General features: G+C 31.1%; 112 protein-coding genes, 3 tRNA genes and 1 riboswitch (2 of these 116 cut by a window edge). Of the genes, 77 read left to right on the top strand and 38 right to left on the bottom strand.

Annotation, left to right across the window (positions count from 1 at the left end; all coding sequences use genetic code 11):
- Positions 1-596 carry the 3' portion of a lipoate--protein ligase gene (gene lplA / locus BDW25_RS03045; RefSeq protein WP_049437421.1) on the top strand. It extends 394 nt beyond the left edge of the window, so only the last 596 of its 990 coding nucleotides appear in the window; its start codon lies off the left edge, out of view; it ends in the stop codon at positions 594-596.
- A gap of 91 nt (positions 597-687) precedes the next feature.
- Here lplA and BDW25_RS03040 read toward each other — a convergent pair.
- The 3 genes from BDW25_RS03040 to BDW25_RS03030 form a co-directional block, all read right to left on the bottom strand.
- Positions 688-776 (bottom strand) — tRNA-Ser (locus BDW25_RS03040).
- A gap of 3 nt (positions 777-779) precedes the next feature.
- Positions 780-854, bottom strand: a tRNA-Asn gene (locus BDW25_RS03035).
- A gap of 144 nt (positions 855-998) precedes the next feature.
- Positions 999-1,583, bottom strand: a complete 585-nt coding sequence (locus BDW25_RS03030; RefSeq protein WP_133944799.1) for a competence protein ComK — start codon at positions 1,581-1,583, stop codon at positions 999-1,001.
- Between the two features lie 207 nt (positions 1,584-1,790).
- Here BDW25_RS03030 and BDW25_RS03025 point away from each other — a divergent pair, with 207 nt between their 5' ends.
- Entirely contained in the window at positions 1,791-2,009 is a 219-nt protein-coding gene (locus BDW25_RS03025; RefSeq protein WP_133944797.1) for an IDEAL domain-containing protein, read from the top strand.
- A 67-nt stretch (positions 2,010-2,076) separates the two neighbouring features.
- Here BDW25_RS03025 and BDW25_RS11005 read toward each other — a convergent pair whose 3' ends face one another.
- Both BDW25_RS11005 and BDW25_RS03020 read right to left on the bottom strand, forming a co-directional pair.
- A complete protein-coding gene (locus BDW25_RS11005) occupies positions 2,077-2,175 on the bottom strand; it encodes an SAR1012 family small protein (protein ID WP_017175792.1) in 99 nt (32 codons plus the stop codon).
- 89 nt (positions 2,176-2,264) lie between these two features.
- Positions 2,265-2,477, bottom strand: a complete 213-nt coding sequence (locus BDW25_RS03020) for a TM2 domain-containing protein (RefSeq protein WP_107623416.1) — start codon at positions 2,475-2,477, stop codon at positions 2,265-2,267.
- A gap of 143 nt (positions 2,478-2,620) precedes the next feature.
- Between BDW25_RS03020 and BDW25_RS03015 the strand changes: the two genes are divergently transcribed.
- Positions 2,621-3,172, top strand: coding sequence for a GNAT family N-acetyltransferase (locus BDW25_RS03015; protein WP_002455517.1), 552 nt, complete (start codon positions 2,621-2,623; stop codon positions 3,170-3,172).
- 47 nt (positions 3,173-3,219) lie between these two features.
- On the opposite strand, the gene BDW25_RS03010 is transcribed toward BDW25_RS03015, so the two are convergent.
- Positions 3,220-4,158, bottom strand: a complete 939-nt coding sequence (locus tag BDW25_RS03010) for a 1,4-dihydroxy-2-naphthoate polyprenyltransferase (protein ID WP_002488345.1) — start codon at positions 4,156-4,158, stop codon at positions 3,220-3,222.
- Between the two features lie 180 nt (positions 4,159-4,338).
- Here BDW25_RS03010 and BDW25_RS03005 point away from each other — a divergent pair, with 180 nt between their 5' ends.
- Genes BDW25_RS03005 through menB form a run of 4 tightly spaced genes read left to right on the top strand, consistent with a single transcriptional unit; the run spans position 4,339 to position 8,967 of the window.
- Entirely contained in the window at positions 4,339-5,706 is a 1,368-nt protein-coding gene (locus BDW25_RS03005) for an isochorismate synthase (RefSeq protein WP_133944795.1), read from the top strand.
- Positions 5,696-7,366: a 2-succinyl-5-enolpyruvyl-6-hydroxy-3-cyclohexene-1-carboxylic-acid synthase gene (menD, locus tag BDW25_RS03000; RefSeq protein ID WP_133944793.1), complete on the top strand. Its 1,671-nt coding sequence runs from the start codon at positions 5,696-5,698 to the stop codon at positions 7,364-7,366. Before BDW25_RS03005 ends, menD begins: the two co-directional genes overlap by 11 nt.
- Complete coding sequence (gene menH, locus BDW25_RS02995; protein WP_049335366.1) at positions 7,353-8,156, top strand: 2-succinyl-6-hydroxy-2,4-cyclohexadiene-1-carboxylate synthase; 804 nt, start codon at positions 7,353-7,355, stop codon at positions 8,154-8,156. Before menD ends, menH begins: the two co-directional genes overlap by 14 nt.
- A complete protein-coding gene (gene menB / locus BDW25_RS02990; RefSeq protein WP_002448062.1) occupies positions 8,149-8,967 on the top strand; it encodes a 1,4-dihydroxy-2-naphthoyl-CoA synthase in 819 nt (272 codons plus the stop codon). Before menH ends, menB begins: the two co-directional genes overlap by 8 nt.
- 50 nt (positions 8,968-9,017) lie before the next feature.
- Here the strand turns inward: menB and BDW25_RS02985 are convergent, their stop codons facing one another.
- Positions 9,018-10,193 carry an aminotransferase class I/II-fold pyridoxal phosphate-dependent enzyme gene (locus BDW25_RS02985; RefSeq protein ID WP_133944791.1) on the bottom strand — a complete coding sequence of 392 codons (1,176 nt, stop codon included), beginning with the start codon at positions 10,191-10,193 and terminating at the stop codon, positions 9,018-9,020.
- Between the two features lie 268 nt (positions 10,194-10,461).
- On the opposite strand from BDW25_RS02985, the gene BDW25_RS02980 reads away from it, so the two are divergent.
- Complete coding sequence (locus BDW25_RS02980; RefSeq protein WP_002448073.1) at positions 10,462-10,881, top strand: MarR family transcriptional regulator; 420 nt, start codon at positions 10,462-10,464, stop codon at positions 10,879-10,881.
- A gap of 176 nt (positions 10,882-11,057) precedes the next feature.
- Here BDW25_RS02980 and BDW25_RS02975 read toward each other — a convergent pair whose 3' ends face one another.
- The 4 genes from BDW25_RS02975 to BDW25_RS02960 form a co-directional block, all read right to left on the bottom strand.
- Entirely contained in the window at positions 11,058-15,092 is a 4,035-nt protein-coding gene (locus tag BDW25_RS02975) for a glucosaminidase domain-containing protein (RefSeq protein ID WP_133944789.1), read from the bottom strand.
- A gap of 150 nt (positions 15,093-15,242) precedes the next feature.
- On the bottom strand, positions 15,243-15,662 hold the full coding sequence (locus BDW25_RS02970) for a GNAT family N-acetyltransferase (RefSeq protein WP_002448255.1): 420 nt from the start codon (positions 15,660-15,662) through the stop codon (positions 15,243-15,245).
- A gap of 107 nt (positions 15,663-15,769) precedes the next feature.
- Positions 15,770-16,240, bottom strand: a complete 471-nt coding sequence (locus BDW25_RS02965) for a DUF2538 family protein (protein WP_002448219.1) — start codon at positions 16,238-16,240, stop codon at positions 15,770-15,772.
- Between the two features lie 19 nt (positions 16,241-16,259).
- Complete coding sequence (locus BDW25_RS02960) at positions 16,260-17,498, bottom strand: LCP family protein (RefSeq protein WP_115345098.1); 1,239 nt, start codon at positions 17,496-17,498, stop codon at positions 16,260-16,262.
- A 359-nt stretch (positions 17,499-17,857) separates the two neighbouring features.
- Between BDW25_RS02960 and BDW25_RS02955 the strand changes: the two genes are divergently transcribed.
- On the top strand, positions 17,858-19,027 hold the full coding sequence (locus BDW25_RS02955) for a serine hydrolase domain-containing protein (RefSeq protein ID WP_133944787.1): 1,170 nt from the start codon (positions 17,858-17,860) through the stop codon (positions 19,025-19,027).
- A gap of 39 nt (positions 19,028-19,066) precedes the next feature.
- On the opposite strand, the gene rihC is transcribed toward BDW25_RS02955, so the two are convergent.
- The 6 genes from rihC to BDW25_RS02925 all read right to left on the bottom strand — a co-directional run bounded on the left by rihC (position 19,067) and on the right by BDW25_RS02925 (position 24,703).
- Positions 19,067-19,969 carry a ribonucleoside hydrolase RihC gene (rihC, locus tag BDW25_RS02950; protein WP_002455510.1) on the bottom strand — a complete coding sequence of 301 codons (903 nt, stop codon included), beginning with the start codon at positions 19,967-19,969 and terminating at the stop codon, positions 19,067-19,069.
- Between the two features lie 136 nt (positions 19,970-20,105).
- Positions 20,106-20,396: a cytochrome aa3 quinol oxidase subunit IV gene (gene qoxD, locus BDW25_RS02945; protein WP_002448242.1), complete on the bottom strand. Its 291-nt coding sequence runs from the start codon at positions 20,394-20,396 to the stop codon at positions 20,106-20,108.
- On the bottom strand, positions 20,393-20,998 hold the full coding sequence (gene qoxC / locus BDW25_RS02940) for a cytochrome aa3 quinol oxidase subunit III (RefSeq protein ID WP_002448120.1): 606 nt from the start codon (positions 20,996-20,998) through the stop codon (positions 20,393-20,395). Before qoxC ends, qoxD begins: the two co-directional genes overlap by 4 nt.
- Positions 20,988-22,976, bottom strand: coding sequence for a cytochrome aa3 quinol oxidase subunit I (gene qoxB / locus BDW25_RS02935; protein ID WP_002488372.1), 1,989 nt, complete (start codon positions 22,974-22,976; stop codon positions 20,988-20,990). Before qoxB ends, qoxC begins: the two co-directional genes overlap by 11 nt.
- On the bottom strand, positions 22,976-24,088 hold the full coding sequence (gene qoxA, locus BDW25_RS02930) for a cytochrome aa3 quinol oxidase subunit II (protein ID WP_002448202.1): 1,113 nt from the start codon (positions 24,086-24,088) through the stop codon (positions 22,976-22,978). The genes qoxB and qoxA overlap by 1 nt, the downstream gene beginning before the upstream one ends.
- A gap of 297 nt (positions 24,089-24,385) precedes the next feature.
- Positions 24,386-24,703, bottom strand: coding sequence for a DUF5011 domain-containing protein (locus BDW25_RS02925; RefSeq protein ID WP_002448176.1), 318 nt, complete (start codon positions 24,701-24,703; stop codon positions 24,386-24,388).
- Between the two features lie 267 nt (positions 24,704-24,970).
- Between BDW25_RS02925 and BDW25_RS02920 the strand changes: the two genes are divergently transcribed.
- On the top strand, positions 24,971-26,116 hold the full coding sequence (locus BDW25_RS02920) for a globin domain-containing protein (RefSeq protein ID WP_002448258.1): 1,146 nt from the start codon (positions 24,971-24,973) through the stop codon (positions 26,114-26,116).
- Between the two features lie 88 nt (positions 26,117-26,204).
- On the opposite strand, the gene folD is transcribed toward BDW25_RS02920, so the two are convergent.
- Entirely contained in the window at positions 26,205-27,062 is an 858-nt protein-coding gene (folD, locus tag BDW25_RS02915) for a bifunctional methylenetetrahydrofolate dehydrogenase/methenyltetrahydrofolate cyclohydrolase FolD (protein ID WP_002448150.1), read from the bottom strand.
- 210 nt (positions 27,063-27,272) lie between these two features.
- Here folD and purE point away from each other — a divergent pair, with 210 nt between their 5' ends.
- From purE to purD, 11 genes are read left to right on the top strand one after another with little or no spacing between them, the layout of a single operon-like run.
- Positions 27,273-27,755, top strand: coding sequence for a 5-(carboxyamino)imidazole ribonucleotide mutase (gene purE, locus BDW25_RS02910; RefSeq protein WP_002448044.1), 483 nt, complete (start codon positions 27,273-27,275; stop codon positions 27,753-27,755).
- Positions 27,742-28,866: a 5-(carboxyamino)imidazole ribonucleotide synthase gene (gene purK / locus BDW25_RS02905; protein ID WP_002455507.1), complete on the top strand. Its 1,125-nt coding sequence runs from the start codon at positions 27,742-27,744 to the stop codon at positions 28,864-28,866. The genes purE and purK overlap by 14 nt, the downstream gene beginning before the upstream one ends.
- Before the next feature lie 3 nt (positions 28,867-28,869).
- Entirely contained in the window at positions 28,870-29,574 is a 705-nt protein-coding gene (gene purC, locus BDW25_RS02900; RefSeq protein WP_002448194.1) for a phosphoribosylaminoimidazolesuccinocarboxamide synthase, read from the top strand.
- Entirely contained in the window at positions 29,574-29,834 is a 261-nt protein-coding gene (gene purS, locus BDW25_RS02895) for a phosphoribosylformylglycinamidine synthase subunit PurS (protein ID WP_002448160.1), read from the top strand. The genes purC and purS overlap by 1 nt, the downstream gene beginning before the upstream one ends.
- 1 nt (position 29,835) lies before the next feature.
- Positions 29,836-30,507: a phosphoribosylformylglycinamidine synthase subunit PurQ gene (purQ, locus tag BDW25_RS02890; RefSeq protein ID WP_002455506.1), complete on the top strand. Its 672-nt coding sequence runs from the start codon at positions 29,836-29,838 to the stop codon at positions 30,505-30,507.
- Positions 30,500-32,689: a phosphoribosylformylglycinamidine synthase subunit PurL gene (purL, locus tag BDW25_RS02885; RefSeq protein ID WP_002448158.1), complete on the top strand. Its 2,190-nt coding sequence runs from the start codon at positions 30,500-30,502 to the stop codon at positions 32,687-32,689. The genes purQ and purL overlap by 8 nt, the downstream gene beginning before the upstream one ends.
- Positions 32,668-34,152, top strand: a complete 1,485-nt coding sequence (gene purF / locus BDW25_RS02880; RefSeq protein ID WP_002455505.1) for an amidophosphoribosyltransferase — start codon at positions 32,668-32,670, stop codon at positions 34,150-34,152. Before purL ends, purF begins: the two co-directional genes overlap by 22 nt.
- The gene (gene purM, locus BDW25_RS02875; RefSeq protein WP_002455504.1) at positions 34,145-35,173 is read left to right on the top strand and encodes a phosphoribosylformylglycinamidine cyclo-ligase; all 1,029 of its coding nucleotides are present in this window, start codon (positions 34,145-34,147) and stop codon (positions 35,171-35,173) included. The genes purF and purM overlap by 8 nt, the downstream gene beginning before the upstream one ends.
- A gap of 2 nt (positions 35,174-35,175) precedes the next feature.
- Positions 35,176-35,742, top strand: coding sequence for a phosphoribosylglycinamide formyltransferase (gene purN, locus BDW25_RS02870; protein WP_002448123.1), 567 nt, complete (start codon positions 35,176-35,178; stop codon positions 35,740-35,742).
- Between the two features lie 15 nt (positions 35,743-35,757).
- Positions 35,758-37,236, top strand: a complete 1,479-nt coding sequence (gene purH, locus BDW25_RS02865) for a bifunctional phosphoribosylaminoimidazolecarboxamide formyltransferase/IMP cyclohydrolase (RefSeq protein ID WP_002448055.1) — start codon at positions 35,758-35,760, stop codon at positions 37,234-37,236.
- 35 nt (positions 37,237-37,271) lie between these two features.
- Positions 37,272-38,510 carry a phosphoribosylamine--glycine ligase gene (purD, locus tag BDW25_RS02860; RefSeq protein ID WP_002448142.1) on the top strand — a complete coding sequence of 413 codons (1,239 nt, stop codon included), beginning with the start codon at positions 37,272-37,274 and terminating at the stop codon, positions 38,508-38,510.
- Positions 38,511-38,659: 149 nt separating this feature from the next.
- Here purD and BDW25_RS02855 read toward each other — a convergent pair whose 3' ends face one another.
- From BDW25_RS02855 to graF, 4 genes are all read right to left on the bottom strand, one after another.
- Positions 38,660-39,469, bottom strand: coding sequence for an energy-coupling factor transporter transmembrane component T family protein (locus BDW25_RS02855; RefSeq protein WP_002448247.1), 810 nt, complete (start codon positions 39,467-39,469; stop codon positions 38,660-38,662).
- Positions 39,462-40,865 carry an ABC transporter ATP-binding protein gene (locus BDW25_RS02850; protein WP_002488357.1) on the bottom strand — a complete coding sequence of 468 codons (1,404 nt, stop codon included), beginning with the start codon at positions 40,863-40,865 and terminating at the stop codon, positions 39,462-39,464. Before BDW25_RS02850 ends, BDW25_RS02855 begins: the two co-directional genes overlap by 8 nt.
- Before the next feature lie 12 nt (positions 40,866-40,877).
- Positions 40,878-41,453 (bottom strand): ECF transporter S component, encoded by a 576-nt coding sequence (locus BDW25_RS02845; protein ID WP_002448226.1) that lies wholly within the window; start codon positions 41,451-41,453, stop codon positions 40,878-40,880.
- 92 nt (positions 41,454-41,545) lie between these two features.
- Positions 41,546-41,647, bottom strand: a riboswitch (TPP riboswitch).
- 264 nt (positions 41,648-41,911) lie between these two features.
- A complete protein-coding gene (graF, locus tag BDW25_RS10945) occupies positions 41,912-42,031 on the bottom strand; it encodes a glycopeptide resistance-associated protein GraF (protein WP_002448238.1) in 120 nt (39 codons plus the stop codon).
- Between the two features lie 152 nt (positions 42,032-42,183).
- On the opposite strand from graF, the gene auxA reads away from it, so the two are divergent.
- The 5 genes from auxA to ptsP all read left to right on the top strand — a co-directional run bounded on the left by auxA (position 42,184) and on the right by ptsP (position 47,670).
- A complete protein-coding gene (auxA, locus tag BDW25_RS02835) occupies positions 42,184-43,479 on the top strand; it encodes a lipoteichoic acid stability factor AuxA (RefSeq protein WP_002455501.1) in 1,296 nt (431 codons plus the stop codon).
- Between the two features lie 153 nt (positions 43,480-43,632).
- Complete coding sequence (locus BDW25_RS02830; RefSeq protein ID WP_002448169.1) at positions 43,633-44,805, top strand: class I SAM-dependent rRNA methyltransferase; 1,173 nt, start codon at positions 43,633-43,635, stop codon at positions 44,803-44,805.
- Between the two features lie 65 nt (positions 44,806-44,870).
- Positions 44,871-45,413 carry a DUF697 domain-containing protein gene (locus BDW25_RS02825; RefSeq protein ID WP_133944785.1) on the top strand — a complete coding sequence of 181 codons (543 nt, stop codon included), beginning with the start codon at positions 44,871-44,873 and terminating at the stop codon, positions 45,411-45,413.
- A 272-nt stretch (positions 45,414-45,685) separates the two neighbouring features.
- Positions 45,686-45,952, top strand: coding sequence for a phosphocarrier protein HPr (locus BDW25_RS02820; protein WP_002448249.1), 267 nt, complete (start codon positions 45,686-45,688; stop codon positions 45,950-45,952).
- 2 nt (positions 45,953-45,954) lie between these two features.
- Positions 45,955-47,670, top strand: a complete 1,716-nt coding sequence (ptsP, locus tag BDW25_RS02815; protein ID WP_133944783.1) for a phosphoenolpyruvate--protein phosphotransferase — start codon at positions 45,955-45,957, stop codon at positions 47,668-47,670.
- Positions 47,671-47,721: 51 nt separating this feature from the next.
- Here ptsP and BDW25_RS02810 read toward each other — a convergent pair whose 3' ends face one another.
- Positions 47,722-47,955, bottom strand: coding sequence for a glutaredoxin family protein (locus BDW25_RS02810; RefSeq protein ID WP_133944781.1), 234 nt, complete (start codon positions 47,953-47,955; stop codon positions 47,722-47,724).
- A gap of 195 nt (positions 47,956-48,150) precedes the next feature.
- Between BDW25_RS02810 and BDW25_RS02805 the strand changes: the two genes are divergently transcribed.
- The 3 genes from BDW25_RS02805 (at position 48,151) to BDW25_RS02795 (ending at position 51,296) form a co-directional block, all read left to right on the top strand.
- The gene (locus tag BDW25_RS02805) at positions 48,151-49,497 is read left to right on the top strand and encodes a cytochrome ubiquinol oxidase subunit I (RefSeq protein WP_002448254.1); all 1,347 of its coding nucleotides are present in this window, start codon (positions 48,151-48,153) and stop codon (positions 49,495-49,497) included.
- Positions 49,497-50,513, top strand: coding sequence for a cytochrome d ubiquinol oxidase subunit II (locus BDW25_RS02800; RefSeq protein WP_002448141.1), 1,017 nt, complete (start codon positions 49,497-49,499; stop codon positions 50,511-50,513). Before BDW25_RS02805 ends, BDW25_RS02800 begins: the two co-directional genes overlap by 1 nt.
- 123 nt (positions 50,514-50,636) lie before the next feature.
- Positions 50,637-51,296 carry a potassium channel family protein gene (locus BDW25_RS02795; RefSeq protein ID WP_002448135.1) on the top strand — a complete coding sequence of 220 codons (660 nt, stop codon included), beginning with the start codon at positions 50,637-50,639 and terminating at the stop codon, positions 51,294-51,296.
- Between the two features lie 38 nt (positions 51,297-51,334).
- Here the strand turns inward: BDW25_RS02795 and rnjA are convergent, their stop codons facing one another.
- The 3 genes from rnjA to def all read right to left on the bottom strand — a co-directional run bounded on the left by rnjA (position 51,335) and on the right by def (position 54,140).
- Entirely contained in the window at positions 51,335-53,014 is a 1,680-nt protein-coding gene (rnjA, locus tag BDW25_RS02790; RefSeq protein WP_133944779.1) for a ribonuclease J1, read from the bottom strand.
- Positions 53,014-53,232, bottom strand: coding sequence for a DNA-dependent RNA polymerase subunit epsilon (locus BDW25_RS02785; RefSeq protein ID WP_002448185.1), 219 nt, complete (start codon positions 53,230-53,232; stop codon positions 53,014-53,016). Before BDW25_RS02785 ends, rnjA begins: the two co-directional genes overlap by 1 nt.
- Positions 53,233-53,588: 356 nt before the next feature.
- On the bottom strand, positions 53,589-54,140 hold the full coding sequence (def, locus tag BDW25_RS02780) for a peptide deformylase (RefSeq protein ID WP_002448106.1): 552 nt from the start codon (positions 54,138-54,140) through the stop codon (positions 53,589-53,591).
- A gap of 134 nt (positions 54,141-54,274) precedes the next feature.
- On the opposite strand from def, the gene BDW25_RS02775 reads away from it, so the two are divergent.
- The 12 genes from BDW25_RS02775 (at position 54,275) to auxB (ending at position 66,157) form a co-directional block, all read left to right on the top strand.
- The gene (locus BDW25_RS02775; RefSeq protein WP_002448147.1) at positions 54,275-54,904 is read left to right on the top strand and encodes a YkyA family protein; all 630 of its coding nucleotides are present in this window, start codon (positions 54,275-54,277) and stop codon (positions 54,902-54,904) included.
- Between the two features lie 166 nt (positions 54,905-55,070).
- Entirely contained in the window at positions 55,071-56,183 is a 1,113-nt protein-coding gene (pdhA, locus tag BDW25_RS02770; RefSeq protein ID WP_019835361.1) for a pyruvate dehydrogenase (acetyl-transferring) E1 component subunit alpha, read from the top strand.
- Between the two features lie 3 nt (positions 56,184-56,186).
- Positions 56,187-57,164 carry an alpha-ketoacid dehydrogenase subunit beta gene (locus BDW25_RS02765; RefSeq protein WP_002448131.1) on the top strand — a complete coding sequence of 326 codons (978 nt, stop codon included), beginning with the start codon at positions 56,187-56,189 and terminating at the stop codon, positions 57,162-57,164.
- Between the two features lie 208 nt (positions 57,165-57,372).
- Positions 57,373-58,677: a dihydrolipoamide acetyltransferase family protein gene (locus BDW25_RS02760; protein ID WP_019835362.1), complete on the top strand. Its 1,305-nt coding sequence runs from the start codon at positions 57,373-57,375 to the stop codon at positions 58,675-58,677.
- Between the two features lie 3 nt (positions 58,678-58,680).
- Positions 58,681-60,087, top strand: coding sequence for a dihydrolipoyl dehydrogenase (gene lpdA, locus BDW25_RS02755; RefSeq protein WP_002455496.1), 1,407 nt, complete (start codon positions 58,681-58,683; stop codon positions 60,085-60,087).
- Between the two features lie 143 nt (positions 60,088-60,230).
- Positions 60,231-60,503, top strand: a complete 273-nt coding sequence (locus BDW25_RS02750; RefSeq protein WP_002448248.1) for a UPF0223 family protein — start codon at positions 60,231-60,233, stop codon at positions 60,501-60,503.
- 131 nt (positions 60,504-60,634) lie between these two features.
- The gene (locus BDW25_RS02745) at positions 60,635-61,174 is read left to right on the top strand and encodes a helix-turn-helix domain-containing protein (RefSeq protein ID WP_002448067.1); all 540 of its coding nucleotides are present in this window, start codon (positions 60,635-60,637) and stop codon (positions 61,172-61,174) included.
- 13 nt (positions 61,175-61,187) lie between these two features.
- Positions 61,188-62,282, top strand: coding sequence for an ABC transporter ATP-binding protein (locus tag BDW25_RS02740; RefSeq protein ID WP_064207512.1), 1,095 nt, complete (start codon positions 61,188-61,190; stop codon positions 62,280-62,282).
- Entirely contained in the window at positions 62,275-63,078 is an 804-nt protein-coding gene (locus BDW25_RS02735; protein ID WP_002448200.1) for an ABC transporter permease, read from the top strand. Before BDW25_RS02740 ends, BDW25_RS02735 begins: the two co-directional genes overlap by 8 nt.
- A gap of 5 nt (positions 63,079-63,083) precedes the next feature.
- Complete coding sequence (locus BDW25_RS02730) at positions 63,084-63,893, top strand: ABC transporter permease (RefSeq protein ID WP_133944777.1); 810 nt, start codon at positions 63,084-63,086, stop codon at positions 63,891-63,893.
- Entirely contained in the window at positions 63,890-64,963 is a 1,074-nt protein-coding gene (locus BDW25_RS02725; protein WP_049431733.1) for an ABC transporter substrate-binding protein, read from the top strand. The genes BDW25_RS02730 and BDW25_RS02725 overlap by 4 nt, the downstream gene beginning before the upstream one ends.
- 72 nt (positions 64,964-65,035) lie before the next feature.
- Positions 65,036-66,157: a lipoteichoic acid stability factor AuxB gene (gene auxB / locus BDW25_RS02720; protein WP_133944775.1), complete on the top strand. Its 1,122-nt coding sequence runs from the start codon at positions 65,036-65,038 to the stop codon at positions 66,155-66,157.
- A 361-nt stretch (positions 66,158-66,518) separates the two neighbouring features.
- Here the strand turns inward: auxB and BDW25_RS02715 are convergent, their stop codons facing one another.
- Both BDW25_RS02715 and BDW25_RS02710 read right to left on the bottom strand, forming a co-directional pair.
- Entirely contained in the window at positions 66,519-67,865 is a 1,347-nt protein-coding gene (locus BDW25_RS02715; protein ID WP_002448215.1) for an Nramp family divalent metal transporter, read from the bottom strand.
- A gap of 179 nt (positions 67,866-68,044) precedes the next feature.
- Positions 68,045-68,656 (bottom strand): YktB family protein, encoded by a 612-nt coding sequence (locus BDW25_RS02710; RefSeq protein WP_049431725.1) that lies wholly within the window; start codon positions 68,654-68,656, stop codon positions 68,045-68,047.
- Between the two features lie 692 nt (positions 68,657-69,348).
- Here BDW25_RS02710 and BDW25_RS02700 point away from each other — a divergent pair.
- Positions 69,349-70,164, top strand: coding sequence for an inositol monophosphatase family protein (locus BDW25_RS02700; RefSeq protein WP_049431722.1), 816 nt, complete (start codon positions 69,349-69,351; stop codon positions 70,162-70,164).
- Positions 70,165-70,232: 68 nt separating this feature from the next.
- On the opposite strand, the gene BDW25_RS02695 is transcribed toward BDW25_RS02700, so the two are convergent.
- The gene (locus BDW25_RS02695) at positions 70,233-70,424 is read right to left on the bottom strand and encodes a DUF5325 family protein (protein WP_002448174.1); all 192 of its coding nucleotides are present in this window, start codon (positions 70,422-70,424) and stop codon (positions 70,233-70,235) included.
- Between the two features lie 98 nt (positions 70,425-70,522).
- Between BDW25_RS02695 and typA the strand changes: the two genes are divergently transcribed.
- Complete coding sequence (gene typA / locus BDW25_RS02690; protein WP_133944772.1) at positions 70,523-72,367, top strand: translational GTPase TypA; 1,845 nt, start codon at positions 70,523-70,525, stop codon at positions 72,365-72,367.
- A gap of 61 nt (positions 72,368-72,428) precedes the next feature.
- Here typA and BDW25_RS02685 read toward each other — a convergent pair whose 3' ends face one another.
- Complete coding sequence (locus BDW25_RS02685; RefSeq protein WP_002449988.1) at positions 72,429-72,623, bottom strand: DUF2197 domain-containing protein; 195 nt, start codon at positions 72,621-72,623, stop codon at positions 72,429-72,431.
- A 1-nt stretch (position 72,624) separates the two neighbouring features.
- A complete protein-coding gene (locus BDW25_RS02680) occupies positions 72,625-73,110 on the bottom strand; it encodes a hypothetical protein (protein ID WP_002450004.1) in 486 nt (161 codons plus the stop codon).
- A 138-nt stretch (positions 73,111-73,248) separates the two neighbouring features.
- Here BDW25_RS02680 and BDW25_RS02675 point away from each other — a divergent pair, with 138 nt between their 5' ends.
- The 3 genes from BDW25_RS02675 (at position 73,249) to BDW25_RS02665 (ending at position 78,787) form a co-directional block, all read left to right on the top strand.
- Positions 73,249-73,524: an Fpa/YlaN family protein gene (locus tag BDW25_RS02675; protein ID WP_002488709.1), complete on the top strand. Its 276-nt coding sequence runs from the start codon at positions 73,249-73,251 to the stop codon at positions 73,522-73,524.
- Positions 73,525-73,769: 245 nt separating this feature from the next.
- The gene (ftsW, locus tag BDW25_RS02670) at positions 73,770-75,002 is read left to right on the top strand and encodes a cell division peptidoglycan polymerase FtsW (protein ID WP_133944770.1); all 1,233 of its coding nucleotides are present in this window, start codon (positions 73,770-73,772) and stop codon (positions 75,000-75,002) included.
- 335 nt (positions 75,003-75,337) lie between these two features.
- Positions 75,338-78,787: a pyruvate carboxylase gene (locus tag BDW25_RS02665; RefSeq protein ID WP_049431717.1), complete on the top strand. Its 3,450-nt coding sequence runs from the start codon at positions 75,338-75,340 to the stop codon at positions 78,785-78,787.
- Between the two features lie 123 nt (positions 78,788-78,910).
- Here the strand turns inward: BDW25_RS02665 and BDW25_RS02660 are convergent, their stop codons facing one another.
- Positions 78,911-79,831, bottom strand: a complete 921-nt coding sequence (locus BDW25_RS02660; RefSeq protein WP_049431714.1) for a COX15/CtaA family protein — start codon at positions 79,829-79,831, stop codon at positions 78,911-78,913.
- Between the two features lie 238 nt (positions 79,832-80,069).
- Here BDW25_RS02660 and cyoE point away from each other — a divergent pair, with 238 nt between their 5' ends.
- From cyoE to BDW25_RS02640, 4 genes are all read left to right on the top strand, one after another.
- Positions 80,070-80,981, top strand: a complete 912-nt coding sequence (gene cyoE, locus BDW25_RS02655; RefSeq protein WP_002449983.1) for a heme o synthase — start codon at positions 80,070-80,072, stop codon at positions 80,979-80,981.
- Positions 80,982-81,010: 29 nt separating this feature from the next.
- The gene (locus tag BDW25_RS02650) at positions 81,011-81,472 is read left to right on the top strand and encodes a DUF420 domain-containing protein (RefSeq protein ID WP_002450009.1); all 462 of its coding nucleotides are present in this window, start codon (positions 81,011-81,013) and stop codon (positions 81,470-81,472) included.
- A gap of 342 nt (positions 81,473-81,814) precedes the next feature.
- Positions 81,815-82,876 (top strand): CAP-associated domain-containing protein, encoded by a 1,062-nt coding sequence (locus tag BDW25_RS02645; RefSeq protein ID WP_002449976.1) that lies wholly within the window; start codon positions 81,815-81,817, stop codon positions 82,874-82,876.
- Positions 82,877-82,894: 18 nt separating this feature from the next.
- Positions 82,895-83,329 carry a YlbF/YmcA family competence regulator gene (locus BDW25_RS02640; RefSeq protein ID WP_002449999.1) on the top strand — a complete coding sequence of 145 codons (435 nt, stop codon included), beginning with the start codon at positions 82,895-82,897 and terminating at the stop codon, positions 83,327-83,329.
- A gap of 175 nt (positions 83,330-83,504) precedes the next feature.
- Here the strand turns inward: BDW25_RS02640 and BDW25_RS02635 are convergent, their stop codons facing one another.
- Positions 83,505-84,440: a glycerophosphodiester phosphodiesterase family protein gene (locus BDW25_RS02635; protein ID WP_049431710.1), complete on the bottom strand. Its 936-nt coding sequence runs from the start codon at positions 84,438-84,440 to the stop codon at positions 83,505-83,507.
- A 144-nt stretch (positions 84,441-84,584) separates the two neighbouring features.
- Between BDW25_RS02635 and BDW25_RS02630 the strand changes: the two genes are divergently transcribed.
- A complete protein-coding gene (locus tag BDW25_RS02630) occupies positions 84,585-84,836 on the top strand; it encodes a DUF2129 domain-containing protein (RefSeq protein WP_002450007.1) in 252 nt (83 codons plus the stop codon).
- Positions 84,837-84,853: 17 nt separating this feature from the next.
- Here the strand turns inward: BDW25_RS02630 and BDW25_RS02625 are convergent, their stop codons facing one another.
- Positions 84,854-85,243 carry a DUF7147 family protein gene (locus tag BDW25_RS02625; RefSeq protein ID WP_002450006.1) on the bottom strand — a complete coding sequence of 130 codons (390 nt, stop codon included), beginning with the start codon at positions 85,241-85,243 and terminating at the stop codon, positions 84,854-84,856.
- Positions 85,244-85,313: 70 nt separating this feature from the next.
- Between BDW25_RS02625 and rsmD the strand changes: the two genes are divergently transcribed.
- Positions 85,314-85,865 (top strand): 16S rRNA (guanine(966)-N(2))-methyltransferase RsmD, encoded by a 552-nt coding sequence (gene rsmD / locus BDW25_RS02620; RefSeq protein ID WP_002450015.1) that lies wholly within the window; start codon positions 85,314-85,316, stop codon positions 85,863-85,865.
- Positions 85,858-86,343, top strand: a complete 486-nt coding sequence (gene coaD, locus BDW25_RS02615) for a pantetheine-phosphate adenylyltransferase (protein WP_002450001.1) — start codon at positions 85,858-85,860, stop codon at positions 86,341-86,343. Before rsmD ends, coaD begins: the two co-directional genes overlap by 8 nt.
- Positions 86,344-86,389: 46 nt before the next feature.
- On the opposite strand, the gene BDW25_RS02610 is transcribed toward coaD, so the two are convergent.
- On the bottom strand, positions 86,390-87,529 hold the full coding sequence (locus BDW25_RS02610) for a nucleotidyltransferase (protein WP_133944768.1): 1,140 nt from the start codon (positions 87,527-87,529) through the stop codon (positions 86,390-86,392).
- A 126-nt stretch (positions 87,530-87,655) separates the two neighbouring features.
- On the opposite strand from BDW25_RS02610, the gene BDW25_RS02605 reads away from it, so the two are divergent.
- From BDW25_RS02605 to BDW25_RS10850, 6 genes are all read left to right on the top strand, one after another.
- A complete protein-coding gene (locus tag BDW25_RS02605; protein WP_071560828.1) occupies positions 87,656-88,210 on the top strand; it encodes a YceD family protein in 555 nt (184 codons plus the stop codon).
- A gap of 84 nt (positions 88,211-88,294) precedes the next feature.
- Positions 88,295-88,468, top strand: coding sequence for a 50S ribosomal protein L32 (gene rpmF, locus BDW25_RS02600; protein WP_001830121.1), 174 nt, complete (start codon positions 88,295-88,297; stop codon positions 88,466-88,468).
- A 115-nt stretch (positions 88,469-88,583) separates the two neighbouring features.
- Positions 88,584-89,324, top strand: a complete 741-nt coding sequence (locus BDW25_RS02595; protein WP_002488712.1) for a TrmH family RNA methyltransferase — start codon at positions 88,584-88,586, stop codon at positions 89,322-89,324.
- Positions 89,325-89,675: 351 nt separating this feature from the next.
- Entirely contained in the window at positions 89,676-90,734 is a 1,059-nt protein-coding gene (gene pheS, locus BDW25_RS02590) for a phenylalanine--tRNA ligase subunit alpha (protein ID WP_002449986.1), read from the top strand.
- Positions 90,734-93,136 (top strand): phenylalanine--tRNA ligase subunit beta, encoded by a 2,403-nt coding sequence (gene pheT / locus BDW25_RS02585; protein ID WP_064206757.1) that lies wholly within the window; start codon positions 90,734-90,736, stop codon positions 93,134-93,136. The genes pheS and pheT overlap by 1 nt, the downstream gene beginning before the upstream one ends.
- Before the next feature lie 295 nt (positions 93,137-93,431).
- A complete protein-coding gene (locus tag BDW25_RS10850) occupies positions 93,432-93,572 on the top strand; it encodes a hypothetical protein (RefSeq protein WP_037554444.1) in 141 nt (46 codons plus the stop codon).
- A 16-nt stretch (positions 93,573-93,588) separates the two neighbouring features.
- Here BDW25_RS10850 and rnhC read toward each other — a convergent pair whose 3' ends face one another.
- Complete coding sequence (rnhC, locus tag BDW25_RS02580) at positions 93,589-94,467, bottom strand: ribonuclease HIII (RefSeq protein ID WP_371732088.1); 879 nt, start codon at positions 94,465-94,467, stop codon at positions 93,589-93,591.
- Positions 94,468-94,727: 260 nt separating this feature from the next.
- Between rnhC and zapA the strand changes: the two genes are divergently transcribed.
- From zapA to BDW25_RS02515, 13 genes are all read left to right on the top strand, one after another.
- Positions 94,728-94,994 carry a cell division protein ZapA gene (gene zapA / locus BDW25_RS02575; protein WP_002449984.1) on the top strand — a complete coding sequence of 89 codons (267 nt, stop codon included), beginning with the start codon at positions 94,728-94,730 and terminating at the stop codon, positions 94,992-94,994.
- Positions 94,995-95,516 carry a CvpA family protein gene (locus tag BDW25_RS02570; RefSeq protein ID WP_002455474.1) on the top strand — a complete coding sequence of 174 codons (522 nt, stop codon included), beginning with the start codon at positions 94,995-94,997 and terminating at the stop codon, positions 95,514-95,516.
- Between the two features lie 72 nt (positions 95,517-95,588).
- Entirely contained in the window at positions 95,589-97,301 is a 1,713-nt protein-coding gene (gene polX / locus BDW25_RS02565; protein ID WP_002488667.1) for a DNA polymerase/3'-5' exonuclease PolX, read from the top strand.
- Between the two features lie 9 nt (positions 97,302-97,310).
- Positions 97,311-99,662 (top strand): endonuclease MutS2, encoded by a 2,352-nt coding sequence (locus tag BDW25_RS02560; protein ID WP_064206756.1) that lies wholly within the window; start codon positions 97,311-97,313, stop codon positions 99,660-99,662.
- Between the two features lie 180 nt (positions 99,663-99,842).
- On the top strand, positions 99,843-100,157 hold the full coding sequence (gene trxA, locus BDW25_RS02555) for a thioredoxin (protein ID WP_002449989.1): 315 nt from the start codon (positions 99,843-99,845) through the stop codon (positions 100,155-100,157).
- A 96-nt stretch (positions 100,158-100,253) separates the two neighbouring features.
- Entirely contained in the window at positions 100,254-102,038 is a 1,785-nt protein-coding gene (uvrC, locus tag BDW25_RS02550) for an excinuclease ABC subunit UvrC (RefSeq protein WP_064206755.1), read from the top strand.
- Between the two features lie 419 nt (positions 102,039-102,457).
- Positions 102,458-103,072 (top strand): succinate dehydrogenase cytochrome b558 subunit, encoded by a 615-nt coding sequence (locus BDW25_RS02545; RefSeq protein WP_002449979.1) that lies wholly within the window; start codon positions 102,458-102,460, stop codon positions 103,070-103,072.
- Positions 103,073-103,152: 80 nt separating this feature from the next.
- A complete protein-coding gene (gene sdhA / locus BDW25_RS02540) occupies positions 103,153-104,919 on the top strand; it encodes a succinate dehydrogenase flavoprotein subunit (protein WP_002450011.1) in 1,767 nt (588 codons plus the stop codon).
- Positions 104,919-105,776, top strand: coding sequence for a succinate dehydrogenase iron-sulfur subunit (sdhB, locus tag BDW25_RS02535; RefSeq protein WP_037556106.1), 858 nt, complete (start codon positions 104,919-104,921; stop codon positions 105,774-105,776). The genes sdhA and sdhB overlap by 1 nt, the downstream gene beginning before the upstream one ends.
- 175 nt (positions 105,777-105,951) lie before the next feature.
- Complete coding sequence (gene racE, locus BDW25_RS02530; RefSeq protein WP_002450014.1) at positions 105,952-106,749, top strand: glutamate racemase; 798 nt, start codon at positions 105,952-105,954, stop codon at positions 106,747-106,749.
- 30 nt (positions 106,750-106,779) lie between these two features.
- Positions 106,780-107,361, top strand: a complete 582-nt coding sequence (locus BDW25_RS02525) for an XTP/dITP diphosphatase (RefSeq protein WP_002449992.1) — start codon at positions 106,780-106,782, stop codon at positions 107,359-107,361.
- A gap of 8 nt (positions 107,362-107,369) precedes the next feature.
- Positions 107,370-107,882, top strand: coding sequence for a YfcE family phosphodiesterase (locus BDW25_RS02520; protein ID WP_039984298.1), 513 nt, complete (start codon positions 107,370-107,372; stop codon positions 107,880-107,882).
- A gap of 222 nt (positions 107,883-108,104) precedes the next feature.
- Positions 108,105-108,178 (top strand) — tRNA-Arg (locus BDW25_RS02515).
- A gap of 71 nt (positions 108,179-108,249) precedes the next feature.
- Here the strand turns inward: BDW25_RS02515 and BDW25_RS02510 are convergent.
- Positions 108,250-108,972 (bottom strand): tyrosine-type recombinase/integrase, encoded by a 723-nt coding sequence (locus BDW25_RS02510; protein ID WP_243830610.1) that lies wholly within the window; start codon positions 108,970-108,972, stop codon positions 108,250-108,252.
- Here BDW25_RS02510 and BDW25_RS02505 point away from each other — a divergent pair.
- Both BDW25_RS02505 and BDW25_RS02500 read left to right on the top strand, forming a co-directional pair.
- The gene (locus BDW25_RS02505) at positions 108,966-109,331 is read left to right on the top strand and encodes a hypothetical protein (RefSeq protein WP_133944766.1); all 366 of its coding nucleotides are present in this window, start codon (positions 108,966-108,968) and stop codon (positions 109,329-109,331) included. The genes BDW25_RS02510 and BDW25_RS02505 overlap by 7 nt on opposite strands.
- Before the next feature lie 6 nt (positions 109,332-109,337).
- The gene (locus BDW25_RS02500; RefSeq protein ID WP_133944763.1) at positions 109,338-109,673 is read left to right on the top strand and encodes a sigma-70 family RNA polymerase sigma factor; all 336 of its coding nucleotides are present in this window, start codon (positions 109,338-109,340) and stop codon (positions 109,671-109,673) included.
- Positions 109,674-110,451: 778 nt separating this feature from the next.
- Here BDW25_RS02500 and BDW25_RS10845 read toward each other — a convergent pair.
- Positions 110,452-111,216, bottom strand: coding sequence for a hypothetical protein (locus tag BDW25_RS10845; protein WP_155974845.1), 765 nt, complete (start codon positions 111,214-111,216; stop codon positions 110,452-110,454).
- A 1,684-nt stretch (positions 111,217-112,900) separates the two neighbouring features.
- Here BDW25_RS10845 and BDW25_RS02495 point away from each other — a divergent pair.
- The 3 genes from BDW25_RS02495 to BDW25_RS02485 all read left to right on the top strand — a co-directional run.
- Entirely contained in the window at positions 112,901-113,557 is a 657-nt protein-coding gene (locus BDW25_RS02495; protein ID WP_133944761.1) for a hypothetical protein, read from the top strand.
- Between the two features lie 494 nt (positions 113,558-114,051).
- The gene (locus BDW25_RS10940) at positions 114,052-114,624 is read left to right on the top strand and encodes a hypothetical protein (RefSeq protein WP_208318174.1); all 573 of its coding nucleotides are present in this window, start codon (positions 114,052-114,054) and stop codon (positions 114,622-114,624) included.
- 121 nt (positions 114,625-114,745) lie between these two features.
- Positions 114,746-115,343, top strand: the 5' portion of a protein-coding gene (locus BDW25_RS02485) for a hypothetical protein (protein ID WP_133944757.1). The gene runs 71 nt beyond the window's last position; the window shows 598 of its 669 coding nt (coding positions 1-598); the start codon lies at positions 114,746-114,748; its stop codon lies beyond the right edge, outside the window.

The following is a 115,343-nucleotide window of genomic DNA, read 5'->3' as shown; positions in this document are numbered from 1 at the left end:
TTTCCGGAAATGCTATGGTTAAGGTTAAAAATCGTATGTTTAGTCATGGTACATTAATGCTAAATAGCGATTTAGAAGAAGTACAAAACGCTTTAAAAGTGAACCCTAAAAAAATTCAATCTAAAGGTGTGAAGTCTGTACGTAAACGCGTAGCAAACATTGAAGAATTTTTAGATGAATCTATTACAATCGATCAATTTAAGCAAATCATTTTAAAAACTATCTTTGGTGAGCATGAAGTAGAGGAATATCATTTAACGGAAGAAGACTGGAACAATATTAAGCAATTAAGCAATGAAAAATATCGTACTTGGGATTGGAATTATGGTAAAAATCCTAAATATAATTTTGAACGGGACGAGAAGTTTGAAAAAGGATTCATTCAAGTTAAATTTGATGTCAAAAAAGGAAAAATTGAACATGCTAAAATCTTTGGCGATTTCTTTGGAGAAGGAAATGTCAATGAATTAGAAGATGCTTTAGTAGGAATATTACACGATTATACTCATATAAAAGAAGTAATGGAAGACTATGACTTTTATCATTACTTTGGTGATATTGATAAAGACAGTATATTGAAATTAATGGCGTATTAGTTTCAATATAAAAAAGGAGTCAAATTGTAGAAACAATGGCTCTTTTTTTATATAAAAAAACTCTTTACTTAAAAAGTAAAGAGTTAAATGACGGAAACGGAGGGATTCGAACCCTCGCGCCGCTCTCGCGACCTACACCCTTAGCAGGGGCGCCTCTTCAGCCAACTTGAGTACGTTTCCATATGGCTCCGCAGGTAGGATTCGAACCTACGACCGATCGGTTAACAGCCGATAGCTCTACCACTGAGCTACTGCGGAATAATATAACGTGTTCTTTAATCAACACAAATACAATTATATCAATAATATTAAAATTTGCAAGAGATAATCTTTAAAAAATATACGGAACATTTACACTAAATTAATATAATCGTTCCGTATATTTTAAAAATAAACATACAGCTATTTATCTTCTAATAAAGAATAGTGTGAAAGGGCCTCAAAAATATTTAAAGATGTTTTTTCATAATCGATTGGCATATCTGGATTATTAGACTTCATTCTTGCTTGTTTATCAATCATATAGTAATAGAAAATAGAATTAGAATATTGATGCCATAAACTATGAAAAGATACATTTAATGTTAGTGCTTCTTGGTTTGCAAAGATAATTTTACTCTTTCTGTTCTTTAATGGCTTAATATCAGAAATATAATGCATATTAATCCATATATTTTCTTCTAAACGGTCTGAATGTGTTGGGAAAAAGTAAGTTGGAAACAATGGTGTGAGAAGGATGGGAGGTTTACTAGTTATTCCAGCGATGCGTTGAGTTTCAGCTTTCTTGCTTAAGTAGTTATTGCCATAAAATCTACATGATCGTTCAATAATTTTTTGAGTTTTAAAAGGGCTTATTTCTCGTGAGGTATCGAATTTGAGGATTTCTGAACCGTTCGATTGTTGATGATTGTCAAATGTAGGTCTAATCACCATATCACCTTTACGTATGACATAAATCGTATTAGGTGGTTTATTGAACTGAGTCATAAGATCAGCTCCTTATTTAATTATTTATTATTAAACACGAAGAGTGATTAACAATATAAAATTATTATATAAAAAAAGTATATGTTGTCAAGTTATTATTTAAAAATAAAATTACACTATTTTATTTAGAAAAGTCTGAATATTCATTGATTTCAAAATAAAAAGCTTGTATACTATTTTTAAATTAATAGAAAGGTAGTGAATTTTATGTATTACAATACAAATGTTAAACATACCACACTAGAAGAATTTGTAATGACGATGAATGATTTAGGTGTAGAACTTGTGATTGACGAAGCTTTACGTTTAGAAAGAAAGAAACAACTTGTAACATTAATCGATGAAGCCTTGGTTAATAGAAATGAAGATGATTTTAATCAATACACTACTGAATTAAAACATTTGGAGGCATTTCTCAATGAGTAAATCCGGTTCCAATGAGTCATTATAAAAAGGTCTATTCTCTAAAATAAAGTGAATAGACCTTTTTAAATTATTTTCTTTTTGAATTTCCTTCTATTTTATTTTTAATCCATTTTAATACATATCCTGTAATAATTGTTCTCACAATACGTTTAATAAAGTTTTTCATAGTCACATTCTCCTTTTTAAAACTATTATTAATTTATACCCCATTTTCTTTAATTTAAAGAAGAAAGTTTAAATACTTTTGGTTGTTTTTTATCTGGGTATAAAAATATATCCATTATTATCAGCTGTAGTAGTGAAAATAATAATCATGCCATGAATAATCGAAATAATTGTTGGAATAAGTGTCCAAAAAAAGACCAAATGTAATACGCCTTGTCCAACTTTATCCGCATAGAACTTGTGAATCCCAACACCACCTAAGAACAATGCACATAATACATACAATGTTTTGTTTACTCTCATATTATGGATGCCTCCTTATTTTCATATTGTAAGTAATTTATGACTAAAATCAAGAACGTCACTTATAAAAGAATCAGTTTATACTTACTATAATATTTAATTTCTTGTAATAATATGAGTATGATGTAGATGGAGGGATAAATATGATTAGAAAAGCGACACCGAGTGATAATAAGCAAATTGCAAAACTTTATTATTTAATATGGAAAGATATGGAACTTGACATTGTAAAGGAAATTTCTAAAAAACGTATGATCAATTTGCTTGAACTTAGTATAGTTAATGTACATTATCGTACCTATTATAAAAATATATGGGTATATGAAAAGAATAATGAAGTGGCCGGTTGTATTATCGCTTATGATGGTTCAAAAGAAATGGAGTATGAAGAACAATGGAACCAACTGCCTCTTGAAGAAGATATCAGATTAGTTGGAACACCTTTACCTATAAAAGAAGCTAAAAATGATGAGTGGTATATTGAAGCAGTGGTCACATCGCCTGATTATAGAGGACAAGGTATTGCGACACAATTGTTGGAACATTTGATCACCACAAGTTCTAATAAAAAATGGAGTTTAAATTGTGATTATAATAATGAGAAAGCACTTAAACTTTATAAACAACTAGGTTTCAAATGGGTTGAAGATATTAATTTATATGGCCATGATTATCTACATATGATATATATATAATAATAAAAAAACTAGCATTGTTAAAAAACAATGCTAGTTAAAACAAATTAGATTCCACCTAAAAGTGCGCTGATATAAATACCTAAAGCGTACAAAATACCAAAGAATGTATTCGTTTTGCCAGTCGCTGCCATCGCTGGCATCATGCTTGCTGGTGTATCATTTTTATTAAAACGACGAATTGCTTTGATAGGCATTGGGAATGAGAATAATACTAACAAGTAGAATAATGAGCCGCCTGATTTGAATAAAGCAGTAAATATTACGATTAAGTAAGCTAAGATATACATTGCTGCCATAAACGTAATAGAAGCTTTTTTACCTAATAAAATAGGTAAGGTTTTACGACCACTTGCTTTATCTTTAACACGGTCACGAATGTTATTAGCCATATTAATTAACCCGATTGTAATAACAATAGGTAAGCTAATCCAAACAACAAAACCATTGACATTACCTGTTTGAATAAAGAATGCAAGTAAAATGATAATCATACCCATAAATAATCCGGAGAATAATTCACCAAATGGCGTCCATGAAATAGGAATAGGTCCACCAGTATATAAATAACCAATTGCCATACATACAATACCAACTGGAATAATCCAAAATGAACTATTAGCAGCTAGATATATACCAAGTAAAGCGGCAATAATATAAAAAGCAATTGCTAGATTCATGACAAGTTTTGGACTCATACCATTTCGAACAATCGCGCCACCGATACCTACAGATGTATGATCGTCTAATCCTTTTTTAAAATCATAATATTCATTAAACATATTAGTCGCTGCTTGAATTAAAAGACATGCGATTAACATTGCTAAAAATAGGCTGAATTTAATATGATCTTGACTGCCCAGTAAGAAAAGTTTAGCTGTCGCTGTTCCTACTAATACAGGGACAATAGACGCGGTTAAAGTATGAGGTCTCATTAAATGCCAATATTTTCTAACAGTTGAATATTGTTGATATTGATCTGCCATAATATAATCTACCTCTTATAATATAAAGTTTTAACATATGTATTTTAAAGGAATAGGTAAGAAAGGTCAATCAACGTGAAATATTTCCCTAAATTGATTGAGCAATTATGATACGATGAATAACGAAAAATGTTACAATATTTTAATGGGTAAAAAAAGATAATGAAAGAAGTGAAATGAATGGCTGCCAACCTAATGGAAGACAAAATTATGGAATCTATATATGAAAGCAATAAAAACTGGGTTTCTATTGAAGTCGTGTTAAATAAATCTTTAACACCAAGTGAATTATTTAATTTAACTGAAAAACAAGCTGGAGATCGATTTTATTTGCGATTAAACGATAATATGTCTTCATTTTTCGGCTATCATGCAATTCAAAGATTTAAGAATAACTTTGAAAATAAACAATCTATCTTTCGGGAATGGGAAAAATTTAAAAATGATGTAGAACTAATTCATGTTAATACGCAAAAGCATCACCTTAAAATAGTAGGGGGATTCCAATTTTCAAATCATAAATCTGATGATGAGTGGCGTGAATTTGGGATTAATCATTTTGTGGTACCTGAAGTACTTATTTCTTCAGTTAACAATCAAACCATTTTGACATATACAGTTGAAAAAGCCCAATTTGAAATGGAAAAATTAAATCAAATGATTAATTATTTCGAAAATGCTCAAGTTGATACGACAGAACGAGAGACAGCTTTAGGCAATGTAACACGCATGGAAGATATTTATGTTGATGAATGGAAAGATCTTGTAAGTCATACGATTGAACAACTTGATAAAGATAAAAAAGTAGTACTTGCGAGACGTCGCTTAATTAAGTTTGATAAGCCAATTAGTATTCCTTATGTACTTAATCGTGCGTTAAACAATGAGAAAAATAGTTACTTATTTATCCTAGAGTCTAACCAATCTGTATTCTTTTCTCAAACACCAGAACAATTATTAAAAGTTGAGGACGGTATATTATCTACGAAGGCTGTAGCAGGAACAATTCCTCGAACACAAGATGCTGAAAAAGATGAAAAAAATATTCAAGCATTTTTACAAGACAGTAAAAATCTAGGTGAACATCAATTTGTCGTTAGCAGCATTTTAAATGATATTAAGCCTTATGTAGAAAATGTAGAGTACAATCAAAAACCTAATATTTTAAAAAACGATCATATGTATCATTTGTATACTGAAATAAAAGGAACATTATTGAATCATTCGTATATTAGTTTAATTGATGAGTTGCATCCTACACCTGCCTTAGGGGGTTATCCTAAGAAAGAAGCAGTTGACTATATTGAAAAAAATGAATTTGGTACACGAGGATTATATGGGTCTCCAGTTGGATATATTGACGTAGATGATGATTGTGAATTTATTGTGGCTATTCGTTCTATGTTAATTAAACAAAATCAAACTACTTTGTTTGCAGGTTGTGGTATTGTAAAAGATTCTAATGCTGAAAGTGAAGTTGAAGAAACGTCGGTGAAATTTTCACCAATGATGAATGCTTTAGGAGTAGTGAATAAGAATGAATCATAAAGAAGCTTTAACTAAACAAGTTTATACATTTGCATCAGAGTTATATGCCTATGGTGTGCGAGAAGTCGTTATTAGTCCGGGCTCACGTTCGACTCCTTTAGCGATTGCATTTGAAGCGCATCCAAATATTAAAACTTGGATACATCCTGATGAACGTAGCGCAGCTTTTTTTGCCTTAGGATTAATTAAAGGGAGCGAACGCCCAGTTGCGATTTTATGTACTTCTGGAACAGCGGCTGCTAATTACACGCCAGCTATAGCTGAAAGTCAAATCAGCCGTATACCGCTTATAGTATTGACTAGCGATCGTCCACATGAACTTAGAAGTGTAGGTGCACCACAAGCGATTAACCAAGTCAATATGTTTGCAAATTATATTAACTTCCAATTTGATATGCCTGTAGCTGATGGCAGTCAAGAAATGCTGAATACTATTAATTATCAAATGCAAATTGCAAGTCAATATTTATATGGCCCACACCGTGGTCCAATACATTTTAATTTGCCATTTAGAGAACCGTTAACACCAGATCTTGAAATGACTGAGAATTTAAAATCTGAACATAAAATATTGCCTCATTATCAAAAAAATATAGATATACAAGATATAAAAAATGTATTAAAAGATAAGAAAGGCCTGATTATTGTAGGGGACATGCAGCACCAAGCAGTCGATCAAATTTTAACTTACGCTACAATTCATGACTTACCAATTCTTGCAGATCCACTTAGTCAATTACGTAAGTTTAACCATCCTAATGTTATTACAACATATGATTTATTATACCGTTCTCATTTAAATATTGATGCTGATTTTATTATACGTGTAGGTAAACCAGTTATTTCTAAAAAATTAAATCAATGGCTTACACGCACAAATGCATTTCAAATATTAGTTCAAAATAATGATAAAATTGATGTATTTCCAACACCGCCACACATCTCATATGAAATATCAGCAAATGATTTCTTCAGAATTTTAGTGAATGAACCAACAGTAAACCGTAAGGATTGGATTGAACGTTGGCAGTCTATAGAAGCACAATCTCGTAAAGCAATCACTCAACATATATCTCAAGCGACCGATGAATCAGCATTTGTAAGTACACTGATTCAAAAACTCACTAAAGATGATGCATTATTTGTAAGTAATAGTATGCCTATTCGTGATGTAGATAATTTATTATTTGATAGTGAAGTAGAAGTGTATGCTAATCGAGGTGCAAATGGTATTGATGGCGTTATTTCTACTGCTTTAGGTATGGCAGTACATAAAAGGGTGACATTACTGATTGGAGATTTAGCTTTTTATCATGATATGAATGGATTATTAATGGCTAAATTAAACGATATTCATATTAATGTTGTTATACTTAACAACGATGGTGGCGGTATATTTTCTTATTTGCCTCAAAAAACAGCAGCAGAGCAATACTTTGAACGTCTATTTGGTACACCAACTGGACTAAATTTTGAGTACACTGCCATGTTATATGACTTTTCATTTAAACGTTTAGATAATATTACCGATTTTTCTCAAGTATCCTTTTCAAATATGAATTCATATATATACGAAATTCTTACAAATCGTGAAGATAACTTAGAACAACATCAACTTTTATATAAGAAATTGAGTGAGATCTTAAATGTTACATTATAATTTTTATAAGACTGAGCATCCAAGCAATCAATTATTAATTTTACTTCATGGTTTTATTAGTGACAGTCAAACTTATATGAATCATATAGAGGCGTTTCTTACTCAATGTAATGTTTTAACTATTGATTTACCTGGACATGGCAAAGATGACTCACCTACAGATCAAATATGGGACTTTCCGTATATAACGGAACAAATAAATCGAGTTTTAACTCAATTTGAGAAATATAAATTCAGTTTATTAGGCTATTCAATGGGTGGACGCGTAGCACTCTACTATGCAATACATGGTCAATATGAAATCAAACAATTAATATTAGAAAGTACATCACCAGGCATTGCTGACGAAGCCTTACGTAAAGAAAGACAGGCTATCGATCAAGCACGTGGACGTGTATTAGAAATAGCTGGAATTGAAGTATTTGTAAATGATTGGGAAAAACTTCCTTTATTTCAAACACAATATCTATTAGATGATAATAAAAAACAGGCAATGCGTCGTATGCGACTTGCGCAGAATCCTAATAAGTTAGCGAAAGCTTTAAGAGATTATGGGACTGGACATATGCCTAATTTATGGGGAGATATTAAGTATATAAAAAGTGATTGTTTTATTCTAGCAGGAGAATTAGATGAAAAATTCGTTAATACTGCTAAAAAAATGGCACAAGAAATTAAAAACTATCAAATTCATATTTTTAAAAATGTAGGTCATACAATTCATGTGGAAGATGAAGCGGAATTTGATACAATAGTATTAGGTTTTTTAAAGGAGGAGCAAAATGACTAGACAGTGGGAAACACTAAAAGAATATGATGAAATTAAATATGAATTCTTCGAAGGAATTGCAAAAGTAACAATTAACCGTCCAGAAGTACGTAATGCATTTACACCTAAAACAGTAGCTGAAATGATTGATGCATTTACTAGAGCACGTGATGATCAAAATGTTTCTGTTATTATCTTAACAGGTGAAGGCGATAAAGCGTTTTGTTCAGGCGGAGATCAAAAGAAACGTGGACATGGCGGTTATGTTGGTGAAGACCAAATTCCTCGTTTAAATGTATTGGATTTACAACGTTTAATTCGTGTTATTCCTAAACCAGTTATTGCAATGGTTAGAGGTTATGCAATTGGTGGAGGTAACGTATTAAATGTAGTATGTGACTTAACAATTGCTGCAGATAATGCAATCTTTGGTCAAACTGGACCTAAAGTAGGGTCATTTGATGCTGGTTATGGTTCAGGATACTTAGCTCGTATCGTAGGCCACAAAAAGGCACGTGAAATTTGGTACTTATGTCGTCAATATAATGCTCAAGAGGCATTAGAAATGGGCTTAGTTAATACTGTAGTACCTTTAGATAAAGTAGAAGATGAAACAGTTGCTTGGTGTAAAGATATTATGAAACATTCACCAACAGCATTACGTTTCTTAAAAGCTGCAATGAATGCAGATACAGATGGTTTAGCTGGTTTACAACAAATGGCTGGAGATGCTACATTACTGTATTACACTACTGATGAAGCAAAAGAAGGTCGTGACGCATTTAAAGAAAAACGCGATCCTGATTTTGATCAATTCCCTAAATTCCCATAAACAATAGTAATAAAAAAACGCAAAATTGACTTAGTCAATCTTGCGTTTTTTTAATTATCTAACACATTAGGATAGTGTTCTTTTAAATATAATTCTAAACGGCGCATACCTTCTTTTAAGACGTTCATTTCATAAGCATAAGAAATACGAATATAGCCTTTTCCTATATCTGTAAAAGAAGATCCTGGTACCATCGCAACATGTGCCTCTTCCAGTACATTGACACAAAAGTCAAAATCATTATTAGTAAATCGTTTAATACTTGGGAAAATATAAAATGCACCTTCAGGTTGAGCTTCAAGTTCGAATCCTAGCGATAACAATTTAGCTTTTAAATAATCACGTCGTTCAATATAAGCTTCGTTCATATATTTTGGTGCTTCTAAGCCCTCATTTAATGCAGTGATACAAGCAATTTGAGCAGGAACATTAGCACAAATACAGTTATATGCATGCATGAAAGTTAATTTTTCAATTAAATATTCAGGACCGATTAAAAAACCGATACGGATGCCTGTAGCTGAATGCGATTTACTTAAGCCACCAATGAGTAATAGTTGATCACGTATCTCTTCATATTCTGCAAAAGAAGTATGTGTTCCTGTAAACGTATTTTCAGCGTAGATTTCATCACTGATAATAAATATTTCTTTAGTTTTTAAATAATGTACAAGGGCTTCAACTTCTGAGCGCTCTAATATAACACCAGTTGGATTAGTAGGATAATTTAATAAAATTGCTTTAGTTTGATCAGTAAAGTAAGCTTCAATTAGCTCAGGTGTTACCTTAAAGTCAGAATGTGTGGTATCAATATAAATAGGTTTACCACCTAAAGTTTCAACTAATGGGATATATCCAGCATAAATAGGACCAGGGATTAAAATTTCATCTCCAGGTTCGATTATACTTCTTAGCGATGTATCTAACGCTTCACTTGCACCGTTTGTAACAATAATTTCTTCTTCGTTATAAAGAAATCCATATCTACGTTTAAAATATTGACTAATCGCTTGACGCGTTTCAGTAAGGCCTTTGTTATGTGAATAACTTGTTTTATCTTCGCTTATTGCATTAATATATGCTTGCTTAACCACATCAGGCATTGGAAAATCAGGTTGGCCAATAGTTAAATTAACGCAGTCGTCAATATTTTTTATTCGACTTGAAAACTGTCGGATACTTGGCGCTCTTAAAAACTTAGAATTTGAATTTAAAGTTAATTTCATATTTACACCTCTAAATATAATCATTCAAAGTATTATGACCTCATTACTTTGAAATAGAATATAATTATCATATCATATTTTTATTTATAATATTTAATTAATAAAATCTCACTTTCTCTTAATTTAAATAGAAAAATTAGAAATCGTGTATAATGAATAGATAATACCATATTATTAAAATGAATTTAGTCAATTTATTGAATAGTATTGTCTAATTATAAAATTAACTTTATAATATAAACAATTACTAGAGTGGAGTAGAACAGCTATGTATAATCAACTAGAAAAACTTATTACCCTAACAAATAATGATCTTAATTTAGTAAATAGACGCTTTGGCCAACGGACTGATATAACAAATGACCAACTGGAATTATTAAGAATTCTTTATAACTATGATCGATTATCACAATATGATTTAACAATGAAAATTAGTAGAGAGCAATCCATTGTATCTCGTTGGATAAAGAAATTAGTTCATAAAGGTTATATTACAAGTCAACAGTCACATGAAGATTTACGTTGTAAGGATTTATGTTTAACAACTGAAGCTAGAGATTTAATTAAACAAATCAATATAGCAAGATGTGAATTAATCGAAGCGAGATGTCAATGTTTAACAGAAGAGGAAATCAATAATTTGAATCATCTTTTAAATAAACTTAATAGTCGTCATCTTTATATCTAACATAGCACCCATCTTATTGTTCTTTATAACATAGCACAATAAGATGGGTGTTTGTATTAAATATAAAATTTAGAGCAAAAAAGAATCTGAGACAGAAATAAGTGTCTCAGATTCTTTTACATATGGGCAGGCGATAACTGAATTGAAACTGAATTCAGTCTAACTCCCAAGTATTATTATTGATTAAATACTGGTATTTCAAAATATTTACCAACTGAATTAATTTGATCATATAAGTATTTTAAACTTTTAGCATTCAAATTTGCCCAATTAATATCAGTAGCATATTGATGTGTACCAGGTTGATCAGGGTTCCAACGCATTTTATAAAGTGTATTTTGACCAGATTTAATATAATCTTGAGCAATAAATTTAGCTCCATCAATAATAGCTTTAGAAATACTATTCCAGCCAGATTGTTTTGCGTAATTAATTCCATTTACAAGTGGTGCATAATCATAAGCTCCAATACCATATACATTATAATATTTAATAGGGGAATTAGAAACGACTTGATTATTAACCAAATTTGCACCTTTAGCAAGTTTAGATTGGCCATTACCCGTTTCAAGTAAGGCATGAGCAATTAAGTAAATTTCATTAACACCTGTCAATTTTGCAGCATTAGCAAATGCTTGACCTTGGTTTTCTAACATTCCCTTACCTTTAAGTAGTCGATTTAAACGATCTACAGATAATAATTGTGGACGATCTAAACATAAAAATTGATATTTTAAAGCTGGATTTTTTGCAAGTGTTTTCGCGTTCATCGCATTTTTAATTTCACTATACGTTGCATTTGACCAACCGCTATTATTACGTTGAACTTGTGGTGGTGCACCGTAAACATTTTGTTGAATTTTAGTGACCTCATCAAGTGTTCTATAGTTTTTAGATAGTTTAACTAATTGTTGTTGTAAATCGCTTTTCTTAATCCATACTGATTTACCATTACTTAATTTACCATAATACCAAGTGATACCATTTACTACTTTTCGTTTTGTAATTTGAAAAATTTGTTCATTAAATGGCTTGAGTGAGTACGCTTTAGCTGAAGTAGGGTCGTCATAGTAAAAACTATTACCATTAGTTATAACTAAATCATCGTTATAGTCTTCTGCTGTATCGAAAGATGAAGCGTTTGTTAAATCTTTTAATGCAATCCAACCTGTTTGATTATTAACTGTACCGTATAAATACGTTTTACCATCAACAATTGTCGATTTAGAAGCCTTGAAAGTTTGATTAGCAATGTTGTTTTTATCTAATCGTTGTTGATTAGTGCCCCAAGCAATCGTATATAAGCCATTATTATTTTGGTTGACAGTATAAGTACCTTTCACTTTTTGTTCTTCATCTAAATTTTTAATATTTAAGTCTTTAACATTATACCAACCTAATGGAGTATTTCCAGAAGTACTAGATAATAAAACATATGTATGATCATCTAATTTTTTTTCTTTAGTTACAACATATGTTTTGTTAGCATATTGTTTTGCATGCTTACCACTTGCATCGTAAATACTTGAACGTATACCATCATTGGTTGAATTTACTTGAGCAATTTTTGAAACAGTTTGAACACTACTTGTTTTTTGACTCGTTTTTACAGTTTGAACATCGTCTGATAAAATCCAGCCCCAAACATTATTAATAACACCGTGAAGATACGTATTTGAGCCTACTTTTAAAGCGTCTATCGATTTTAGAACATCTCCCTTTGAAGGAACTGTTGCTTTAATTTGAGACGAACTGCCCCAAGGTGTTTCATATATATTACTATTCCCTTTGATATTGTATTTTTTAATACCATCATTTATAGGTGTTGTAGTTTGAATATTAATTTCTGATGAAGGAATCCAACCGTGTGATTGATTACCATTAAAGTCAGAAATCAAATAAAAGTTTTTGTTATTTAATGTCGCTTTTTTAGTTACACGATAAGTATTACCGTTAATAGAAGGATTTATTTTTCCAGATGAGTCATATACTGTTGTGTAAGCACCATTATTTTTTTTAGCTACTTGTCCTAAAGTGTTATTTAATTGAGAAACATTAAGTATATTAGTTGTATCCGCTTTGTTTTGAATATCATTTAAATAATATTTACTTACCCAACCAGTTAAACCATTTACTGAACCATATACATATGTTGATTTACCTACTTGTTGTGATGCACTCGCTTTAAATGGAGATTGATTTGATTTAGATACTGTTCCAGCAATTTGATTATAATTACCCCATGGAACAGTGTATAGTGTCGTTCCAGGTTTAATAGTATAAGATTTATTTACTTTCGCTTTAGGAGTAATAGTATTATAAATCGTTTCATTTTGTTTAACCCATCCATATAATTTTCCACTATTATAATCGGATACTAGGTAATATTTGTCTTTATCAAGCTGTGCAGATTTTGTAACTGCTAAAGTATTATGAACCTGATTCGTCGTTTTCCCCTTAGAATCATATACAGTAGTATAAAGACCGCTATTATCTGATTTAATTTGAGCTAAGCCATTATTAGATGTTACTGTTAATTTTTTATTATTTATACTTGGTTTAGTAGTAGGAGTTGAATTATTTGTAGATGTTGTACCCCATGGTGCAACTTTGCCCATTTTAATTAAATATTTTTCGTTAATTAAATCATATAATTCATCATAACTATAATTATGATTACTCAAGTAGGCATGTGGATCAGCGTGATCTGTACCTCCAAGATAACGACTAATAGCATAATGAGTCCATACTGTTCCTTTAGCATCATATTCAGCACTATCTGGTTTTAATCCATAATATTGTAATTGTGTAGCAGCGTAATCTGCATAGTTATTCATTGAACGTGCAAATGAAGCATAATCATGTGTATGAACTATTTCAACATTAATAAAACGATTATTCCCATATGGTCCAGCTCCCCAAGATAAATAATCAGTAGGAGCAGTTTCAATAATACGGTTTCCATCTACAAATGCATGTACAAACGCATTTGTATAATTATTTCTCATATAATTAATTTCGCCTTCAATCGTTGAATTGTCATTTGCAGTATCATGCACGACGATGCCTTCAGGTTTTCCTACTCCATTTCGATATCCATATTTAGGGAAGTAAGATGTATAATGTTCTTCAATCGAAGGAGCTTTCAAATTATTTGAGCGAATATAATTATTAATTGAAGATTTAACTTGCGGTACATATTTTGGTAGTGAAGACGTAGTTGAATATGTACTTACTGTAGCTGGACCACCTTTTCCACCAATACCTTTATGAACTGATGATGTAGAGTCAGAAACAGATGCATCATTTGATTGAGTTGAAGTTGTAGCTTTATTATTAACATGAGTGTTATTTAAAGCTGCACGGTATGCGCGTACTTTTAAAGTATTATGCATTGGTGAAGTTTGAGCATTATTCTTTTTAAGCGTAGTATCTTCATTGTTAACTGTAGTGTTATCTGATGTATTTGATAAATTTTTAGACGTACTGTCACTTTCTGTAGTAGAAGATAATGATACTTTATTATTGTCATTATTTGTCGTTGTAGCATTATTATCTACTTTTTGTTGTTTATTATTAACGACAGTAGTGCTTGATTGCGCTTTTGATATGCTATTGTTTTGACTTTCTACGTTATTTAATGTTGTTTTAGGCTCATCTGTATTTAACTTTTGTGTATTTGAAACCTGAGCACTTTCATTATGAGTTGATGGTGTTTCAGTAGTTACATGATTTGAATTTAATTTATGATTAGAATCTTCTGATGTAACTAATTTAGTTGAATCAGTTGAAGTAGTAGCTACTTCATTATTATTATGTTTTGTATTATCAGATTGATAATTTGATATTGTATCACTGTTTTTAACTGTATCATTAGTATTAGAACGCGTTGAGTTATTTTGAGATGACGCTGATTGATTTAAGTTATCTAATTTTGCATCATATGTGTATGTATTATATGTATTATTAGTAGTATTTGATTTTACTAATGTAGGGTCTTGGTAAGTTTGCACTCCAGAAATATTTTGTGCTGCATTACTAACTTGATGTTTAGCTACATTGGCATTTTCAATATTTTGTTGATCATCGATTACATTATTAGCAGCGTTTTGTTTGTTTTCAGAGGCTTCAGCATGATGTGTAGTAAATGCTGCACCAAATAAAGTAAGGGCGATCATTGATGGGAATTTAAAGCTAAATTTTTTCGACATAATAGTTGCTCCTTTTTTAATTTACTTTTTTATTATAACGTCAAGAAAAGTAAGAGTAATTATTTTTAACTCATTTGTAAACTAAATTTAATTTTGTTCTTATAAATATCTAGCTGTTGTCATTGAAATTCAAGTATCGAAAAATATCATTTAAATTATTTTATACATTTTAATATGAGCAATATTTTCTTCTTGAAAAGGAAGACCAATACTAATATAACCTAGTTTTTCATAGAATGGTTTAGCTTGTAGTTGTGCGTTTAAAATAAGTTTATGATGATGTTTTTGTTTTCCAATACTTTCAATCGTGTTCATTAATGTTTTACCGAACCCTTTATTGCGATAAGGTTTTAAAATTGCTACACGTTCTACTTTTATACCATCTTCATATGGACGAAATCGTGCACAAGCAAATGGATGATCGTTGTAATATCCAATAATATGAGTAGAAGTATTTTCAAATATATCTAATTCGCTTTCTAATGGAACCCCTTGCTCTTCTACAAAAACTGACTTTCTAATTTCAAAACAATCAGAAAGCATAGATTGATTAATTACTTCTTTAAACATGTGACATTTACCTACTTTCTTAAATTAAATAAATTCAATCATTTTATATTATTTAGATATAGAAAAAGAAAAACTCCTTTTACTAAAAAGTAAAAAGGAGTAATAAATTATAATGCTTCTTGGCGAACAATTGCGCAATATTGCCAAAAGATCCTTAATTGTGCGATGTTCCAGTTATTCATCCCCATAGTGAAACCTGAAGGCCTAAAAAGATTAACGTCTGTAACCTCTAAAGCGGCTGCAATTAAATATTGCAAAGGAATACTAATGCTTTGCATTGTTTCCGTAATTCCATTTTCATCATATACCCAAGAAAAGGGTAAATCAGATTCAAATACATCTACTTTATTAAAAATTTCAGGTAAAGCAACAATGTAACAAGCACCATTTACAATTGGATTCACTGAATTCTCACCATAGTATACTAATAACGCCTCATAGTTTTCACGATGTTCATGATTAACATAAAAGAATTCACTTCTGAATAAAGCCATGTCTTGACTATGAATAATTTGTTGTTCTAATACGTTAAACATGCCGTTAATATTAGCAATTTTTTCATATGTTTTGCGTGACATTCTACGTACTCCTCTCAAATTAATATAATTGATTTATTTCATTTTGATTGTTGAAGTCGTTTGAGTTGTCTGAATTGTTGCTATTGACTTGATTACTCATTTGATTTTGTTGATCCATAGTACTATCAGATGGATTTTGTTCTGATTGTGATTGCGTAGAAGGGTTAGTACCATTACTCTGAATAGAGTTTTCATCTGTTGTGGTATCTTTTTGATTATTTTCTAAAAGAAACGAATCAATAGGTGTTAACGGTACTAGATTGCCATAATAATTAATGACTCTTTCATCCAATAAATCATTCTTATCTGTTATTTTAGATAGTCCTAAATCAGAACGCAATAAATTTGAATATTTTAATATACTCTTAATGCTAGGGTTATAATAGTAGATACCATTTAAATAATCATTGTCACCTTTAAGTTGAGACTTTTTAAAGTCTATATTATCAGATAAATAAATTGAAGCTATAGATTTAATTTCTTCTGTTGTTAGGTTATGTTTAGCATTTTTACCTACTATTTGAACGAGTTCATCTAGTCTGTCATATGAATCTAAATTTTTTGCTTTCTGAAATAAAATTTTGATTAAATCCATTTGTCTCTCGCCACGTTTTAAATCTGAATCGTGATGACGCGTGCGTGCTACAGCCAAAGCTTCATCACCATTTAATTTGTGATACCCTTTTTTAACCTTGATTCTTCCAGTATCATCTGTGTTAGGTTCATCTAAATCATAAGGTACATCGTAATAAATACCACCTAATTTATCTACCGCTTGAACAAAGGCATCCATATTAATTCGAACATAATAGTCGACAGGGATATTAAGTGTGGCTTCAACAGTATCCATAGCAGCAATAGGACCTCCATAGGCATGTGCGTGTGTGATTTTATCGTAATAACCTACTTTAGGAATATAACTGATTGTATCACGAGGAATACTTAATAAACGGATTTGCTGTTTATTGGGATTAAGTGTTGCTAAAATCATTGAATCAGTTCTTGAATGTTCAGTTGTTTGACCATTTTTACGTCTACCTTCATTATCGTCTATCCCAAGAACCAATATTGAGATAGCATTTTTAGAAGGATTCATTTTGCTATTTCTTAAAGTAGAATGACGTTTTGCATCAGATTTATTATATGAAGATTGCAAAGCATTCTCAGAATGATGATATAAATTGACAATAAAAATGACAGGAACAACAATAAGTAATAATGTTAATAGCATCATAAAATATTTTAAAAAACGATTCATAATTATGTGCTCCTATACGTATTTATTAAAAAAATAAGTTAATAATTTAATCATACCATTTTAATATAAAAGAATAATAATTATTACTCCCATAGCCATAAATTGTATTACTAATTGGCTAAAATTACAACTTAATTTTAATATAAAAAGATAATGTTTAAAAACTTTTATTTACAATGAAGCAGGCTTGAAAACTTACTTTATCGGGCTAAAGAATGATGGAAAAAATAGTCGGAGTAAGATATATTAAAGATGATATTTTAGTGAAAATAATATATAATATAATTTATTGAAAGAATAATAATTTAATAAAATAGTGTAGAGTTAATTATTTTTATTAAATTGTAATGAGGCAGCAAATGAAAAAAAGAATAGAAATAATAACATTAACCATAGTTTTAATCATCTTAGTAACATTATTCATCATATTCTTAATGAAAGTATATAAAACAAATCATAAAGATACAGAATATAACAAAGTAAATGATAATAAAACGTATTTACAAAAAAGAGATTATCATGTATCGAAAGTGCCACATTTAAAAACAATTGAAGTCGAAGAACCACATATCAAAAATATTGATGAATATTTAAAAGCAATTCATTTTAATGGGGCAGTTACAGTTCTTGAAAATGGTAAATTAAAGTTGAATAAAGGATACGGTTATCAAAATTTTCAGCATAAAACTAAAAACTCACCAAATACAATGTATTTAATTGGTTCCGCACAGAAATTTACAACTGGATTAATTCTAAAAAAATTAGAAAATGAAAATAAAGTGAATATAAATGATCCTCTCACTAAATATTTACCTTGGTTTAAAACGACAAAAAATATAACTTTAAAAGATCTAATGTTACATAGAAGTGGACTATATAAATTTGAAGCTTCTCCTAAAACTAAAAGTCTTGATAGTGCAGTACATGCAATACAAGCAAGGGGAATTGATGAAAAATTTTATCATAAACACTTATATAATGATGCTAATTACTTAGTGCTTGCTCAAGTAATAGAAGTAGTTACACATAAATCCTATGCTGCAAATTATTATGATGATTTAGCACAACCATTTAGTTTACAACATAGTGCTTTCTTTAATGAAAAACCATATAAAAAACATATGGCTACTGGATATAAAATGATTGACGGTAAATTAACTGCTATGAAACCAAATATATTAGATCAATATTATGGAGCGGGTAACTTATATATGACAACATATGATATGGCTCATTTAGTAAATAATTTTAAAAATAATAATATTTTTAGTGAATCAGTGTCAATACCACTGACTCAGCAATTAGGAACAACAACATATCCTGAATCTTATCGATATGGATTTTATGTTACACCGCAATATAACAGAATTAATGGTGTGTTCTATGGACAAATATTTACTGTCTATTTCAATCAACATTATGTCATCGTACTTGCTTCAAATATAGGTGATAATTCTAAAGTAACAAATGAAAAGCGAATCTCATATATTTATCATAAAATACTAAATCAACACTCTTATTATCAATAAGAGTAAAATTAAAGGTCGGAACATTAATTGTTTCGACCTTTAATTTTTTAAAGTATTTAAAAATATTGTTTTATAATGTTCATTTATGCTTGATACGACTACGGAACAATTAGGATAGGAAGATTCAAAATCAACTACAGTAGCACCACGAGTCAGTGCCCCTTGTAATTCAATTTGCACATCTGCTTCTTTAATTTCGTAACTCTTAGGATCAAGTAAATAAAGAATCGTAAATGCATCATATAATTTTATTCCTTCTTTAAAATCTTCACCACGATAGTGTTGGAAAATATGATACAACATTTGTGTCGTTTTGTTTTCATCTTTAAGAGTGTCTAAATAAGAATGAGTAAATAATGATTGGCGCGCTAAATCTAATCCAATCATCGTTAGAGGCAAACCAGCATTAAAAACGATATGGGCTGCTTCAGGATCACAATAAATATTAAATTCAGCTAGGGGAGTAACATTACCTCTTCCAGTACTCCCCCCCATTATAATAATTTCTTTAACATAGTTTTTGCATTCAGGATACGTATTAAAAAGTAGAGCTATATTTGTTAAAGGGCCTAAAGTTACAAGAGTAATAGGTTCATTAGAATGACTTAATATCTCATTCATAGCTTCTACAGCATGAGAAGATGCTAAATCTGAAGTAGAAATTGTAGGGAATTGATAGCCATCCATACCACTTTCTCCATGAATATGACTAGCATCTTGTATTTCACTTATTAATGGTTGAGAAGCTCCTCTATGTATAGGGACCTCACTATTGAAAAAGGACTTTAATTTTAAAGCATTCGCTGTGGTTTTCTCAACACCTACATTTCCATTTACAGTAGAAATCATTTTGACATCAAATTTTGTATGAGATAATGCAAGAGCGATTGCTGCTGCATCATCTATACCTGGATCAGTATCAATAATAATAGGTAATGACATGAATACCCCTCCAAAGATTTTTACTTTTTCTTATATCTATCATACACAAAGAAGTCATTAATATAAACAAAACAAAAAGCCTGTACAAGTTAAAAAACTCGTACAGGCTTTTTGTTTAAGTAAGGTAGAAATTGAATTATAAGTGACTAGAATGGCCACCTTGCATAACCCAATAAGTACCAATAACTGTGATTAAAGTAATAATAATCGCAAAGATAACTTTGGCAGATTGTAAACGTCCATCTTTACCTTCAGTTAAGTGCATGAACATTAATAATTGTAATGCAGCTTGAATGAAAGCAAAACCAAAGATAATTGTTGTTTTAGCATGGAATGTCATGTTTGTGTATAGAGTTACAAAAACTGCTAATAACGTTAAAACGATTGAAGCAATAAAGCCAACTGTATGTTTTACGATTGTATTCATCCGCTATACACCATCCCTATCATATATACGGCAGTAAAGATGAAGATCCATACAACATCTAAGAAGTGCCAGTATAAACTTACTATAAATAATTTTGGAGCATTAAATTTATTTAATCCACGTGTTGCAACTTGGATTAATAAACAAATAATCCAAACGATACCTAACGAAACATGGGCACCATGTGTACCTAATAAGATGAAGAAACTTGACCAATAAGAGCCAACTTTAGGTGTTACACCTTCAGAAGCATAATGTGCAAATTCATAAATTTCGAATCCGACAAATATTAAGCCAAGGATTACTGTTAAAATCATCCAAAACATCATTTTGCCTTTTTCTTCTTTACGTAAGTAGTAAATTGCAATACCACAAGTATAAGAACTGATTAATAAGGCAAATGTCATAATTAGGACAAGTGGTAATTCAAACAATTCAGTTGTCATTTTACCACCGTAACTGCCCCCATGTTGCAACGTTAATAACGTTGCAAATAGGGTACCGAATAATGCAAATTCGGCTGTAAGGAAAATCCAGAAGCCAAGCTTATTCAATTGACCTTCATGCGTACGTGAATCAATAGTGTTTGTATCATGACTCATGACCTACAGCCTCCCTTTCTTTAATACGTGCTTCTCTTAAACGTGCTTCGTTTTCAGCAACTTCAGAAGCTGGAATATGATAACCGTGATCTTGTACAAAACTTTGATAAATCATAGTTCCGAAGATACCAGCTACACAAATTAGGAATGGAATGATAGATTGGAAGATTAAGAAGAAACCACCAACTAACATGAATATACCCATAAATACACCAGTATGCGTGTTATTAGGCATATGAATGTCTTTGTAGTTATGGTTGTCTAAGAAATGACGACCATGTTCTTTCATATCAACAAATGTATCATAGTCATTCCAATCTGGAGTGATTGCGAAGTTGTATTTAGGTGGAATAGCTGAAGCTGTTGACCACTCTAAAGTACGACCTAAACCATCCCAGTTATCTCCAGTTGCTTCACGTGGAGATTTAATGTGGCTGTAGATAATGCTTACTACTAAGAATAGGAAGCCGACTGCCATCATTAATGCACCGATAGTTGAAATGAAGTTTAATAACCACCAACCATCAGATGGCATATAAGTGTATAAACGACGTGGCATACCGTCTAATCCAAGAATGAATTGTGGTAAGAAACATACATTAAATCCAATCATGAATAACCAGAATGCCCATTTATTTAATTTTTCATTTAATTTATAACCCATCATCTTAGGATACCAGAAGATTAAACCAGCTAGGCAGGCAAATACTACACCGGTAACCAATGTATAGTGGAAATGAGCTATTAAGAAATAAGTGTTGTGATATTGATAGTCAGCTGATGCCATTGCTAACATTACACCAGTAACCCCACCTAATAAGAAGTTAGGGATAAAGGCTAATGAGAATAACATTGGTGATTCAAAAGTAATACGTCCTTTATATAATGTTAATAACCAGTTAAATAATTTAACTCCGGTAGGTACACCGATTAACATCGTTGAGATTGAGAAGAATGAGTTAATTAAAGCACCATTACCCATTGTGAAGAAATGGTGAACCCAAACTAAGAAACTTAAGAACGCGATACCAGCAGTTGCCCACACCATACTTTGGTGACCGAATAAACGTTTACGAGCAAATGTTGGAATAATTTCTGAATAAATACCAAATGCAGGCAAGATAACAATATAAACTTCAGGGTGCCCCCATACCCAGAAGAAGTTTGCCCATAACATTGGCATACCGCCATCTGCTACTGTAAAGAAATGAGTTCCGAATACTCTATCAGCTGTCATTAAAGCAAGAACAACTGTGAATACTGGGAATGCTAAAATTATGATTAATGTCGTAATAAAAGTAGTTACAGTAAACATAGGCATTTGCATAAATTTCATAGTAGGCGTTTTACATCTAAGTATTGTTACAAAGAAGTTAATACCTGTCATTAAAGTACCGATACCTGAAATTTGAATTGCTACTAAGTAGTAGTTAACTCCTGGACCAGGACTAAATTCTCCTGCTAGTGGAGCATAGTTTGTCCAACCAGCTGCTGGTGATCCACCTACGATAAATGATAGGTTAAATAAAATCATACCAACAAAGAATAACCAGAAACTGATGTTGTTCATTACAGGGAATGCCACATCACGAGCCCCAATTTGTAATGGAACAACAACATTCCATAATCCAAAAATGAATGGCATAGCCATAAAGATAATCATAATAACGCCGTGCGTACTAAAAATTTCATTATAGTGATTTGATTCTAAGAAAGTATTATCAGGAATAGCTAATTGAGTACGAAGTAATAACGCATCAATACCACCACGAACGAACATTAATACTGCACTAATTAAGTACATTAAACCGATTTTTTTATGGTCTACGGATGTGAACCATTCTTTGTATAGATATTTCCATAACTTGAAATAAGTAATTACCGCAATTAAACCAATAATTAGGAATGGCGCGCCGATTTGTGCCATTGTAATCATCCAGTTACCTTTAACGAGTAATTGATCCCATGGAAAATTCATTAATGTTCACCTCCATGATCATTATCTGCTTTAGACGCATTCTCGTCTTTAGCTCCTTTATTGATTTTTTCCATTTCCTTAGCGTTGTGAGTTTCTTCATCTTTAAACTCACTATCGTAAGGGTCATTGTTGCCTAAAATCATTGGCTTCATACCATGACGAGGATAGTTGACATTAGTAACTGTTACCTTACGAGCTGGTTTTTGAGGTTTATCTGTTACATCTTTATAAAGATCTTTTTCAGCAACGAAGTTAGGATCTTTTTGAGTATAGTTGTAACGTTTATATGCATAGAAGATATACTCTGGATCAGCTGCAGGATCGACGAATGCCATGTGAGTACCATTAAATGTTAATTCTTTATTTGGAGTACTTGGTAAGAGTTGTTTATCAAACTCATCTTGGCTAATAGTTTTTTTACTTTTAGCATCTTTAACCCAAGCATCGAAATCTTTTTGGTCTACAGAGTGAACTTTAAATGTTTGGCGAGAGAAACCTTCACCATTAAAGTTAGAGTTACGTCCTCTGAATGTACCAGTTTGATCGGCTTTTAAAGTCCAATTCATTGTCATGCCAGTCATGGCATATTTTTGACCACCTAATTGAGGAATCCAGAAACTAGTCATTGTATCCATAGATTGTAATTTAAATACAACTGGACGGTTTTTAGGAATAGTTAATGTATTCACTGTTTCAACCTTTTGATCTGGATAAGCAAAGAACCATTTATATCCGGCACTAACTGCATAGACAACTAGTGGGTCTTCTTTACTTTCAGGTGGTTTCTCGTAATCGTATAATGTTTTAACTGTTGGAATAGCTAAAGCAATTACGATTAAGATTGGTACCACAAACCAAATTGTTTCAATTAAAGAATTGTGGTGCATCTTACCAGATTCGTCATTTTTATTGTAACTATACTTGAAAATAAAAACAGCGAACATAGTAAGTACAACAGCAACAATAACAAGCATGAAGATGATTGAGTAAATAATCAAGAACTTCTGACTACTTGCTACTGGCCCTTTTGCATTAAACACTTCTAAGTTTGAACAACCACTAAGTAAAATTAGTGTGCCAAACATAAGAAGCAACGACTTAAATTTTGACACTTTTTTGACCTCCTAATACTACAAATGTAGGGCTTACCATTAATTTTAGTTTATTACGCGATATTTACAAGACCTTATTAGAAAAAAATTACAATAATAAATAGGAAAAAACTAGTAACAATAGGAATGACGGGGAATGTAAGGTTTGTTAAAATTATGTGTCTATTCTGTGAAAAATGTCAAAAATAGAAAATCAGTCGTTACATTTGAGAAACATTATCAATTCTAGCGTTTACAATAGAAATTAAATAAAAAAGACAAGATGTTTATCTCGTCTTTTTCAGAAAATTGACACATTTATTTAACTTTTATGTAACGTGTTGATGATTCTTCGGCTCCCTCTGAGTCGATGACATTATATCTTACTTCATATGTACCTACTTTTGACGTATCTAAGTGACCATCAACTGTAATTTTATGTGTTAAATCGCCATCTTCTTTATCGTAGGCGCTAATTCCATTTAATACATTATAATCTTGACCTTTTTCAATAACAATATCATTTACTCCTTTAAGCTGTGGAGTATGATTTGTAGTAGCTTCTGCACTTAAATTTGGGGTCACAAGAGTAGCAGAGACACCGAGAGCTGAAAGAGATTGTATGAGTTTATTCATTACGTTAACCTCCGAATATAATAAGTCATTTGAATAATTTAACTATACTTTAATTTCTGATTTTTAACATCATACTATAGTCTTAATATAGCTTATTCAAGATTAAATTTAAATGAACTTAAGATAAATAAATATTAAATTTATGTAAAATGAAAGTTCTGTGAATTTAAAAAAACTATATTACATTATAATAAGTATCGTACTAAAATATATTTGTGGGAAATAACTATATTTTACACATATTATTTTAAGTAGGAGTGGATTTGCATGTTAACAGAACAAGAAAAAGGAATTGTAAAAGAAACTGTTCCAGTATTACAAGAAAGAGGAACAGAGATTACTTCTTATTTTTACAATAGAATGTTCCAACAACATCCAGAGTTAAAAAATATGTTTAACCAAACTAACCAACAAAAAGGATTCCAATCTACTGCTTTAGCTCAAAGTGTATTAGCAGCTGCAGTTAATATTGAGCATTTAGAAAATATTTTGCCAGTTGTTAAAGAAATTGCATATAAACATTGTGCGTTACAAGTACCACCAGCTGGATACGATATCGTAGGTGAAAACTTAATTGAAGCAATTAAAGCCGTTTTAGGATTAGAAGATAGTCATCCTATTATTCAAACTTGGAAAAAAGCATATCAAGAAATTGCTGATGTATTTATTCAAGTTGAAAAAGATATTTATAGTAAAATGTTATGGGAAGGTTTCCAACCATTTAAAATTGAAAAAATTGAACAACTTTCATCTGATATTAAAGCCTTTACGGTAGTATCAGATCAATATGATTTAAGTCAATTTACACCAGGAGAATATATTACAGTTGATGTAAGCAGTGAAAAAATGCCTTATCGTGCAAAACGTCACTATTCAATTGTTAGTGGTGATAACAATCATTTAACTTTTGCTGTCAAACGTGATGTATCTACAGACCATGAAGGTGAAGTTTCAACTATTTTACATGATGAATTAAAAGAAGGAAATGATATTAACTTATCAGCTCCAGTAGGTCCATTTGGTGTGGTTAATCAAGAACAACCACAATTGTTTATTGGTGCGGGTATTGGTGTCACACCACTTGTTTCAATGTTTGATGAAGTAGCTGAAAATGGAAGTCATGCACAGTTTATTCAAGTAACTGGAGACGTTAATGATACACCATTCACTTCTCATTTAAGAGATATTTCAAAACGCTACGACAAAGCGAAATATGAGTTATATGATAGACAAGCTAAAGGTTATTTAACTAAAGAAACGCTTGAAAATTATGTGAATAATGATAGTGAAGTATATGTTTGTGGAAGTGCTAAATTTATTCAATCAGTGATTGAAGTATTAAAAGAAATAGGCATAAGCCAAGAACATATTCATTATGAAACATTTGTTCCAAAATTAAGTGTGTCAGTATAAATGTAATATATTATTGAAAAAAGAGAGCGGCATAATTAATGTGAAATTATGTCGCTCTCTTTTTTTATAATAAACGCTTGAATTTAAATTATTCAATGCCTCTACGCATTTTTTCAGCTAATAATGTATTATTTAAAACCATAGTAATGGTTAAAGGACCTACACCGCCTGGTACTGGAGTAATAGCACCCGCAATTTCTTTTACTTCTTCAAATTCCACATCACCTTTTAGTTTACCATTTTCATCAGGAGTATTACCTACATCTACAATTACTGCGCCTTCTTTTACATCGTCTTTAGTAACTAATCCAGGTTTACCTACTGCACTGACGATTACATCTGCATTTTTTAAATGACTATGCATATCTTTAGTACGTGAATGTAAGATCGTTACTGTCGCATTTGCTTGTAATAATAACTTAGATACGGGTTGACCTACAATATGACTTCGGCCAATTACGACAGCATTTTTACCTTCTAGATCAATATCTGCATGTTTTAAAATTTCCATAATTCCTAATGGCGTACAAGGGACAAACGTCTGTTCATCAATGTATAATTTACCAATGTTTGATGGATGGAAACCATCAACGTCTTTTTCTGGATTAATTGCCTCTAAAATTTTTTGTTCGCTAACCTGTTTAGGTAGAGGTACTTGGACTAAAATGCCACTTACCGAATCATCATTATTTAAACGATCTAGTTCTTTTAATACATCTTCTTCAGAAGTGTCTTCAGCTAAATGGATAATTTCAGATATCATCCCTATTTTTTCAGCAGCTTTCTTTTTAGAATTAACATAGCTTTGACTTGCGCCATCATTCCCAACTAAAATAACGGATAATTTTGGTGTATATCCCTTTGCTTTTAAAGTTTGAACTTGGTCTTGCAACCCTTGTCTATAATCTTTTGCAATATGTTTCCCATCTAAAATTTTTGCAACCACAAAAAATTCCTCCTTGTTTATTAAATATCTGTCTATAGATTAACTTTAAAGGTATAAAAACGTCAAATTTTAACTAGAAAACGTAAATTAAGTTAAAAAACACGAATAAAGTTCGATTTTTGATTGAAATTAAATTTTATACTTGGTATGCTATACGTGTAATATACAACTAATAAGATTTATATTTTAAACTTTGAAAGGGTGTACAAAGTGAAAGTAGCAGTCATTATGGGTAGTTCCTCAGACTGGAAGATTATGCAAGAAAGTTGTGCAATGTTAGAACAATTTGAAATACCATATGAAAAGAAAGTAGTGTCAGCACATCGTACGCCAAAATTAATGTTTGATTTTGCAAGTGAAGCACGTACAAATGGTTATGACGTTATTATTGCTGGCGCTGGTGGTGCAGCACATTTACCTGGAATGGTTGCTTCAATGACAACGTTACCTGTTATCGGTGTACCTATTGAATCTAAAAGTTTAAAAGGACTAGATTCACTATTATCTATTGTTCAAATGCCCGGTGGAATTCCTGTTGCTACAACGGCAATCGGTAAATCTGGAGCTAAAAATGCTGGTATTTTAGCAGCGAGAATTTTAAGTATTGGAAATGACTCAGTTCGTAAACATCTTGAACAATATGAACAATCTTTAGTAGATAAGGTAGGCGAAATGCAAGATGAACTTCAATAGATTAAAGTTCGGAGCAACGATTGGTATTATTGGTGGAGGACAATTAGGTAAGATGATGGCACAATCTGCCCAAAAAATGGGTTTTAATGTAGCGTGTTTAGATCCTAATCCAGATAGTCCATGTAAATCAGTAGCAGATGTTTTTATCACAGCAGAGTATGATGATGAAGAAGCCTTAAATAAATTGGGTCAACAATCAGATGTGATTACTTATGAATTTGAAAATATATCTGCTCAACAGCTTAAGCAACTAACTCAACAATTTAACATTCCCCAAAGTTATCAAGCAATTGAATTATTACAAGATCGTTTAACTGAAAAACAAACATTAGAATCTGCAGGTACAAAAATTGTTCCTTATGTATCTTTAAAAGATGAAAAAGATTTGAATCAAGCAATTGAAACATTAAGTTATCCATTTATCGTAAAAACACGTTTTGGTGGATATGATGGTAAAGGGCAAATTTTAGTGAAAAATGATTCCAATATTGAAGAAGCTAAAGCGCTTGTTTCAAAACATGAATGTGTGGCAGAAAAATTTTTAGATCTCGATCGAGAAGTATCTTTAACTGTAACGATTGGTAATCAAAATCAAATTGCTTATTTCCCACTACAAGAAAATGAGCATCGTAATCAAATACTATTTAAAACTATTATTCCAGCTAGATGCGATAAAGAACAAGAAGCGAGAAAAGAAGTAAATAAAATAATTGAAAAAGTTCACTTTGTTGGTACTTTTACCGTGGAATTCTTTATTGATAAATCAAATCACTTATATGTAAATGAGATTGCACCGAGACCACATAACTCTGGACATTATACGATTGAAGCATGTGATTATTCTCAATTTGATACACACATTTTAGCAGTAACTGGTCAAGATTTACCTCAAGAGATAGAAATTTTAAAACCAGCAGTGATGATGAATTTATTAGGACGCGATTTAGACTTATTAGAAGATAAATTTGGAGATCATCCTGAATGGCATGTCCACATCTATGGAAAAACAGAACGAAAACCAGATAGAAAAATGGGACATATGACCATTCTTACAAATAATGTTAATGAAACTGAAAATGAAATGTTGAAACAATTTAAAGGGAGAGAATAATCAATGTCATTACGTTATGAAGGTAAAGCGAAAAGAGTATTTTCAACAGAAACAGTACATCAGTTGAGAGTTGAATACAAAGATGAAGTCACAGCAGGTAACGGCGCTAAAAAGGATAAGATGCAAGGGAAGGGACGTTTAAATAATCGAATTACTTCAATTATTTTTGAATATTTAAATAAACATGGTATTGAAAGTCATTTTATTAAACAGCTTTCTGAAACTGAGCAATTAGTTAAAGAAGTAAAGATTATACCATTAGAAGTAGTTGTAAGAAATATCGCAACAGGTTCTATTACGAAACGTTTAGGTTTTGAAAAAGGCCACGTATTTGATGAACCACTTGTAGAGTTCTTTTATAAAAATGACGATTTAAATGATCCTTTGATTACTGATGATCATGTCAAATTACTTCATATTGCTAATGATGAGGAAATTAAAACATTAAAAGATATGGCTAAAAATATTAATAAAGTATTAATTCAATTAATGAATGAAATGGATTTAAGATTAGTAGATTTTAAAGTTGAATTTGGAAAAACAGAAAATGGTGATATTTTATTAGCGGATGAAATTTCACCAGATACTTGTCGTATTTGGGATAAATACTCAGATACGAATTTCGATAAAGATGTATATAGAAACGATACTGGTTCTTTAATAGATACGTATCAAACATTTTTGGATAAATTGGAGGAACTAAAATAATGAAAACAATTGAACTTCACATTACATTACAACCACAGGTATTAGATACACAAGGTCAAGCATTAAATCGCGCTGTGCATGACTTAGGTTATAAACAAGTTAATGACATTAGAGTAGGTAAAGTATTATATATGACTGTTGATGAAGCTACAGATGAAGCAGTAAATAATATTATTACGACATTAAGCGAAAAGTTATTTGCTAATACGGTTATTGAAGAATATAGTTATAAAATTGTTGATGAAAAGGAGAATGCATAATATGAAATTTGCAGTTCTCGTTTTTCCAGGATCTAACTGTGATAGAGATATGTATAATGCAGCTATTAAAACAGGTGCAGAAGCTGAATATGTAGATTATCGTGAAACATCTTTAAATGGTTTTGACGGGGTATTAATTCCAGGTGGTTTTTCATTTGGTGACTATTTACGTTCGGGGGCTATGGCAAGTGTCGCTCCAATTATTAGCGAAGTGAAACGTTTTGCCAGTGAAGGTAAGCCCGTTTTAGGTGTATGTAATGGATTCCAGATTTTAACTGAGATAGGACTATTACCCGGCGCCTTATTACATAATGATTCACATCTATTTATTAGTAGAAATGAAAAACTGAAAGTTGTTAATAATCAAACTCCTTTTACTAATTTATATGGAGAAAATGAAATTGTTGTTTATCCTGTAGCACATGGAGAAGGACATTATTATTGTACAGATGATATGTACAATGAATTAGTTGAAAATAATCAAATTATTTTAACATATGAAGATAACCCGAATGGGTCTCATGAACATATTGCAGGTATTGTAAATAAAGCAGGCAATGTATGTGGAATGATGCCTCATCCTGAAAGAGCACTTGAAACACTTCTTGGTACAGACAGTGGTGTCAAATTATTCGAAGCAATGGTAAATAGTTGGAGGGAACAAAATGTCTAAGTTTATCGAACCTAGTATTGAAGAAATTAAACTTGAAAAACTATATCAAGACATGGGTTTAAGTGATGAAGAATATAATAAGGTACGTGAAATTTTAGGAAGAGAGCCTAACTTTACAGAAGTAGGTATTTTCTCAGTCATGTGGAGTGAACATTGCTCTTATAAACATTCTAAACCTTTCTTAAAGCAATTCCCGACAACTGGTGAGCATGTTCTTATGGGACCAGGCGAAGGTGCTGGAGTTGTAGATATTGGTGATAATCAAGCGGTGGTTTTCAAAGTAGAATCTCACAATCATCCTTCAGCAATCGAACCTTATCAAGGTGCAGCTACTGGTGTAGGAGGTATCATCAGAGATATTGTATCGATTGGAGCAAGACCCATTAACCTACTAAATAGTTTGCGATTCGGTGAATTATCAGTAAAACAAAATCAACGTTTATTAAAAGGCGTTGTCCGTGGTATTGGTGGTTACGGTAATTGTATTGGTATACCAACTACAGCAGGAGAAATCGAATTCGATGAACGTTACGATGGAAATCCACTTGTCAATGCAATGTGTGTAGGTGTTATCGATCATGATATGGTACAAAAAGGTACTGCTAAAGGTGAAGGAAATTCAGTCATTTATGTAGGCCTTAAAACTGGACGCGATGGTATTCATGGTGCCACATTTGCATCTGAAGAATTAACTGAAGAAAGTGAAAGTAAACGACCTTCAGTACAAATTGGTGACCCTTTTGTAGGTAAAAAATTAATGGAAGCCACACTTGAAGCAATCACTTTTGATGAACTTGTAGGTATCCAAGATATGGGAGCAGCAGGTCTTACCTCTTCTTCATCAGAAATGGCTGCTAAAGGCGGTAGTGGATTAGTACTGCACTTAGATCAAGTCCCAACACGTGAACCAGGAATCTCACCATATGAAATGATGTTATCTGAAACCCAAGAAAGAATGTTACTTGTTGTTGAAAAGGGAACAGAACAAAAATTCTTGGACTTATTTGATAAACATGAACTTGATAGTGCAGTAATTGGTGAAGTAACGAATACTGACCGCTTCGTTCTTAAATACGAAGATGAAGTATATGCAGATATTCCTGTTGATGCACTAGCTGATGAAGCACCTGTCTATATTTTAGAAGGTGAAGAAAAAGAATATAATACCTCAAAAAATGATTATAGTGAGATCAATGTACAAGATGTATTTAAGAAATTATTAAAGCATCCAACAATTGCTTCAAAACATTATTTATATGAGCAATACGATCAACAAGTAGGTGCTAATACCATTATTAAACCTGGACTACAATCATCTGTAGTAAGAGTTGAAGGAACAAATAAAGCTATTGCTTCAACCATTGATGGTGAAGCTCGATATGTATTTAATCAACCTTACGAAGGTGGAAAAATGGTTGTGGCAGAAGCTTATAGAAATTTAATTGCTGTAGGCGCAACACCATTAGCTATGACAGACTGTTTAAATTATGGTTCTCCAGAAAAGAAAGACATTTATCAACAATTGATTGATTCTACAAAAGGGATGGCAGAAGCTTGTGAAGTATTAAAAACCCCAGTAGTATCAGGAAACGTTTCTTTATATAACGAAACTAGAGGAACTTCTATTTTCCCTACACCAGTAGTAGGAATGGTAGGACTCATTGAAGATATTCAATATTTAAATGATTTTCATCCAGAAACAGGACATACATTATATCTTGTAGGGGAAACAAGAAATGACTTTGGTGGAAGTCAAATTGAAAAACTTTTATATAGTAAAGTCAATCATGAGTATGAAGAAATTGATTTAGGTGATGAAGTGGCAAAAGGCGAAGCAATAAAAACATCTATTAGAAATGGAATTGCTTCTCATGTACAAACTGTAGGTAAAGGCGGTTTACTTATTACGCTTGCTAAAATAAGTGCTTATTATAATTTAGGATTAGAAGCAAAAGTAGAACTCTCTGATGCACAATTATTTAGTGAAACACAAGGACGTTATGTCGTTGCAGTCAAAGAAGGACAAACACTTGATGTCGATGGAGCTATTAAAATTGGTGAATTAACAGATGTTGATGAATTTAAAGTATCTAATACTACATCTACAATTACAGAAAAAGTCTCAGATATTAAAGCAATTTGGGAAGGAGCTATTTCAGAATGTTTAACTACAGTGGATTAAACGAAGAATGCGGTGTCTTTGGCATTTGGAATCATTCAGAAGCAGCTCAGTTAACTTATATGGGATTGCATAGTTTACAACATAGAGGGCAAGAAGGTGCAGGGATTGTAGTTTCTGATGAAGATACTCTAAAGGGTGAACGTGGTTTAGGCTTACTTACTGAAGCCATTAAAGAACCACAACTTAATAAACTAAAAGATGGCAACCATGCTATTGGACATGTTCGTTATGCGACATCAGGAAATAAAGGTATCGAAAACATTCAACCATTTTTATATCATTTCTACGATATGAGTGTCGCAATTTGTCATAATGGTAATTTAATTAATGCACAAACTTTAAGACAATACCTTGAAAAACATGGCGCCATTTTTCACTCATCTTCTGATACTGAAGTGATTATGCATTTAATTCGTCGTAGTAAAGCTCCTACATTTGAAGAGGCGCTAAAAGAAAGCTTACGACAAATTAAAGGCGGATTTACTTTTGCAATATTGACTAAAGACGCTTTGTATGGTGCTGTTGATCCAAATGCGATTCGTCCTCTAGTAGTTGGTAAGATGCAAGATGGAACATACATTTTGGCTAGTGAAACATGTGCCATAGATGTGCTAGGAGCAGAATATGTTCAAGATATTCATGCTGGAGAGTATGTTGTCATTAATCATAATGGTATTGAAGTAAAATCATATACAAGTCATACTAACACAGCGATTTCAGCAATGGAATATATTTACTTTGCGCGTCCAGATTCAACCATTGCTGGAAAAAATGTGCATGCAGTTCGTAAAGTTTCTGGTAAAAAATTAGCTCAAGAAAGTCCGGCTCAAGCAGATATGGTTATCGGTGTTCCAAATTCATCATTATCTGCAGCTAGTGGCTATGCTGAAGAGATTCAATTACCTTATGAAATGGGGCTTGTAAAAAACCAATATGTCGCACGAACTTTTATTCAACCTACACAAGAATTACGTGAACAAGGGGTGCGCGTTAAGCTATCGGCAGTGAAAGATATTGTAGAAGGTAAAGACATTATTTTAGTTGATGATTCTATTGTAAGAGGAACAACAAGTAAACGTATTGTCAGAATGCTTAAAGATGCTGGAGCAAATAAAATACATGTACGTATAGCTTCTCCAGAATTTATGTTCCCTAGCTTTTATGGAATTGATGTGTCTACGACTGCTGAATTGATTTCTGCTAATAAATCTCCAGAAGAAATTTGTGAGTATATTGGCGCAGATTCTCTTGCATATTTAAGTGTTGAGGGTCTTATCGAATCAATTGGATTAGATTTTGATGCACCCTATAGTGGGTTATGTGTAGAAAGTTTTACAGGAGATTATCCAGCAGGTCTATTTGACTATGAAGAAAACTATTTAAATAATTTAAGTACACGTCAAAAAGAATATATTGATAATCATAAACATTATTTTGATAGAGAGGGAAATATACATGTCTAAAGCTTATGAACAATCAGGTGTTGATATTCATGCAGGTTATGAAGCGGTAGAAAGAATGTCTAGTCATGTTCAACGTACAATGCGTAAAGAAGTACTTGGTGGATTAGGTGGATTTGGTGCGACTTTTGATTTATCCCAGCTTAATATGAAAACACCAGTATTAGTCTCTGGTACAGATGGCGTAGGAACAAAATTAAAGCTTGCCATTGATCATAATAAGCATGACACGATTGGTATTGATGCAGTTGCCATGTGTGTAAATGATATTCTTACAACGGGCGCAGAACCACTATATTTTTTAGATTATATAGCAACAAATAAAGTTGTTCCGGAAGTGATAGAGCAAATTGTAAAAGGTGTTAGTGATGGTTGTGAAGCTACTCATACTGCTCTTATTGGTGGGGAAACAGCCGAAATGGGTGAAATGTATCACGAAGGAGAATATGACTTAGCAGGTTTTGCTGTAGGAGCAGTCGAAAAAGATGAATATATTGATGGATCTGAAGTAGAAGAAGGACAAATTATCATTGGTTTAGCTTCTAATGGTATTCATTCTAATGGATATAGTTTAGTGAGAAAGTTAATTGAAGAATCTGGAATTAATTTGAATGATTCATTTGATGGAAGTACTTATCTTGATATATTTTTAGCTCCGACTCAATTGTATGTGAAACCTATTTTAACTTTAAAAGAAAAAGTTAAAATCAAAGGCATGAATCATATTACTGGTGGTGGATTTTATGAAAATATACCTAGAGGCTTACCTAAAGGCTTAGCAGCTAAAATTGATACACAATCCTTCCCAACACCAAAAGTATTTGAATGGTTACAACAACAAGCTGACATTGAAACGAGTGAAATGTATAACGTTTTTAATATGGGCATAGGCTATACTGTCATTGTAAATAAAGAAGATGTATATAAAACACTTGATGTCTTAAAAGAACAAGATATTGCTGCATATCAAATAGGGGAAATTGTTAAAAGTAATGATGCACCGATTTATCTTGAGGGGGTATAGATATGACTAAGGTGGCTATATTTGCCTCTGGATCAGGAAGTAACTTCGAAAATATTGTATCTAAAGTTGATAAGGGGCAGCTTAATAATATAGAAATTACTTCTTTGTATACAGATCATCACGATGCTTATTGCATTGAGCGTGCAAAACAGTTGAAAGTGATGGTTCATATTAATGAACCTAAAGACTTTGAAAACAAAGGAGAATATGAACAAAAATTAATTCAACTTCTTCATAGTGAAGAAGTGGAGTGGATTATCTTAGCAGGTTATATGAGATTAGTGGGACCAGACTTATTAAATGCTTATGAAGGTAAAATATTGAATATTCATCCTTCATTATTACCAAAGTACAAGGGGAAAGATGCAATTGGTCAAGCATTTAATAGTGGCGATAAGGAAACAGGTTCAACAGTTCACTATGTAGATAGTGGAATGGATACGGGAGAAATAATTGAACAACGAAAATGTGATATAAACCCGGACGATACAAAAGAAACGTTAGAAGAACGTGTGAAACAATTAGAATATGAACTTTATCCAAGTGTAATAGCTAAAGTTATTAAATAAGGAGCATAGTTAATCATGAAAAAAGCAATTATTAGTGTTTCAAATAAAAGTGGAATTGTGGAATTTGCTAAATCATTAACGCAATTAGATTATGAATTGTATTCAACAGGCGGTACAAAACGTGCTTTAGAAGAAGCAAATGTAACTGTTAAATCTGTATCAGAGTTGACGCAATTCCCTGAAATTATGGATGGTCGCGTAAAAACGTTACATCCAGCAGTACACGGTGGTATTTTAGCAGATCGTAATAAACCTGAACATTTAGAACAATTATCAGAACAACACATTGATTTAATTGATATGGTTGTGGTCAACTTATATCCTTTCCAACAAACTGTAGCTAATCCAGATGTAACTGAAGATGATGCAATTGAAAATATCGATATTGGTGGTCCAACCATGTTACGTGCTGCAGCCAAAAATTTTAAACATGTAACAACTATTGTCCATCCATCTGATTATAATGAAGTCATTCAACGAATTAAGGAACATCGACTAGATGAATCATACCGTAAGTCATTAATGATTAAAGTATTTGAACATACAAATGAATATGATCATGCAATTGTAAGTTTCTTCAAAGGAGATAGTGAAGAATTAAGATATGGTGAGAATCCTCAACAATCAGCACGTTTTGTTCGTACTTCTAATAGTAAACATACTATTGCTGGTGCTAAACAACTGCATGGTAAGGCATTGAGTTTTAATAATATTAAAGATGCAGATTCAGCATTAGCATTAGTGAAAAAATTTAAAGAACCAGCTGCCGTTGCAGTTAAACATATGAATCCATGTGGTGTAGGTATTGGCACTGATATTGAAATCGCATTTAAAAATGCGTATGATGCAGATAATCAGTCTATCTTTGGGGGGATTATTGCACTAAATAGAACTGTTACCAAAGATTTAGCCGAAACGTTACACTCTATTTTCTTAGAAGTTGTCATTGCACCAAAATTTGATAAAGAAGCTTTAGATATTTTAACTCAAAAGAAAAATATTCGCTTATTAGAAATTGATATGACAATTGATAATCGTGAAGAAGAATTTGTTTCAGTCTCAGGTGGATATTTGGTTCAAGATAAAGATAATTATGAAGTGTCTAAAGAGGAAATGAAAGTTGTTACAGACGTTGAACCTACCGATGCTCAGTGGGAGGCAATGCTTCTAGGATGGAAAGTTATTCCATCAGTGAAAAGTAATGCGATCATTTTAAGTAATAATAAACAGACAGTTGGAATTGGTGCAGGACAAATGAATAGAGTAGGAGCAGCTAAGATTGCTTTAGAGCGCGCAATTGAAATAAATGACAATGTAGTAATGATTTCTGATGGATTCTTCCCAATGGATGATACTGTTGAACTTGCTGCAAAACATGGTATTAAAGCTATTATTCAACCAGGCGGTTCAATTAAAGACCAAGATTCGATTGATATGGCTAACAAACATGGTATTGCTATGGTTACTACTGGTATGCGTCATTTTAAACACTAATTTAAAATAATTGAGAGAATAGAGGGAGAAAAGAAATGAATGTTTTAGTTATAGGTGCAGGCGGTCGTGAACATGCATTAGTATCAAAATTACATCAGTCGCCACTTATTGAAAAACTTTATGCTATTCCTGGAAATGATGCAATGACTCATTTAGCCGAAGTACACACTGAAATTGCTGAAACTGATCATGAGGCTATTTTACAATTTGTCCAACAACATCACATAGAATGGGTGATTATTGGTCCAGAACAACCATTGATAGATGGTTTATCTAATAAATTGAGAGACAATCATGTTAAAGTTTTTGGTCCTAACAAAGAAGCAGCCCAAATTGAAGGTTCTAAATCTTTTGCTAAAAGGTTAATGGAAAAATATGATATTCCAACTGCTGATTATAAAGAAATAGACAATAAAACTGAGGCACTTAATTATGTAAATGAATGCGAATTACCTATTGTAGTCAAAAAGGATGGGCTAGCTGCTGGTAAAGGCGTAATTATTGCTAATACACGAGATGAAGCAATTGAAGCGGTAGAAGTGCTATATCCACAAGAAGATGGAAAAGTTGTCTTTGAACAATTTCTTGAAGGAGAAGAATTTTCATTAATGACATTTATTAATGGGGATTATGCAGTTCCTTTTGACTGTATTGCTCAAGATCATAAACGTGCCTATGATAATGATGAAGGTCCTAATACTGGTGGGATGGGCGCTTATTGTCCTGTTCCCCATATTTCAAATGACGTTTTAGAGCGTACAAACAAAGATATTGCTCAACCAATTGCTAGAGCGTTAAAAGAAGAGGGTTATGACTATTTTGGTTTACTTTATATAGGTGCAATTTTAACTAAAGAAGGTCCTAAAGTTATTGAATTTAATGCACGATTTGGTGATCCAGAAGCGCAAGTATTGTTAAGTCGTCTAGAAAGTGACTTGATGGCACAAATTGTTGCTCTAGACCGTAAAGAACCTATTCGTTTTCAATGGATTGACGATTATGTGGTAGGAGTAATGCTTGCTTCGAAAGGCTATCCTGGGTCATATGAGAAAGGTGCAGAGGTTTCAGGCTTTGAAGTAAATAACCATTATTTCGTTAGTGGTTTGAAAAAAGAAAATGATACATTTCTTACATCTGGCGGACGAGTTGTATTAGCCATTGGAAAAGGAAAAACTATTCAACAAGCACAAAAAGATGCTTATGGAAATGTAGAAAAAATTAAGAGTGATCAACTATTTTATCGTAAAGATATTGGAAATAAAGCGCTCAAATAAACTAAAAATAATAGCCCATAGATGACATTCATCTATGGGTATTTTATAATGCTAGGGCTTAATATACTAGCAAGATGAATTTACTGTGTTTTTGAAACTGCTTTTATCTTTGAACTCAATCTTTACTTTAGTTTGTCTTATGTTATATATTACTCTAACATTTCTGAAACACGAGCATCTTTAATACCAGTGATTGGAAAATATTGAGATAAATAAAAAGCAATAATAAGTAAAGCAATTGTCATACCAATAAAAAGAATATCTTTGTATGAGAAAGGTGCTTTATAATAATAGGTACGTGGGCCATCTTTAAATCCTTTTGATTCCATAGCTACTGATAATTGATGTGCACGACGTATGTTTTGGCTTAAGACTGGAATAAGTAAGTGTTTTATACGTTTAAATCCACGATAATTGGAAGCATCAATCATTTGGTAACGCATTTTTAAAGAACGTCTTAATTGGATAAATGATGTGAAAATAAGTGGTACCATACGAATAGCAGCCATAAATGCATAAGCGATTTTAGGTTTTACTTTTAAATGTTGCATTAAACTATAGAAAATCATTACAATTTGTGATGTTAATGCAATCAACACACCAAACATTGAAACTGTAATTGTTCTTAAAGATAAGTGAAGACCTCTTACAATGCTCTCAGTACTAATATGAATAATTCCCCATTCAAATAACATATGTGTACCATCACCATATAAAATCATGAATAATGATGATAGCAAGGCAAAGAGAATGGTTGCTGATAAAAATGCAGCAATGACTTTAAAAGCTGTACCATTAAAAGATAATAAAAATATAAACATCAATAAAGTAATATAAATCATATAATCAAAATTATGCACAAAAATGATAAAAATAAATAATAAAACTCCAAGAATTAATTTCGTAATAATGTTTACATCATCTACAAGTGTATGACGCTTTTTCCAACGTTCAAACATTTGATTCACCTGCCATTTCTAAAAGCTTATGATTTTCTACGACAAGTCGACGTGTTGGATAACGATGAATAATTTCAGGGTCATGCGTCACCATTACGATAGTTTGTCCTTGTTTTACACGTTCTTCAAACAGCTTAATCAATTGAAATGTATTATGACTATCAAGTCCAAATGTTGGCTCATCTAATAAAACAATTTCAGCTTTTGAACTTAAAGCAGTTGCTACGCTCAATCGGCGTTTCTGACCTGTAGATATTTCAAAAGGATGATGATGTTTAACTTTTTCTAAATGTAAAAGTTTCAAAAGATGTTCAGTTTCTTCTTTCGATTTTGCTTTATCAAGATGATTATAATGAATATTAATTTCGTCATAAACTGAATTAGTAATAAACTGAAGTTCAGGATTTTGGTATACAAGATACATATTTTGAGCAGCATCTTTAATTTTCTTCAGTAATCGGTTCTCATAAAACATTGTACCGTTGTATTTCACTAATTGCATCATAGATTCAAGTAAAGTAGTTTTGCCAGCTCCATTTTTTCCAGTAATTGTAATCCATTCTCCAGGATGAATATTTAGTTCTGGAACTTCAAATAGTGTATTTTTACTGCGAATTATTTGTCCGTTTTGAAATTTAAAAAGTGTTTTAGAAGTCTGTGGTGTTAAATCTGTTCGTATAGGTGCATAATCCCATGCATGAGGGTGCCATACGCCAAATTCAGTAAGTAACGATTCACAATGTTTGAGTATGTATTCAGGTGTATTATCAGCTATAATTTCTCCATCATAGTTCATTAATATGACTCGATCTACATGATGCCAAATATGTTCCACTTTATGTTCTACAATTAATACCGTTTGATCAGTCCATAATTGAATGAGTCGTTGCCATAAGTCAGCAGTTGCTTGTACATCTAACATAGCTGTAGGTTCATCTAAAAAGAGTGTATCAGCTTTCTGTAAAATGGTTTCGACGATAGCAAGTTTTTGTTTCATGCCACCACTTAAATTATTTACGAAAGTTGAATTATCTACATCTAAATCTACTGACGCAAGTGCTTTTTTAATTTGTTCATCCATGTCTTCTCTTGGCACTTGTTGATTTTCTAAGACGAAAGCTAATTCTTCGTAAACTTTTGGCATACAAAATTGTGTATCTGGGTCTTGAAAAATAACCCCTGAATTAGGGTCAATGTCTAGTTCATCATATTTCATCGGTAATTCTATAAGATTAGGAACAATACCACTCAGTACATTAAGTAATGTGCTTTTACCAGATCCTGAAGGACCTAGTAAAAGCACTTTTTCTTTATCTTTAATTTCTATATTTAGATTATCGAAAATTTTTCGATCACCATTTGGATATTTTAGACGTAAATTTTTGACTTTTAACACAATCATTTCCCCTTATAAGTTGTCGTAATCTTTTTGAGAGGCAGGACGGAATAATTTAGTTACTCCAGTTTGATCTAAGGCTTTTACAATTAAATAAGAGAGTATACCAGACAGTACAATACCACTAATAGCACGGAAAATGATGAAAAGTAGTAAGTTCCAACCCGCAACTTCGTTTAGATAGCCATAAAAATAATCTACAGGGAAAGATACTAATGCTGTTACTAAACCAGCTAACATTGCTACCATTAAAGAACGTGATTTGTATTTAAAGATAGCAAACACAACTTCACATGCTAGACCTTGTAAAATTGCATATACTATAGTAGGAATATCAAATTTCCCCATAACAATAGTTTCACCTGCACCAGCAGCAAATTCAGCAATTAATGCAATACCTGGTTTAGGAATAATTAAGTAAGCTACAATAGCAGCCATAAACCAAATACCGTATGTAAGTTGTTCTAGATGTATACCAGCTACTTGAGCTAAATTATATGGCAACCACCATAAGTTATAAATGATTGCAAAAATAACAGCAATCAGCACAGTAACTAGAATTTCTGAAAGCTTTAAACCTTTAGACATAAAATAGTTCCTCCTAAAAAAACGCACAACCCTTCGTAGAAAAGTTGTGCGTAAATTTAAATAAAAATGCTATTGATTATTAAAAACATGATTTATTTAAGTTAACACTTTCCTACGCTAGTATTTAACTAGATCAGGTTCAAAGGGTTTGAGGTTAAGCCTCATCTCAGTGCTATACACCCCTAGTGCATTTATATTTTATTTATTTTAAATGTATGACTTTTAATAGTAGATGTCAAGATGCTTTTAATCTATATTTAATTAAAAATAAATTATAATTAAACAGTTTACATATTTAATAAGTGAAATGTAATTAGTTCTAAAAATAATTGAATAAAAGTAGGACAATTTATTTCCAACTCAGTCATCGATAGCCAATATATTAAAAATACCTGAGACAACTTGTATGTCTCAGGCTTATTCATTAATTACTATTAATGATGACATAAATAAGAAAATTAGTCTAATGTATTTTGAACGTCTTGTTTAGTTTGTTCAATATCATCAGTTTTTTCTTCTTTTTGTTCTTTTAATTTTTCTTCATATTCTTTTGCTTTTTTTGCATCTTCATGTGTCATAGGACAACTCTCCTTTTTCATAAATTACTTTACAAAATTAATATACCCAATTAATAAAAGGATAAACTTAATCTCAGTCTAGAGAAGTATTTTATTTTTTATTAAAGACAAGAATAGAAAGTTCATATATAATTAATTTTGAGGTGAACTGTATGTCTTTTCTTAAGAAACACGCCGAGATTATCTATAGTTACTTGATCGGTATCGTTTCACTCTTCACAGGTCTCATTATCTTGATCAATTTGCCTTTAATTCATAAACTAAAAAATAAAGATAAAATTGACTTAAAAATACATAATATATGGGACTTTCTTAATGCATTTTTTAGTGAAATAATTAGAGTGATGAGTAGATTCATAGGCAACTTTCCAGTTGTAAGTGCAGTCATAATTATTCTATTTGGTATTCTAGTCATATTGATTGGATATACGTTATTTAGAACAACCAAATACGATTACGACATCTCAATTTTCTTTTTAGTCATTGGTATTTTATACTTCCTCATTACAATTACATTGATGACTCAAGTATATGGTTTTTGGGCAATTATATTCGTTATTCCATTTGTGATTCATACAGGATATATCGTTTATAAAGATGAATTGTATCAAGAAAATAGAAAAGTTCATTATTTATGGATTATTATTTCATATGGAATAAGTTACTTGATTACTCAAATGTCATTGTATGGCAAAATCGATGCAAATGAGATTGAGCCTATTGATATTTTAAGTGTAAATACATTCTTCATCATTATGTGGTTATTAGCTCAAGCGGCAATTTGGAATTTCTTATTCTTACGCCGTGCGTTACCTTTAACAAAAGAAGAATTAGGGGAAGAAGAGCCTGAATTATCAAGAACTCAAAAAGGAAACGTTTCGACTCAATCAAAAGTTCATTTTAAACAACTTCAAGATAAAACATCAGAATATGCACATAAGACAAGAAGAAGTGTAGATTTAGATAAAATTAGATCTAAACGCGATAAATTTAAAAGTAAATTTAAAAATATTGTAGATATAGAAGAAGATGATATTCCTAAGTGGATGAGACGTCCTAAATGGATTAAACCAGCATATGTGGAAATTTTCTGTGGGTTTATCTTATTCTTATTTACATTTATAGAATTTAATAACAGAAATGCTCTATTTGTATCTGGAGAATGGGAATTATCACAAACTCAATACGTGATTGAATGGATTACATTGTTAATATTACTCTTTATTATTATCATTTACATTGCTACGACATTTACTCATTTTTTAAGAGGCAAATTTTACTATTTACAGTTGTTTATGATTAGTATTCTATTTTTCAAATTGCTTACTGAATTTATTAATATAATGATTCATGGTCTATTACTTTCAATATTTATAACACCTACATTAATTATTATGTTAATACCTGTAATTATAGCATTTTCGTTGCAATTAAAAGAAAAACCATAATCTGAGTAAGGGAGTGGAATAGAATTCATTTTTGAATTCATTGTTCCACTTCTTTTTTTAATTTAATATTTAGGTGAAGAATTTTAAATTTGTTAAAATAGTAGAGTAAATCACAACAGATTCGTTAAAAAAATTAAAATAGGAGAAATTAAAATGAAAATAGCAACTTTAAATAAAGGCAAAGAAACTAAATATTTAAATCAATATCCTTTAGTTGAAGAAGAAGATATTTTTCAACATGATCATTTAAAAGAAGGTGACTTGTTTAATATAGTTACTGAAAATAACCAATACATAGCAACAGCTTATGTAGGACGTCAACATAAAGGCTTAGGATGGGTAATCACATATAGCCAAGAAGAAGATATCAATATTACTTTCTTTGAAAATTTATTTAAAAAAGCGCTAGAAGAAAGAGAGTATTACTACAATATAGAAGGAACTAATGCTTTTAGACTATTTAATGCTGAGGGAGATGGCGTTGGAGGCTTAACTATTGATAATTATAATGGACATTTACTTATTCAATGGTATTCAAAAGGAATTTACAAGTTTCGTTATATAATTATTGAAGCAATAAAAAAAGTATTTAAATTTGAATCTGTTTTTGAAAAAATGCGCTTTAAAGATACGGAGTATACAGGGGGACATGTACTTGGAAAAACTCCAGAATTTCCAATAGTTATTGAAGAAAATTTTACATTTTACAATGTTGATTTAAACGATGGATTGATGACAGGAATATTTTTAGATCAAAAAGAAGTTCGTAAAAAATTACGTGATTATTTTGCCGAAAATAGAAGTGTTTTAAATCTATTTAGTTATACGGGCGCGTTTTCAGTAGTAGCATCTAAAAATGCTAAAGTTACAACAAGTGTAGATTTAGCTAATCGTTCTCGTACATTAACCGAAGAAAATTTTGGGTTAAATGGTGTAGATCCTAAAAGTCAATATATCTATGTTATGGATACATTTGATTTTTATAATTATGCAGCACGTCATGGAAAACAATATGACACAATAGTTATTGATCCGCCTAGTTTTGCGCGTAATAAAAAGAAAACTTTTTCAGTACAAAAAAATTATGATGATTTAATTAATGGTGCTTTAGATGTTTTAGCACCAGATGGTACATTGTTGCTATGTACAAATTCAAGTGCTTTTTCTTTAAAAGCATTTAAAAATGTAATTAAGAAAACATTGGAACAAGCTAACGTAGAATATGAAATAGAAGAAGTCATGGGATTACCAAAAGACTTTAAAACACATCCACATTATAAACCTTCTAAATATTTAAAAGCTGTATTCATAAATATTAAGCATTAAAGTACTGAAATAGGGTATTACATGTATGTTGAAAATATTATGAAAAACGAAAGGTGAGTTAGTAAATGGGGATTATTCATAAAATTACAAATGGAGTTACTGATAAAGTTGGTAAAAAAGTCTTAGATATAGAAGAAATTAACGAAAAAGATATCTTACCTAAAAACGAAGAAGAAATTGCACAACGCAGAGAAAAAGCTAAAGCAGTCGTTAAGAAAAAATCTTTATTATCTTCAGGGATGAGTGTTGTGCCAATTCCAGGATTAGACTTTGGTGTAGATATCAAATTGATGAAAGATATTATTGAAGATATTAATAAAATTTACGGTCTTGATCAAAAACAAGTCAATTCTCTTGGTGAAGATGTTAAAGAACGTATTTTATCAGCAGCAGCAATTCAAGGTAGTTCAATGATTGGTGAAAAAGTAACTAGTGGTGCTTTGAAATTAATTATTAGAGATGTTGCTAAGCGTACAGCAGCAAAACAAACAAAATGGTTCCCAGTAGTGGGGCAAGCTGTTTCAGCTTCAATTAGTTACTACTTTATGAATAAATTAGGTCAAGATCATATAAAAAAATGTGAAAAAGTTTTACGTGATATTATTTAATTTTTTAAAAATGTAGTATAATAAAAGCGAAGAAATTTATATATAATATTAGAAAATTGACTGACATAAAGCTATACCTATTATAAGTAATCAAACTTTGTTTGATTACTTATATAATGATTGCTACTTTGCTAACATAAGTGTATTTTTCTATAATAATTCAATTATATAAGAATTGAATTCAGTTATATATTTTGGTAGTGTTAGGGTATAAATTTTTATGTTAGATAATAAGAAATTTAATTTTCTAACTTACGGAGGAGAAATAGATTATGGAACAAAAATCATATGTAATTGTTGACGAAACTGGAATTCATGCACGTCCAGCTACAATGCTAGTGCAAACAGCATCTAAATTTGATTCAGATATTCAATTAGAATATAACGGTAAAAAAGTCAATTTAAAATCAATTATGGGCGTTATGAGTTTAGGTGTAGGTAAAGATGCTGAAATCACTATCTATGCTGATGGAAGCGATGAACAAGACGCAATTCAAGCGATCAGTGAAGTTTTATCAAAAGAAGGTTTAACAGAGTAATTATGTCTAAATTAATTAAAGGTATTGCAGCTTCTGATGGAGTTGCAATTGCCAAAGCATATTTACTGGTAGAACCTGATTTATCATTTACGAATGAGAACATTACTGATACTGATGCTGAAATTAAAAAGTTCAGAAATGCTTTAGAAGCTTCCAAAATTGAATTAACAAAAATTAGAAATAATGCTGAAAAATCATTAGGTGCAGATAAAGCTGCTATTTTTGATGCACATTTACTTGTACTTGATGACCCAGAATTAATTCAGCCAATTGAAGATAAAATTGAGAATGAGAAAGTAAATGCTCCAGAAGCATTAAATGAAGTTACGACTCAATTTATTACTATTTTTGAATCTATGGATAATGAATATATGAGAGAACGTGCAGCAGATATTCGTGACGTTTCTAAGCGTGTACTTGCTCATCTTTTAGGTGTGGAGTTACCAAATCCTAGTATGATTGATGAAAGTGTAGTTATTATAGGAAACGATTTAACACCATCTGATACTGCACAATTAAACAAAGAGTTTGTTCAAGGTTTTGTTACAAATATTGGTGGCCGTACAAGTCATTCTGCAATTATGAGCCGTTCATTAGAAATTGCAGCCGTGGTGGGTACTAAATCGATTACTCATGAAGTAAAACAAGGAGATATGGTTATTGTTGACGGTATTACTGGTGACGTTATCATCGATCCAACTGAAGATGAATTCATTGCTTATCAAAATAAACGTGAGCGTTTCTTTGAAGATAAAAAAGAATTACAAAAACTTCGTGATGCTGAAACTGTAACTGTTGACGGTGAACATGCAGAATTAGCTGCTAATATTGGTACACCTGATGATTTATATGGTGTTATGGAAAATGGCGCTGAAGGAATTGGTCTTTATAGAACAGAATTTTTATATATGGGTAGAGATCAAATGCCAACTGAAGACGAACAATTTGAAGCGTATAAAAAAGTTTTAGAAACTATGAAAGATAAACGCGTTGTTGTACGTACTTTAGATATTGGTGGAGATAAAGAATTACCATATTTAAATTTACCTAATGAAATGAATCCGTTCTTAGGTTATCGTGCAATTCGTTTGTGCTTAGATCAACAAGACATCTTCAGAACACAATTACGTGCGTTATTACGTGCATCTGCTTATGGTAAATTAAATATTATGTTCCCAATGGTAGCTACTATTAAAGAGTTTAGAGATGCTAAAGCTATTCTTTTAGAAGAAAAAGATAAATTAACTAGCGAAGGACAAGAAGTTGCTGATGATATCGAAGTAGGTATCATGGTAGAGATTCCTTCTACTGCTGCGTTAGCTGATATCTTTGCTAAAGAAGTAGATTTCTTTAGTATAGGAACTAATGACTTAATTCAATATACTATGGCAGCTGATCGTATGTCTGAACGTGTTTCATATTTATATCAACCATATAATCCAGCAATTTTACGTTTAGTTAAACAGGTCATTGAAGCTTCTCATAAAGAAGGTAAATGGACTGGTATGTGTGGTGAAATGGCTGGCGATGAAACAGCAATTCCATTATTATTAGGTTTAGGATTAGATGAATTCTCTATGAGTGCAACCTCTATTCTTAAAGCTAGAAGACAAATTAATGGTTTAAGTAAAAACGAAATGACAGAATTAGCAAATCGTGCCATTAATTGTGCAACACAAGATGAAGTTAAAGAACTTGTTCACCACATTTCTAAATAATATTAAAAATACCTGAGACAACTTATGATGTCTCAGGTTCTTTTTTATATACTACAGTTGGATATCAAATATTTTGTTAATTTTTTCTAAATCTACATGATACATAGGCTCCTCATTTAATAAGATAAATGGTGTAGAGAATGCATCATATTCTAACATTTCCTTACGATAAGAAGGATACTTAATATTTTTTTCAATAAAATTAATATGATGTTCCGTTAAATAATTTTTTAAAAAATTACAAGGTGGACAATCATCTTGTGTATAGATAATTATTTTAGACATAAATCATATTCTCCTTTTAATTATACTTTTCTTACTATATATAAGGTAATTAAAAAATGCAAATTGTGAATTTTATGTGAATTCCATTTAAATTCTCTATTAAAAAGTAAACAAAAAAATTTTAGTTACTAATGTTTAGGTATATAATTTAAATCTATAGGCTTTAATTTTAAATTATAGAAAAGGTGGTTAAGTATGAATTCTGTCGAAATTAGTCGTTTTTTGACAGGGATGACATTAGGCGTTCATATTATTTTTGCTACTATTGGAGTAGGAATGCCATTAATGTTTGCAATCGCAGAGTTTTTAGGGATCAAAAAGAAAGATCCTAAATATATAGCATTAGCAAAACGTTGGTCAAAAGGGTATACGATTACAGTTGCAGTTGGAGTTGTAACTGGAACAATTATTGGATTACAACTTTCACTTGTTTGGCCTACGTTTATGAAAATGGGTGGCCATGTTATCGCGCTTCCTCTTTTTATGGAAACATTTGCTTTCTTCTTTGAAGCAATCTTTTTAAGTATTTATCTATATACATGGAATCGTTTTAAAAATCAATGGATACATTTTTTAATTAGTTTACCTGTTATTATTGGTGGTTCATTCTCAGCGTTCTTTATTACTTCAGTGAACTCATTTATGAATACTCCAGCAGGTTTTGAAATGAAAAAAGGCAAAATGGTTAATGTTCAACCATTTGAAGCAATGTTCAATTCTTCATTTTTAGTTAGAGCATTTCATGTTGTTGCAACAGCTGGTATGACGATGGCGTTTATTTTGGCAGCAATCGCTGCATTTAAATTATTGAAAAATAAATATAGTGAAGATGCGCCATATCATAAAAAAGCGTTAAAAATGACTATGATTCTTGGATTTATTCAAACATTATTATCAATGTTAGCTGGAGATTTGTCTGCTAAGTTTCTTCATAAAGTACAACCAGAAAAACTAGCCGCCTACGAGTGGCATTTTGATACACATTCTAAAGCAGATTTAGTATTTTTTGGTGTCTTAAATGAAAAAACACAAGAAGTTTCAGGAGCCATAAAAATTCCTGGATTACTGAGCTTTTTAGCTGATAATAATATTAATACTAAAGTAAAAGGTTTAAATGAATTTCCTAAAAATGATTTACCTCCATTAATCGTTCATTATTTCTTTGATTTAATGGTATCGATGGGAATCTTTTGTTTTATCGTATCAGGCATTTTCATATTAGCATTAATGATAAAAAAACTACGTCCTATTATAACTAAAAAAGTAATGCTTTATGCAGTACTTTTAACAGGACCTGCTTCAATGCTTGCTATAGAGTTTGGTTGGTTCTTAACTGAAATGGGACGTCAACCATGGATTGTTAGAGGTTACATGCGTGTTAGCCAAGCTGCTACACAGGCAGGAGGAATTACGTTAGTAACAATTCTATTCGGTTTACTTTATTTTGTACTTCTCTTTACATCTGCCTATGTATTATTGAGAATGTTTAGAAATAAACCAGCTCGCGAGGATATTGATAAAGTGATTGGAGGTCAAGAATAATGGATTATACTGGCATAGGTATTACAGTATTATGGACTTTCCTATTTTTTTATATTATCGTAGCGTCTATTGATTTTGGTGCTGGATTTTTAACTTTGCATACAAAATTAACGGGAGAAGAAAAAAAGATTAATCATCTTATAGAAAGATATTTAAATCCTGTATGGGAAGTAACAAATGTATTTTTTGTATTTTTCTTTGTAGGTTTTGTAGGATTTTTCCCAGATTCAGCTCTTTATTTAGGGACAGTGTTATTAGTTCCTGGTTCAATCGCTTTAATTCTTATTTCTATTAGAAGTAGTTTTTATGCTTTTGAACATTATGGACAAGATAATAAACTGCCCTGGATATTTTTATATGGTATTACTGGACTTTTAATACCCGCAGCACTCGCAACTGTATTGACTATCTCAGAAGGTGGATACATTAATGAACAAGGCAATCATTTTGATTTGGATTGGGTACAGTTACTATTAAGTCCTTTCGCATGGTCAGTTGTATTTTTAGCAATTGTAAGTGTATTATATATATCATCAGGATTTTTAACATATTATGCTTCTAAAGCAAAAGATAAAGTAGCTTATAAATTTATGCGTCAATGGTTTATGTTCTGGGGTCCACCGATGATTATTATTTCATTATTTGTATTCTTATCATTAAGAATACAAAACTCTAATCACTTTTATAATGCAATTACGCATTATTGGTGGATGTTTGCAATTAGTTTTATTTTCTTCTTAATTGCAGGAATTTTAAATATGATTAAAAAGTATCATGGTTTAGCATTTATTATGGTAATTTTACAAATGGCTTTCGCTTTTTACGGATACGGTATGAGTAAGTTACCTTATATTCTTTATCCATATATTAAAATTTCAGATTCAGGTGTAAACTCATCAATGGGCTTAGCATTAACAATCGTCTTTATTTTAGGTTTACTTTTATTACTTCCATCGTTAATATTGTTATTGAGATTATTCGTTTTCGATAAACAATATGTGGAAGGTAAAAAGTAATTTAAATTAAGAGAGGAGCTAAAATGAGAGTAATTTATATTTATAGAACTTTGAATAAGTTTCTAGTATATAAATGAACTTATCATTTTAGCTCTTATTTTTTAGATAGGAGTTCCAGAAGTCATGGAGAAAGAGTATGTAGTGATAGGATTAGGTCGTTTTGGAGGAAGTATTGTAAGAGAGCTAAATGCTTTAGATATGGATGTTATGGCTATTGATAGAGATGAAGCTCGAGTAAATGAATATAGTGAAATTGCGACACATGCTGTTGTAGCTGACACTACAGATGAAGCGGTAATGAAAAGTTTAGGTATACGAAATTTTGACCATGTCATTGTGGCAATAGGTGAGAATATTCAATCTAGTACATTAACAACTTTAATATTGAAAGAATTAGGTGTTAAAAAAGTTACGGCCAAAGCACAAAACGATTATCATGCAAAGATTTTGAATAAAATTGGTGCTGATACTGTGGTACATCCAGAAAGAGATATGGGTCGTCGTATTGCACATAATGTAGCAAGTGCAAGTGTACTAGACTACCTTGAACTCGCAGATGAGCATTCATTAGTAGAGTTAAAAGTAAGTGAAAAATTGACTGGTCAAACAATCAGAGATTTAGATATTCGAGCACAATTCGGTATTAATATTATTGCAATAAAAAGAGGACGAGAAATCATTGTGTCACCAGATCCAAACATGAATATTGAAATTGGAGATATTATGATAATGATCGGCCACGATAATGATTTAAATCGTTTTGAGAAAAAAATAGTAAGATAGTAAAACACACGGTATTTCTTAAGAAATACCGTGTGTGTTTATTCTTCATTTACTTTCATAATTACTGGTAAAATCATTGGACGACGAGCTGTTTTTTCATATAAATACGGCTGTAACGTTTCAATGATTGAAGATTTAATTTGATGCCATTGAATATCATCATTTGAATTTAGTTTTGAAATAACATCCGTTTTAATTTTTCGTTGTGCATCATAAATTAATTGGCCAGATTCACGCATGTAAACAAAACCACGTGAAATAATATCTGGACCTGAAAGAAGTTTATTTGTATTAAAATCAATACTTACTACAACAATAACCAATCCTTCTTCAGATAATAATTTACGATCCCGAATGACAACATTACCAATATCACCGATGCCACTTCCATCAACTAATACATTACCAGATGGAATTCGACCAGCTTTACGCGCAGAATCGTGTGTTAAAGCTAACACATCACCAATATCAAAAATAAAGACATTTTCTTCTTTAACACCACAATCAATACCTGTTTGACCATGAGCTTTTAGCATACGATATTCACCATGAATAGGTAAGAAGTATTTAGGTTGAATTAAACGAAGCATTAACTGCTGGTCGCCTTGGGAACCATGTCCTGATGTATGAATGTTAGAAATCTTACTGTGAATAACATCAGCACCAGCTTTATATAATGCGTTAATTGTACGATTGATACTTTTAGTATTCCCTGGAATAGGAGAAGAACTGAATACTACAGTATCATCAGGTATAATTTTAATTTGTTTGTGTGTACCATTAGCGATACGTGAAAGTGCAGCCATTGGTTCACCTTGAGAGCCAGTGCATAAAATAAGTAACTCGTGTTTAGGAATATTATTAATTTTGTTAGGCTCAACAAATGTTTCTGGGGGTGCTTTGATATAACCCAGCTCCATACCAATCTTAATATTATTTTCCATTGAACGGCCAAAAGTTACAATTTTACGATTATATTTAATTGCTGCTTCCACCGCTTGTTGGACACGATAGATGTTTGATGCAAAGGTTGCGAAAATAATACGACCTTTACAGTTACGGAAAATTTTATCGACATTTTGTCCAACTTCACGTTCACTTAATGTGAAATCAGGAACTAGCGCATTCGTAGAGTCAGATAACAAGCATAATACGCCTTCTTTACCAAGCTCTGCCATTTTGGCGATATTAGCAGGCGCACCAACAGGTGTAAAATCAAATTTGAAGTCACCAGTATGGACAATTTTACCTTCAGGTGTGTCAATAACAACACCATATGCTTCTGGGATACTATGCGTAGTTAAGTAAAAAGAAATTTCAAAATGTTTAGATTTTATAACACTATCTTCTGTAATTTCATTTAAACTAGCATTACGCAGTAAATTGTGTTCTTCTAATTTATTGCGTATTAAACCTAAAGCTAAAGGGCCACCATAAATAGGCACATTAATTTGCTTTAATAGGTAGGGCACACCACCTATATGGTCTTCATGTCCATGAGTAATAAATAAACCAACAATTTTATCTTGATTTTGTTCTAAGTAGGTATAATCAGGAATAACGTAGTCTATACCTAATAAATTATCATCAGGGAACTTAATTCCAGCATCGATGATAACAATTTCATCTTTATACTCCACAGCATAAGTGTTTTTACCAACCTCACCTAAGCCGCCTAGAGCATATACACCTACTTCATTAGAATGTAATTGTTTCATTATTGAGCGTTCTCCACATTAAAGTGATCAGAATGTTCTTTTTCATATTCTAAATGTGCGCCCTCTAATTTAGTAATAAATTCGATATTATAATTGCGATCTTTTAAATAACGTCTTACTTGTTCTTCAGTTTCACCTTCAACATAAATTGTATTTGTGTTCTCACGAACAATTACTTCGTCTTTATTATGTTGAAAAAATACTTTAAATACTGCCATGATATATATTTCCTCCTAAATAAATGTTTATTTATTGTCTTATGAGCACAAGTAGAAAATAAATAAAATATACATGTTTATTTATTTTCACATCTAACGTGAATGCTACATAACAGGCATTTTAAATTTTTAATATAAACTAATATTTATTTTACTGTGCTTAAAGGCAAATCATACATGTCGTTCATTTTTTGAAAGATAGTAATTTACTATGATTTCAGTTAATTTTTATTTTACCTTATGTATCAGAATAAATAAAGCAGTTTATATGTAGTAAAAGTAGGAGGAAATTGAATAAAAAAAGAAAAACCTAACACATTTATTACAATAATGTAAAAATGCATTAGGCTTGAATATTAAACTTCAACTGAGTCTGGTAATGGAGTAAGAGGATGATCTTTATCGATATAATCGTAGAACATAATACCATTTAAATGATCAATTTCATGTTGAAATACAATTGCTGGATAACCTTTTAAACGTAATTTAACTTCATTACCATCAATATCATAAGCTTTAATTGTTGTTCTATAATGACGATGAACTAAACCAGGTATATTTTCATCTACACTTAAACAACCCTCACCAGTAGGTAAATAAGCGTGTTGAACACTATGACTAATTACTTTAGGATTGACCAACATATAGTCGTAAGATTTACCTTCCCCATCGTCAGGTAAATACACAGCTATCATTTTTTTTGAAATATTAATTTGTGGTGCAGCTAAACCTACTCCAGAGCGTAGACCATATTTTTTAGCAATTTCATCATCTTGACTATTAATTAAAAATTCACGCATATCACGCAAAGTATTTTTGTCTTCTTCAGAAAGAGGTAAATTCACGTCTTTTGCTTTTTCGCGTAACGTAGGATGTCCATCTCTAATAATATCTTTCATTGTTAACATGTTATACACCTTCCTTATATAATATAAAATATAACAGATAATATACATTTACGTACATTATATAGTTTCATTTGATTTATAAACTATCTTTATATAATATTACAATCGAAACACTATGAGGAGGAATGACATTAATGAAATTACGTAAAACCATAGTTGTTGCAGCTGCCTCTACACTTTTATTAGCTGGTTGTACAACTGATAAAAAAGAGGTAAAAGCTTATGACGATAATGTTCAAAAAGCATTTGATAAAGAACAATCTATAAATGAGGTTAGTAAAAAACTAAATTCACTTGAAGAAAAGAAACAAGGTTTGTATAAAAAAGCAAATAGTAATGACAGTAATACACGTAGTAAAGCAGCTGACGATGTACTTGATAATATTGATAAACGAGAAAAAACCTTTGATAAGGAAGTTTCAATTTTAAAAAATTCCGAAAAGCAATTTAAAAAAGGCGATTCTCATATTAACGATATTAAAAATGATAATAAAAGAAAAGAAGTTAAACAACTTGATGATGCTATAAAAAACAAATATAAAACACATGACGACTATGCTAAGGCTTATAGAAATGTATTAAGTAAAGAAAAAGATTTATTTGAATTAGTCAAACAAGATGGAGTAACGCAATCTCAAGTAGACGAAAAAAACAATGCGCTTAATAAAGCTCAAGAAAACTTTAAGAAAAAATTCCAGGCTTATGCTAAGGCAATGAATACAGTTAATAAAGAAAAACAAGACGTCGATCATTTAATCTCTTAACATCACTAATACAGTGTTAATTGTTACATTGATACAGTTTCTCAGACTGTATCTTTTTTTAGTAATACAGAACTTTATGAAAATGTTTAACAGTCTAAAATAATTGTGGTACACTATGAGTGGATAAAATGAATTTCTATTATATGGGAAAGGTATGGTGAATTGAATGGCTCCTAAGTTACAAGCCCAATTCGATGCAGTAAAAGTATTAAATGATACTCAGTCGAAATTTGAAATGGTTCAAATTTTGGACGTAGATGGTAATGTCGTAAATGAAGACTTAGTACCTGATTTAACTGATGAACAATTAGTAGAATTAATGGAAAGAATGGTGTGGACACGTATTCTTGACCAACGTTCTATTTCTTTAAATAGACAAGGTCGTTTAGGTTTCTATGCTCCAACAGCAGGACAAGAAGCATCTCAATTAGCATCTCAATATGCTTTAGAAAAAGAAGACTTCATTTTACCTGGTTACCGTGATGTACCACAACTTATTTGGCACGGTTTACCGTTAACTGATGCTTTCTTATTCTCAAGAGGTCACTTTAAAGGTAACCAATTCCCTGAAGGCGTAAACGCATTCAGTCCACAAATCATTATCGGTGCACAATATATCCAAACAGCTGGTGTGGCATTCGGTATTAAAAAACGTGGTAAAAAAGCAGTTGCTATCACTTACACTGGTGATGGTGGTTCTTCACAAGGTGATTTCTACGAAGGTATTAACTTTGCTTCTGCTTATAAAGCACCAGCAATCTTTGTTATCCAAAACAATAACTATGCTATTTCTACTCCACGTAGTAAACAAACAGCTGCTACTACATTAGCTCAAAAAGCAATTGCAGTAGGTATCCCTGGTATCCAAGTTGATGGTATGGATGCATTAGCTGTATATCAAGCTACTAAAGAAGCTCGTGATCGCGCAATTAATGGTGAAGGTCCAACATTAATCGAAACTATGACTTATCGTTATGGTCCACATACAATGGCTGGAGATGATCCAACTCGTTACAGAACTTCAGATGAAGATGCAGATTGGGAGAAAAAAGACCCGTTAGTTCGTTTCAGAAAATTCTTAGAAAATAAAGGATTATGGAGCGAAGAGAAAGAAAACGAAGTTATTGAACGTGCTAAAGACGACATCAAGAAAGCAATTAAAGAGGCTGACAATACTCCAAAACAAACTGTTCTTGATTTAATGGATATCATGTATGAAGATATGCCTCAAAATTTAGCTGAACAATATGAAATTTACAAAGAGAAGGAGTCGAAATAAGCCATGGCACAAATGACAATGGTTCAAGCGATTAACAATGCGCTTAAAACTGAATTGCAAAATGACGAAAACGTTTTAATTTTCGGTGAAGACGTTGGTGTTAACGGCGGTGTATTCCGTGTTACTGAAGGTTTACAAAAAGAATTCGGTGAAGACCGTGTATTCGACACACCATTAGCTGAATCTGGTATTGGTGGTTTAGCTCTTGGTTTAACTGTAGAAGGTTTCCGTCCTGTAATGGAAATTCAATTCTTAGGATTCGTATTTGAAGTGTTTGACGAAGTTGCTGGTCAAATCGCTCGTACGCGTTTCCGTTCAGGTGGTTCTAAAACTGCTCCTGTAACAATTCGTACACCATTTGGTGGTGGGGTACACACTCCAGAATTACACGCAGATAACTTAGAAGGTATTTTAGCTCAATCACCAGGTATTAAAGTAGTTATTCCATCTGGTCCTTATGATGCTAAAGGTTTATTACTTTCATCAATTAGATCAAACGATCCAGTTGTATATTTAGAGCATATGAAATTATATCGCTCATTCCGTGAAGAAGTTCCTGAAGAAGAATATACAATTGAAATTGGTAAAGCAAATGTCAAAAAAGAAGGTAATGACATTACATTAATTGCATACGGTGCAATGGTACAAGAATCTGAAAAAGCTGCAGAAGAACTTGAAAAAGAAGGTTACTCTGTAGAAGTTATCGATTTACGTACAGTTCAACCAATCGATATTGATACATTAGTTGCATCAGTTGAAAAAACTGGTCGTGCAGTAGTTGTTCAAGAAGCTCAACGTCAAGCTGGTGTTGGTGCTACTGTAGCAGCTGAATTAGCTGAACGTGCTATTCTTTCATTAGAAGCTCCAATTGCACGTGTTGCTGCTGCTGATACTGTATATCCATTTACTCAAGCTGAAAATGTTTGGTTACCAAATAAAAATGATATTATTGAACAAGCTAAAGCTACTTTAGAATTCTAATAGTATATACAAAACAGCAAGCTATATATGAATTTATATATTTAAAATAGGTACTTTCTATTTATTTTATGTATATATAATTAATTGTAAACTAGAGACGTAGGACAAAATGATAAAGTGTTGACAGGCATGACATATTATTCTGTCCTTCCTCTATGTTATAAATTTATTTAAATAATAAATATTTAAATCTTAGGAGGATAAGAACGTGGCATTTGAATTTAGACTACCCGACATTGGTGAAGGTATCCACGAAGGTGAAATCGTTAAGTGGTTTGTTTCAGCCGGAGATACAATTGAAGAGGATGACGTATTAGCAGAGGTTCAAAATGATAAATCTGTAGTAGAAATCCCATCTCCTGTAAGCGGTACAGTTGAAGAAGTAGTAGTTGAAGAAGGCACTGTAGCAGTTGTAGGTGATGTCATTGTTAAAATTGACGCACCAGATGCAGAAGAAATGCAATTTAAAGGTCATAATGATGACGATGCTTCATCTAAAGAAGAAGAACCTGCAAAAGAAGAAGCTAAAACTGAAGAAACTCCAGCAGCTTCAACATCACAAGATGAAAAAGTAGACGAAAACAGACGAATTAAAGCAATGCCATCTGTACGTAAATATGCACGTGAAAAAGGCGTGAACATTAAAGCAGTTTCTGGTTCAGGTAAAAATGGACGTATTACTAAAGAAGACATCGATAACCACTTAAATGGTGGCGGTGCTCAAGCAGCAACAGCTTCAAATGAAAGTGCAGCTGCTTCAACATCAGAAGATACTTCTGCAGTTCAAACTCAATCAGTACCTGAAGGAGACTTCCCTGAAACTACAGAAAAAATCCCTGCTATGCGTAAAGCAATTGCTAAAGCAATGGTTAACTCAAAACACACTGCTCCACACGTAACATTAATGGATGAAATTGATGTTCAAGACTTATGGGATCACCGTAAAAAATTCAAAGAAGTTGCAGCTGAACAAGGTATTAAATTAACATTCTTACCATATGTTGTTAAAGCGCTTGTTTCTGCACTTAAAAAATACCCAGCACTAAATACGTCATTTAATGAAGAAGCTGGTGAAATTGTACACAAACATTACTGGAATATCGGTATTGCTGCAGATACTGAAAGAGGTTTATTAGTACCTGTAGTTAAAAATGCAGATCGTAAATCTATTTTCCAAATCTCAGATGAAATCAATGAATTAGCTGTTAAAGCTCGTGATGGTAAATTAACATCTCAAGAAATGAGCGGTGCTACATGTACAATTAGTAACATCGGTTCAGCTGGTGGACAATGGTTCACTCCAGTTATCAATCACCCAGAAGTAGCTATTTTAGGTATTGGACGTATTGCTCAAAAACCTATTGTTAAAGATGGTGAAATTGTAGCAGCTCCAGTATTAGCATTATCATTAAGCTTTGACCACAGACAAATTGATGGTGCAACTGGTCAAAATGCTATGAATCATATCAAACGCTTATTAAATAATCCAGAATTATTATTAATGGAGGGGTAAAACATGGTAGTTGGAGATTTCCCAATTGAAACAGATACTATTGTAATCGGAGCAGGTCCTGGTGGATATGTTGCTGCAATTCGTGCAGCTCAATTAGGACAAAAAGTTACTATTGTTGAAAAAGGTGACTTAGGTGGTGTGTGCTTAAACGTTGGATGTATTCCATCAAAAGCGTTATTACATGCTTCTCATCGTTTCGTAGAAGCTCAACACTCTGAAAATTTAGGGATTATTGCTGAAAGCGTATCACTTAAATTTGATAAAGTTCAAGAATTTAAACAATCAGTTGTTAATAAATTAACTGGCGGTGTTGAAGGTTTATTAAAAGGTAATAAAGTTGACATCGTTCGTGGTGAAGCTTATTTCGTAGATGAAAATAGTTTACGTGTTATGGATGAGAAAAGTGCTCAAACGTATAACTTCAAAAATGCTATTATTGCAACTGGTTCAAGACCAATTGAAATTCCTAATTTTGAATTTGGTAAACGCGTTATCGATTCAACAGGCGCTTTAAACTTACAAGAAGTTCCTGGTAAATTAGTAGTTGTCGGTGGCGGTTATATTGGTTCAGAACTTGGTACTGCCTTTGCTAACTTCGGTTCTGAAGTTACAATTTTAGAAGGAGCTAAAGAAATTCTTGGCGGTTTCGAAAAACAAATGGTTCAACCTGTTAAAAAAGGTATGAAAGAAAAAGGCGTTGAAATTATCACTGAAGCTATGGCTAAAAACGCTGAAGAAACTGAAAACGGTGTTAAAGTTACTTACGAAGCTAAAGGTGAAGAAAAAACAATTGAAGCTGATTATGTATTAGTAACTGTAGGTCGTCGTCCAAATACAGACGAATTAGGCTTAGAAGAATTAGGTCTTAAATTTGCTGATCGTGGATTATTAGAAGTAGACAAACAAAGTCGTACTTCTATTAAAAACATCTACGCAATTGGTGATATCGTACCTGGTTTACCACTTGCACACAAAGCAAGTTATGAAGGTAAAGTAGCTGCAGAAGTAATCTCAGGTCAAGCATCAGAAGTTGATTACATTGGTATGCCTGCTGTATGCTTCACTGAACCAGAATTAGCTCAAGTTGGCTATACTGAAGCTCAAGCTAAAGAAGAAGGTTTAGATTTCAAAGCATCTAAATTCCCTTATGCTGCTAACGGACGTGCTTTATCATTAGATGATACAACTGGTTTCGTTAAATTAATTACATTAAAAGAAGATGACACAGTTATTGGTGCTCAAGTAGCAGGTAATGGTGCTTCTGATATTATTTCTGAATTAGGTTTAGCTATCGAAGCAGGCATGAATGCTGAAGATATCGCATTAACTGTTCATGCTCACCCAACATTAGGTGAAATGACTATGGAAGTTGCTGAAAAAGCTATTGGATTACCAATCCATACTATGTAATTTCCTTTTGAAATAATTGAGAATTAAATCGACGTATTTAATTGAAATAATTGAAATAACCATTTACGGTGGGACTATGATTTTATAAGGAATCTAGTTCCACCTTTTTTTATAGAATTAAGTTTATATTTTGGAGGGTAACTATGGAATATCAATATCCACTCGATTTAGATTGGTCTAATGAGGAAATGGTTGATGTTATCAAATTTTTTAATCAAATTGAAAACTATTATGAAAAGTCTATAATAGGTACTGAACTAATGGAACAATATAAAAAATTTAAACAAATTGTGCCAGGAAAAGCTGAAGAAAAACAAATTTTTAAAGAATTTGAAGAAAAAAGTGGCTATAATAGCTATAAAGTAATCCAAGAAGTTAAAAAACATCCTGATCAAGAAAATTTTAGTAAACATTAAGATCTCTAATTTAATCTCAATTTTTTAATATACCTATTGAATTTAAAGCTGTATTTTGTTATTTTTATTAAGCATTAAACAAAATGTTTGATAATAGTAAACAAGATACAGCTTTTTTTAGGTGGTTAGTTATGCAAATTGGATATAAATTAAAAAATTTAAGACGGCAAAAAAATCTTACTCAAGAAGAGTTAGCCGAACGAACTGATTTATCAAAAGGATATATATCACAAATTGAAAGTGAATATGCGTCTCCAAGTATGGAAACATTTTTAAGTATATTAGAAGTATTAGGTACTACACCAAGTGATTTTTTTAAGGAAAAAGCGAAAGAAAAAGTATTGTATAAAAAAAGTGAACGGACTATTTATGATGAATATGACAGAGGATATATTTTAAATTGGGTTGTACCCAGTTCAAATGAAAATGAAATGGAACCTCTTATAATAACAATTAAGCCTGGATCATCGTACAAATCTTTTGAACCTTCTGAATCTGATACCTTTATTTATTGTTTAGAGGGATGTGTAACACTTACGTTAGGTAAAGAGCGCTATCAAGCTTATGAGGGAGATGTATTTTATTTTAGAGCAAATGAATTACATCAATTACATAATAATTCAGAAAATGAAGTTAAAATTCTAATTGTAGCAACAGCATCATACTTATAAAGGAGGAAATGGATTGGAGTCACTATTATCTTTTAAAAAAGTTACTAAGAAATTTGATGATACAACAATATTAAATAATATGAACTTAGATATTGAATCGGGATATTTTTATACGTTGCTCGGTCCCTCAGGATGTGGTAAAACTACGATTTTAAAACTTATTGCAGGATTTGAACAACCTAATGAAGGTCAAATTATTTATAAAAATCAGTCTATCGAAAAATTACCTGCAAATAAACGTAGAGTAAATACAGTATTTCAAGATTATGCTTTATTTCCTCATTTAAATGTATATGAGAATATTGCTTTTGGTTTAAGACTAAAAAAGTTTTCTAAACAAGAGATTGATAAAGAAGTTAAAGAAGCATTAAAACTTGTTAAGTTAACAGGTTATGAACAACGTCATATTGATGAAATGAGTGGGGGACAAAAACAAAGAGTCGCTATTGCCAGAGCTATTGTAAATAAACCTGAAATTTTATTATTAGATGAATCTCTTTCGGCACTAGATTTAAAATTACGTACTGAAATGCAATATGAACTTCGTGAGTTACAAAAAAGATTAGGCATCACTTTTATTTTTGTTACTCATGATCAAGAAGAAGCATTGGCACTTAGTGATTATATTTTTGTGATGAAAGATGGTGAAATACAACAATTTGGTACACCAACAGATATTTATGATGAACCAGTGAATCGATTCGTGGCTGATTTTATTGGAGAATCTAATATTGTTGATGGCATAATGGTTAAAGATTTTGTAGTGAATATATATGGTCAGGATTTTGAATGTGTTGATGCTCGGATTCCATCTGGGAAAAAAATTGAAGTAGTGATTCGTCCAGAGGATATTTCTTTAGTTGAATCGACACAAGGTTTATTCACTGCAACTGTCGATTCAATGCTTTTTAGAGGTGTACATTACGAAATTTGTTGTATTGATGAAAAAGGGTATGAATGGGTTATTCAATCTACTAAAAAGACAACAATAGGAAGTCAGGTAGGTTTGTTTTTTGAACCTGAAGCTATTCATATTATGGTTCCTGGAGAAACTGAAGAAGAATTTGATAAACGTATTGAAAGTTATGAGGATATTGAACATGCGTAATTTAAATAAATTTCTCATCATTCCATATTTATTATGGATGATTATTTTTATTATTATTCCTGTGCTATTACTTGTATATTTTTCATTTATCGATATAAATGGTCACTTTAGTTTTACAAATTATCGACAAGTCTTTTCAATGAAATATTTAAAAATGATGTGGGATTCTATTTTTTATGCGGCACTTATAACAATCATTACACTAATTATAAGTTATCCTGCAGCCTATTTTATTAGATCTTCAAAATTCCAAAATATTTGGTTACTTATATTAATCATACCCACATGGATTAATTTATTGTTAAAAACGTATGCTTTTATTGGAATTTTAAGTCACGAAGGTATGATTAATAAAATGTTAGGTATAATGCATATTGGTCCACTAAACTTGTTGTTTACATCAGGTGCGTTTTTACTTGTTGCAAGTTATATTTATATACCATTTATGATTTTGCCTATTTTTAATAGCATGAAATCAATTCCTAATAATTTATTACAAGCTTCAAGTGATTTAGGTGCAAATACATTTACTACTTTTCGTAAAGTCATACTTCCTTTAACTAAAGAAGGTGTGATGACAGGTGTTCAAGTTACATTTATACCAGCACTATCATTATTTATGATTACTAGATTGATAGCTGGAAATAAAGTGATTAATATTGGTACATCTATTGAGGAACAATTTTTAGTTATTCAAAACTACGGAATGGGTTCGACAATAGCTATCTTTTTAATTGTATTTATGGCCTTTATCTTAATTATTACTAAATCTAAAGAAACAAATGGAAGAGGGTGAATTAAATGAAATGGTACGGGAAACTTTATATAGGAATATTACTTGTTATATTATACCTTCCTATTTTTTTCTTAATGTTTTATTCGTTTAATTCAGCTGGAAATATGGTACATTTTGAACATTTTACATTAGAACATTATCAATCGTTATTTCAAGATGATCATTTAATGTCTGTAATATTCAATACAATAGCAGTTGCATTGCTATCCGCAGCAGTATCTACTATTATAGGAACATTTGGAGCAATATCAATTTATTATTTGCGAAATAAGAAGTTTAAATTGACATTACTTACATTAAATAATGTACTAATGGTTTCATCTGATGTTGTCATAGGTGCCTCATTTTTAATTATGTTCACAGCTTTAGGACATATATTTGGATTAGGGTTAGGATTTGGAACAGTATTAGCATCGCATATTGCATTCTGTATACCTATAGTAGTCATTCTTGTGCTACCACAGCTATATGAAATGAATCATAATATGTTAAATGCAGCTCGTGATTTAGGCGCTACAGAATCTCAAGTACTCGGACGTATACTTTTACCAAACTTAATGCCTGCTATTATTGGTGGCTTTTTTATGGCACTTACCTATTCTCTAGATGATTTTACTGTAAGTTTTTTTGTGACAGGTAATGGATTTAGTGTCTTATCAGTAGAGGTGTATGCCATGGCTCGAAAAGGTATCAGTATGGAAATAAATGCTATTTCAACAATCTTATTTTTAGCTATTGTGCTAGGTATTATTGGATACCATGCACTTCAAAATATATTAAAACGTAGAAGTGCTAAAAGAGGTGCAATAGAATGAAACAATTTTTTCAGTTAATTATCGGTGCCATTGTAGTAGGATTGATATGTTTAGGAATAAGTCATTGGTTTAATTCTCAAGATCATACAAAAACTGGTAAAAAAGTTTATGTATATAACTGGGGGGAATACATTGATCCCGATTTAATAAAGAAATTTGAAAAAGAGACAGGTATACAAGTTGTTTATGAAACGTTTGATTCGAATGAAGCCATGGAAGCAAAAATTAAAAATGGTGGTACACATTATGATGTTGCATTTCCAAGTGAATATACTGTTCAAAAATTAAAAAGAGAACATTTATTAGAACCTTTAGATCATCAGAAAATACCTAATATTAAAAATTTGGATTCTGATTATATGAATATGGCTTATGATCCACATAATAACTATTCAATACCATATTTTTTTGGAACGGTAGGTATTCTATACAATAAAAAAGCGTATCCTAATGAACAATTTGATAGTTGGAACAATTTATATCAGTCTAAATACAAAAATGACATATTACTTGTTGACGGGGCTAGAGAAATTATAGGATTAGCTTTAAATAAATTGGGTTATAGTTTAAATGATTCCAATCCTGTTCATATTAAGCAAGCAGAACAAGACTTACAATCTCTTACCCCTCAAGTTAGAGGGGTAGTAGGTGATGAAATTACTATGATGCTTCAACAAAATGAAGGCCATATTGCTGTAGTATGGAGTGGTGTAGCAGCACCACTTGTTCAAGAGGGAGATACTTATGATTATGTGGTTCCTAAAGAAGGTTCGAATGTATGGTTTGATAATATGGTCATTCCTAAAACTGCTCAAAATAAAGAAGGCGCCTACCAATTTATTAACTTTTTATTAGATGCTAAAAATAATAAACAAAATACAGAATGGGTTGGGTATGCTACTCCGAATAAGGCAGCTAGAAATTTATTACCAAATAACATAAAAAACGATCATCGTTTTTATCCAACTCAAAAAGAACAAAAACGTTTAGAAGTTTATAAAGACTTAGGAGAGAAAACATTAGGAGAATATAATGAAAGCTTCTTGAATTTTAAAATGTCGTTAAAATAAGTGATAATTAGTAGTTATTTTCCTATAAATTAGATATAATAATTTGACAAGTCAATTAAGGAGTTGTAATAAATGTCAGGAGAACGATACACACAAATCAAACGACCTGTGAGCCGTTTAACTGAGAAACTTTTAGGTTGGATTAGTTGGATTTTCTTATTAATATTAACGGTTATTACAATGTTTATTGCACTCGTATCATTCAGTAATGATACATCAATTCAAAATCTTGAAAATTCCATGAATAATAATCAATTAATACAACAAATACTAGTTAACAATAGTCTAAATACGACTCAATTTGTTATATGGTTACAAAATGGAATTTGGGCAATTATCGTGTACTTTATCATTTGTTTATTAATTTCATTTTTAGCTTTGATTTCTATGAATATTAGAATTTTATCTGGAATATTGTTTTTAATTGCTTCCATTATTACTTTGCCTTTAGTGTTATTATTTATTACATTAATTATTCCAATCTTCTTCTTCATTACAGCGATTATGATGTTTGCAAGAAGAAGTAAAATAGAAACAGTTCCAGCATATGGTTCTACTTACGATTATCCCCCTTATTATAATCAAAGAGATGATTATGATGATAGATATTATTATGAAGAAGAACCTACTCAATATAATGATGAAGAAGAGTACATAGAACCACCTCGTAAGACTAAAAAATCAGAACGTCGTATTCGTCGTAAACCTTCAAGTGATTATAATGAAAGAGAACATGATTATGAAGATTATCATCATATTACTCAAAATAATGATGAGCAAGATTTTAATGAGGATATTGAGGAAGATAAATATAATCAATACCCTAAACGTGCTGTAACAAGTGAATATCAACAATCTTCAAATGAGGATGATACTTCTGGCGTGCTTTCAAGACAAAGAAAGTATAAATATAAATCAAAAAATAGTATGCCGAATGAAGTTAATGATGATGAAAATAATGTAGAAAAAGACTTATATATTGATAAGAAAGAACAAAAAGTACAACGTAAAAGAGAAAAAGCGGAATTACGTGCTAAGAAAAAAGAAAAACGTAAAGCTTATAATCAACGTATGAAAGAAAAAAGAAAGAATCAGCCAAGTGCTGTTAATCAACGTCGAATGAATTATGAAGAACGCAAACAAATTTTAAATAAAGAAGAAAACAAAGAGAAACACTCGGTTGATCAGGAATAATTGAAGGTTATTAGTTTTACGTGTAACTCCCAAGCAATTTGAATTGAATTGCTTGGGAGTTTATTTATCGTCAATAAAAATAAAATTGGATAAGTATGTAATAATAGAAAGATATAAATTAAAATAAAATGCATACATAATTGAAATGATATAATCGCAATAATTAGTTCTATTGGAGTATTTGTAAAACCTACATTAATTATTAAAAATTAAATCTATACTATTCATATTATGACATTGATATGAAAGTTTAATATAGTGTGGTTTGCAATGATATTATGGAAGTTATAATGAATTAAAAGAATACAGAGAAAAACTATTGTTAAGATATCATGTTCAATACCTTAACAATAGTTTTATTTTATGCAAAAAATTCTTTAAATGTTTCGATAATTAAATAAACATTAAGTAGGCTTAGAATAATAATTAAACTCCAAGAACAAAAGTTAATCCAGTTTTTATTATAAAAAGGGCCCATTAATTTTTTGTTGCTTGTTGCAAGTTGTAAAGGAATGAGTGAAAACGGTAAAGCGATACTTAAAAATACTTGAGAAAGTACTAAAAGTTGTTCCATTTTATTTTCATTACCTTTAAATACAATTAAACAAATTATAACAGGAATGACAGCTAAACCTCTAGTTATTAATCGTCTTAACCAATTTGGAATTGATAATCTTAAAAATCCTTCCATAACAATTTGACCTGAGAGTGTTCCAGTGATTGTAGAATTTTGTCCAGATGCAAGTAGTGCAATAGCGAATAATGTACTCATTATACTGCCAAGTACTGATCCTAGAAGCGGCTGAGTTTTAAGGGCATGATATAAATCATAAAATCCTCCTAATTTATCAGCATTAACACCATAAAATAGTGCAGCACCTAATATAAGTAACAAGCAATTTACTATAAAAGCGATGCTTAATTGTATATTAGAATCAATTGTTGCATATTTAATTGCTTGTGCCTTATCGTTCTCATTAGTTCTATCATATTTACGTGATTGTACAATCGAAGAATGTAAATAGAGATTGTGAGGCATAATTGTAGCACCAATAATCCCTAAAGCAATATACAGTACACTATGATTTGTAACGATATCCTTATGAGGAATAAACCCGTTAAGAATATTAATCACTTTAGGTGATGAAATAAATACTTCGAATAAGAAAATAATTAGAACAGTAAAAATTAATGTTCCGACAATCGCTTCGATTTTTCTGAAGCCAAATTTCATAATAAAGAGTAAAAGAAAAACATCTAAAACAGTTATAAGTGCACCTATAATTAAAGGAATATTAAACAATAAGTCTAGAGCTATTGCACTTCCGATAATTTCAGCAATATCTGTAGCGATAATAGCTAGTTCTGCTATTATCCAAAATATAATTGCTAACGGGCGATTTAAATAATGACGTGTCATTTGTGCTAAATCCATCTCTGTAGCAATACCTAATCTAACTGTCATACTTTGCAAAAGCATTGCAGCTAAACTAGAAACTAAAATAATAAAAAGAAGAATATAGCCAAATTGTGCTCCGCCTTGCATAGATGTAATCCAGTTACCTGGATCCATATATCCCACCGCTACTAATAATCCTGGACCTAAAAAAGCTAAAAATTTTTGGCTTGCACTTTTATTACTACTAAAGTCTACTGTATTATTAATTTCGTCTAAGCTACGTTGTTTTTTATTACTCATATGATTCATTCATAAACTCCTAAAATCTTTTTAATTATATTAACCTAAATATATTTTTAGGTCAACCTAAAAAAGTTGTAAAAAAGAATATTACTGAATTTAGATGGATCTTCAAGACAGTGAGTGATTACCAATAAAATAAAAAACACCTGAGATTTCTAGTAAAGTCCCAGGCCGAAGAATAGTATTTATTCATATAATTTTAAGAATTCATCAAATGTTTCTTTAATAAAAGCTAAAAATGTTTCATCTGATTTTAATTGTTCATCACTAGGAGCTAAAGTACGTGCTATAAAAAATTCTCCTTTTTTCACATTTTTAACACGATCAATAGCTTGATGTAAATCAGTATCACTTAAATCTTTGATATATTGTTTATCTTTTTTCATGTGATTTAAACTAATTTGATAATCATTTGGAAGTTGTTTTAATGCATTAAAATGTTTGTCAAAAACTTTAACACGTTCTTCTTTATTTTTTCCTTCATGCATTATTCCATACATGATAAATAATTGATCCCTAAAAAGGCCAATTTGGAAGTGGGGTAACATTTTATAACCACGTTTATTAGGTGCAAAAGCGACCCAGGTATCTATAGGAGGATTAACACTTCTACGCGCATGTTTAGCAACATGTGCATAAAATGTTTCTCCAGTTTGAGAAGTGAAATACTCACTAAAATAATCGCCTAACTGATGTAATTGAGGTCTAATATATTTATTTAAAGCTTCCATTCGTTCATCTAAACCCTCAACGTCAAATGCTTTAAAATCTTTAGGTGTAAATGTGTATTGTGTCATTGATCTTCCTCCTATTTTAATAGTATGTTGAGTTTATTGTAGCATATATTTCAAAGTTATAATGATAGAATAGTAATATACAATATAGATAGTTAATTTAAACTAAAAAGGTAGAGTCAGTACCTAGATGTTAGTCATTTAATTTTTAGGATTTTACCCCTCGTGGTTAGGAGAGTGTCATGAGATTAATAAAAGTAAAAGAAAAAAGACTATAATACAATACTAAAAATTTGGAAATGTTGTTTATAGATCCTGAAGATTTTAATAAAAGTTACGGTACAATTATACTTCAGTCACTGATTCAAGAAGATAAAATCCAATATGTAGATGTTTAATAAAGATAACCAACATGTATTGAAATTTTATATTAAAAATGGTTTTAAAGCATAGAGTGGATCTCAAAAAGACAACCAAAGCAGAGATTATCCGATTTTACATTTAAAATTAGCATAATGACCTTTTACTTATTTGTATTCCATAATCATAAGATGAATGTACATGTTTATTCGTATATTTTAAATGTTTTCAGTCTTTTATATCATGGATTTGATAGGTTTCCTTTATTGGCGACCTATTTTTATGCTTATAAACTCTTCATAAGAGTTTCATATATAGTGATGAAGGTATAAAATGATGTATAACAATTATAAAATTGATTTGATGTATAATAGTAAGCAACAGGAGATGATAGTATGTCGCTATATGATTTTGCTAAAGGTTTAGTTTTAGAAGCAGGAAATAAAGTTAGAATAATGATGAAGGAAGAATTAAATATTGAAACAAAATCAAATCCGAATGACTTAGTTACCAATGTTGATAAAGCTACTGAAAATTATATATATGATGCAATAACCCATAGTTATCCAGAACATCGTGTTATTGGAGAAGAAGGACATGGTCATGATTTAACTCATGTTGAAGGTGTCGTATGGGTAGTGGATCCAATTGATGGCACATTAAACTTTGTACATCAAAAAGAAAATTTTGCTATCTCAATTGGTATCTACCGAAATGGTAAACCATACGCTGGCTTTGTATATGATGTAATGAAAGATGTTTTATATCATGCCAAGGTAGGTGAGGGTGCATTTGAAAATAAACATCCATTATCTACGATTGAATCTACCACCCTAAAGAAAAGCTTAATTGGTATCAATCCAAATTGGGTAACCAAACCTAAAATGGGCCCTATATTTCAAGATATAGTAAATGATGCAAGAAGTTGTAGAGCATATGGTAGTGCAGCTTTAGAAATTATAAGTGTAGCTAAAGGACAATTGGCTGCTTATATCACACCTAGATTACAGCCTTGGGACTTTGCTGGTGGTCTTATTGTATTAAATGAAGTTGGAGGCGTAGCTAGCAACTTATTAGGTGAACCATTAAATATTTCAAGTGCGAATTCAGTACTAGTAGGAAATTCAAATATTCATAAAGAAATATTAGAAAATTATCTAGCGCCTAATACGACTACTTTAATAGAATTACATCAACGCTTTAAAAAATAAAAAATCTGATTTCAATAAAAAAAGCTTGAGACAAAAATATCTCAAGCTTTATATATCTTAATGGTTGATTATAGCCAATTGTTTTCACGATACTTTTTCTTAAGCGTAAATCCGGCGCCAAACGTTGCAATGAAAAGTATAAATGTTAAAATCATCATTGGAATACTTCCGGCACCCACGCTAAAACTAAAGAGCACTAAAAATATAACTGCTACAATAGAAAGTATCCAGAATATACCTTTAGATTTTGGTTTTTCCATCCCCATCCCCACCTTTTAGTTATCTTTTGTTAATATTATGATATAATAAAAAAGTTGCAATTAAAAGTGGGAATTTACTTAAGAAAGGATATTATAAAATGACTAATAGAAGAGAAGATGTTCGTAATATTGCAATTATTGCTCACGTCGACCATGGTAAAACAACACTAGTTGACGAATTACTTAAACAATCTGGAATCTTCAGAGAAAATGAGCATGTTGATGAAAGAGCAATGGACTCTAATGACTTAGAAAGAGAACGTGGTATTACAATTCTTGCTAAAAATACTGCGATAAATTATAAAGGTACAAGAATTAACATCTTAGATACACCAGGACATGCTGACTTTGGTGGTGAAGTTGAACGTATTATGAAAATGGTAGATGGTGTTGTACTTGTTGTAGATGCCTATGAAGGTACTATGCCACAAACACGTTTCGTACTAAAAAAAGCATTAGAACAAAATTTAAAACCTGTTGTAGTAGTTAATAAAATTGATAAACCGTCTGCTAGACCAGAAGCAGTAGTAGATGAAGTATTAGATTTATTTATTGAACTTGAAGCAAATGATGAACAACTTGATTTCCCAGTTGTTTATGCATCAGCTGTAAATGGAACAGCGAGTGTTGATCCTGAAAAACAAGATGAAAACATGCAGTCTTTATATGAAACAATTCTTGATTACGTGCCTGCTCCAATTGATAACAGTGATGAACCACTACAATTCCAAGTAGCATTATTAGACTATAATGATTACGTTGGTCGTATTGGTATTGGCCGTGTATTTAGAGGTAAAATGCGTGTTGGAGATAACGTATCGCTTATTAAATTAGATGGTACAGTGAAAAACTTCCGTGTAACAAAAATCTTTGGTTTCTTTGGTTTAAAACGTGAAGAAATTGAAGAAGCACAAGCGGGAGATTTAATTGCTGTATCAGGAATGGAAGATATCAACGTAGGTGAAACAGTTACACCGCATGATCATCAAGAAGCGTTACCAGTATTGCGTATTGATGAACCTACACTTGAAATGACATTTAAAGTAAATAATTCACCATTTGCTGGTCGTGAAGGTGATTTTGTAACTGCTCGTCAAATCCAAGAACGTTTAGATCAACAGCTTGAAACAGATGTATCTTTAAAAGTTACACCAACAGATTCTCCAGATACGTGGGTTGTAGCTGGCCGTGGAGAGTTGCACTTATCTATTTTAATTGAGAATATGAGACGTGAAGGATTTGAACTTCAAGTTTCTAAACCTCAAGTTATTTTACGCGAAATTGATGGTGTATTAAGTGAACCATTTGAACGTGTTCAATGTGAAGTTCCATCTGAAAATGCTGGAGCAGTGATTGAATCACTTGGTGCGCGTAAAGGTGAAATGTTAGACATGTTAACAACTGATAATGGATTAACACGTTTAATCTTTATGGTACCTGCACGTGGTATGATTGGATACACAACTGAATTTATGTCTATGACACGTGGTTATGGCATTATTAATCATACATTTGAAGAATTTAGACCTCGTGTTAAAGCACAAATTGGTGGTCGTCGTAATGGTGCATTAATTTCAATGGATCAAGGACAAGCAACAGCTTATGCCATCATTGGTCTAGAGGACAGAGGTGTAAACTTCATGGAACCAGGTACTGAAGTTTATGAAGGCATGATTGTAGGAGAACATAATCGTGAAAATGACTTAACAGTTAATATTACTAAAGCTAAACATCAAACTAACGTACGTTCAGCAACAAAAGATCAAACTCAAACAATGAATCGTCCAAGAATTTTAACGTTAGAAGAAGCATTAGAATATATTAATGATGATGAATTGGTTGAAGTAACGCCTCAAAGCATCCGTTTAAGAAAAAAAATATTAAATAAAGCTGCACGTGAAAAAGAAGCGAAACGTGTAAAACAAATGATGCAAGATCAATAAAACTAATAAAAAGACGCAACATCAAATTTGATGTTGCGTCTTTTTATTATTGAAAAGTATACTATAAGTTTTCATTTGGAAAATGGAGATTAAATTTACGATTTTCATTTGGTCGTTGTCTAGGTGTGTCTAATCGACTTTTACAGTCACTACACATGAATGTTTTAATTGGATTATTACGTAGACGTTTAGCTTCAACTGTACGTTCATCAATTAAGACCTTAGTATCACAAATAATACATTGTACTTCTCGCAACTTAAATCACCTCAATACGAGTTACATATTTAAAGTTATATGAATAGGCGTTCTCCTCGGGGTTATAAACAAAGCTATCTACTGAATTATCATCGTACAATCTCTTACCATCTTTAGCAAATTGGAAAAAAAGATAAGGTAATAATTCTAATGGGATTTCAATTGAAGATGTATCATTTGAAAGTTTAATTGTAGTTGCACTTTCTAAAGGCTCTGCATTTTTAAAAAATGGTGTCATATTTATTGCAAATGAATCTTCTAATACAGCACGTTTACGATACTTAATTTCAGAGTTTAAAGTAGGAGGATTGGTTTGTCCTTCTAATATCGCTCTATTCCATTCGCGGTTATCTTCAAATTTAATAGGTTTAGTTCCTTCAAAAATACCGTTTTCAATATCCTCTATTTTTACTTTTCTATCATCAAAAATCCATGTTGTACTATCTAAAGTAATAGGAAATTTGACATCTCCTTTAATTTGAATCATCTTGCCCACTCCCTAGTTTCAATCTAACTATTATTTTATCATATTTAGATTGAAGGGTTTATTGAATAAACTTGCTTTTTAAAAGGTAGTAGGATAAACTTCTGATATGAAGATATTTAATGATAGGGGGAGAATGTGATGCCGAAGCAAATGAACATAAATAGTGAAGCTTATGAGCAATTAAATCAAGATGCTGACCGAATCTTGCATTTAATTAAGGTTCAAATGGATAATTTAACTATGCCATCTTGCCCACTATATGAAGAGGTTCTCGACACACAAATGTTTGGTTTACAAAAAGAAGTAGACTTTGCTGTGAAACTTGGTTTAGTTGATAAAGAAGAAGGTAAAAGTTTAATGCTTCGTTTAGAAAAAGAATTATCTAAATTGCATGAAGCATTCACAAACGTATAACTCTAAGTCTAATGCTTTTAATATGAAAGTGTTATAATGAGCAAGAATTAATATATGTAATAAATTTATGATAGTGACTGAAATGTTATGTAAATAATATTTTCAGTCCTTTTATTTTATTTTTTATATTTATGTTTGTTAATTAATAATTACAAAGTATATAATAGTTTAGACAGAATTTAATTTGATAAATCGTTTTAATGAGCATATATAGTTTAAATTTTTAGAATTGGATGATCTTTTTTATGAATAATTTAAAAAATATATTTCGATACATAGGTAGAACCTCTAAGTTTATCGATTATCCATTATTAATTTCATATGTTATTTTGTGTTTTATAGGTTTAGTGATGGTTTACAGTGCCAGTATGGTGGCAGCTACTAAAGGGACATTAACAGGTGGCATTGAGGTTTCAGGTACATATTTTTATAACAGACAATTAATTTATGTTATCATGAGTTTTATTATTGTCTTTTTTATTTCATTTATGATGAATATAAAAGTTTTTAAACAATCAAAAATTCAACAGTGGATTATGATTATCATCTGTGTCCTTTTAATTTTAACATTATTGGTAGGTAAAAATATCAATGGTTCAAAAAGTTGGATAGACTTAGGATTTATGAATCTACAAGCTTCAGAGTTACTAAAAATTGCTTTAATTCTTTATATTTCTTATGTATTAAGTAAAAAATTACCACAGTTAAGAGGTAATTTAAAAATTATCAAAGGACCAGTTATTTTAATTATCCTTTGTTTAGGTTTAGTACTTTTACAAGGAGATATTGGACAAACATTATTAACATTAATTATTATATTATCAATGTTTTTATTTGTAGGTATAGGTGTTAAGAAAATAGTAAAAGGACCTATATTATATATTATTCTTGGATTTATTCTTATTGCTGGGTTCTTTATTTTCACCGGAATGATGCCAGAATATTTAAAGGCACGTTTTAGTACAATTTACGATCCTTTTAGTTCTTCTTCAGGAACTGGGTATCATTTATCCAATTCATTAATGGCAATCGGAAATGGAGGATTATTTGGTCGAGGATTAGGTAATGGAATCATGAAACTTGGCTATCTTCCAGAAGCGCATACAGATTTTATTTTCGCAGTAATTTGTGAAGAATTGGGACTGGTCGGTGCCTTATTAGTAATTGGATTATTATTTTTTATTGTATTCCGTGCATTTGTATTAGCCACTAAAACATCTTCATATTTTTATAAATTAATATGTGTTGGTGTAGCGAGTTATATTGGTAGTCAAACGTTCGTAAATTTAGGGGGTATATCAGCCACGATTCCTCTTACAGGGGTGCCTCTTCCATTTATAAGTTTTGGTGGTTCGTCTATGATCAGTTTAAGTATTGCTATGGGATTATTATTGTTAGTAGCAAGACAAATTAAAGTTGAAGAAAAAAGAACGATAAAAAATAAAAAATCCAAAGTGGATATTCCTAGACAATATTAAAATCACTTAATTATAGGTGTAAATATGTAACTAACATTATTGAGAGTGGAAGCGAGTATTAAAAAATTTGCTTCCACTCTTTTTACATTTATGTGACAAGTTAAAGGATTACTAGTCTAGAGTAGCGTCTTCAAATTATAAATGATAATATAAAGTTATTAAGTATAATAAATATTAATGATTACATTTTAAAATAGTGATTAAGCTAACCTATTTACTATATTTTCATTTTATAAATTGTATGTAAAAAAGTAATAGCTTTCTCATTTATTTTAAGATAAAATTTTATTATCTAATTAGTTAGAATATTCAAATTATAAAGGGGTGTTTCTTCTTTGAATCATATAAAAAAATTATTAGTAGCCAATCGTGGTGAAATTGCAATTAGAATTTTTAGAGCAGCAACGGAATTAAATATTCAAACAGTAGCAATTTATTCAAATGAAGACAAAAATTCATTACATAGATATAAAGCCGATGAATCATATTTAGTGGGAAAAGATTTAGGACCTGCCGAAAGTTATTTAAATATTGAACGCATTATTGAAGTAGCAAAACGTGCGAATGTAGATGCAATACATCCAGGTTATGGCTTTTTAAGTGAAAATGAAGAATTTGCAAGACGTTGTAATGAAGAAGGCATAACATTTATTGGCCCGCACCTAGACCATTTAGATATGTTTGGTGATAAAGTAAAAGCAAGAACAACTGCAATTAAAGCAAATTTACCAGTTATACCAGGAACAGATGGACCAATTGAAAATTTTGATGCAGCAAAGGCATTTGCTAAAGAAGCAGGGTTCCCTCTGATGATTAAAGCCACAAGTGGTGGTGGTGGGAAAGGTATGCGTATTGTTCGCGAAGAAAGTGAATTAGAAGATGCGTTTCATCGTGCGAAATCTGAAGCACAAAAATCATTTGGTAATAGTGAAGTATATATCGAAAGATACATCGATAATCCAAAACATATTGAAGTTCAAGTTATTGGCGATGAATATGGTAATATTGTTCATCTATATGAGCGTGATTGTTCTGTACAACGTCGTCATCAAAAAGTAGTTGAGGTAGCACCATCTGTAGGTTTACCTGATGAATTAAGAGAACGTATTTGTCAATCTGCATTACAATTAATGAAAAATATCAAATATGTTAATGCTGGAACAGTGGAATTTTTAGTATCTGGGGATGAATTCTTTTTCATTGAAGTCAATCCGCGTGTTCAGGTAGAGCATACGATTACAGAAATGATTACAGGAATTGATATAGTTAAAACTCAAATTTTAGTGGCAGATGGAGCAAGCCTATTTGACGAACGTATCGCTTTACCTCCTCAAGAAGAAATCCAAACACTTGGTTATGCTATTCAATGTCGTATCACTACTGAAGATCCTACAAATGATTTTATGCCAGATTCTGGTACGATTATTGCTTATCGTTCAAGTGGTGGTTTTGGTGTACGTTTAGACGCAGGAGATGGCTTCCAAGGCGCTGAAATTTCACCTTACTATGACTCACTATTAGTGAAATTATCTACTCATGCCATTACTTTTAAACAAGCTGAAGAAAAAATGGAACGCTCTTTACGAGAAATGCGTATTCGTGGTGTGAAAACAAATATCCCATTTTTAGTTAATGTCATGCGTAATGAAAAATTCCGAAGTGGAGATTATACAACAAAATTTATTGAAGAAACACCGGAATTATTCGATATTGCACCTACATTAGACCGTGGTACTAAAACATTAGAATACATTGGGAATGTAACCATTAATGGTTTTCCGAATGTCGAAAAACGTACGAAGCCAGACTATGAGTCAACTTCGATTCCGCAAGTTTCAAAAAAGAAAATTCAAAGTCTATATGGTACAAAACAATTACTAGATGAAAAAGGGCCTAGTGGAGTTGCGGATTGGGTTAAAGCACAAGATGATGTTTTAATTACTGATACGACATTCCGTGATGCGCACCAATCTTTACTTGCTACGCGTGTACGTACAAAAGATATGTTAAATATAGCTTCTAAAACTGCTGAAGTATTTAAAGATAGTTTTTCTTTAGAAATGTGGGGTGGCGCTACTTTTGATGTAGCATACAACTTCTTAAAAGAAAATCCTTGGGAGCGTTTAGAAAAACTTAGAAAAGCGATTCCAAATGTATTATTCCAAATGTTATTAAGAGCTTCAAATGCTGTGGGTTATAAGAATTATCCTGATAACGTAATTCAAAAATTTGTAGATGAAAGTGCTAAAGCAGGTGTAGATGTTTTCCGTATTTTCGACTCATTAAACTGGGTAGATCAAATGAAAGTGGCAAATGAAGCGGTACAAAAAGCAGGTAAAATTTCGGAGGGTACTATTTGTTACACAGGTGATATTTTAAACCCAGAACGTTCAAATGTGTTCACTTTAGATTACTATGTTAAATTAGCTAAAGAATTAGAACGTGAAGGTTTCCATATTTTAGCAATTAAAGATATGGCTGGCTTATTAAAACCTAGAGCAGCATATGAACTGGTTGGAGAATTAAAAGCTGCAGTTAATTTACCAATACATCTACATACACATGATACAAGTGGAAATGGTTTATTAATCTACAAACAAGCCATCGATGCTGGTGTAGATATTATCGATACAGCTATTGCATCGATGAGTGGCTTAACAAGTCAACCAAGTGTGAACTCTTTATATTATGCATTAGATGGATTTAAACGAAATATGCGTACAGATATTCAAGGTTTAGAAGAATTAAGTCACTATTGGAGTACTGTTCGTCCATACTACGTTGACTTTGAAAGTGATATTAAGTCACCTAATACAGAAATTTATCAACATGAAATGCCAGGTGGTCAATACTCTAATTTAAGTCAACAAGCTAAAAGTTTAGGTCTTGGTGAACGTTTTAATGAGGTCAAAGATATGTATCGTCGTGTTAATTTCTTGTTTGGAGATATCGTTAAAGTGACACCATCTTCAAAAGTGGTAGGAGATATGGCGTTATATATGGTACAAAATGATTTAGATGAACAATCGATTATTGAACAAGGTTATAAATTAGATTTTCCTGAATCAGTAGTGTCATACTTTAAAGGTGAGATTGGTCAACCAGTAAATGGCTTTAATAAACAATTACAAGATATTATTTTAAAAGGTCAACAACCGCTAACTGAACGTCCAGGAGAATATTTAAAACCAGTAGATTTTGATGAGATACGAGAACAATTACAAGATAAAAATTATGGTGAAGTGACTGAGCAAGATATTATAAGTTATGTACTTTATCCAAAAGTATTTGATCAATTTATTCAAACTAGACAACAATATGGTAACTTATCATTACTTGATACACCGACATTCTTCTTTGGTATGCGTAACGGGGAGACTGTAGAGATTGAAATTGAAAACGGAAAACGTTTAATTATTAAACTTGAAACAATTAGCGAAGCAGATGAAAATGGTAACCGAACAATTTATTACGTGATGAATGGTCAAGCACGTCGTATTACGATTAAAGATGAAAACATAAAAACAAATGCGAATGTAAAACCTAAAGCAGATAAAACAAATCCAAATCATATAGGAGCTCAAATGCCAGGAAGTGTGACTGAAGTTAAAGTTTCAGTAGGTGATGAGGTTAAAGTAAATCAACCACTATTAATTACCGAAGCAATGAAAATGGAAACAACAATTCAAGCTCCGTTTAATGGAGTGATTAAAAAAGTTACTGTTGGAAATGGTGATGCTATTGCAACGGGAGATTTATTAATCGAAATTGAAAAATCTGAGTAGGTATTAAAAAGTTTAAAAGCATAAGATAGAAAGTTAAATGACATTCTATCTTATGCTTTTTTGCATAAAAAACACGTTAGAGATTATATGTTCTACAATAACTCTAACGTGTCTTTTAAAACTTTATTTAATTTTTGTATTTTCACTTCTAATTGAACGAAGCATGAGTAAAATAAAGTAAGCGATTAAGCCAAAAAGTATAGTAATACAAAGTGCATGTAGCAATGCAACAATTAAATTAACATGTGTCATTACAGACAATGCGCCCGTAATCACTTGTAAAATAATTAAAATAAATGCGGCAGTATAACCATATCTAATTGTACGGTTCTCAGAATAATTTTTGATGGCATGAATAAATGTGATCATAATCCAACAAAAAGTGATAAGTGCCATACCGCGATGTGCAAATTGTACCCAATCTTGCTCAGTATGGGGTACTAAATCATTAAACGGTAATGGCCAGCTTCCATATGCTAAACTTGCTTTAGCATGGCGAACCAAAGCACCAGTATAAATAGCGACATAAACAACGCCCGTCATAATCCAAGTAAGATTGCGCAATGGTTTTTTTATAAATAATTCATCAGCCTCATATTTTTTATCCACTTCAAAAATAATAAGCATTAATACGAATACAGAAGAAAAACTAATTAATGAAATCCCAAAATGTAAAGCTAAGACATAAGAATTTTGTTGCCAAATAACAGCTGCTGCACCAATCAAGGCTTGAATTAATAGAAAAGCAACACTAATAATTGCTAAAGGTTTAACCTCTTTAATGTATCCTATATTTTTCCAAGCTGTGATGGCCAACCATAACACAACAATTAATGATAAACCTGATACAGCTCGGTGACTCAATTCAATGATTGTAGCAATTGGCAAATTCTGAGGTAATAAAGCACCGTGACATAAAGGCCATGAAGCACCACAGCCATCTTCAGAGCCCGTCTTAGTTACTAAGGCGCCCCCAAGTTGTACCATTGCCATAATAATTGTTGCTACGATTGATAACCATTTAAGGTTTCGTTTGTTAAACAAGTTTAAACACCCCGCCATTAATTTAAAATATTTTGTAATATGATATCCATTTATGCTCTGATTTTAATATAAAAGATATAATTATAAATATTACCACTATTATACTACAATAATTAAAGACAAAAAATTAGTGAAACAGAAAGTCGTTAAAGTGTCACAATTTAAATAAATATAACCTAGCCTTTTATAAGTAATTATTATATCATAATACTATATGAAAATTTTAAGGAGGGGAACCATGAGTAAAGAACACACTTTATCACAGCCGTCAAGTAGAGTGTCTTTTAAAGAACTACAACAAATTATTAAAATGGGCTTGGTACAGGGTAACTTAATTCCTGCTTTTGCAGGCGCTTGGTTAGCTATTGTAATGACAAATCATTCCTTCCTATCGTCAATACCTCAAATCCTATTAATGTTGATAGGTTCGACATTAATTATGGGTGGTGCTTGTGCATTAAATAATTATTATGATCAAGATATTGATAAAATTATGCCAAGTAAACAAAGTAGACCAACAGTAAACGATAGAATTTCTGATAAACATTTATTGATGTTAAGTTTTGGTATGATGTTAGTAGGAGAAGCATGTCTATTCTTATTAAATGTGCCATCAGGTGTTTTAGGACTTTTTGGTATAGTAGGATATGTATCATATTATTCAATCTGGTCTAAAAGACATACGACTTGGAATACAGTAGTAGGAAGTTTTCCAGGCGCTGTACCACCTTTAATTGGATGGACAGCTATTGATGGACAAATCAGTCTTGTAGCTTTTGCTTTATTTTTAGTTGTCTTTTGTTGGCAACCTATTCATTTCTATGCTCTAGCTATTAAACGTAGTGATGAATACTCATTAGCAAATATTCCTATGTTACCTTCAGTAAAAGGTTTTAAACGTACAAGAATAAGTATGTTTATTTGGTTAGTATTATTATTACCATTACCTTTCCTATTATCTAGTTTAGGCACTACGTTTGTTGTATTAGCAACTTTATTAAATTTTGGATGGATTTTTATAGGTTTAACAACATTTAAGAAAAATACCGATCAAACTAAGTGGGCAACAAAAATGTTTATCTATTCACTAAATTATCTAGTAGTATTCTTTGCATTAGTCGTTGTCATCTCTTTAATAAAAATGATTTAAAATATCTAAGTTAAATAAGGATGGAACATATGAGTTTACCAATTCTACCAACTATTAGTACAAGCTGTATCGTAATTAGTGCTATTTTAGTAGCGATAGGATGGTGGCAAATTGCTCATCGTCATGTTAATACTCACAAAAAAGTTATGTTATGGGCAGCATTTTTCGCATTAACGTTTTTTATTATTTACTCAACTCGAACGATATTTATAGGTAATACAGATTTTGGTGGTCCAGATTCTGTTAGAACATATTATAAGATATTCTTAATCTTCCACGTTAATCTTGCTACGATTGGTGGCGTATTAGGATTAGTTCAAATTATTACTGCATTTAAAGATAAATTTAAATGGCATAGAAGAATCGGACCTGTCGCTTCAATTATATGGTTCTTTACTGGCATTACAGGTGTGGCAGTATACTTATTATTATATGTAATTTATCCAGGTGGAGAAACTACATCGTTGATTAAAGCCACACTAGGTTTATAACAATATTGAATAATTTTAAAGAATAGCCTGGGACATAATGAGTTGTCTCAGGTATTTTTAATATTTGGGTAGTCGATGATCAAATTGTTAAGGAGGACGACGAATTCAAAATGAATTCTGATTCACTTCCTTTTTTATCATGAAATAACAACAGTGGATTCTATATTGATATGATCAAATTGTTTAGTATAAGCTATGTCTTAATATTAATTGTTTATTTTATTTGTAAATAGGTATAATGTAGTTTAATTAATAAATTTGGAGTTTAGAAAAAATGAATGACTTGATTGTTAAAATAGTTATTTTGTACAATATATGTAATTCTAAAGAGGTGGGGGAGTAATGACTAAGTTAGTAATTAAAGTTTTAGGAATCGTATTTTTAATTACATTTCTAATTTATTTATTTTACTCACCAAGATTAAAATTTGATGTCCTTGAAAATCCTAATAACAACAATAAAATAAGTCATTCAAATCAAGAATCACATTCCGTGAAAAAACAGACTGAAAATCCTGCTCCCAAAAATGGGATAGGTACTTGGATAGGTAAAGATATTAATTATCTTACAAATAAATATGGACAAGCAAATCGTACATACCCTGTTAAAGGCGGATATACTGATTATATATTTAAGAGAAAGCAACAATATTATATTGTCACTACAAAACATGACGAAATTAAATCTGTTTATGCTACTGGAGAAAAAGCTCAAACCGAATCATTAAAAATCAATGAAAATGCTTCACATATATTTGAAAAAACTAGTATTAATCCTGACCCCTCTTTTAAAGTGAATGGAAAACAATATAATTTTGAGTTATCAGATGAAGATATTAAAACTCAAACTCTAATTAAATATGGTAATGTTTATGCTCAAGTTTATGTAGATCAACAATCAAATCGAATTATGGGTATTCGATATCTAGATAAAGAACTATTAGCATTTATAAAACCGTATCAATTAACAGATGAAGAAGATATATCAGATGATAAATTTAATAATGACAGAAATAATAAAAATTCATTACCATATGAACAAAACCCAAATCAATTGATAACACTCTATGAAATTACTAATCAAATGAGAGATTTAAAACATATTCCACCATTGAAAGTAAATTCAGACATATCACACATTGCTTCAGCAAACTTATATGAAGCAACTGGTACAGAAGATGTTGAATTTACAGAAGGTGCACTTAAGAGCCAACTTGATAACGAAAATATTGATTTTATAGCTACAAGTCAAAATGTGGGTTATGATTTCAATGATGTGCCTACATTAATTCATAGTTGGATGAATTCGGATATACACCGTTCAAGAATGTTAAATAAAAAGTATAATGAAATGGGTGGAGAAGTAATGAGAAATTATTATTCACTTATTTTTGTACAAAAATAGGTTGTGAGGTGACCGATAATGTATACAGAGGAAACATTATCAATTTTAGATGAAATTGAAGATTTATCAGACATGATTGTACAATCAAAAGTGTATTTTAATTATAGAGAAGCTCAAAAAAAACTTAAACAAGATGATGAAGCACATTTATTGTATCAAGCTTTTTTAAAATCAAAAGAACGTTATGATGAAGTGATGCGCTTTGGTAGATATCACCCAGATTATCAAAATGTCATGTTAGATACACGTCGACGTAAGCGAGCTTATGAAATGTTGCCTAATGTAATGGATTACAAATCTAAAGAAGTACAATTACAAAATTTAATAGATGAAGTGTTGACTAAAATCGCATTATCTGTGTCAGAAAATGTAAAGATTGAAGTGGGTAATCCATTTTTTAAAACAGATTCTAAAGGTTGCGCCTCAGGAGGCACATGTAATTGTAGTTTATAATTAAGAATAAAAATCTAGTAAATCAGAGGTTGAGTTGCAAAATTAGATGTAAGTATATTTTTATTTTAGTTATTGATGATTAATATATTAAAAGAATCTGAGACAATGATGATATATGTCTCAGATTCTTTTATGCATATAGTTTAATTTTATATAATATATAAAATAAGTGTATTTAACTTAAGGTATGCTGTTTTAGTAGTGATTTAAATTGTTTACCTAAATCAGGACGGTCAGTAACAATGGTGTGAACACCTTTTTGATACAAATCATACATTAAGTCAACACTATTAATGCCATAATAACCTGGCACAATATTTAATAAGTTAAGCCATTGAATAAAATGAGTTGATGATAATGGGATACCTTTGAATTTTATAGGCATTTGAAATGTGTCAGCATGAGGATGATAATGATAGCCTAGTCCTAAAATAAACTTAATCACACCTTCAGTCACTTCATGTTGACTTGCGCCAGTAGCGATTTCTCCATTGCTTATTGCTCTAAAACGTTCATTTTGTTCTTTATGAAAACTCGTTACAAGTACACGTTTCTCAGCATGATGATGCTTTATAATATCATACATTTTTTTAGGCGCAATAGATCCTTCATAACTACTTGGAGCATCTTTTAAATCTACATTGATATATTTGCTAGGGTACATTTCTAAAAGTTCATCGAAAGTTAAAATTCTAGCTTGTTGATGCCCTCTGTAAATATGTCGACCATTGATATCAGTAAAATGAAATCCTGCATCTAATTTTTTTAATTCTTTTAGTGTGTAATCACATACTTTTCCTGAACCATTAGTAGTACGGTCGACTGTAGCGTCGTGAAAAACAATCAATTCTTCATCTTTAGTTAGTCTCACATCTGTTTCAAAGCCATCTAAACCATAATCAACAGCATTATCGAAAGCTAATTGTGTTTGTTCTGGTCGAACTGACATTCCACCTCTATGTGCAAAAATATAAGGTGCTGGTCCATTAAAAAAGTAAGGTATGTCTTTAAGCATGTTAGGCTTTTGATTTCTTTTTAAAAGTAATAAACTGCTTAGTATACCCATACTAGTGATACCCAAATTAAAAAAATTCTTCTTAATGTGTTTCAAGGTATAACCTCCTAAAGTTCATTTAAAATTAATAATTAAATCAATATTTTTTGAAAGTTAAGTATTGAGATAATGAATGTATTTTATAAAATTATTAGTCATGGTATAGTAATTATGCATAATAAATGGAGTGAGTGAAATAATATGGAATTGATTCCAAGAGTTAGCTTAATTATTTACTTAAAGCATATTAAACATGAAAGACAGATACGTAAATATGGACATATTGTTTATACTAATAAACCTCGAAAGTATATAGTAATGTATGTTAATGAACATGAAGTAGACGATATTCTCCAGAAATTAATGAAATTAAAATATGTCTTACATATTGATGGATCCCCCTATAAAAACTTGAAAAAAACATATGATAAAGAAAAGCATGAAATGCTTTAAGATGTATTTAAAAATTGTTATTGCATCGGTGGGATCCAATTTTGTAAACGAAGTACGCTAATTAAATATTTAAAATATAAATCATTCGTATGAAATGCATTTGGCGGTTGAACATCAATGCCGACAATAGGAATGTCATACGATTGAGCTTGTTCATTAATCATCTCAAATTTTTTATTACTATTTGGGTAGGGATATTTTAAAGCGTTTAACATCATATACATGGCTTGAAATTGTTTACCGGTCGTAGGATTCATAATAATTGCGACTGACGATAATTGTTTGTCTGACTGTGGTGTATGGAAATAGACAACCTTGTCTATTCTTGCATGATTATATTCAATAAGAGTAAGAAATTCGAATAAATCTGTAAGTCCTTCTCCTAAAATAATAAATGATTGTTTCATAAATATTTAATTCTCCTTTTTCAAAACAAATTATAGTAAATAAATGAATGAAATGGAAGTGTAAGTCAAAATGAGAGTCATTGCTGGAAAACATAAAAGTAAACCACTAGAGAGTTTAGAAGGACGCAATACACGTCCAACAATGGATAAAGTTAAAGAAGGTATTTTTAACAGTTTACATGAAGTATACGGCTTAGGTTTAGACTTATTTGCTGGTAGTGGTGCTTTAGGAATTGAAGCACTTTCTAGAGGTATGGATAAAGTTATATTTGTAGACCAAAACTTTAAAGCAGTTAAAGTGATCCAAGCTAACTTGAAACAATTAAATTTAGAGGAACAATCTGAAGTATATAAAAATAATGCAGATAGAGCGTTAAAGGCTATCAATAAAAGAGACATTCAATTTGATTTTATTTTTTTAGACCCTCCTTATAATAAAGGGCTAATAGATAAGGCTCTAGACCAAATTTCTAAGTTTAATTTATTAAAAGAACATGGTATTATCATTTGTGAGTTTAGTAATCAAGAAAAAATCAATACATATGATTTTGAAGTAATTAAGCAATATCATTACGGTTTAACAGATACTTTGTTATTAAAAAAAGGAGAACACAATGACTAAGACAAAAGCAGTCATTCCAGGTAGCTTTGATCCTATTACTTATGGACATTTAGATATTATCGAAAGAAGTTCTGATCGATTTGATGAACTTCATGTATGTATATTAAAAAATAGTAGTAAAGCAGGTACATTTTCTATTGAAGAACGTATGGAATTAATACGTGAATCTGTAAAACATTTGCCAAATGTGAAAGTACATAATTTTAATGGATTACTTGTCGATTTTTGTGATAAAATAGGCGCTAAAACAATTATTCGTGGCTTAAGAGCAGTGAGTGATTTTGAATATGAATTACGCTTAACTTCAATGAATAAAAAATTAAATAGTAATGTTGAAACAATGTATATGATGACAAGTACAAACTATTCATTTATTAGTTCAAGTGTTGTGAAAGAAGTGGCTCAATATAAGGCAGATATTTCAGATTTCGTACCTAGTCATGTTGAAAGAGCATTAAAAGAAAAATTTGAAGATTAAAAAATGAGCGTATAGAACAGAAATGAAATGTTCCATACGCTTTAATTCAATTATTTAATCTAATTACAGGTGTATTAAAATCATTTTTCTGTTGACCTGATAATAAGTTATAAATATCGGTAGCTTTAATTTCATTTTTAAAAAAATGAGCAGATGTTTTATTAATATTAGTGATGAATTGACGCTCTGGAAATTTGGTTTTTAATTGTTTGAGATAACTTTGTCCGTGACGATTCATTCCTAAAATTCTTACAGCTGAAATGGATTGAATAGAATCTTCTTTTTTTACATTTAAAAGAATTTGCATAAGTATGCGTTGTAAATGAGTATAGGTAAAGCGTTTTGTCTTCAGTAAAGACATAAAAGATTCAAAAGAAGTGGCTTGATTAATATATTTTTTTAATCGATGTTCTAGTCCTTCAGATATAGTGTATATATGAGCCATTTCATGAATTGAATGACTTAAGATATGATATTTAATCAAGCTAAATGTATCCTCTTTAGTTAAATGAGGTGTTGTATACAGTGATTGAATTGAAGAGGGAACAACTGTAGTCCACTGAGTTGCTTGAGTGATTAACGACTGCCTAATTGCAGAACCACTTGCAAAGGATGATGTTTCAATTGTCGCATCATGATGATGAGCATGCACACGTTGGATAGCAAGTCCTTTCATGTGAGGTGCAAATTGTTGTATAGCTTTTAAGTAAGTGATTGCTAAAATATTATTAGGCATTTTTAGTAAAGTATTATCGCTAATTAAATCATTTATAATTTTTGCATAATTACTACCTTCTTTTACTTTTTGATTAAAAGTTGAACTATGTTCTAAATTGATTATTTCATTTGCAACGTTTTTAAGGCGAGTTATATCAGGCGTTTCACTTCCAAAAGCAATAGTATCAACATCTAGATAACGAGCAACTTGAACAGCTATCTGTGCAAAATAATCACTTGAAGAAAGACTAGCGATAAGAGGTAACTCAACAACTAAATCGACATTGGAAAGTGCCATTTGTGTACGTAGAAATTTGTTATAAATAGCAGGTTCACCTCTCATAACGAAGTTACCACTCATGATTGCAATAGAGATCTCTGCATCGGACTGTGTTTTAGCTTGTTGCGCATGATAAGCATGACCGTTATGAAATGGATTATACTCTGTAATCAATCCAACACTTTTCATTTGCAATTCGTCCTTTCAGTATTCATTATTAGTATTGTAACAGATAATAAGATGTTAAGAAAAAATCTTGACAACTTATAATAGTAAAGTTAAAATAAATTTTGTGTTTGTTAGAGGTGAAGCCATATGAAATGGTCAATAACGCAATTGAGAAAATATCAAGGTAAACCTTTTGAATTCAATGAAAAGGCGAACTTTGACGATTTAATAGAACCTTTAGGTCTGATTGATTTATCAGAAGTAAATATCGAAGGTGAATTAACCATAAAATCAAATGAAGTGATAGCAGATATGCATGTTACTGGTACGTATACTATGCCTTGTGCTCGTACATTAGTGCCTGTAGATGTGCCACTTGATGTCAGAACTTCCGAAGTATTTGATTTAGAAGGTTATAATAGTTATACCGAAGAAGAAGTAGATGAAGATGAACATTATCATCTTGCTACAGATGGTATGATTAATATCCGAGATATTGCTAAAGAATTGGTTATTATTGAGAAGCCAATGCGTGCATTTTCTGAGAATAGTGATCAAATGATTACAGAAGGTAACGGTTGGGAAGTTATTGATGAAGAACAAGCGCTTGAGCTTGAAAACTCTAAAGATAACGACGATTCCCAAACACGCCAAGTTGATCCTAGGCTTCAAAAATTACAACAGTTATATGATAAAGAGTAATAGCAGGTTAATTTAATTTATAGTATAATAATTAAATGACCGAATACTTGAGATTATGTGTTTTAATATTAAGGAGGATATATCATGGCAGTACCAAAAAGAAGAACGTCTAAAACTAGAAAAAATAAACGTCGTACTCATTTCAAAATTTCAGTACCTGGTATGACTGAATGCCCAAATTGTGGCGAGTACAAATTATCTCACCGCGTATGTAAAAACTGTGGTTCTTACAATGGTGAAGAAGTCGTTTCTAAATAATTTATATCTATTAAAAAAAGGTGGAATACGAATTCATTATGAATTCTATCCCACTCTTTTTTTATATTATCTCAATTTATACCATTGCTATCAAAAATAATTTGGAGAGACTATTATGGAACAAATTACTTCAACACAAAATAATAAAATTAAATTAGCAAATAAACTTAAAAAGAAAAAAGAACGCGATAAAACAGGATTAGCTCTCATCGAAGGGATACATTTAATTGATGAAGCATTTAAAAGTAATATAATGATTAAACAATTATTTGTAATTGAGCCAGAAAGAACAGATTCTAGACTTTTAGAGTATGCAAAAGAAGCTTACGAAATTAATATGAAAGTGGCTGAATCATTATCAGGGACTATTACACCACAAGGTTTTTTTGCAGTTATTGAAAAACCTAAACATGATATCTCAAAAGCGAAACAAGTGTTATTACTTGATCGTATACAAGATCCTGGTAACTTAGGCACGTTAATTCGTACAGCAGATGCTGCGGGTATAGATATGGTTGTAATGGAAAAAGGTACAGCAGACGCATACCAAGACAAAGTAATGAGAGCAAGTCAAGGAAGTGTATTTCACATTCCTATTGTCACAACAGAATTAAATAAATTTATTGAACAATTTGATGGCCCAGTATATGGTACAGCCTTAGAAAATGCTGTGTCTTATAAAAACATCGAATCGCAAGACACATTTGCCTTATTACTTGGTAATGAAGGAGAAGGTGTTAATAAAGAATTATTAGCACATACCTCGCAAAATCTTATTATACCTATATACGGCAAAGCGGAAAGTTTAAACGTGGCGATTGCTGGAAGTATTTTGCTTTATCATTTGAAAGGTTGACCTTTTGATTTAAAATCGACTATACTTAATTGTATACAAAATTAAAATGATATGTTTATTAAAGATAAATATAAACCGATAAAAAGACGTAAACTAAATGATTAATTGCACAGGGAAAGTAAGCGTGACTGAAACTTACTTCAATTTACATTAGTTTTTTTCACCTTTTTGGTTACTTAAAGAAATTTAAGTCGGAGTGCATCTTCGTTAACAATGCTAACAAGTGTATGCTTAAGCATAAATTTGGGTGGTACCACGGAAGGCTTTCGTCCCAGTTATTTAGGGATGAAAGTCTTTTTTTAATTTAATAAAGCAAATTTTATGATAAATAGAAAGTATGAGGTGTAAGTCATGACTCAAAATGATTCAATGACAGAATTAAGACAACAAGCTTTAGTAGACATTAACGAAGCGCAAGATGAACGTGCTTTACAAGATGTCAAAGTAAAGTATCTAGGAAAAAAAGGCTCTGTAAGTGGTTTAATGAAAAATATGAAAGATTTACCAAATGAAGAAAAGCCAGCTTATGGACAAAAAGTAAATGAATTAAGACAAGCAATTCAAAATGAACTTGAAGAAAAACAAGAATTATTAAAAAATGAAAAGTTAAACCAACAACTTGCTGAGGAAACAATTGATGTTACATTACCTAGTCGTCAAATTAATATTGGCTCAAAACATCCATTAACTAGAACAGTTGAAGAAATTGAAGATTTATTCCTAGGATTAGGATATGAAATTGTTGACGGATACGAAGTAGAACAAGATTATTATAATTTTGAAGCTTTAAATCTTCCTAAATCACATCCAGCCCGAGATATGCAAGATAGTTTTTATATTACAGATGAGATTTTGATGCGTACGCACACGTCTCCAGTGCAAGCACGTACAATGGAAAAACGTCACGGTCAAGGACCAGTAAAAATTATTTGTCCTGGGAAAGTGTATCGACGAGATTCAGATGATGCTACACATAGTCATCAATTTACACAAATTGAAGGTTTAGTAGTAGATAAACATATTAAAATGAGTGATTTGAAAGGAACGTTAGAGTTAGTAGCTAAAAAATTATTTGGGGCTGATCGTGAGATTCGATTACGACCAAGTTATTTCCCATTCACAGAGCCATCAGTGGAAGTAGATGTCTCTTGTTTCAAATGTAAAGGTCAAGGATGTAATGTATGTAAACATACTGGATGGATTGAAATCTTAGGTGCAGGTATGGTACATCCTAATGTTCTAGAAATGGCCGGTTTTGATTCAAATGAATATTCTGGCTTTGCATTTGGTATGGGGCCAGATCGTATAGCAATGTTAAAATACGGAATCGAAGACATTCGTCATTTCTATACAAATGATGTGAGATTCCTTAATCAATTTAAAGCTGTAGAAGATAGAGGTGAAGCATAATGTTGATTTCAAATGAATGGTTAAAAGATTACGTAGATGCTGGTGTACCTGCTAAAGACTTAGCTGAGCGTATTACACGTACAGGTATTGAAGTAGCAGATATTATAGATTACTCAAAAGATATTAAAAATTTAGTAGTAGGATATGTAACATCTAAAGAAAAACATCCAGATGCAGATAAATTGAATATCTGTCAAGTTGATATAGGTGAAGAAGAACTTGTTCAAATTGTTTGTGGAGCACCTAATGTTGATGAAAATCAATATGTGATTGTAGCTAAAGTAGGTGGACGTTTACCTGGAGGGATTAAAATAAAACGTGCCAAATTACGCGGAGAACGTTCGGAAGGTATGATTTGTTCCTTACAAGAAATTGGTGTCTCAAGTAATGTTGTACCAAAAGATTATGAAAATGGAATTTTCGTATTTCCTAATGAAGTGACACCAGGAACTGATGCACTAGACGCATTATATCTTAATGATCAAATTATGGAATTTGATTTAACACCTAACCGTGCAGACGCTTTAAGTATGGTGGGAACTGCATATGAAGTTGCAGCGTTATATCAAGCTGAAATGACTAAACCAAACACAACGCTTAACGAAACTGAAACTTCCGCAACAGATGAGTTATCAGTGACAGTTGATAATCCTGAAAAAGTCCCTTATTACAGTGCAAGAGTTGTTAAAAATGTGAGAATTGCACCATCACCTATTTGGATGCAAGCACGTTTAATTAAAGCTGGTATCCGTCCAATTAATAATGTAGTTGATATTTCTAACTATGTATTACTCGAATATGGTCAACCACTTCATATGTTTGATCAAGATCATATGGGTTCTAAAGATATTGTTGTACGTCAAGCGAATGAAAATGAAACAATGACAACATTAGACGATACTGAAAGAACTCTTATTGATACAGATATCGTTATTACAAATGGTAAAGAACCTATTGCATTAGCTGGTGTTATGGGTGGAGATTTTTCAGAAGTGACTGATCAAACAATGAATGTCGTAGTAGAAGGTGCGATTTTTGACCCTGTATCTATTCGTCACACATCACGTCGTTTGAATTTACGTAGTGAGTCTTCAAGTCGCTTTGAAAAAGGTATTGCAACAGAATTTGTCAATGAAGCAGTCGATAGAGCTTGTTATTTACTTGAACATTATGCCTCTGGCGAAGTATTAAAAGATAGAGTGGCACAAGGGGATTTAGGTTCACTTGTTACGCCAATTGATATTACTGCCGAAAAAGTAAATCAAACAATTGGTTTTAATTTATCAAATGATGAGATTAAAGCTATTTTTGAACAATTAGGATTTAAAACGATTCAAAATGCCGATACTTTAACAGTATATGTACCTTCACGTCGTAAAGATATTTCAATTAAGGAGGATTTAATTGAAGAAATAGCAAGAATATACGGTTATGATAATATTCCTTCAACTTTACCAGTGTTCGATGATGTAACTAGTGGAAAATTGACAGATCGTCAATATAAAACGCGTACAGTAAAAGAAACACTCGAAGGTGCAGGATTAAATCAAGCCATCACATATTCACTTGTGTCTAAAGACCATGCGAAAGATTTTGCATTACAAGAACGTCCTACAATTAGTCTACTTATGCCAATGAGTGAAGCGCATTCTACATTACGTCAAAGCTTATTACCACATTTAATCGAAGCAACAGCTTATAACGTAGCACGTAAAAATAAAAATGTAAGATTATATGAAATTGGACGTGTGTTCTTTGGTAACGGCAAAGATGAATTACCGGATGAAATAGAATATTTAAGTGGTATTCTAACTGGAGAATATGTAGTTAATACTTGGCAAGGTAAAAAAGAAGAGATTGATTTCTTTATTGCTAAAGGTGTAGTCGATCGAATTGCTGAAAAATTAAATTTAGATTTCACTTATAAAGCTGGCGAAATTAAAGGCCTTCATCCAGGCAGAACTGCGATTGTTTCATTAGAAGGTAAAGAGATAGGATTTGTAGGAGAATTACATCCTCAATTAGCAGCTGAAAATGATCTTAAACGCACATATGTATTTGAATTAGATTATGATTCAATGATGCGAGTAGCTGTAGGTTACATTAATTATGAACCAATTCCAAAATTCCCTGGTGTGTCAAGAGATATCGCTATGGAAGTAAACCGTGACATGCCTTCATCAGAATTATTAGATATTATTCATGAGAATGGTGAAGACATTCTAAAAAATACACTTGTATTTGATGTGTATGAAGGTGAACACTTGGAAGAAGGTAAAAAATCAGTAGCCATTCGTTTAAATTATTTAGATACTGAAAATACACTTACAGATGAACGTGTTTCTAAAGTGCATGATAAAATTTTAGAAGCATTAAAAGCTAAAGGCGCTACAATTCGATAATAAAATAAAGAAGAGATTGGGACATATATCCTAAAAAAATAGCCAGTAAATGAGTTTATTATAAAGTCATTTACTGGTTTCATTATTTACAATACTTTGTATAGTTGACTCTTTTTATTAGGGGACAGATCTAGTCTGTAGTCTTTAACGTATCGTATTCCCACAAGAGTCTCGCTAAAATCCTTTTTATATACAGTTTTACATTGAAATACTTTTAAAAATAAGGTCCTTTCGTATAATTTAATAAACTTCACTAAACTAAATTAACGAGGTACCTTATGTATAAAGTTCTAGCATGACTCAACTTACTTTATCGATAGAAACTTCAGCACTTGTTCCCACAAATGATGTGTCACGATATGTAAATAATAGTGTTGAAACAATTCTCGATACTGAATTTGATGAATTCAGACATCGTCGTAGTGCTATCTTATAGCATTCTAAAATGTTCTTTATTGATACTTTTTATTAACCAATGTCCATGCTTTATAACGATTTTTAAAATGTTTTTTTGAAATAGAATCTAACTTACTAATATTATATTTTTCAATAATTTGAGCAGCAATTAAATCTACTTTATGACTCGCGCCTTTCGGAATATCAAAATGCATCATTTTTGATATTGAATTCATGTGCTTAATAAAAGCATAGCGAGAAATGATACTTGCTGCTGCAATAGCAAGGGATTTAGATTCTCCCTTTGTTTCAAATTTTGTTTGATTTGGAAAAGGTAAGTCGCTTAGAGCATAACGCTTGTAGACGTTACGTTCTGCAAATTGGTCAATGACAATGTAGTCTAATGCTTTAGTATCTATCTTGTTAGTTACATTTTTTATCGCTTCATTATGAAGGACTGCTTTCATTTTTACTTGAGACCAACCTAGTGCTTGTCTTTCATTATATTTAGTATTGTTTAATGTAAGTAATGAATGAGGAATAAAGGTAATCAGTTGTTCTGCAAGTTCTATAATTTTAGTGTCTGTTAATTTTTTCGAATCATCTACGCCTAGCGTTCTTAAAATATCTATATGCTCTTTAGATACATAAGCAGCACAAACCGTTAATGGGCCAAAATAATCGCCACTTCCCGCTTCATCACTACCAATACAGTTATAATCATCATATGTTATATTATGGAAACCATCTGCCTTTGAAGATTTTGAATTAGTTCCAGAATCAGTAGTACAAAATTGACGCGCTATATGTTCAGCACGTTTTCCTTGAAACATAACTTTACCAGAATTGTAAATACTAATGACAGTGTCATGATATTTGGTTCTTGCTTTCATCCCATTAGGTAAATTGGATGTACTAAAGTTAATTTGGTTCATCAGTTGCTCAATATCTTGATTAGTTAATTTATGTACTACATTTCCCATAACTTGTTTAAACCTCTCTTTTAAAATTCTAATAGATATACTTTAACATAATGAAGATAAGAACGTAGGTTTAGTGGTATAAATCAATAGTATTTAAATCTATAATTACAAATAAGAGACACTCATGTATAATAATAATAATCTACTTATTCACTCAACAAAACATTAGTCAAAGAAATTTAAAATATTATCAAAAGTCAGGAGTTAATACAATGGTAGAATTTAAAAATCGTATTAATGTATCGATCAATGATCAAAATTTTACGATTATCGGTGACGATGATCCTGAACACATACGTTATGTAGCACATTTAGTAGATGAACAGCTAAGATTATTAGGACGTAAATCAGCAGGATTAGATACAACAAGAAAAGCAATTTTAACTGCAGTGAATATCATGGACGAAAAAGTGAAATTGGAAGAAGAAAACGAAATATTAAAACAAATGATTTATGAATTAAAACATCAGGATAGCTAAATGACTATAGATTTAGTAATGATACTTATTATTTTGATGTATATGATAATTGGTTTTAGAAGAGGCCTTTGGCTGAATAGTCTTCATTTGTCGTCTACACTTGTCTCACTATTCATTGCGCATCGTTTTTACCAATATATATCAAAACAAATGATTGTTTTTGTTCCATTTCCTAAAACAGTTGCTTTTGACACGCACTTCGCATTTCAATACCATGATGTACAACAACGTTTTGATACTATTGTGGCATTTTTATGTATTGCTTTTATAAGTAAGTTGCTTTTATATCTTATTATTGTAACTTTTGATAATATAGTGTCATATCATAATATTCATGTTACAAGTCGAATATTGGGAAGCGTATTAGGTAGTATTGCAAGTGTGATTGTACTGCAACTTGTTTTATATTTAGTATCTTTATATCCTAATGAATGGATTCAAGAAAGTTTAAAATACGGTTATTTAAGCCATATTATTCTATTTAAGATGCCGTTTTTATCATCTTATATACTAAATTTATAAATAAAAAAGATAAAAGGTCAGGACTAGGTGATGGATATAAACCTCCTGGTCTCTTTTTATGGAGTGAATGTAATGACAAAGAAAGATGTAATTCAACTACTAGAAAAAATTGCTATATATATGGAATTGAATGGAGAAAATACGTTTAAAGTGTCTGCTTATCGCAAAGCAGCACAAAGTCTTGAAATAGATGAACGCTCTTTAGATGAAATAAAAGATATTACTGAATTAAAAGGAATTGGAAAAGGGGTAGGAGAGGTCATTAGCGAATATCGAGAAACTGGGACCTCATCAACTTTAAAAGAATTGCAACGTTTAGTTCCTGAAGGATTAATTTCTTTAATGAAAATTCAAGGTTTAGGTAGTAAAAAAATTGCAAAGTTATATAAAGAGTTAAATATTACAGATAAAGAAAGTCTTCAAGAAGCTTGTGAAGCGGGAAAAGTTAGTGAATTAAGTGGATTTGCTAAAAAAACAGAACAAAACATACTTGAAGCAGTAAAAGCACTAGGAGCTAAAAAAGATCATTATCCTATTGATTTGATGCGACATTTAAATAAAGATATTATGACTTATCTAGAACAATTAGAAGAAGTTGAACATTATTCTGAAGCAGGTAGTTTCCGTCGTTATAAAGAAGTAAGTAAAGATTTAGACTATATTATTAGTACACGACACCCTCTTCATGTACAACAACAACTTTTAAATATTCCAAATAAAGTGAAAGAAGTCGCAGTTGGAGAAACGAAAGTGTCGCTTGAATTAGAATATGATGATGAAACGATTGGTGTAGATTTTAGACTTGTTGAACCAGAAGCCTTTTATCATACCTTACAGCACTTTACAGGTTCCAAAGATCATAACATTCGCATTAGACAACTTGCTAAAGCACAAAATGAAAAAGTAAGTGAGTATGGTATCGAACAACAAGATGGAACGTTACTCCAATTCCAAAGTGAAGCTGAAATTTACCAACACTTCGGTAGACATTGGATTGCTCCGGCAATACGTGAAGATGGCAGCGAGTTTGATCGTGATTTAAACTCAATCATTACATTAGATGATATTAAAGGTGATCTTCATATGCATACAACGTATAGTGACGGCGCTTTCTCTATACGAGAGATGATTGAAGCAAACATTAAAAAAGGCTATGAATACATGGTCATTACGGATCATTCAAAGAGTTTAAAAGTTGCTCATGGATTACAAGTTGAACGACTATTACGTCAAAATGAAGAAATAAAAAAATTGAATGAAGAATACACAGAAATAGATATTTACTCAGGTACAGAAATGGATATTTTACCTGATGGATCATTAGATTATGAGGATGATATACTATCGCAACTTGACTATGTTATTGCAGCTATTCATCAAAGTTTCAATCAATCTGAAGAAGAAATTATGAAGCGCCTAGAACATGCATGTCGTAACCCTTATGTTAGACATATTGCCCATCCAACTGGTCGTATTATTGAGCGACGTGAAGGGTATCAACCTAATATAGAACAGTTGATGCAACTTGCCGAAGAAACACAAACGGTAATGGAAATTAATGCTAACCCAAAACGATTAGATTTAAATGCTGCCACTGTTAAAAAATATCCAAATATTAAATTAACAATTAATACGGATGCCCATCATGTGGATCATCTTGATTTTATGAAATATGGCGTAGCTACTGCGCAAAAAGGATTTGTAAATAAAGATAGAGTGATTAATACAATGACGCGTGACGCTTTTAAAAACTTTATTAATAATAATATTAAATTACAGAAATAGAGGGATTGTATGAGACAAAAAACATTAGACGTCTTAGAGTTTGATAAAATCAAATCATTTGTAGCTTCTGAAACGATAAGTGATTTAGGACGTGAAAAAGTGTCTAAAATGTCTCCAGCAACTGATTTTGAAACTGTAGAATTTCAAATGAATGAGACAGATGAAATATCACAAATTTATAATAAACATCGTTTACCTAGTTTAAGTGGTTTATCAAAAGTATCACCATTAATTCACCGTGCTAAAATTGGTGGTGTGCTTAATGTTACCGAATTAAATGTAATTAAGCGGTTGATACAAGTACAAAATCAATTTAAAACATTTTATAATCAACTGCTTGAAGAAGATGAAGGTGTCATAAAGTATCCAATTTTAAATGAAAGAATGAATCAACTACCTGTACTTACTGATTTATATCAAGAAATAAATGAAAAATGTGATGCTTATGATTTATATGATAATGCAAGTTATGAATTGCAAGGTATTCGAAGCAAAATATCAAGTACGACTCAACGTATTAGACAAAATTTAGATCGTATTGTTAAAAGTCAAGCTAATCAAAAGAAACTTTCAGATGCCATTATTACAGTGCGAAATGATCGCAATGTGATACCAGTAAAAGCAGAATATCGACAAGATTTTAAAGGGATTGTGCATGATCAATCAGCTTCTGGACAAACCCTTTATATTGAGCCCTCTTCCATTGTTGAAATGAATAATCAAATTAGTCGATTAAGAAATGATGAAGCAGTAGAACGTGAACGTATATTAACAGAATTAACAGGTTTAGTAGCTGCTAATGATAATAATTGTTTAGTGGCAGAGTCAGTTATGGGTCAAATTGATTTCTTAACAGCTAAAGCGCGTTATGCACGATCAATTAAAGGGACAAAACCTACTTTTTATAAGGAAAGAACGGTTTATTTACCTAATGCTTATCATCCTTTATTGAATAAAGATACAGTAGTAGCAAATACAATTGAATTTATTGATGATATTGAAACGGTTATTATTACGGGACCTAACACAGGTGGTAAAACTGTCACCTTAAAAACGTTGGGACTTATCATTGTGATGGCTCAATCCGGGTTACTCATTCCTACATTAGATGGCAGTCAATTGAGTGTATTTGAAAACGTATACTGTGATATAGGTGATGAACAATCGATTGAACAATCACTATCTACGTTTTCATCACATATGAAAAATATTGTAGAAATTTTAAAAGAAACAGATAAAAATAGTCTTGTTTTATTTGATGAATTAGGTGCTGGAACCGATCCAAGTGAAGGTGCTGCCTTAGCTATGAGTATTCTCGATCATGTGAGAGATATTGGTTCGCTAGTTATGGCAACGACACATTATCCAGAGCTTAAAGCTTATAGTTATAATCGGGAAGGCGTTATGAATGCAAGTGTTGAGTTTGATGTGAATACGTTAAGCCCGACTTACAAATTATTAATGGGTGTTCCTGGACGTTCCAATGCCTTTGATATTTCCAAAAAATTAGGGTTAGGATTAAACATCATTAATAAAGCTAAAACAATGATTGGTACAGACGAACAAGAAATTAATTCAATGATAGAATCATTAGAGAAAAACTCTAAACGTGTGGATGAACAACGTATTGAGCTTGAAAAATTATTAAGAGAAGCACGAACAACGCATGATGATTTGGAACGTCAGTATCAACAATATAAAAATTATGAACAAAAATTAATGGATGAAGCTAAAGATAAAGCAAATCAACGAATTAAATCAGCTACAAAAGAAGCAGATGACATTCTAAAAGATTTAAGAGAAATGCGAGATAAAAAAGGAGCCGACGTTAAAGAACATGAACTAATTGATAAGAAAAAACATTTAGAAGATCAATATGAAGCTAAATCCTTAAAACAAAATGTAAAAAAACAAAAATGGGATGATATTCATGCTGGCGATGAAGTTAAAGTATTATCTTATGGACAAAAAGGCGAAGTATTAGAATTAAGCGGAGAAAATGAAGCTGTAGTTCAAATGGGTATTATCAAAATGAAATTACCTATTGAAGATTTAGAAAAAACGAAAAAGAAAAAAGAAAAACCAACTAAAATGGTGACACGCCAAAATCGTCAAACTATTAAAACAGAATTAGACTTAAGAGGCTATCGTTATGAAGAAGCGGTTGGAGCTTTAGATCAATATATTGACCAAGCTGTATTAAGTAACTATGAACAGGTTTATATTATTCATGGTAAAGGTACAGGTGCACTTCAAAAAGCAGTTCAAAATCATTTAAAAAAACATAAAAGTGTTCAATCTTTTCGTGGTGGAATGCCAAGTGAAGGCGGATTTGGTGTTACAGTAGCAGAACTTAAATAATATAAAACTAGAATGTTGATTTTTTTAAAATTTGACGTACAATAAAGCAAGCGTTTAATCTTAACACAAGTTTATGACAAGATTAATAAATAGTGATAAAGATGAGCAAGAGCAATGCAGATATATGGAAAGTCTGTTATAATTTGCTCATCATTTAATATTTAAGGAGGATTGGCAATTATGGCAATCGTAAAAGTTACAGATTCAAATTTTGATGAAAACATTCAATCAGGTGTTAAATTAGTAGATTTTTGGGCAACTTGGTGTGGACCTTGTAAAATGATCGCCCCTGTGTTAGAAGAATTAGCTGGAGACTATGATGGTAAAGCAGACATCTTAAAATTAGATGTAGATGAAAATCCATCTACTGCTGCTAAATATGAAGTAATGAGCATCCCAACTTTAATCGTATTTAAAGATGGAGAAGCAGTAGATAAAGTAGTAGGTTTCCAACCTAAAGAAAACTTAGCAGAAGTTTTAGATAAACATCTATAATATTTAGTACAATTATAAAAGAATGGGGCATTACATGTTATGTAATCGCTCCGTCTTTTTTATGTGAACGTCAAGTTAATAGAAAGGAGGAGACGGATGACCGACTACGAAGAAAAAATTAGAGATAAATTAAGTGTCGTCCCATTTGAACCAGGCTGTTATTTAATGAAAGATCGAAATGACCAAATTATTTATGTAGGTAAAGCAAAACGATTACGAAATCGACTACGTTCTTATTTTACTGGTGCACATGATGCAAAAACTACACGTCTTGTTAGTGAAATTCGCAACTTCGAATTTATTGTAACTTCAAGTGAGACAGAATCATTATTACTTGAGTTGAATTTGATTAAACAATATCAACCTCGCTACAATATTTTATTAAAAGATGATAAAAGTTATCCTTTTATAAAGATTACTAAAGAAAAACATCCACGTTTACTTGTGACTCGTACAGTAAAAAAGGGTACAGGAAAATATTTTGGACCTTATCCTAATGCATATTCAGCACAGGAAACTAAAAAATTATTAGATCGTATTTATCCTTTTAGAAAATGTGATAATATGCCTGATAAATTGTGTCTATATTATCATATCGGTCAGTGTATGGGACCATGTGTGTATGATGTAGATCAACAAAAATATGCACAAATGACGCGTGAAATTACTGACTTTTTAAATGGAGAAGATAAAACAATTCTTCATAATCTTGAAACACGCATGCTAGATGCTAGTGAGAAGTTAGATTTTGAACGTGCTAAAGAATATAGGGATTTAATTCAACATATTCGTAATTTAACTAAAAAACAAAAAATTATGTCTTCAGATAATACAATTAGAGATGTTTTTGGATATAGCGTTTCTAAAGGTTGGATGTGTATTCAAGTATTCTTTATTAGACAAGGAAATATGATTCAACGTGATGCAACAATGATTCCTCTACAACAAACAGAAGAAGAAGAATTTTATACATTCATTGGACAATTCTATAGCTTAAATCAACATATTTTACCTAAAGAAGTACATGTACCGAAAAATTTAGATAAAGATATCATTCACTCTGTAGTTGATACAAAAATTGTTCAACCTGCGCGTGGAACAAAGAAAGAAATGGTTGATTTAGCTAATCATAATGCTGAAGTTGCACTAGAAAATAAATTTCAATTAATCGCTAAAGACGAATCTAGAACGATAAAAGCTATCGAAGAACTTGGTGAAAGAATGGGTATTCAAACACCGATAAGAATTGAAGCATTTGATAACTCAAATATCCAAGGTGTTGATCCTGTTTCGGCAATGGTAACATTTGTGGATGGTAAACCGGATAAAAAAGGATATCGTAAATACAAAATTAAGACTGTGAAAGGTCCTGATGATTATAAGTCGATGAGAGAAGTTGTACGCCGTCGTTATACGCGTGTACTTAATGAAGGTCTTCCATTACCAGATCTTATTATCGTTGATGGTGGTAAAGGACATATGTCTGGTGTCATAGATGTACTAGAAAATGAACTAGGTTTAGACATTCCTGTTGCTGGATTAAGAAAAAATGATAAACACCAAACATCTGAATTATTGTACGGTGCAAATGCTGAGGTTGTACCTCTAAAGAAAAATAGTCAAGCTTTTTATTTGCTCCATAGAATCCAAGATGAAGTACATCGTTTTGCGATAACATTCCATCGTCAAACCCGACAAAAAACTGGATTACAATCTGTTCTTGATAAAGTAGAGGGTATAGGAAGTAAACGAAAAACAAAATTATTAAGAACATTTGGTTCCATTAAAAAAATGAAAGAAGCTAGTATAGAAGATTTAAAAGCTGCAGGATTACCTAAAAGGGTAGCTGAAAATCTACAATATGCTTTAAAAGAAGATTAATTTCAAAAAAAGGGGTATGACTTTGAATTTCATACCCCATACATATAGAAAGAATGTTACAATATAGTTAACAAAAAGCTTATTTTTTTAAGAAAGTATGGAAGCGTTTTCTAAATGAGAAATATTATCATTTTATAGTAGTTGCATGGTTATTGTGTAATACTTGTATATCTCATTTATTCGTCTTATTTTTAATTGTATTTACTTTTTTAAGACATACTTGTAGTTATAAAAAATAATAATACTCAATCTAATAAAAAGAGATGTTTGATTTGTTTAATTTTCAGAAAATTTACAATCATTATAACTATTATATGTTTATACATACAAGTACTAAATAAAATAGTAAATGCGTTTATAGTACTATCTTAAAAAGAAGCTAATTAAATTTATAAGTTTTATAACAGGGGGGACTCCTTTTGGCTAAGTCTAAAAATGAATTTTATCTTAGACGTCTTCATTCACTACTAGGGATTATTCCGATTGGTGCGTTTTTAATTGTTCATTTAATGGTTAACCACCAAGCGACTCAAGGAGCTGAGGCTTTTAATAAGGCTGCAGGCTTTATGGAATCTTTACCATTTTTATTAGCAGCTGAACTTATTTTAATTTACATTCCAATTTTATATCATGGATTATATGGTATTCATATTGCTTTTACTGCTAAAGAAAATATCGGCCATTATTCATTATTTAGAAACTGGATGTTTGCGTTACAAAGGTTAACAGGGATTATTGCTTTCGTATTCATCTTTGTACACCTATGGCAAACACGTTTACAAAAACTTTTCTTTGGTAAAGAAATCAGTTATGACATGATGAATCAAACGTTACAAAATCCAATTTGGGTTATCGTGTACATTATTTGTGTTATTGCTGTCATTTTCCATTTTTCTAATGGTATTTGGTCATTCTTAGTAACATGGGGATTTTTACAATCTAAAAAATCACAACGTATTTTCACATGGGTTTCATTAATTATTTTCTTAATTCTGTCATACATAGGTGTGACTGCAATTTTAGCTTTTGCATAAAAAATGAAAGTAATAAAAGCATAGTTATAAAAGGAATCAATAGGTTAGTTTCAGATATATTTTAGGGGAGTGACAATTCTATGGCAGAGAAAAAAATTATTGTTGTCGGAGGTGGCCTCGCGGGGCTGATGTCAACAATTAAAGCTGCAGAACAAGGTGCACATGTGGACTTATTTTCAATTGTACCTGTTAAACGTTCGCACTCTGTATGTGCCCAAGGTGGTATTAATGGTGCGGTAAATACTAAAGGTGAAGGAGATTCACCATGGATTCATTTTGACGATACAGTATACGGTGGAGATTTTTTAGCGAACCAACCACCAGTCAAAGCAATGACTGAAGCTGCACCAAAAATTATCCATTTATTAGATCGTATGGGCGTTATGTTTAATAGAACAAATGAAGGATTGTTAGACTTTAGACGTTTCGGAGGTACACTTCATCATAGAACAGCATATGCTGGTGCAACTACAGGACAACAATTACTTTATGCTTTAGATGAACAAGTTCGTTCTTTTGAAGTTGATGGTTTAGTTACTAAGTATGAAGGATGGGAATTTTTAGGATTAGTTAAAGATGATGAAAATGCAGCAAGGGGTATTGTTGCTCAAAATTTAACTACTTCTGAAATTAAATCTTTCGGTTCTGATGCTGTTATTATGGCTTCAGGTGGTCCGGGTATTATTTTTGGTAAAACAACGAATTCAATGATTAATACTGGATCAGCTGCATCTATCGTATACCAACAAGGCGCTAAATATGCAAATGGAGAATTTATTCAAATACATCCTACGGCAATTCCTGGTGATGATAAATTACGTTTAATGAGTGAATCAGCACGTGGTGAAGGTGGTCGAATTTGGACTTATAAAGATGGAAAACCATGGTACTTCTTAGAAGAAAAGTATCCTGATTATGGTAACTTAGTACCACGTGATATTGCAACACGTGAAATCTTTGATGTATGTATCAATCAAAAATTAGGTATTAATGGTGAAAATATGGTGTATCTTGATTTATCTCATAAAGATCCACATGAATTAGATGTTAAATTAGGTGGTATTATTGAGATTTATGAAAAATTCACTGGTGATGATCCACGTAAAGTACCTATGAAAATATTCCCAGCAGTACATTATTCAATGGGTGGATTATATGTAGATTATGATCAAATGACAACTATTAAAGGGTTATTTGCTGCAGGAGAATGTGATTTCTCTCAACATGGCGGTAACCGTTTAGGTGCTAACTCGTTATTATCAGCGATTTACGGCGGTACAGTAGCAGGTCCAAATGCAATTAAATACGTTGAAAATATCGAAACATCATATACTGAGTTAGATGACAGTATTTACCAAAATCGTGTAGATGAAGAACAAAAACGTTTCGACGAATTACTTAATATGCGTGGTACTGAAAATGCTTATAAACTTCACCGTGAATTAGGCGAAATTATGACAGCGAACGTTACAGTAGTACGTGAAAATGACAAATTATTAGAAACGGATAAAAAAATTGTTGAGTTAATGGAACGTTATCAAAATATTGATATGGAAGATACACAAACTTGGAGTAACCAAGCTGTATTCTTTACACGTCAATTATGGAACATGCTGCAACTAGCACGTGTCATAACAATTGGTGCGTATAACCGAAATGAATCTCGAGGAGCACATTATAAACCAGAATTCCCAGATCGTAATGACGATGAATGGTTAAAAACAACTTTAGCTGAATATCAAGGTGAATATGAAGCACCTAAATTCACATATGAACCTGTCGATATCAGTTTAATTCCACCACGTAAACGTGACTATACAAGTAAATCTAAAGGAGGTAAAAAATGATGGCTAACAATCAATCAGTAAAAGACACTCCAGAAGAATTACGTCATACAGATGAACAACATAATCAAGAAACAACACATAAAAAAGAAAAACACACGCAAAAAACAGTTAAATTGATTATTAAACGTCAAGATAACCAAGAAGCAAAAGCATATGAAGAAACATTTGAAATTCCTTATAAAGAGAATTTAAATGTGATTGCTTGTTTAATGGAAATAAGACGCAACCCTGTTAATAGTAAAGGAGAAAAAACAACGCCAGTAGTATGGGATATGAACTGCTTAGAAGAAGTATGTGGTGCTTGTTCAATGGTTATTAATGGCCGTGCACGTCAAGCCTGCTCAGCCATTGTTGACCAATTAGAACAGCCGATTCGTTTGGAACCTATGAGTACATTCCCAGTCATTCGTGATTTACAGGTTGATCGTACAAGAATGTTTGATAACTTAAAACGTATGAAGGCTTGGATTCCAATTGATGGTACTTATGATTTAGGCCCAGGTCCACGTATTCCAGAAAAGAAACGTCAAACAGCATATGAATTATCAAAATGTATGACATGTGGTGTATGTTTAGAAGTGTGTCCTAATGTAACACGTAATAATAAATTTATTGGTGCGCAAGCTATTTCACAAGTACGTTTATTTGATCTACATCCAACTGGTTCAATGACTAAAGATGAACGACTGAATGCTTTAATGGGTGAAGGTGGTTTACAAGAATGTGGTAATTCTCAAAACTGTGTTAATGCATGTCCAAAAGGTATCCCATTAACAACGTCAATTGCAGCAATGAACCGTGAAACATCGTTCCATATGTTTAAATCATTCTTTGGTTCTGATCATCAAGTAAATTAAATATGACATATTTGCCAGCAAAGTAAAAACTTTGCTGGTTTTTATTAATGGGGAATTCAATACGGATATAAATGTTTATTTAGTAAAATGAAAATGAGCAAAAATATCAATTAATGAATGATTAGGTTTGTCTATGGTAAAATAAACGTATTATGTATTATAAGGATGAATGTAAATGAATAAACCCATTGGTGTCATAGACTCTGGAGTGGGAGGACTAACTGTAGCTAAAGAAATTATGCGACAACTTCCTAATGAGACAATATATTATTTAGGCGATATCGCAAGGTGTCCATACGGTCCAAGACCTGGAGAAGAAGTAAAAACTTTTACGACGCAACTTGCTAATAAACTGATGGAATTTGATATAAAAATGTTAGTCATTGCTTGTAATACTGCAACTGCAGTGGCGTTAGAACATTTACAGCAGTTATTACCAATTCCAGTTATTGGAGTCATTGAACCTGGTGCTAGAACCGCTATTATGACTACAAAAAATCAAAAAGTTTTAATTTTAGGTACTGAGGGCACGATTAAATCAGAAGCTTACCGCCATCATATTAAAAGAATAAACCCAAATGTCGAAGTATATGGGGTAGCATGTCCAGGTTTCGTACCCCTCGTTGAACAAATGCGTTATGATGACCCTACAATAACTAGTATTGTAATACATCAGACTTTAAAACATTGGCGTAACACAGATGCCGATACTGTTATTTTAGGCTGTACGCATTATCCATTATTATATAAACCCATTAATGATTATTTTGGTGGAAATAAAAAAGTTATTTCTTCTGGGCTTGAAACTGCACGTGAAGTAAGTGCATTACTTACGTTTAGTAATGAACATGCAAGCTATACGCAACATCCAAAACATCGATTTTTTGCAACAGGTGATACGGTTCATATTAAACATATCATTTCTCAATGGTTAAAATTAGATGTAGAAGTTGAACGTATAAAAGTAGATTAAATTTAAAACAGAATTGAAAGGAAGATTTAAGTGGCAGACATTGTTATAGCTTCTAACAACAAAGGTAAAATAAATGACTTTAAAACTATTTTTCCAAATGATAATGTTATTGGCATTTCAGAAATTATAAAAGACTTTGATGTTGAAGAAACAGGTACTACCTTTGAAGAAAATGCACGATTAAAATCTGAAGCGGCAGCTAAAGCACTCAATAAAAGAGTGATTGCCGATGATAGTGGTTTAGAAGTATATGCTCTAAATGGTGAGCCTGGTGTATATTCTGCACGTTATGCTGGTCTTGAGAAAAATGATGAGTCAAATATTGATAAAGTACTTAAAAAGTTAGAAGGTAAGACAAATAGAAAGGCACAATTTGTATGTGTGATTAGTATGAGTGCGCCAAATGAACCAACACATATATTCAAAGGAACTGTATCTGGAGAAATTACAACAGAACGTAAAGGTGATTATGGATTCGGGTATGATCCTATTTTTTATCTTCCAGAAAAAAACAAAACAATGGCTGAATTAACTACAGAAGAAAAAAGCGATGTGAGTCATCGTGGAAATGCAATTAAAGCTTTAAATGAATATTTGGAGCGTGAAAAATAATGTCTAAAATGTCTAAATGGTTAATTGTAAGTGATAATCATACAGAATCTGGAATTCTGTATGAATTATACGACTATCATAAAGACGCAGATATATGCTTACATTTAGGAGATTCTGAATTTAAATATAACGATACTGAATTGAGCTTGTATCAACGTGTAAAAGGTAATTGTGACTTTTATCCTGAATTTCCAAATGAAGACATTATTGAAAAGAACAGTGTTAAAGCATTATACACCCATGGTCATCTTTATGGTGTAAATCAAACGCGTATGCGTTTGGCTGAAAAAGCACAAGCTCTTGGTTGTCAATTTGCGTTTTATGGGCATACACATATAGCTAAATATGAAAAATTAGGAGACGTCCATATTATAAATCCCGGTAGTATTTCACAATCGCGTAGTAATATAGAAGAAACGTACGCAGAACTACTTATAGAGGATGAAAGTAAAAAAGCTACGCTGAATTTTAGAAATAGAGATCATCAAGTCATTCAATCAATAGAATTTGAAATTAATTAACTATTAAAGGGCTAGGACTACAATGCAAGATAGTCTAGTCCTATCTAATTTCAAATTTGATACCAAACATTTAGCAATTTAGTTTAACTGAATAGTAACGAAGAAAGTATGTGATTAGTTGCAATTATACGTAATTAGTGGAAAATATAAACTTTTTTTATATTAAAGCTATTGCTAAATAAGATTTCTTTAGATATAATAATACTTGTGTTAAAAAATAATGTCCTGGTAGCTCAGCTGGATAGAGCAATGGCCTTCTAAGCCATCGGTCGGGGGTTCGAATCCCTCCCAGGACGCTAATACCCCCCGTTAACCATTATGGTTACGGGGTTTTTACTGTGTTTGGGGAAAATTTGGTGAAAACAATTTAAAGTTTATTCAAAAACTCAATCATATTTTTATCTTCACGTTCATAAGTTTCTTCTAATAAGTGTAGGTAAACAGATTGTGTGACCAATGTAGAAGTATGGCCTAACCTTTTTGATATATAATGTAAACTATAACCATTATGAATTAACACAGACGCATGTGTATGCCTCAAGGCGTTTATCGTAATAGATTTAATGCCTAAGTGTACGCATGCTTTTTTTAATACCTTATTTACAGCAGTATTTGATATAACGTGACCATTTACTGTAAATACATAGCCATTAATATTGGCTGGTTTCTTCTCAATAAACCTTTTTACTTTATTTAGTGTATTTGTATCAATAGAAATAATACGATCTGATGTTTCTGTTTTTGTACCAGGCAAATGTATTTTATTGTCACCTAAGTAAAAATCATCACGCTGCATGTTTGCTATTTCAGAAAAGCGTCCTCCAGTCACTAACGCCATTAATAATACTAATGATGATGTAGTATCTTTTTGTTCTAAATAATGTTTAAGTTTCACATATTCAGTATGGCTAATAAACTTCAAATCTTCACTCTTGCTAGGATTAGCACCTGTGATAGTTGCTTTATATGTAGGATTACGCATAATTAAACCTTCATGTATTGCTTGGTCACATACATTTCTTACATAACTGTTTAATTTTCTTGCAGTTTCTCTATTGTGATTTTTACCATATTCATATCTATTTGACATGTGATGAAATAAGAGGTGTAATCGCTGTATCTTATCCTATTGATAAGCTTGTAGAGTGGATTATTGAGAGTAAAGAAAATCTACAAAAGTATAAAGATAGATTTAAAGTTAATATGAATACTCTCAAGGAAATTATTAGTAAATACTCAAAATCAGATCAAATAGCTATCATGACTTATATGAATTCTAATGGTCGATTTAGACCAACAAAATTAATAGATAGATTATGTGAAGAAATTTTTGAAAGAACAAATGATGAGCGTGGGCAAGGTTTTAAAGAGCAAGAAAGAAAAAGGATATTGAGCATTATGAATATGAGAAAACCTATTAATACAATAAATAAAACAAAAGGTGCGTGACTACTATTGCTGCATGACATAGCAACAGTTAAAAAGAATATTGAAGAATACCGAAAAAATAAAAGGCAAAGTAATATAGAAGTTGTAGATACATCAATAGAAGACTTTTTCTCTCTTGATACTAATGTGACTGATGAAGTCCAAAATTTAAATGTAGAAAATCATGTATATATCAATAACTTAATAGATGAAGTTAATTTGATAGCAACAGATAGAGAATTTAGTGTTTTTTGGTTAATCATTAGTGGTAGGGAATTAAATGATATAGCAAAAATATTTAATCTAACTGTTCAAAGAATAAGACAAATATTCGATGAAACAATAGAGAAGTTATTTTATTGAACAGTTTTATAATGAAAAGAACGACATTAACGACGGGTTAAAAAAGAACATAGTCATTTTTGACTTTATACCTTTAATTAACTTTAATTTTCGAGAGATTTAAAACTATATAGAAACTATGAGCCTCTAAGTATAGAAAATGATTATTAAGTTTAATAATTAAAATCAGCTAAAATACTATATATTACTACATTTCATATTAGGTTTTCTTAGGTAGTTAAGTGTATATTGAATGTTAAGAATTAAATAAGAGTTTAATTTGTTAGTATCTAAAGTAAAGGTTTGTTTTTCTATTTTTTCAATTTTAGCTTTTATTTGAGTTCTAAGAGTCATTAAACAAAAATATATATGAAACTCTCTAAATGCTCTAAAAAGTATCTTAAAATTGCAAATAAAGGCATTTAAAATTTAAATAGTTCTTGTGATAAATTTTATTAAAAAGGAGGCGTTTTTTTGGTTATTTATATTTTTTGTGCGCTTTTAATATTAATTGCAATTGTGGCACTTATAAAAAATACAGTAAGTGATAAAAAGGATAAAAAGTTAGATATTCTATCTAGCGTATTACTTTTAATATCATCAATTTTACTTTTGATTTATGGAATTATTAGTAATTAGAATACGCATTTATGCCGAGAAAATTTATTGTGCGTTGAGAAGAATCCTTAACTAAACTTGTAGACGAATGTCGGCATAGCGTGAGCTATTAAGCCGACCATTCGACAAGTTTTGGGTTTGTTAAGGGTTCCGAGGCTCAACGTCAATAAAGCAATAAATTTTATGTTAAGAACTGTTCAGATTTTTTTAATTCTTTTTTTATGTCTTCTAATTTATTTAGTTTTTTTTCTTTTTCTTGTGCATACCATGCTTTTCTATCTTTTTCTTTTTTTTTCGTTTCTTTCGTTTCTTTTGGTTTTATGTAGCTTGGATCGTTTACTTCTTCATCTGCTGAGATTTCTATTATATTGATAAGCTCATCCATTTGTTTCACCTTATCTAATGAGCTAGTTAAAGTATTTATTTTATTATTAATTTTATTTAAAGAATCTAAGTTTAAATTTATGTGTTGATTACTTAGTACTGTTGTTAATTCGTCTTTATACTCTTCTAATATTTTTTCTGTATTATTTTCTTTTATTATTTTGAAACTGTTTAAAACTGTATATATATCGCTTGAGTATGTATTATAAACTTTTTTTCTGTGCATACTGTTGGTACTGTCTACATTTTCTAAATCTATTTGATAGGTTGGCTTGTTATCATTTGTTCCTGTCATTATGTGTATACCTGTTTTTGCATTCTCTAGTTTTTCTCTTATATTTTTTATATTTTCTATATGTTTTTCACTAATTAAATCTAACATTTTTAATGTTTTTTGATTTCTTATTTCTTCTGTCTTTTTATCTTTATTATTATCTATAAGCATTTTTGTAAATGTGAATATAAAAGCTAGTGTAGTTACAATTGACCCTAATAATTCAGCTCCATGTTCGTAAAGATATTGTTGTACTTGTTCATTGCAAATAATATTTATAGTTCTCACTTCTTTCTGTTTTTTTGAAACGAGTGAAACGAGTTTTTTCTTGTCTTGATACTATATAGAAATAATACAGAGTTGAAAAAGAAATGTAAATATGACGTATATTTTTTTATAAATACATAAAGTAAGCGTTTTCTATTTACATTTAGAGCCGTTTATAAGATAATGGCATGTAGCTACTAAACTTACTACTCAAAATCGAGTATCCTTTAAACTGACTGTATCCGTTGGGGGCAGTCTTTTTGTTTATAACTTTTCAAAATTTTACATTTCATACAATAACAAACGGACTTAAAAGTACGCTTGTAACCAGTACCTTAAAATAGGGAAGTGGTTTAGCCAGTTCAAATGCGTCCATAAGTGGACTTATTAACCGCTTCTTTTACTCGGCTCAAATGTGAGCTTAGTAATCAATAAAAAGCTGACGCACTAACTTAGTGCATTAGAAAACGAAAATATTCGTTCTCTAAAATTAAGATGAAAAAAGCCGAAATATCGGCTCAACAGAAAATGAGTAGTAAGTTAGAAAAATCTATTTCTTTGTAGTCAAAATGGCAACGCAGCATACATAATGATCTAGTAGTAGTTTTATTATCCCTAAATTTGGGGAGTGAGAATGTAAAAAAATTATAGATATTGTAAATCTTGTAGACAATGAATAAATTCAATGCCTATAATGACGTTAGAAGTGGTTCCCTTATAAAGCACTTCTATTACTTTATTTTTCTTAAATTTAAGTCATTTTTCCCCTTGCTATGTCCTTTGGGCATAGCTTTTTTATTATATTGTAGACAAATATATAAATAATGAGATAATAGCAAAAGAGGTTTAATGACCTCTAAAGTCCTTATATACTTAGAGTTTTCACTCTACCTCAACTACATAGAAGCTAGCCTTATTGGTTAGCTTCTTTTTTGCGTAAAAAAGCACTCTCAACTTAGCTCATGACAGACTAAGTGAGAGTGTAGATGAAAAATAAGGAGTGAAACGTTTTTATTGCTTTATTGCATACAAATTAATGATTTTTATTATAATAGTGTGGCTAAATAAAAATTAGTGTGTAATAATAACAATTGAGATTGTCTAAATGGCGACTTTTCCTTTCCATTAAGTATTTCTTCTCCATCGAAAATACTGTTTGTTTAGGCAATCTCGACACTTTAAAAGCTTTCATAAATAGCATAACTCTTAGGGGCGTAAAGCTCCTTTTTTTATGCGAAAAAAGTCTCACTAGCACATGACTAGTAAGACTAAGTTCAATGAAAGCAATGTTAACTACGAATTATTTTAACATACATCTACTTCACTTAATAGACATACATTTTATTATACACTACCGTAACCATTCGTGACGGTAGCTGCATGAACAATTCGTTCAGTCATGTATAAAAGGGAGTAGGAAACACGACGTCCTTTTATTTGATCTAAGTAAGGACTGAACGAAACGTTCCCCCCTTATTTATGAGGTCGTGAAACACTACCCCATAGATGACGGAACGAATTGTTATTCCATATACCGCAGCTTGCAATATTAGATGATTGAATTTAGCAACCGCTTCGGTACATAAACACATTACCAATTTGGGAATGTGCTAATGCACGGGTGCAATCCTAAATTAGGACTACAATTAATTTATGTACAATGATATATTAAATACCGATATAGAATTAGTTAAAGGAGTTTAGAATGAAAGAAAAAGAAATGAAAAAATGGAGAACATTCTTTTTTTGGATATTGGGTATAAGTATATTATGCGTTATTGCTTTGATAATAATTGGTTTTATTTCTAATTTTGATAATACTAATAATGATAAGTTTGCTGGACTTTGTACTTTATTTGCAGGAATACTAGCCATAACTGGAGTTTGTTTTACTATTTATAATAGTCAAAATCTAAAAAATAAAGAATTATTAAATGATTTAGATCATAAATCAGAATGGCGTAAAGAATTAATGAATGTAGCTTCAAAAACTTTTATGACAACTAATGATATTTATAGAATACTGGCTTCTTTGAGATTTATTTCTAAAATTAAATATAATAAAAAAAGTGAAATACATAATTTTAACCATATGACTAGATTAATATATGATGAACTTATATCAATGATCAATGATAAATATAGCGTAATAATAAGAAAAGAAATATTAAATTTACAGAAAAATAGAAAAGAAGAAACCAAAAAAATAATTTTAGATTATAAAGATACTGAAATAATCAGGTTATATACTAAATACTTACTTAAACATCATTGGGAAATTAATATTGATGAAACTAAATGGTTAAAAGATCAAGAAAAAGTTATAGAAGAAGTAAAAGAATTAAGAGATACTATACAATGATTAGTTAGTCGTTCTGACATGTAGTTTGAAGAGTAGGTATATAATTAATTTAATTATACATTTATTCAAATTGTTATTGATACCTCTTCAATTTACAACTAGATTTCTTAAAAATTTATGAGGATGTGTAGAAGTAAATGCCTTTACACAGTAGGTTAAAATTTAAAGTTAATAAATTATTTATTTTAAGTTTCTTTATAGGAATAATTTTAATAAACCTATATTCGTTTTATTATAACAATCTATACTTATTAGAGTTTATTATATTAGTAATATTAAATATATCTCTTTTTTTGAGTTTTAAAATTACATATTCAAATAGAAATATTACATTGTTATTATTTTTAATTATTTTCCCATTAATTTTTATAATTATTTTGTTATTTATATTATTGAACATTGGATTAATAATAGTCCAAATAACTAAGGTCAAATTTAATGTGTTTATTTTTATTACGATATTTATTGTTGTAATTAATGTAAATATTATTTATATGATTTTTAAAAATTGGTATTATTATTCTATAAAGAAAAATAAAAAAGAAAACAAGTATTTGACTTTTGTAAAAGAAAGCTATGCTCTAATCCCTTTAATTTCTACACTTGTGATTCCTATAATCAATTTAGGTTTTCCTAAAGGTGAAAGTTTAAGTGTACAAGATACGTTTAGTTATTTAGGCGTAGCAATTGGTGGCACGGTTGTTTGCACTATATTAGATTATATATATAAGCATATTAAATTAGTAAAGCATATTCTTTATTCAATGGAATATTATGCAGACAGCTTTATTGAAGCTATTTTAAATCCTATCGTCAAGTATAATAAAAATTATATTAAACCTAAACTTAATCCTACATATAACTTTTTTATTGAAATAATCTTAAAAATATTCAATAGTAGAATTTTTAGTAAAATCAATAAAAAGATTGTAAAACCGACTAAAAAAATAATTATTAAGTATATAATTAATTGTTGCGTTAAACCTTTAATAAATTTATTCTATCCATTCATAAACTATATATTTTTAATAATATTAATTTTATTAATTGCTAGTTATTATATATAAAAAAAGTTAGCATACGAACAAATTAATTATTTCATTGAAACGTTACTTTTGTAGTGACGTTTTTTATTTAGAAGTAATTATGTATAATTATAGTAAATATTTTTAATGAGGATTATTATTTATGAAATTTAATAAAAAAACTGAGTATATATTTTATGGTTTGTTAGGTGTTTTTAGTGGGATTATAGGATCTTCTATAATGATATTCATCATATATAACTATGAAGATAAGAAAGAATTTATTAAAATTGTAATCTCAATTGTAGGATTATTCACCACATTTGGTGGAGCTTATGTAGGTGCATATTTATCTGGAAGAAATGCACTAGATTTGAAAAAGAAAGAGTTAATTTATGAAAGAAAGAAAGATTATGTAATTAATAGCAAAGAAATGATAACAGTTTTAAAAATGAAAGAATTTGAATGGCATAAGAATAATTTACATAGATGGATTGATAATTTGTCAAAAGAAGAAGAACAAATTTATATGTGTGTGCGTGAATTAATACTTAACTTAGAGGAAATTAAAGGGATTTTTAATGAAGTTAGAGATTTAAGTATTAATGATAAAGAAAAAATTGAAAAAGCTATCGAAGAAATTGATAAATTTTTTAAACGTAAATGGATAAGTAATGTTAAAGAGGAGCAAACAAAGGCATCTATATGTATGATTAATAGAAAATTAAAAAGTGAAAGATCTGAAATATTAAATGTAGTTA

The organism is Staphylococcus sp. AtDRG32 (genome assembly GCF_004365845.1).
Classification (GTDB): Bacteria; Bacillota; Bacilli; order Staphylococcales; family Staphylococcaceae; genus Staphylococcus; species Staphylococcus hominis.
Note: the sequence above shows the minus strand (reverse complement) of the source record. Positions and strands in the feature narration are given on the sequence as shown.

What these genes read in the sequence shown, in the direction of transcription:
- BDW25_RS03030 (WP_133944799.1), bottom strand. Translation starts at nt 1,583, where the DNA reads ATGACTCAGTTCAATAAACCACCTAATACGATTTATGTCATACGTAAA.
- BDW25_RS03025 (WP_133944797.1), top strand. Translation starts at nt 1,791, where the DNA reads ATGTATTACAATACAAATGTTAAACATACCACACTAGAAGAATTTGTA.
- BDW25_RS11005 (WP_017175792.1), bottom strand. Translation starts at nt 2,175, where the DNA reads ATGAAAAACTTTATTAAACGTATTGTGAGAACAATTATTACAGGATAT.
- BDW25_RS03020 (WP_107623416.1), bottom strand. Translation starts at nt 2,477, where the DNA reads ATGAGAGTAAACAAAACATTGTATGTATTATGTGCATTGTTCTTAGGT.
- BDW25_RS03015 (WP_002455517.1), top strand. Translation starts at nt 2,621, where the DNA reads ATGATTAGAAAAGCGACACCGAGTGATAATAAGCAAATTGCAAAACTT.
- BDW25_RS03010 (WP_002488345.1), bottom strand. Translation starts at nt 4,158, where the DNA reads ATGGCAGATCAATATCAACAATATTCAACTGTTAGAAAATATTGGCAT.
- BDW25_RS03005 (WP_133944795.1), top strand. Translation starts at nt 4,339, where the DNA reads ATGGCTGCCAACCTAATGGAAGACAAAATTATGGAATCTATATATGAA.
- menD (WP_133944793.1), top strand. Translation starts at nt 5,696, where the DNA reads ATGAATCATAAAGAAGCTTTAACTAAACAAGTTTATACATTTGCATCA.
- menH (WP_049335366.1), top strand. Translation starts at nt 7,353, where the DNA reads ATGTTACATTATAATTTTTATAAGACTGAGCATCCAAGCAATCAATTA.
- menB (WP_002448062.1), top strand. Translation starts at nt 8,149, where the DNA reads ATGACTAGACAGTGGGAAACACTAAAAGAATATGATGAAATTAAATAT.
- BDW25_RS02985 (WP_133944791.1), bottom strand. Translation starts at nt 10,193, where the DNA reads ATGAAATTAACTTTAAATTCAAATTCTAAGTTTTTAAGAGCGCCAAGT.
- BDW25_RS02980 (WP_002448073.1), top strand. Translation starts at nt 10,462, where the DNA reads ATGTATAATCAACTAGAAAAACTTATTACCCTAACAAATAATGATCTT.
- BDW25_RS02975 (WP_133944789.1), bottom strand. Translation starts at nt 15,092, where the DNA reads ATGTCGAAAAAATTTAGCTTTAAATTCCCATCAATGATCGCCCTTACT.
- BDW25_RS02970 (WP_002448255.1), bottom strand. Translation starts at nt 15,662, where the DNA reads ATGTTTAAAGAAGTAATTAATCAATCTATGCTTTCTGATTGTTTTGAA.
- BDW25_RS02965 (WP_002448219.1), bottom strand. Translation starts at nt 16,240, where the DNA reads ATGTCACGCAAAACATATGAAAAAATTGCTAATATTAACGGCATGTTT.
- BDW25_RS02960 (WP_115345098.1), bottom strand. Translation starts at nt 17,498, where the DNA reads ATGAATCGTTTTTTAAAATATTTTATGATGCTATTAACATTATTACTT.
- BDW25_RS02955 (WP_133944787.1), top strand. Translation starts at nt 17,858, where the DNA reads ATGAAAAAAAGAATAGAAATAATAACATTAACCATAGTTTTAATCATC.
- rihC (WP_002455510.1), bottom strand. Translation starts at nt 19,969, where the DNA reads ATGTCATTACCTATTATTATTGATACTGATCCAGGTATAGATGATGCA.
- qoxD (WP_002448242.1), bottom strand. Translation starts at nt 20,396, where the DNA reads ATGAATACAATCGTAAAACATACAGTTGGCTTTATTGCTTCAATCGTT.
- qoxC (WP_002448120.1), bottom strand. Translation starts at nt 20,998, where the DNA reads ATGAGTCATGATACAAACACTATTGATTCACGTACGCATGAAGGTCAA.
- qoxB (WP_002488372.1), bottom strand. Translation starts at nt 22,976, where the DNA reads ATGAATTTTCCATGGGATCAATTACTCGTTAAAGGTAACTGGATGATT.
- BDW25_RS02925 (WP_002448176.1), bottom strand. Translation starts at nt 24,703, where the DNA reads ATGAATAAACTCATACAATCTCTTTCAGCTCTCGGTGTCTCTGCTACT.
- BDW25_RS02920 (WP_002448258.1), top strand. Translation starts at nt 24,971, where the DNA reads ATGTTAACAGAACAAGAAAAAGGAATTGTAAAAGAAACTGTTCCAGTA.
- purK (WP_002455507.1), top strand. Translation starts at nt 27,742, where the DNA reads ATGAACTTCAATAGATTAAAGTTCGGAGCAACGATTGGTATTATTGGT.
- purC (WP_002448194.1), top strand. Translation starts at nt 28,870, where the DNA reads ATGTCATTACGTTATGAAGGTAAAGCGAAAAGAGTATTTTCAACAGAA.
- purS (WP_002448160.1), top strand. Translation starts at nt 29,574, where the DNA reads ATGAAAACAATTGAACTTCACATTACATTACAACCACAGGTATTAGAT.
- purQ (WP_002455506.1), top strand. Translation starts at nt 29,836, where the DNA reads ATGAAATTTGCAGTTCTCGTTTTTCCAGGATCTAACTGTGATAGAGAT.
- purL (WP_002448158.1), top strand. Translation starts at nt 30,500, where the DNA reads ATGTCTAAGTTTATCGAACCTAGTATTGAAGAAATTAAACTTGAAAAA.
- purF (WP_002455505.1), top strand. Translation starts at nt 32,668, where the DNA reads ATGTTTAACTACAGTGGATTAAACGAAGAATGCGGTGTCTTTGGCATT.
- purM (WP_002455504.1), top strand. Translation starts at nt 34,145, where the DNA reads ATGTCTAAAGCTTATGAACAATCAGGTGTTGATATTCATGCAGGTTAT.
- purN (WP_002448123.1), top strand. Translation starts at nt 35,176, where the DNA reads ATGACTAAGGTGGCTATATTTGCCTCTGGATCAGGAAGTAACTTCGAA.
- purH (WP_002448055.1), top strand. Translation starts at nt 35,758, where the DNA reads ATGAAAAAAGCAATTATTAGTGTTTCAAATAAAAGTGGAATTGTGGAA.
- purD (WP_002448142.1), top strand. Translation starts at nt 37,272, where the DNA reads ATGAATGTTTTAGTTATAGGTGCAGGCGGTCGTGAACATGCATTAGTA.
- BDW25_RS02855 (WP_002448247.1), bottom strand. Translation starts at nt 39,469, where the DNA reads ATGTTTGAACGTTGGAAAAAGCGTCATACACTTGTAGATGATGTAAAC.
- BDW25_RS02845 (WP_002448226.1), bottom strand. Translation starts at nt 41,453, where the DNA reads ATGTCTAAAGGTTTAAAGCTTTCAGAAATTCTAGTTACTGTGCTGATT.
- graF (WP_002448238.1), bottom strand. Translation starts at nt 42,031, where the DNA reads ATGACACATGAAGATGCAAAAAAAGCAAAAGAATATGAAGAAAAATTA.
- auxA (WP_002455501.1), top strand. Translation starts at nt 42,184, where the DNA reads ATGTCTTTTCTTAAGAAACACGCCGAGATTATCTATAGTTACTTGATC.
- BDW25_RS02830 (WP_002448169.1), top strand. Translation starts at nt 43,633, where the DNA reads ATGAAAATAGCAACTTTAAATAAAGGCAAAGAAACTAAATATTTAAAT.
- BDW25_RS02825 (WP_133944785.1), top strand. Translation starts at nt 44,871, where the DNA reads ATGGGGATTATTCATAAAATTACAAATGGAGTTACTGATAAAGTTGGT.
- BDW25_RS02820 (WP_002448249.1), top strand. Translation starts at nt 45,686, where the DNA reads ATGGAACAAAAATCATATGTAATTGTTGACGAAACTGGAATTCATGCA.
- ptsP (WP_133944783.1), top strand. Translation starts at nt 45,955, where the DNA reads ATGTCTAAATTAATTAAAGGTATTGCAGCTTCTGATGGAGTTGCAATT.
- BDW25_RS02810 (WP_133944781.1), bottom strand. Translation starts at nt 47,955, where the DNA reads ATGTCTAAAATAATTATCTATACACAAGATGATTGTCCACCTTGTAAT.
- BDW25_RS02805 (WP_002448254.1), top strand. Translation starts at nt 48,151, where the DNA reads ATGAATTCTGTCGAAATTAGTCGTTTTTTGACAGGGATGACATTAGGC.
- BDW25_RS02800 (WP_002448141.1), top strand. Translation starts at nt 49,497, where the DNA reads ATGGATTATACTGGCATAGGTATTACAGTATTATGGACTTTCCTATTT.
- BDW25_RS02795 (WP_002448135.1), top strand. Translation starts at nt 50,637, where the DNA reads ATGGAGAAAGAGTATGTAGTGATAGGATTAGGTCGTTTTGGAGGAAGT.
- rnjA (WP_133944779.1), bottom strand. Translation starts at nt 53,014, where the DNA reads ATGAAACAATTACATTCTAATGAAGTAGGTGTATATGCTCTAGGCGGC.
- BDW25_RS02785 (WP_002448185.1), bottom strand. Translation starts at nt 53,232, where the DNA reads ATGGCAGTATTTAAAGTATTTTTTCAACATAATAAAGACGAAGTAATT.
- def (WP_002448106.1), bottom strand. Translation starts at nt 54,140, where the DNA reads ATGTTAACAATGAAAGATATTATTAGAGATGGACATCCTACGTTACGC.
- BDW25_RS02775 (WP_002448147.1), top strand. Translation starts at nt 54,275, where the DNA reads ATGAAATTACGTAAAACCATAGTTGTTGCAGCTGCCTCTACACTTTTA.
- pdhA (WP_019835361.1), top strand. Translation starts at nt 55,071, where the DNA reads ATGGCTCCTAAGTTACAAGCCCAATTCGATGCAGTAAAAGTATTAAAT.
- BDW25_RS02765 (WP_002448131.1), top strand. Translation starts at nt 56,187, where the DNA reads ATGGCACAAATGACAATGGTTCAAGCGATTAACAATGCGCTTAAAACT.
- lpdA (WP_002455496.1), top strand. Translation starts at nt 58,681, where the DNA reads ATGGTAGTTGGAGATTTCCCAATTGAAACAGATACTATTGTAATCGGA.
- BDW25_RS02750 (WP_002448248.1), top strand. Translation starts at nt 60,231, where the DNA reads ATGGAATATCAATATCCACTCGATTTAGATTGGTCTAATGAGGAAATG.
- BDW25_RS02745 (WP_002448067.1), top strand. Translation starts at nt 60,635, where the DNA reads ATGCAAATTGGATATAAATTAAAAAATTTAAGACGGCAAAAAAATCTT.
- BDW25_RS02735 (WP_002448200.1), top strand. Translation starts at nt 62,275, where the DNA reads ATGCGTAATTTAAATAAATTTCTCATCATTCCATATTTATTATGGATG.
- BDW25_RS02730 (WP_133944777.1), top strand. Translation starts at nt 63,084, where the DNA reads ATGAAATGGTACGGGAAACTTTATATAGGAATATTACTTGTTATATTA.
- BDW25_RS02725 (WP_049431733.1), top strand. Translation starts at nt 63,890, where the DNA reads ATGAAACAATTTTTTCAGTTAATTATCGGTGCCATTGTAGTAGGATTG.
- auxB (WP_133944775.1), top strand. Translation starts at nt 65,036, where the DNA reads ATGTCAGGAGAACGATACACACAAATCAAACGACCTGTGAGCCGTTTA.
- BDW25_RS02715 (WP_002448215.1), bottom strand. Translation starts at nt 67,865, where the DNA reads ATGAATCATATGAGTAATAAAAAACAACGTAGCTTAGACGAAATTAAT.
- BDW25_RS02710 (WP_049431725.1), bottom strand. Translation starts at nt 68,656, where the DNA reads ATGACACAATACACATTTACACCTAAAGATTTTAAAGCATTTGACGTT.
- BDW25_RS02700 (WP_049431722.1), top strand. Translation starts at nt 69,349, where the DNA reads ATGTCGCTATATGATTTTGCTAAAGGTTTAGTTTTAGAAGCAGGAAAT.
- BDW25_RS02695 (WP_002448174.1), bottom strand. Translation starts at nt 70,424, where the DNA reads ATGGAAAAACCAAAATCTAAAGGTATATTCTGGATACTTTCTATTGTA.
- typA (WP_133944772.1), top strand. Translation starts at nt 70,523, where the DNA reads ATGACTAATAGAAGAGAAGATGTTCGTAATATTGCAATTATTGCTCAC.
- BDW25_RS02680 (WP_002450004.1), bottom strand. Translation starts at nt 73,110, where the DNA reads ATGATTCAAATTAAAGGAGATGTCAAATTTCCTATTACTTTAGATAGT.
- BDW25_RS02675 (WP_002488709.1), top strand. Translation starts at nt 73,249, where the DNA reads ATGCCGAAGCAAATGAACATAAATAGTGAAGCTTATGAGCAATTAAAT.
- ftsW (WP_133944770.1), top strand. Translation starts at nt 73,770, where the DNA reads ATGAATAATTTAAAAAATATATTTCGATACATAGGTAGAACCTCTAAG.
- cyoE (WP_002449983.1), top strand. Translation starts at nt 80,070, where the DNA reads ATGAGTAAAGAACACACTTTATCACAGCCGTCAAGTAGAGTGTCTTTT.
- BDW25_RS02650 (WP_002450009.1), top strand. Translation starts at nt 81,011, where the DNA reads ATGAGTTTACCAATTCTACCAACTATTAGTACAAGCTGTATCGTAATT.
- BDW25_RS02645 (WP_002449976.1), top strand. Translation starts at nt 81,815, where the DNA reads ATGACTAAGTTAGTAATTAAAGTTTTAGGAATCGTATTTTTAATTACA.
- BDW25_RS02640 (WP_002449999.1), top strand. Translation starts at nt 82,895, where the DNA reads ATGTATACAGAGGAAACATTATCAATTTTAGATGAAATTGAAGATTTA.
- BDW25_RS02630 (WP_002450007.1), top strand. Translation starts at nt 84,585, where the DNA reads ATGGAATTGATTCCAAGAGTTAGCTTAATTATTTACTTAAAGCATATT.
- BDW25_RS02625 (WP_002450006.1), bottom strand. Translation starts at nt 85,243, where the DNA reads ATGAAACAATCATTTATTATTTTAGGAGAAGGACTTACAGATTTATTC.
- rsmD (WP_002450015.1), top strand. Translation starts at nt 85,314, where the DNA reads ATGAGAGTCATTGCTGGAAAACATAAAAGTAAACCACTAGAGAGTTTA.
- coaD (WP_002450001.1), top strand. Translation starts at nt 85,858, where the DNA reads ATGACTAAGACAAAAGCAGTCATTCCAGGTAGCTTTGATCCTATTACT.
- BDW25_RS02610 (WP_133944768.1), bottom strand. Translation starts at nt 87,529, where the DNA reads ATGAAAAGTGTTGGATTGATTACAGAGTATAATCCATTTCATAACGGT.
- BDW25_RS02605 (WP_071560828.1), top strand. Translation starts at nt 87,656, where the DNA reads ATGAAATGGTCAATAACGCAATTGAGAAAATATCAAGGTAAACCTTTT.
- rpmF (WP_001830121.1), top strand. Translation starts at nt 88,295, where the DNA reads ATGGCAGTACCAAAAAGAAGAACGTCTAAAACTAGAAAAAATAAACGT.
- BDW25_RS02595 (WP_002488712.1), top strand. Translation starts at nt 88,584, where the DNA reads ATGGAACAAATTACTTCAACACAAAATAATAAAATTAAATTAGCAAAT.
- pheS (WP_002449986.1), top strand. Translation starts at nt 89,676, where the DNA reads ATGACTCAAAATGATTCAATGACAGAATTAAGACAACAAGCTTTAGTA.
- pheT (WP_064206757.1), top strand. Translation starts at nt 90,734, where the DNA reads ATGTTGATTTCAAATGAATGGTTAAAAGATTACGTAGATGCTGGTGTA.
- BDW25_RS10850 (WP_037554444.1), top strand. Translation starts at nt 93,432, where the DNA reads ATGACTCAACTTACTTTATCGATAGAAACTTCAGCACTTGTTCCCACA.
- rnhC (WP_371732088.1), bottom strand. Translation starts at nt 94,467, where the DNA reads ATGAACCAAATTAACTTTAGTACATCCAATTTACCTAATGGGATGAAA.
- zapA (WP_002449984.1), top strand. Translation starts at nt 94,728, where the DNA reads ATGGTAGAATTTAAAAATCGTATTAATGTATCGATCAATGATCAAAAT.
- BDW25_RS02570 (WP_002455474.1), top strand. Translation starts at nt 94,995, where the DNA reads ATGACTATAGATTTAGTAATGATACTTATTATTTTGATGTATATGATA.
- polX (WP_002488667.1), top strand. Translation starts at nt 95,589, where the DNA reads ATGACAAAGAAAGATGTAATTCAACTACTAGAAAAAATTGCTATATAT.
- BDW25_RS02560 (WP_064206756.1), top strand. Translation starts at nt 97,311, where the DNA reads ATGAGACAAAAAACATTAGACGTCTTAGAGTTTGATAAAATCAAATCA.
- trxA (WP_002449989.1), top strand. Translation starts at nt 99,843, where the DNA reads ATGGCAATCGTAAAAGTTACAGATTCAAATTTTGATGAAAACATTCAA.
- uvrC (WP_064206755.1), top strand. Translation starts at nt 100,254, where the DNA reads ATGACCGACTACGAAGAAAAAATTAGAGATAAATTAAGTGTCGTCCCA.
- sdhA (WP_002450011.1), top strand. Translation starts at nt 103,153, where the DNA reads ATGGCAGAGAAAAAAATTATTGTTGTCGGAGGTGGCCTCGCGGGGCTG.
- sdhB (WP_037556106.1), top strand. Translation starts at nt 104,919, where the DNA reads ATGGCTAACAATCAATCAGTAAAAGACACTCCAGAAGAATTACGTCAT.
- racE (WP_002450014.1), top strand. Translation starts at nt 105,952, where the DNA reads ATGAATAAACCCATTGGTGTCATAGACTCTGGAGTGGGAGGACTAACT.
- BDW25_RS02520 (WP_039984298.1), top strand. Translation starts at nt 107,370, where the DNA reads ATGTCTAAATGGTTAATTGTAAGTGATAATCATACAGAATCTGGAATT.
- BDW25_RS02510 (WP_243830610.1), bottom strand. Translation starts at nt 108,972, where the DNA reads ATGTCAAATAGATATGAATATGGTAAAAATCACAATAGAGAAACTGCA.
- BDW25_RS02495 (WP_133944761.1), top strand. Translation starts at nt 112,901, where the DNA reads ATGAAAGAAAAAGAAATGAAAAAATGGAGAACATTCTTTTTTTGGATA.
- BDW25_RS10940 (WP_208318174.1), top strand. Translation starts at nt 114,052, where the DNA reads ATGATTTTTAAAAATTGGTATTATTATTCTATAAAGAAAAATAAAAAA.